Origin of the sequence: Streptomyces sp. NPDC012794, from assembly GCF_042901085.1 — a bacterium.
GTDB lineage: Bacteria > Actinomycetota > Actinomycetes > Streptomycetales > Streptomycetaceae > Streptomyces.
The window spans coordinates 182004-293242 of record NZ_JBIBCI010000005.1 but is presented as its reverse complement, the minus strand read 5'-3'; the positions used below and the strand labels follow the sequence as shown (position 1 = coordinate 293242).

105 protein-coding genes and 4 pseudogenes (2 of these 109 cut by a window edge) are annotated in these 111239 nt (G+C 73.9%); 54 read left to right on the top strand and 55 right to left on the bottom strand.

The features are described 5' to 3' along the window. Window positions 1–13, top strand: partial view of an SRPBCC family protein gene (locus tag ACFY7H_RS12215; RefSeq protein WP_388936954.1) — the end only. It extends 434 nt beyond the left edge of the window; only the last 13 of its 447 coding nucleotides appear in the window; its start codon lies off the left edge, out of view; it ends in the stop codon at window positions 11–13. Window positions 14–112: 99 nt separating this feature from the next. After that, a complete protein-coding gene (locus ACFY7H_RS12210) occupies window positions 113–748 on the top strand; it encodes an MOSC domain-containing protein (protein ID WP_388936951.1) in 636 nt (211 codons plus the stop codon). Between the two features lie 44 nt (window positions 749–792). Here the strand turns inward: ACFY7H_RS12210 and ACFY7H_RS12205 are convergent, their stop codons facing one another. Together ACFY7H_RS12205 and ACFY7H_RS12200 are read right to left on the bottom strand one after the other, a co-directional pair. Beyond that, window positions 793–1251 (bottom strand): SAM-dependent methyltransferase, encoded by a 459-nt coding sequence (locus ACFY7H_RS12205; RefSeq protein ID WP_388936949.1) that lies wholly within the window; start codon window positions 1249–1251, stop codon window positions 793–795. A gap of 44 nt (window positions 1252–1295) precedes the next feature. Further along, on the bottom strand, window positions 1296–2084 hold the full coding sequence (locus ACFY7H_RS12200) for a hypothetical protein (RefSeq protein WP_388936947.1): 789 nt from the start codon (window positions 2082–2084) through the stop codon (window positions 1296–1298). A 134-nt stretch (window positions 2085–2218) separates the two neighbouring features. Here ACFY7H_RS12200 and ACFY7H_RS12195 point away from each other — a divergent pair, with 134 nt between their 5' ends. Next, on the top strand, window positions 2219–3133 hold the full coding sequence (locus ACFY7H_RS12195; protein WP_388936944.1) for an oxygenase MpaB family protein: 915 nt from the start codon (window positions 2219–2221) through the stop codon (window positions 3131–3133). A 70-nt stretch (window positions 3134–3203) separates the two neighbouring features. Here ACFY7H_RS12195 and ACFY7H_RS12190 read toward each other — a convergent pair whose 3' ends face one another. Then, complete coding sequence (locus ACFY7H_RS12190) at window positions 3204–3812, bottom strand: class I SAM-dependent methyltransferase (protein WP_388937491.1); 609 nt, start codon at window positions 3810–3812, stop codon at window positions 3204–3206. Window positions 3813–3983: 171 nt separating this feature from the next. Between ACFY7H_RS12190 and ACFY7H_RS12185 the strand changes: the two genes are divergently transcribed. From ACFY7H_RS12185 to ACFY7H_RS12165, 5 genes are read left to right on the top strand one after another with little or no spacing between them, the layout of a single operon-like run. Next, on the top strand, window positions 3984–4907 hold the full coding sequence (locus ACFY7H_RS12185; protein ID WP_388936941.1) for an MHYT domain-containing protein: 924 nt from the start codon (window positions 3984–3986) through the stop codon (window positions 4905–4907). 49 nt (window positions 4908–4956) lie between these two features. Further along, entirely contained in the window at window positions 4957–7458 is a 2502-nt protein-coding gene (locus ACFY7H_RS12180) for a nitrate- and nitrite sensing domain-containing protein (protein ID WP_388936939.1), read from the top strand. Next, window positions 7455–7898, top strand: a complete 444-nt coding sequence (locus ACFY7H_RS12175) for a roadblock/LC7 domain-containing protein (protein ID WP_388936936.1) — start codon at window positions 7455–7457, stop codon at window positions 7896–7898. Before ACFY7H_RS12180 ends, ACFY7H_RS12175 begins: the two co-directional genes overlap by 4 nt. A 17-nt stretch (window positions 7899–7915) precedes the next feature. After that, the gene (locus tag ACFY7H_RS12170; protein WP_388936934.1) at window positions 7916–8296 is read left to right on the top strand and encodes a DUF742 domain-containing protein; all 381 of its coding nucleotides are present in this window, start codon (window positions 7916–7918) and stop codon (window positions 8294–8296) included. After that, window positions 8296–8925 carry an ATP/GTP-binding protein gene (locus ACFY7H_RS12165; RefSeq protein ID WP_388936931.1) on the top strand — a complete coding sequence of 210 codons (630 nt, stop codon included), beginning with the start codon at window positions 8296–8298 and terminating at the stop codon, window positions 8923–8925. Before ACFY7H_RS12170 ends, ACFY7H_RS12165 begins: the two co-directional genes overlap by 1 nt. On the opposite strand, the pseudogene ACFY7H_RS12160 reads toward ACFY7H_RS12165, so the two are convergent. Then, window positions 8922–9732 (bottom strand): annotated as a pseudogene (locus ACFY7H_RS12160) (S41 family peptidase); the annotation flags it as partial. The gene ACFY7H_RS12165 and the pseudogene ACFY7H_RS12160 overlap by 4 nt on opposite strands. 448 nt (window positions 9733–10180) lie before the next feature. Here ACFY7H_RS12160 and ACFY7H_RS12155 point away from each other — a divergent pair. Both ACFY7H_RS12155 and ACFY7H_RS12150 read left to right on the top strand, forming a co-directional pair. Continuing rightward, window positions 10181–10579, top strand: a complete 399-nt coding sequence (locus ACFY7H_RS12155; RefSeq protein WP_042800536.1) for a roadblock/LC7 domain-containing protein — start codon at window positions 10181–10183, stop codon at window positions 10577–10579. A gap of 84 nt (window positions 10580–10663) precedes the next feature. Further along, window positions 10664–11506 (top strand): DUF6397 family protein, encoded by an 843-nt coding sequence (locus tag ACFY7H_RS12150; RefSeq protein ID WP_388936928.1) that lies wholly within the window; start codon window positions 10664–10666, stop codon window positions 11504–11506. Here ACFY7H_RS12150 and ACFY7H_RS12145 read toward each other — a convergent pair. The 3 genes from ACFY7H_RS12145 to ACFY7H_RS12135 form a co-directional block, all read right to left on the bottom strand. Next, window positions 11470–11871 carry a YchJ family protein gene (locus ACFY7H_RS12145; protein WP_388936926.1) on the bottom strand — a complete coding sequence of 134 codons (402 nt, stop codon included), beginning with the start codon at window positions 11869–11871 and terminating at the stop codon, window positions 11470–11472. The two genes, ACFY7H_RS12150 and ACFY7H_RS12145, sit on opposite strands and share 37 nt — an antisense overlap. Before the next feature lie 83 nt (window positions 11872–11954). After that, complete coding sequence (locus ACFY7H_RS12140) at window positions 11955–12857, bottom strand: acyl-CoA thioesterase (RefSeq protein WP_388936923.1); 903 nt, start codon at window positions 12855–12857, stop codon at window positions 11955–11957. Between the two features lie 67 nt (window positions 12858–12924). Beyond that, window positions 12925–15447: a DEAD/DEAH box helicase gene (locus ACFY7H_RS12135; RefSeq protein ID WP_388936921.1), complete on the bottom strand. Its 2523-nt coding sequence runs from the start codon at window positions 15445–15447 to the stop codon at window positions 12925–12927. Window positions 15448–15592: 145 nt separating this feature from the next. Here ACFY7H_RS12135 and ACFY7H_RS12130 point away from each other — a divergent pair, with 145 nt between their 5' ends. Beyond that, complete coding sequence (locus ACFY7H_RS12130) at window positions 15593–16384, top strand: metal-dependent hydrolase (RefSeq protein WP_388936919.1); 792 nt, start codon at window positions 15593–15595, stop codon at window positions 16382–16384. Between the two features lie 100 nt (window positions 16385–16484). Here ACFY7H_RS12130 and ACFY7H_RS12125 read toward each other — a convergent pair whose 3' ends face one another. The 4 genes from ACFY7H_RS12125 to ACFY7H_RS12110 form a co-directional block, all read right to left on the bottom strand. Then, a complete protein-coding gene (locus ACFY7H_RS12125) occupies window positions 16485–18266 on the bottom strand; it encodes an ABC transporter ATP-binding protein (RefSeq protein WP_388936916.1) in 1782 nt (593 codons plus the stop codon). Beyond that, window positions 18263–20098 carry an ABC transporter transmembrane domain-containing protein gene (locus ACFY7H_RS12120; RefSeq protein WP_388936913.1) on the bottom strand — a complete coding sequence of 612 codons (1836 nt, stop codon included), beginning with the start codon at window positions 20096–20098 and terminating at the stop codon, window positions 18263–18265. Before ACFY7H_RS12120 ends, ACFY7H_RS12125 begins: the two co-directional genes overlap by 4 nt. A gap of 151 nt (window positions 20099–20249) precedes the next feature. Beyond that, window positions 20250–23186: an FAD-binding and (Fe-S)-binding domain-containing protein gene (locus tag ACFY7H_RS12115; RefSeq protein ID WP_388936910.1), complete on the bottom strand. Its 2937-nt coding sequence runs from the start codon at window positions 23184–23186 to the stop codon at window positions 20250–20252. Between the two features lie 50 nt (window positions 23187–23236). Then, window positions 23237–23707 carry a MarR family winged helix-turn-helix transcriptional regulator gene (locus ACFY7H_RS12110; protein WP_388936908.1) on the bottom strand — a complete coding sequence of 157 codons (471 nt, stop codon included), beginning with the start codon at window positions 23705–23707 and terminating at the stop codon, window positions 23237–23239. An 85-nt stretch (window positions 23708–23792) separates the two neighbouring features. Between ACFY7H_RS12110 and ACFY7H_RS12105 the strand changes: the two genes are divergently transcribed. Together ACFY7H_RS12105 and mltG are read left to right on the top strand one after the other, a co-directional pair. Continuing rightward, window positions 23793–25679, top strand: a complete 1887-nt coding sequence (locus ACFY7H_RS12105; RefSeq protein WP_388936905.1) for an ABC transporter ATP-binding protein — start codon at window positions 23793–23795, stop codon at window positions 25677–25679. 62 nt (window positions 25680–25741) lie between these two features. Continuing rightward, window positions 25742–26665 carry an endolytic transglycosylase MltG gene (gene mltG, locus ACFY7H_RS12100; RefSeq protein WP_388936902.1) on the top strand — a complete coding sequence of 308 codons (924 nt, stop codon included), beginning with the start codon at window positions 25742–25744 and terminating at the stop codon, window positions 26663–26665. Between the two features lie 114 nt (window positions 26666–26779). Here mltG and ACFY7H_RS12095 read toward each other — a convergent pair whose 3' ends face one another. Continuing rightward, window positions 26780–27868 (bottom strand): FAD-dependent oxidoreductase, encoded by a 1089-nt coding sequence (locus ACFY7H_RS12095; protein ID WP_388936899.1) that lies wholly within the window; start codon window positions 27866–27868, stop codon window positions 26780–26782. A 45-nt stretch (window positions 27869–27913) separates the two neighbouring features. Next, window positions 27914–28789 carry a helix-turn-helix transcriptional regulator gene (locus ACFY7H_RS12090; protein ID WP_388936897.1) on the bottom strand — a complete coding sequence of 292 codons (876 nt, stop codon included), beginning with the start codon at window positions 28787–28789 and terminating at the stop codon, window positions 27914–27916. Between the two features lie 101 nt (window positions 28790–28890). Here ACFY7H_RS12090 and ACFY7H_RS12085 point away from each other — a divergent pair, with 101 nt between their 5' ends. After that, window positions 28891–30366 (top strand): MFS transporter, encoded by a 1476-nt coding sequence (locus tag ACFY7H_RS12085; protein ID WP_388936894.1) that lies wholly within the window; start codon window positions 28891–28893, stop codon window positions 30364–30366. Between the two features lie 46 nt (window positions 30367–30412). Here ACFY7H_RS12085 and ACFY7H_RS12080 read toward each other — a convergent pair whose 3' ends face one another. Together ACFY7H_RS12080 and ACFY7H_RS12075 are read right to left on the bottom strand one after the other, a co-directional pair. Further along, window positions 30413–31099, bottom strand: a complete 687-nt coding sequence (locus tag ACFY7H_RS12080; protein WP_388936891.1) for an HAD family hydrolase — start codon at window positions 31097–31099, stop codon at window positions 30413–30415. Window positions 31100–31145: 46 nt separating this feature from the next. Further along, entirely contained in the window at window positions 31146–31625 is a 480-nt protein-coding gene (locus tag ACFY7H_RS12075) for an Lrp/AsnC family transcriptional regulator (RefSeq protein ID WP_388936889.1), read from the bottom strand. A gap of 340 nt (window positions 31626–31965) precedes the next feature. Here ACFY7H_RS12075 and ACFY7H_RS12070 point away from each other — a divergent pair, with 340 nt between their 5' ends. Both ACFY7H_RS12070 and ACFY7H_RS12065 read left to right on the top strand, forming a co-directional pair. Further along, on the top strand, window positions 31966–33363 hold the full coding sequence (locus tag ACFY7H_RS12070; RefSeq protein ID WP_388936886.1) for a cryptochrome/photolyase family protein: 1398 nt from the start codon (window positions 31966–31968) through the stop codon (window positions 33361–33363). A 4-nt stretch (window positions 33364–33367) separates the two neighbouring features. Then, complete coding sequence (locus ACFY7H_RS12065) at window positions 33368–34354, top strand: MerR family transcriptional regulator (protein WP_388936883.1); 987 nt, start codon at window positions 33368–33370, stop codon at window positions 34352–34354. Here the strand turns inward: ACFY7H_RS12065 and ACFY7H_RS12060 are convergent. Next, complete coding sequence (locus ACFY7H_RS12060; protein WP_388936881.1) at window positions 34278–34862, bottom strand: RNA polymerase sigma factor; 585 nt, start codon at window positions 34860–34862, stop codon at window positions 34278–34280. The genes ACFY7H_RS12065 and ACFY7H_RS12060 overlap by 77 nt on opposite strands. A 164-nt stretch (window positions 34863–35026) precedes the next feature. On the opposite strand from ACFY7H_RS12060, the gene ACFY7H_RS12055 reads away from it, so the two are divergent. Next, window positions 35027–35620 carry a histidine phosphatase family protein gene (locus ACFY7H_RS12055; RefSeq protein WP_388936879.1) on the top strand — a complete coding sequence of 198 codons (594 nt, stop codon included), beginning with the start codon at window positions 35027–35029 and terminating at the stop codon, window positions 35618–35620. 38 nt (window positions 35621–35658) lie between these two features. Here ACFY7H_RS12055 and ACFY7H_RS12050 read toward each other — a convergent pair whose 3' ends face one another. Continuing rightward, on the bottom strand, window positions 35659–37119 hold the full coding sequence (locus ACFY7H_RS12050; protein WP_388936876.1) for a PLP-dependent aminotransferase family protein: 1461 nt from the start codon (window positions 37117–37119) through the stop codon (window positions 35659–35661). A 46-nt stretch (window positions 37120–37165) separates the two neighbouring features. Between ACFY7H_RS12050 and ACFY7H_RS12045 the strand changes: the two genes are divergently transcribed. From ACFY7H_RS12045 to ACFY7H_RS12015, 7 genes are all read left to right on the top strand, one after another. Further along, a complete protein-coding gene (locus ACFY7H_RS12045) occupies window positions 37166–37618 on the top strand; it encodes a carboxymuconolactone decarboxylase family protein (protein ID WP_388936873.1) in 453 nt (150 codons plus the stop codon). Between the two features lie 55 nt (window positions 37619–37673). Next, window positions 37674–39191, top strand: coding sequence for an APC family permease (locus ACFY7H_RS12040; protein ID WP_388936870.1), 1518 nt, complete (start codon window positions 37674–37676; stop codon window positions 39189–39191). A 9-nt stretch (window positions 39192–39200) separates the two neighbouring features. Beyond that, window positions 39201–39626: a universal stress protein gene (locus ACFY7H_RS12035; RefSeq protein ID WP_388936868.1), complete on the top strand. Its 426-nt coding sequence runs from the start codon at window positions 39201–39203 to the stop codon at window positions 39624–39626. 598 nt (window positions 39627–40224) lie between these two features. Next, a complete protein-coding gene (locus ACFY7H_RS12030; RefSeq protein ID WP_388936865.1) occupies window positions 40225–41730 on the top strand; it encodes an FUSC family protein in 1506 nt (501 codons plus the stop codon). Between the two features lie 53 nt (window positions 41731–41783). After that, window positions 41784–42380 (top strand): GNAT family N-acetyltransferase, encoded by a 597-nt coding sequence (locus ACFY7H_RS12025; RefSeq protein ID WP_388936863.1) that lies wholly within the window; start codon window positions 41784–41786, stop codon window positions 42378–42380. 224 nt (window positions 42381–42604) lie between these two features. Beyond that, entirely contained in the window at window positions 42605–43744 is a 1140-nt protein-coding gene (locus ACFY7H_RS12020; protein ID WP_388936860.1) for a nitric oxide synthase oxygenase, read from the top strand. 104 nt (window positions 43745–43848) lie between these two features. Then, window positions 43849–44907: a lactonase family protein gene (locus ACFY7H_RS12015; RefSeq protein ID WP_388937490.1), complete on the top strand. Its 1059-nt coding sequence runs from the start codon at window positions 43849–43851 to the stop codon at window positions 44905–44907. Window positions 44908–45051: 144 nt separating this feature from the next. On the opposite strand, the gene ACFY7H_RS12010 is transcribed toward ACFY7H_RS12015, so the two are convergent. From ACFY7H_RS12010 to ACFY7H_RS12000, 3 genes are all read right to left on the bottom strand, one after another. Further along, window positions 45052–45972, bottom strand: a complete 921-nt coding sequence (locus tag ACFY7H_RS12010; RefSeq protein WP_388936858.1) for a sirohydrochlorin chelatase — start codon at window positions 45970–45972, stop codon at window positions 45052–45054. A 111-nt stretch (window positions 45973–46083) separates the two neighbouring features. Next, a complete protein-coding gene (locus tag ACFY7H_RS12005) occupies window positions 46084–46770 on the bottom strand; it encodes a uracil-DNA glycosylase (protein ID WP_388936855.1) in 687 nt (228 codons plus the stop codon). Between the two features lie 42 nt (window positions 46771–46812). Then, window positions 46813–47901: a WD40/YVTN/BNR-like repeat-containing protein gene (locus ACFY7H_RS12000; protein WP_388936851.1), complete on the bottom strand. Its 1089-nt coding sequence runs from the start codon at window positions 47899–47901 to the stop codon at window positions 46813–46815. A gap of 219 nt (window positions 47902–48120) precedes the next feature. Between ACFY7H_RS12000 and ACFY7H_RS11995 the strand changes: the two genes are divergently transcribed. Together ACFY7H_RS11995 and ACFY7H_RS11990 are read left to right on the top strand one after the other, a co-directional pair. Then, window positions 48121–49221, top strand: coding sequence for an NADH:flavin oxidoreductase/NADH oxidase (locus tag ACFY7H_RS11995; RefSeq protein ID WP_388936848.1), 1101 nt, complete (start codon window positions 48121–48123; stop codon window positions 49219–49221). A gap of 120 nt (window positions 49222–49341) precedes the next feature. Further along, window positions 49342–49695 carry an ArsR/SmtB family transcription factor gene (locus ACFY7H_RS11990; RefSeq protein WP_388936845.1) on the top strand — a complete coding sequence of 118 codons (354 nt, stop codon included), beginning with the start codon at window positions 49342–49344 and terminating at the stop codon, window positions 49693–49695. 51 nt (window positions 49696–49746) lie between these two features. Here the strand turns inward: ACFY7H_RS11990 and ACFY7H_RS11985 are convergent, their stop codons facing one another. Beyond that, the gene (locus ACFY7H_RS11985) at window positions 49747–51114 is read right to left on the bottom strand and encodes an FAD-dependent oxidoreductase (RefSeq protein ID WP_388936842.1); all 1368 of its coding nucleotides are present in this window, start codon (window positions 51112–51114) and stop codon (window positions 49747–49749) included. 53 nt (window positions 51115–51167) lie between these two features. Further along, window positions 51168–51824, bottom strand: a complete 657-nt coding sequence (locus ACFY7H_RS11980) for a DUF305 domain-containing protein (RefSeq protein ID WP_388936839.1) — start codon at window positions 51822–51824, stop codon at window positions 51168–51170. A gap of 76 nt (window positions 51825–51900) precedes the next feature. Between ACFY7H_RS11980 and ACFY7H_RS11975 the strand changes: the two genes are divergently transcribed. Then, complete coding sequence (locus tag ACFY7H_RS11975) at window positions 51901–53385, top strand: LVIVD repeat-containing protein (protein ID WP_388936837.1); 1485 nt, start codon at window positions 51901–51903, stop codon at window positions 53383–53385. A gap of 12 nt (window positions 53386–53397) precedes the next feature. Here the strand turns inward: ACFY7H_RS11975 and ACFY7H_RS11970 are convergent, their stop codons facing one another. The 4 genes from ACFY7H_RS11970 to ACFY7H_RS11955 all read right to left on the bottom strand — a co-directional run bounded on the left by ACFY7H_RS11970 (window position 53398) and on the right by ACFY7H_RS11955 (window position 56351). Next, window positions 53398–54021: a TetR/AcrR family transcriptional regulator gene (locus tag ACFY7H_RS11970; RefSeq protein WP_388936835.1), complete on the bottom strand. Its 624-nt coding sequence runs from the start codon at window positions 54019–54021 to the stop codon at window positions 53398–53400. Between the two features lie 37 nt (window positions 54022–54058). Next, entirely contained in the window at window positions 54059–54724 is a 666-nt protein-coding gene (locus ACFY7H_RS11965; RefSeq protein WP_388936832.1) for a phosphatase PAP2 family protein, read from the bottom strand. 32 nt (window positions 54725–54756) lie between these two features. After that, the gene (locus tag ACFY7H_RS11960) at window positions 54757–55695 is read right to left on the bottom strand and encodes a M56 family metallopeptidase (RefSeq protein WP_388936830.1); all 939 of its coding nucleotides are present in this window, start codon (window positions 55693–55695) and stop codon (window positions 54757–54759) included. Window positions 55696–55793: 98 nt separating this feature from the next. After that, a complete protein-coding gene (locus ACFY7H_RS11955) occupies window positions 55794–56351 on the bottom strand; it encodes a DUF5134 domain-containing protein (protein ID WP_388936827.1) in 558 nt (185 codons plus the stop codon). Window positions 56352–56481: 130 nt separating this feature from the next. On the opposite strand from ACFY7H_RS11955, the gene ACFY7H_RS11950 reads away from it, so the two are divergent. Next, entirely contained in the window at window positions 56482–57021 is a 540-nt protein-coding gene (locus tag ACFY7H_RS11950; RefSeq protein WP_388936823.1) for a GNAT family N-acetyltransferase, read from the top strand. Window positions 57022–57046: 25 nt separating this feature from the next. Here ACFY7H_RS11950 and ACFY7H_RS11945 read toward each other — a convergent pair whose 3' ends face one another. Next, window positions 57047–57739 carry a glycerophosphodiester phosphodiesterase gene (locus ACFY7H_RS11945; protein WP_388936819.1) on the bottom strand — a complete coding sequence of 231 codons (693 nt, stop codon included), beginning with the start codon at window positions 57737–57739 and terminating at the stop codon, window positions 57047–57049. Between the two features lie 190 nt (window positions 57740–57929). Next, window positions 57930–58601, bottom strand: coding sequence for a helix-turn-helix transcriptional regulator (locus ACFY7H_RS11940; RefSeq protein WP_388936816.1), 672 nt, complete (start codon window positions 58599–58601; stop codon window positions 57930–57932). Between the two features lie 49 nt (window positions 58602–58650). On the opposite strand from ACFY7H_RS11940, the gene ACFY7H_RS11935 reads away from it, so the two are divergent. The 5 genes from ACFY7H_RS11935 (at window position 58651) to ACFY7H_RS11915 (ending at window position 64080) form a co-directional block, all read left to right on the top strand. Further along, complete coding sequence (locus ACFY7H_RS11935) at window positions 58651–59790, top strand: LLM class flavin-dependent oxidoreductase (protein ID WP_388936813.1); 1140 nt, start codon at window positions 58651–58653, stop codon at window positions 59788–59790. Between the two features lie 350 nt (window positions 59791–60140). Further along, window positions 60141–61547, top strand: coding sequence for a DUF6421 family protein (locus ACFY7H_RS11930; RefSeq protein ID WP_388936810.1), 1407 nt, complete (start codon window positions 60141–60143; stop codon window positions 61545–61547). Continuing rightward, on the top strand, window positions 61544–62323 hold the full coding sequence (locus ACFY7H_RS11925) for an SDR family NAD(P)-dependent oxidoreductase (RefSeq protein WP_388936807.1): 780 nt from the start codon (window positions 61544–61546) through the stop codon (window positions 62321–62323). The genes ACFY7H_RS11930 and ACFY7H_RS11925 overlap by 4 nt, the downstream gene beginning before the upstream one ends. Continuing rightward, on the top strand, window positions 62320–63381 hold the full coding sequence (locus ACFY7H_RS11920) for a threonine aldolase family protein (RefSeq protein ID WP_388936805.1): 1062 nt from the start codon (window positions 62320–62322) through the stop codon (window positions 63379–63381). Before ACFY7H_RS11925 ends, ACFY7H_RS11920 begins: the two co-directional genes overlap by 4 nt. Before the next feature lie 99 nt (window positions 63382–63480). After that, the gene (locus ACFY7H_RS11915; protein ID WP_388936802.1) at window positions 63481–64080 is read left to right on the top strand and encodes a transglutaminase domain-containing protein; all 600 of its coding nucleotides are present in this window, start codon (window positions 63481–63483) and stop codon (window positions 64078–64080) included. Here ACFY7H_RS11915 and ACFY7H_RS11910 read toward each other — a convergent pair. Further along, entirely contained in the window at window positions 64016–65254 is a 1239-nt protein-coding gene (locus ACFY7H_RS11910) for an MFS transporter (RefSeq protein WP_388936799.1), read from the bottom strand. The genes ACFY7H_RS11915 and ACFY7H_RS11910 overlap by 65 nt on opposite strands. A gap of 99 nt (window positions 65255–65353) precedes the next feature. Further along, entirely contained in the window at window positions 65354–66082 is a 729-nt protein-coding gene (locus ACFY7H_RS11905) for a lysophospholipid acyltransferase family protein (RefSeq protein WP_388936796.1), read from the bottom strand. A 224-nt stretch (window positions 66083–66306) separates the two neighbouring features. Between ACFY7H_RS11905 and ACFY7H_RS11900 the strand changes: the two genes are divergently transcribed. From ACFY7H_RS11900 to ACFY7H_RS11880, 5 genes are all read left to right on the top strand, one after another. Then, the gene (locus ACFY7H_RS11900) at window positions 66307–66648 is read left to right on the top strand and encodes a thioredoxin family protein (protein WP_388936794.1); all 342 of its coding nucleotides are present in this window, start codon (window positions 66307–66309) and stop codon (window positions 66646–66648) included. A gap of 252 nt (window positions 66649–66900) precedes the next feature. After that, entirely contained in the window at window positions 66901–67476 is a 576-nt protein-coding gene (locus ACFY7H_RS11895) for a flavin reductase family protein (protein ID WP_388936791.1), read from the top strand. 202 nt (window positions 67477–67678) lie between these two features. After that, window positions 67679–68464 carry an electron transfer flavoprotein subunit beta/FixA family protein gene (locus ACFY7H_RS11890; protein WP_388936789.1) on the top strand — a complete coding sequence of 262 codons (786 nt, stop codon included), beginning with the start codon at window positions 67679–67681 and terminating at the stop codon, window positions 68462–68464. A 60-nt stretch (window positions 68465–68524) separates the two neighbouring features. Then, window positions 68525–69487, top strand: a complete 963-nt coding sequence (locus ACFY7H_RS11885; RefSeq protein ID WP_388936787.1) for an electron transfer flavoprotein subunit alpha/FixB family protein — start codon at window positions 68525–68527, stop codon at window positions 69485–69487. A 182-nt stretch (window positions 69488–69669) separates the two neighbouring features. Beyond that, window positions 69670–70968: a DUF6986 family protein gene (locus tag ACFY7H_RS11880; RefSeq protein ID WP_388936784.1), complete on the top strand. Its 1299-nt coding sequence runs from the start codon at window positions 69670–69672 to the stop codon at window positions 70966–70968. 33 nt (window positions 70969–71001) lie between these two features. Here ACFY7H_RS11880 and ACFY7H_RS11875 read toward each other — a convergent pair whose 3' ends face one another. After that, window positions 71002–73263 (bottom strand): WD40 repeat domain-containing protein, encoded by a 2262-nt coding sequence (locus ACFY7H_RS11875; protein ID WP_388936781.1) that lies wholly within the window; start codon window positions 73261–73263, stop codon window positions 71002–71004. Window positions 73264–73420: 157 nt separating this feature from the next. Between ACFY7H_RS11875 and ACFY7H_RS11870 the strand changes: the two genes are divergently transcribed. After that, window positions 73421–73615, top strand: a complete 195-nt coding sequence (locus ACFY7H_RS11870) for a hypothetical protein (protein WP_388936779.1) — start codon at window positions 73421–73423, stop codon at window positions 73613–73615. On the opposite strand, the gene ACFY7H_RS11865 is transcribed toward ACFY7H_RS11870, so the two are convergent. Further along, window positions 73605–74594 (bottom strand): LacI family DNA-binding transcriptional regulator, encoded by a 990-nt coding sequence (locus ACFY7H_RS11865; RefSeq protein ID WP_388937489.1) that lies wholly within the window; start codon window positions 74592–74594, stop codon window positions 73605–73607. The genes ACFY7H_RS11870 and ACFY7H_RS11865 overlap by 11 nt on opposite strands. A gap of 221 nt (window positions 74595–74815) precedes the next feature. Here ACFY7H_RS11865 and ACFY7H_RS11860 point away from each other — a divergent pair, with 221 nt between their 5' ends. After that, a complete protein-coding gene (locus tag ACFY7H_RS11860; RefSeq protein WP_388936777.1) occupies window positions 74816–75853 on the top strand; it encodes an NUDIX domain-containing protein in 1038 nt (345 codons plus the stop codon). 43 nt (window positions 75854–75896) lie between these two features. Here the strand turns inward: ACFY7H_RS11860 and ACFY7H_RS11855 are convergent, their stop codons facing one another. Both ACFY7H_RS11855 and ACFY7H_RS11850 read right to left on the bottom strand, forming a co-directional pair. Then, window positions 75897–76592, bottom strand: a complete 696-nt coding sequence (locus ACFY7H_RS11855) for an MBL fold metallo-hydrolase (protein WP_388936774.1) — start codon at window positions 76590–76592, stop codon at window positions 75897–75899. Between the two features lie 114 nt (window positions 76593–76706). Then, window positions 76707–78071 carry a dipeptidase gene (locus ACFY7H_RS11850; protein ID WP_388936772.1) on the bottom strand — a complete coding sequence of 455 codons (1365 nt, stop codon included), beginning with the start codon at window positions 78069–78071 and terminating at the stop codon, window positions 76707–76709. 296 nt (window positions 78072–78367) lie between these two features. On the opposite strand from ACFY7H_RS11850, the gene ACFY7H_RS11845 reads away from it, so the two are divergent. Continuing rightward, window positions 78368–79558: a geranylgeranyl reductase family protein gene (locus ACFY7H_RS11845; protein WP_388937487.1), complete on the top strand. Its 1191-nt coding sequence runs from the start codon at window positions 78368–78370 to the stop codon at window positions 79556–79558. A gap of 266 nt (window positions 79559–79824) precedes the next feature. Here ACFY7H_RS11845 and ACFY7H_RS11840 read toward each other — a convergent pair whose 3' ends face one another. Next, window positions 79825–80142: a nitroreductase/quinone reductase family protein gene (locus tag ACFY7H_RS11840; protein WP_388936768.1), complete on the bottom strand. Its 318-nt coding sequence runs from the start codon at window positions 80140–80142 to the stop codon at window positions 79825–79827. A gap of 261 nt (window positions 80143–80403) precedes the next feature. On the opposite strand from ACFY7H_RS11840, the gene ACFY7H_RS11835 reads away from it, so the two are divergent. Both ACFY7H_RS11835 and ACFY7H_RS11830 read left to right on the top strand, forming a co-directional pair. Next, entirely contained in the window at window positions 80404–81102 is a 699-nt protein-coding gene (locus ACFY7H_RS11835) for a TetR/AcrR family transcriptional regulator (protein WP_388936764.1), read from the top strand. Window positions 81103–81226: 124 nt separating this feature from the next. Continuing rightward, the gene (locus ACFY7H_RS11830; protein WP_388936761.1) at window positions 81227–82183 is read left to right on the top strand and encodes a spherulation-specific family 4 protein; all 957 of its coding nucleotides are present in this window, start codon (window positions 81227–81229) and stop codon (window positions 82181–82183) included. Window positions 82184–82287: 104 nt separating this feature from the next. Here ACFY7H_RS11830 and ACFY7H_RS11825 read toward each other — a convergent pair whose 3' ends face one another. Beyond that, window positions 82288–82641: a CU044_2847 family protein gene (locus ACFY7H_RS11825; protein WP_388936755.1), complete on the bottom strand. Its 354-nt coding sequence runs from the start codon at window positions 82639–82641 to the stop codon at window positions 82288–82290. A gap of 236 nt (window positions 82642–82877) precedes the next feature. Between ACFY7H_RS11825 and ACFY7H_RS11820 the strand changes: the two are divergent. After that, a pseudogene (locus ACFY7H_RS11820) lies at window positions 82878–83009 on the top strand (IS630 family transposase); the annotation flags it as partial. A 139-nt stretch (window positions 83010–83148) separates the two neighbouring features. Next, window positions 83149–84066 (top strand): hypothetical protein, encoded by a 918-nt coding sequence (locus ACFY7H_RS11815; protein ID WP_388936752.1) that lies wholly within the window; start codon window positions 83149–83151, stop codon window positions 84064–84066. 251 nt (window positions 84067–84317) lie between these two features. On the opposite strand, the gene ACFY7H_RS11810 is transcribed toward ACFY7H_RS11815, so the two are convergent. From ACFY7H_RS11810 to ACFY7H_RS11780, 7 genes and pseudogenes are all read right to left on the bottom strand, one after another. Continuing rightward, a complete protein-coding gene (locus ACFY7H_RS11810; RefSeq protein ID WP_388936749.1) occupies window positions 84318–84659 on the bottom strand; it encodes a hypothetical protein in 342 nt (113 codons plus the stop codon). Between the two features lie 228 nt (window positions 84660–84887). After that, window positions 84888–84974: pseudogene (locus ACFY7H_RS11805) on the bottom strand (IS5/IS1182 family transposase); the annotation flags it as partial. Between the two features lie 65 nt (window positions 84975–85039). After that, window positions 85040–85708 (bottom strand): HAD family hydrolase, encoded by a 669-nt coding sequence (locus ACFY7H_RS11800; RefSeq protein WP_388936746.1) that lies wholly within the window; start codon window positions 85706–85708, stop codon window positions 85040–85042. Between the two features lie 55 nt (window positions 85709–85763). Next, window positions 85764–86389, bottom strand: a pseudogene (locus tag ACFY7H_RS11795) (serine/threonine-protein kinase); the annotation flags it as partial. Window positions 86390–86735: 346 nt separating this feature from the next. Beyond that, entirely contained in the window at window positions 86736–86912 is a 177-nt protein-coding gene (locus ACFY7H_RS11790) for a peptidase inhibitor family I36 protein (protein ID WP_388936743.1), read from the bottom strand. 54 nt (window positions 86913–86966) lie between these two features. Then, window positions 86967–88202, bottom strand: coding sequence for a GDSL-type esterase/lipase family protein (locus ACFY7H_RS11785; protein ID WP_388936740.1), 1236 nt, complete (start codon window positions 88200–88202; stop codon window positions 86967–86969). A gap of 142 nt (window positions 88203–88344) precedes the next feature. Next, window positions 88345–89088 (bottom strand): maleylpyruvate isomerase family mycothiol-dependent enzyme, encoded by a 744-nt coding sequence (locus ACFY7H_RS11780; RefSeq protein ID WP_388936737.1) that lies wholly within the window; start codon window positions 89086–89088, stop codon window positions 88345–88347. Between the two features lie 36 nt (window positions 89089–89124). On the opposite strand from ACFY7H_RS11780, the gene ACFY7H_RS11775 reads away from it, so the two are divergent. Both ACFY7H_RS11775 and ACFY7H_RS11770 read left to right on the top strand, forming a co-directional pair. Beyond that, window positions 89125–89781: an alpha-ketoglutarate-dependent dioxygenase AlkB family protein gene (locus tag ACFY7H_RS11775; RefSeq protein WP_388936734.1), complete on the top strand. Its 657-nt coding sequence runs from the start codon at window positions 89125–89127 to the stop codon at window positions 89779–89781. Between the two features lie 41 nt (window positions 89782–89822). Beyond that, window positions 89823–91085, top strand: coding sequence for an ROK family protein (locus ACFY7H_RS11770; protein ID WP_388936730.1), 1263 nt, complete (start codon window positions 89823–89825; stop codon window positions 91083–91085). A gap of 88 nt (window positions 91086–91173) precedes the next feature. On the opposite strand, the gene ACFY7H_RS11765 is transcribed toward ACFY7H_RS11770, so the two are convergent. Then, entirely contained in the window at window positions 91174–91719 is a 546-nt protein-coding gene (locus ACFY7H_RS11765) for an ATP-binding protein (RefSeq protein ID WP_388936727.1), read from the bottom strand. Between the two features lie 209 nt (window positions 91720–91928). Here ACFY7H_RS11765 and ACFY7H_RS11760 point away from each other — a divergent pair, with 209 nt between their 5' ends. Next, window positions 91929–93092, top strand: coding sequence for a PLP-dependent cysteine synthase family protein (locus tag ACFY7H_RS11760; protein WP_388936724.1), 1164 nt, complete (start codon window positions 91929–91931; stop codon window positions 93090–93092). 71 nt (window positions 93093–93163) lie between these two features. Here the strand turns inward: ACFY7H_RS11760 and ACFY7H_RS11755 are convergent, their stop codons facing one another. The 5 genes from ACFY7H_RS11755 to ACFY7H_RS11735 all read right to left on the bottom strand — a co-directional run bounded on the left by ACFY7H_RS11755 (window position 93164) and on the right by ACFY7H_RS11735 (window position 99509). Beyond that, a complete protein-coding gene (locus ACFY7H_RS11755) occupies window positions 93164–95629 on the bottom strand; it encodes a right-handed parallel beta-helix repeat-containing protein (RefSeq protein ID WP_388936721.1) in 2466 nt (821 codons plus the stop codon). 189 nt (window positions 95630–95818) lie between these two features. Further along, window positions 95819–96418 carry a hypothetical protein gene (locus tag ACFY7H_RS11750; protein WP_388936718.1) on the bottom strand — a complete coding sequence of 200 codons (600 nt, stop codon included), beginning with the start codon at window positions 96416–96418 and terminating at the stop codon, window positions 95819–95821. A 176-nt stretch (window positions 96419–96594) separates the two neighbouring features. Continuing rightward, a complete protein-coding gene (locus ACFY7H_RS11745; RefSeq protein ID WP_388936715.1) occupies window positions 96595–97422 on the bottom strand; it encodes an MOSC domain-containing protein in 828 nt (275 codons plus the stop codon). Window positions 97423–97525: 103 nt separating this feature from the next. Next, window positions 97526–98059: a DUF6643 family protein gene (locus ACFY7H_RS11740; protein ID WP_388936713.1), complete on the bottom strand. Its 534-nt coding sequence runs from the start codon at window positions 98057–98059 to the stop codon at window positions 97526–97528. Between the two features lie 265 nt (window positions 98060–98324). Next, window positions 98325–99509 carry a glycosyltransferase gene (locus ACFY7H_RS11735; protein ID WP_388936710.1) on the bottom strand — a complete coding sequence of 395 codons (1185 nt, stop codon included), beginning with the start codon at window positions 99507–99509 and terminating at the stop codon, window positions 98325–98327. Between the two features lie 655 nt (window positions 99510–100164). Between ACFY7H_RS11735 and ACFY7H_RS11730 the strand changes: the two genes are divergently transcribed. Continuing rightward, the gene (locus ACFY7H_RS11730) at window positions 100165–100962 is read left to right on the top strand and encodes a glutamate racemase (RefSeq protein WP_388936707.1); all 798 of its coding nucleotides are present in this window, start codon (window positions 100165–100167) and stop codon (window positions 100960–100962) included. A gap of 23 nt (window positions 100963–100985) precedes the next feature. Here ACFY7H_RS11730 and ACFY7H_RS11725 read toward each other — a convergent pair whose 3' ends face one another. Further along, window positions 100986–101885 carry an aldo/keto reductase gene (locus tag ACFY7H_RS11725; protein WP_388936705.1) on the bottom strand — a complete coding sequence of 300 codons (900 nt, stop codon included), beginning with the start codon at window positions 101883–101885 and terminating at the stop codon, window positions 100986–100988. A gap of 386 nt (window positions 101886–102271) precedes the next feature. Here ACFY7H_RS11725 and ACFY7H_RS11720 point away from each other — a divergent pair, with 386 nt between their 5' ends. Further along, window positions 102272–103423 (top strand): hypothetical protein, encoded by a 1152-nt coding sequence (locus ACFY7H_RS11720; RefSeq protein WP_388936702.1) that lies wholly within the window; start codon window positions 102272–102274, stop codon window positions 103421–103423. A 97-nt stretch (window positions 103424–103520) separates the two neighbouring features. On the opposite strand, the gene ACFY7H_RS11715 is transcribed toward ACFY7H_RS11720, so the two are convergent. Together ACFY7H_RS11715 and ACFY7H_RS11710 are read right to left on the bottom strand one after the other, a co-directional pair. Beyond that, a complete protein-coding gene (locus ACFY7H_RS11715) occupies window positions 103521–104441 on the bottom strand; it encodes an ADP-ribosylglycohydrolase family protein (RefSeq protein ID WP_388936699.1) in 921 nt (306 codons plus the stop codon). After that, window positions 104438–105034 carry a TetR/AcrR family transcriptional regulator gene (locus ACFY7H_RS11710; protein ID WP_388936696.1) on the bottom strand — a complete coding sequence of 199 codons (597 nt, stop codon included), beginning with the start codon at window positions 105032–105034 and terminating at the stop codon, window positions 104438–104440. The genes ACFY7H_RS11715 and ACFY7H_RS11710 overlap by 4 nt, the downstream gene beginning before the upstream one ends. 99 nt (window positions 105035–105133) lie before the next feature. On the opposite strand from ACFY7H_RS11710, the gene ACFY7H_RS11705 reads away from it, so the two are divergent. Next, window positions 105134–106282 (top strand): FAD-dependent oxidoreductase, encoded by a 1149-nt coding sequence (locus ACFY7H_RS11705; RefSeq protein ID WP_388936693.1) that lies wholly within the window; start codon window positions 105134–105136, stop codon window positions 106280–106282. 58 nt (window positions 106283–106340) lie between these two features. Here the strand turns inward: ACFY7H_RS11705 and ACFY7H_RS11700 are convergent, their stop codons facing one another. Both ACFY7H_RS11700 and ACFY7H_RS11695 read right to left on the bottom strand, forming a co-directional pair. Then, window positions 106341–106865, bottom strand: a complete 525-nt coding sequence (locus ACFY7H_RS11700) for a hypothetical protein (RefSeq protein WP_388936691.1) — start codon at window positions 106863–106865, stop codon at window positions 106341–106343. Between the two features lie 107 nt (window positions 106866–106972). Beyond that, window positions 106973–107446: a VOC family protein gene (locus tag ACFY7H_RS11695; RefSeq protein ID WP_388936689.1), complete on the bottom strand. Its 474-nt coding sequence runs from the start codon at window positions 107444–107446 to the stop codon at window positions 106973–106975. 127 nt (window positions 107447–107573) lie between these two features. Here ACFY7H_RS11695 and ACFY7H_RS11690 point away from each other — a divergent pair, with 127 nt between their 5' ends. The 3 genes from ACFY7H_RS11690 to ACFY7H_RS11680 all read left to right on the top strand — a co-directional run bounded on the left by ACFY7H_RS11690 (window position 107574) and on the right by ACFY7H_RS11680 (window position 110529). Next, window positions 107574–108089 (top strand): hypothetical protein, encoded by a 516-nt coding sequence (locus ACFY7H_RS11690; protein WP_388937486.1) that lies wholly within the window; start codon window positions 107574–107576, stop codon window positions 108087–108089. 255 nt (window positions 108090–108344) lie between these two features. Then, window positions 108345–109970, top strand: coding sequence for an apolipoprotein N-acyltransferase (gene lnt / locus ACFY7H_RS11685; protein WP_388936687.1), 1626 nt, complete (start codon window positions 108345–108347; stop codon window positions 109968–109970). 37 nt (window positions 109971–110007) lie between these two features. Continuing rightward, window positions 110008–110529: an NUDIX domain-containing protein gene (locus tag ACFY7H_RS11680; protein ID WP_388936684.1), complete on the top strand. Its 522-nt coding sequence runs from the start codon at window positions 110008–110010 to the stop codon at window positions 110527–110529. On the opposite strand, the gene ACFY7H_RS11675 is transcribed toward ACFY7H_RS11680, so the two are convergent. Beyond that, a protein-coding gene (locus tag ACFY7H_RS11675; RefSeq protein WP_388936681.1) for a trypsin-like serine peptidase crosses the window boundary here: on the bottom strand, window positions 110511–111239 show its 3' portion. The gene runs 39 nt beyond the window's last position; the window shows 729 of its 768 coding nt (coding positions 40–768); its start codon lies beyond the right edge, outside the window; the stop codon is at window positions 110511–110513. The genes ACFY7H_RS11680 and ACFY7H_RS11675 overlap by 19 nt on opposite strands.

Sequence of the window (111239 nt, the reverse complement as noted above, 5' to 3'; positions counted from 1 at the left end):
GGAGGCACGCTGAGTACGGCCCCCGGGGAACCGCCTCCGGTCCCGGCGCGTTGACCATGGCGGAAGCACTCGCGGGCCGCCGGGGGCGGCAGGGGGGACGCAGGCCTTTCTCATGAGCACCACCGAGCACAGCACCGAGCACAGCACCGAGCACATCAGCACCGAGCACGTCAGCACCGGGCACGCCGTCGCGGGGGAGGGGGCGCAGGCCGCGCGCGTCGTGGCCGTCAGCAGCAATGCCGTGTACTCGTTCAGCAAGCCGAACCGGGAGAGCATCACGCTCCTCGCCGGCCTCGGCGTCGAAGCCGACGTGCACGCCGGGGTCACCGTCAAGCACCGCTCCCGCGTGGCCCAGGACCCGACGCGGCCGAACCTCCGTCAGGTGCACCTGATACACCGGGAACTCTTCGACGAGGTGGCGGAGGCCGGCTTCGGCGTCGAGCCGGGCCGGCTCGGGGAGAACGTGACCACCGAGGGCATGGACCTGCTCGCCTTGCCGACGGGGACGCTGCTGCACCTGGGCGAGGAGGCGGTGGTGGAGGTGACGGGCCTGCGCAACCCGTGCCCGCAGATCAACGCCTTCCAGGACGGCCTGCTCAAGCAGGTCGTCGGCCGGGACGAGGAGGGCCGCGTGGTCCGCAAGGCCGGGATCATGGGCGTGGTCCACCGGGGCGGCACGGTCCGCCCCGGTGACACCATCACCGCCACCCTCCCGCCGCTGCCGCACATACCGCTCGAGCGCGTCTGACGGGAGGGGCGCGGCGGCGGCCCCCCCCGCGGTGGGAGCGACGGTCAGTAGTAGTCCCGCATCAGGGCCGTCGACCACTCCGGCTGGCGGGTCTCGCCGCGCGGGCCGAATTCCTCCATGTACGGCTTGAGGTCGAGCACGGGGGTGCCGTCCACCGCGTCCAGGCCCTCGACGTGCACGTCCAGGCCGTCCACCTTCAGCACCCTGCACCGTGACAGGCCGATGCGGTTGGGACGGTTCTTGCCGCGCTGGGCGAAGATGCCCACCAGGGGCCAGTCCCGGTTCCCCCGCGGGTGCCGGGCGCCCGTCTCGATCTTCTCCACCGGCACCCGGTCGAAGTGGTAGACGACCTCGACGTGCGAGAAGTCCTGCAGTCCGTAGAGGGCTTCGGGGCCGAACCGGCCGGAGTCCAGCCGGATCACCGCCCGCTCCCGTCCCCAGTCGTCGTCGACGACCTCCGCCCGGCCGCCGACCACCACGCCCACCGGCTGCGACTCCACCATTGCGTGCCCCCGTCTCCCGTTCCCGTGTTCCGTACCGGGTGCGCTCAGGCCGGCCGTACGGCCACGCCGTCCAGTGCGGCCAGCAGGCCGGCCAGCTCCGGCAGCCCCGAGTCCCCCTCGCTGGGGACGGCCAGGACCGCGCCCGGTTCCTCGTCCAGCAGGACGAAGGCCGGGCCGCCGGTCCGGGCCACCAGCGACCAGCCGGGCCCGTCGGCCCGCAGGGCCCGTACGCCTTCGCCCGCGAAGGCCGACCGAACCCGCCCCGGCGGCGGTGCCTGCCGGGCGTAACCGGCGGCCTCCCGCAGCGCCCGCGCGAGCCCGGGGTGCACGGCTGCCGCCGCCCCGCCGTCCTCCGCGACGCGCTCGCTCCAGTCAGCCCACTCCCGGCCGACCTGGTCCGCGCCCAGACGCCGCTGCACCGGCCCCCAACCCTGCGCCGAGGGGGGTGACAGCGGCACCCGACCCGTGCCGTCCGCGCCCTGCTCCGGGTCGTGGGGCTCCGGAATGCCCGCCGTCGACACCGTCAGCTCCAGCGGCCAGCCCGCCAGCGAGGCCACGATCGTGCGCTCGTCGGGCGACAGGTCGTAGTCCATGCCGCAGTCCCAGGAGGCGATGGCGGCGGCCACGAGCGAGACGTCGTCCACGACGACCGTCCAGCGCGCGCCCTCCTCGTCCTGCCCCAGCACCAGCCCGTACCCGTCGGCGACCGGCGGTACCCCCAGCAGCCCGCAGGCCTCCGGGAAATCGTCGCCGAGCACCGCCGGGAACTGCGTGGGGGTCAGCAGCACGGCCGTCAGCACGTACAGCGAGCCCCCGTCCTCCTCGTCGGACACGTGGCCTCCCGATCGCGTTCTCGTCGGCGCACCTTAACCAGCGGGTAACTCGCACGTCGAGACCCGACGGGGGACGATTTCCAAGGCCGCTACCTACACGTAGAGTTGGGGCCCCGCCACAGAAAGGGAGTCCGGTGCAGCGTTACGACCGGCTGAGGGAGATCCTCCGGCTTGACCCCGACCAGGACTTCCTGGCCATCTACCGGCTCACCGCCACCTACGAGTTCCCCTGGGACTTCACCCGCGCCCTCGAGCTCGCCCTGTTCCGGACCTACGCCGTCCCCTCCATCGGCGCGCTCCTCGCCGAGACCGCCGAGTTCACCGACCGCGCGCAGAAGCGTTACGACGACACCGCGCTGCTCCTCGACGCCGTCGTGGAGCACGGTTTCGAGAGCGACACGGCGCGCACCGCGATCCGCCGCGTCAACCAGATGCACCGCAGCTACGACATCTCCAACGACGACATGCGCTACGTCCTGTGCACGTTCGTGGTGATTCCCGCACGCTGGCTCGACGTCTACGGCTGGCGCCCGCTGACCCACCACGAGCGCCGGGCCTGCGCCAACTACTACACCGCACTCGGCCGACGCATGGGCATCACGGAGATCCCGGGCTCCTACGAGGAGTTCGAGGCCACCCTGAACGCCTACGAGGAAGCCCACTTCGGCTGGGACGAGGGGGGCCGCAAGGTCGCCGACTCCACCCTCGACCTGATGGCCTCCTGGTACCCGGCGCCCCTCGCCCCCGCGGTGCGCGGCGCGAGCCTCGCCCTGCTCGACGAGCCGCTGCTGAGCGCCTTCCGGTACGAGACCCCGAGCCCCGCCGTCCGGCGGCTGGTCCGGGGCGCCCTCCGGCTGCGAGGCCGCGCGGTACGGCTGCTGCCCCCGCGCACGGCCCCCCACTACGCCCGCCAGAACCCGGAGATCAAGGGATACCCCGACGGCTACGACGTCGGCGAGCTCGGCACCTTCCCCGTGCCCGGCGCGGGCGGCTGCCCCGTGCCGCACCCGCGCCGTCCGGCCGGAGCCGACGCCCAGCCCCCGGCGTAGCCCCCGGGGCCGGGCGGGTGCGGGCGCGCGGGCCGGCGTACGAAAATGGTCTCCCCGGGCGTCGTGCCGATTACCGGACGCGCTCGGCCAGGACCAGGAAGCGGGTGTCCTCGTCGGCGTAGGAGGTCATCCGCCAGCCGGAACCGGACAGCAGCGGGCCCAGGTTGTGCTCGGCCCGCAGATCGTCCGGGGTCAGCTCGCGGCCGTGGCGCGCGGCGAGCGCGACTCTCCCGACCGGGTGAAAGAGTGCGAGCCGGCCGCCCGGGCGGACGACGCGGCCGAGCTCGCGCAGGTTCGCGGCGGGATCGGGCAGGTGGGCGATCAGCCCGGCGGCGAAGACCGCGTCCAGCGCCCCGTCGCGCAGCGGCAGCCGGGCCACGTCTGCGCGCAGCAGCGCCCCCGCGCGGTCGCGCCCGGCCCGCCGCGCCTCGGTCAGCATCTCCCCGGTCAGGTCCGCGCCGATCACGGTTCCGGACGGCCCGACGGCCGCCCGGAGCGGGACCAGTGCCCGGCCCGTCCCGCAGCCCGCGTCGAGCACCCGGTCCCCGGGCCCCACGCCGAACTCCGCCACGGCGGTCACGAAGGCGGGCCCGTCGTCCGGGAACTTGCGGTCCCAGGCGGCTGCGCGTGCCCCGAAGAACTCCTGCACATGTGTGTGGTCTTCGTTCGTACGGCTCATTCGGCTCATGCCTCCATGATCCCGCACCGGCCCCGGCCCTTGCGGGCCGTGCGCAAGGTGGCACGTGGTGTGATCGGAGATGAACGTCTCTCTGTCATATTCCAGCAGTTACAGCTGCTTTCGAAATGCTCCCCTTGTTCGTGCCCTCACCCGGACTAGCGTCCCGTGGCCATGGGACACCTGGACCACGCCGCCTATGGCTGGCTGACACCCGCACTGTCATATGTGATGGCATCGATCGGCGCCGCCCTGGGCCTGCGCTGCACCGTCCGCGCACTCGCCGCGACCGGCGCCTCCCGCCGCAACTGGCTCCTCACCGCCGCGTCCGCCATCGGCACCGGCATCTGGACGATGCACTTCATCGCCATGCTCGGCTTTCACGTCACCGGCACCGAGATCCACTACGACGTGCCGACGACCCTCCTCAGCCTGCTGGTCGCCATGGCCGTCGTCGGCGCCGGGGTGTTCGCCGTCGGCTACGGCAAGGACCGCCGCCGCTCCCTCGTCCTCGGGGGCCTGACCACCGGACTCGGGGTCGCGAGCATGCACTACCTCGGCATGGCCGCCCTGCGCCTGCACGGCCGGATCGAGTACGACCCGCTCACCGTCGGGCTCTCGGTCGCCATCGCCGTCGTCGCCGCGACCGCCGCGCTCTGGGCCGCCCTCAACATCAGCTCACCGCTGGCCGTCGCGGTCGCCTCCCTCGTCATGGGCGTCGCCGTCAGCAGCATGCACTACACCGGGATGACGGCCGTCGCCGTCCGCGTCATGCCCTCGGACGCGGGCCTGCCCGGGGCGACCGCCATGCAGTTCATCTTCCCGCTCGCGGTCGGGCTCGGGTCCTACCTCTTCATCACCGCCGCTTTCGTGGCGCTCTCCCCGACGGCGGACGGGCGGACGGTGCCGGCGTCCCGGCGGGCGGCGTCGGCCCGGGCGTCCGCACCGGGGGCGCCGGCTCCGGCCGCCGCGGCTCGCGGCTCCGATGCGGGGTCCGGTCGTGGCTTCGGGCCCGGCTCGGGTGCGGGCACGAGGCCGCGCTCCGGCTCCGCGCCCGCTGCCCGGCGCCTCGGGGAGGGCACCGTCCCCTCCCGCTGACACCCCGCCCACCCCCCCGTGGATCCGTACCGCCCCGGAACGAGGAGCCATGCGCACACCCCGCAGAAGACCGGAGCCGGCGCCGCCGCGGCTCCCCGCGCCCGCCTCGCGCGGCCGCCGCGCACACGCCGGTCCCCCCGCGACGGAACCGCCGGAGCCCGGGTTCCGGCGCCCCGCCCCGGCCGGAGGCGCCCTGGCCCGGGGCGGGCCGTGGACCCGGCTGCGGCCCGCCACCGTCCGAGCGAAGATCGTCTCGCTGCTGATGGTCCCGGTCGTCTCGCTGCTCGCCCTCTGGGGTTTCGCCACCGTCGGCACCGCCCAGGACATGGCCCGGCTCGGCCGCGTCCGCGAGGCCGACGCCGCGATACGCGCGCCCCTCGACGCCGCCCTCGCCGAGATCCAGGCCGAACGCCGTGCCGCCGTCCGCTTCCTGGCCGACGCCGCCCCCGGCGAGGCGTCCGCCCTCGGGCAGCAGGCCCGGCGCACCGACGAAGCCGTACGCCGGCTGCGTCTCGGCGACCGTCACACCGTCGCCGACTCCGGCGGCCACCGCACCGACACGGTCGTGCGGCTCGGCGCCTTCGTCGCCGCCTCGGAGGCGCTCGGCCATGCCCGGAAGGACATCACCGCCCGCCGTGCCACCCCGGAGGGCGCCTACGAGACCTACACCCGCGTCGCCGACTCCGCCCTCGCCGCCCAGGGCGCCCTCTCCGGTGGCGCCGATTCCGAACTCGGCGCCGACGCACGGGTCCTGCTCGAGTTCGCCCGGGCCGGCGAGCTGCTGTCCCGGGAGGACGCGCTCCTCGCCCTGCCCGGCCCCCGCACCGCCGACGCGCTGCGCCGCCTGGCCGGCGCCGTGGAGACCCGCCGCACCCTCACCGCCGCCGCGGCGCGGGACCTGCCCCCGGACCAGCGGTCCGCCTGGGACACCGTCTCGAAGGGCGCGTCCTACGCCGAGCTCACCGCCGCCGAGGACAAGGCGCTGGCCGTCACTCACGTTCCCGCCGGGGCGGCGTCCGCGGCTTCGCCGCCCCGTGAGGCGCACGCGGTCCCCGCCGTCTGGGACACCGCCCACGCCGCGGTGAGCGCGTCCATGCGGGAGGTACGGCAGGCCGCGCACGCCCGGGCCGCCGAGCGCGCCGATCCGCTCGCCGGAGGGGCTTTCGGCCCGGCCGGCGCCGCCGTCCTGCTGGGTCTGTTGGCGGTCGCCGCCTCGCTGGTGATCTCCGTGCGCATCGGCCGCGCCGTGGTGGTGGAGCTGGTGTCCCTGCGGAACACCGCCCTGGAGATCGCCCACCGGAAGCTCCCGCAGGCCATGGAACGGCTCCGGGCCGGACGAGCCGCCGACATCGACGTCGAGGAAGAGGCCCCGCCCGGGCCTCCCGCCGAGGACGAGATCACCCAGGTCGGCGAGGCCCTGTCCACCGTCCACCGGGCCGCCCTCAGCGCCGCCGTCGAGCGCGCCGAACTCGCCGGCGGGGTGAGCGGCGTCTTCGTCAACCTCGCCCGCCGCAGCCAGGTCCTGGTCCACAAGCAGCTCGACCTCCTCGACTCGATGGAGCGCCGCGCCGACGACCCGGGCGAGCTCGGCGACCTCTTCGAGCTCGACCACCTCACCACCCGGATGCGCCGCCACGCGGAAAGCCTGATCATCCTCTCGGGCGCCGCCCCGGGCCGGGCGTGGCGGATGCCGGTGCCGCTGACGAACGTCGTGCGCGCCGCCGTATCCGAGATCGAGGACTACCCGCGCGTGGAGGTCCGGCGGCTCGCCGAGGCCGCCGTCACCGGCGCGTCCGTCGCCGACCTCACCCATCTGCTCGCCGAACTGATCGAGAACGCCGCCCAGTTCTCCCCGCCGCACACCATGGTCCGGGTCAGCGGCGAACCCGTCGGCGCCGGTTACGTCCTGGAGGTCGAGGACCGCGGCCTCGGCATGGGCCGCGAGGCACTCGCGGAGGCCAACCGCCGGATCGAGCACTGCGAGGACCTCGACCTGTTCGACAGCGACCGCCTCGGCCTGTTCGTGGTCAGCAGGCTCTCGGCGCGCCACGGGATCCAGGTGCACCTGAGGCCTTCGCCGTACGGCGGCACCACCGCCGTCGTGCTGCTGCCCGACTCCCTGCTCCAGGCGGCGGCCGGTGCCCCGCCCGCCGCCGGGCGGGAGCCCGGGCCCGTGCCGGCGCCCGTGCCCGCCTTCGGGCGGGGCGACGGGCCGCGGCAGGATCCGGTCGCCGCCCCGGTGGCGCCGCCGCGGCCGCGCGGACCCGGCGGCGCGGTCATCCGTACCGCGCCGGCACCCGCGCCGGAGCCGGCCGTCCCCGCCGCCCCGGTGACCGGACTGCCGCGCCGGGTGCGCCAGGCCAGCCTGGTCCCGCAGCTGCGGGAGGCCCCCGCCGCCGACCGGGCCCCGACCGGTTCGCGGGCCCCCGCGGAGCCCCCCGACCGAAGCCCGGAGCAGGCACGGGACCGGATGGCCGCCTACCGGGCGGGGTGGGCACGCGGCTCCCAGGACGACTCCCCCCACGCAGGCAGCGAAGGAGAAGTGCGATGACCGAACACCACAGGACCGCGCTCGACGGGATCCGGGGATCCGGCGAACTGGACTGGCTGCTGGACGACCTCGTCCGGCGGGTCCGGGAAGTCCGGCACGCGGTGGTGCTGTCCAACGACGGGCTGGCGGTGGGCTCCTCCACTGCCCTGAGCCGGGAGGACGCCGAGCACCTGGCGGCGGTCGCGTCCGGTTTCCACAGCCTCGCCAAGGGCGCGGGCCGCCATTTCCACGCCGGGGGCGTACGCCAGACGATGGTCGAGATGGACGAGGGGTTCCTCTTCGTCGCCGCGGCCGGGGACGGCTCCTGTCTGGCCGTCCTCAGCGCCGCCAGTGCCGATATCGGGCTGATCGCGTACGAGATGGCCCGGCTGGTCAGACGGGTCGGCGAACACCTGGACACGCCGACCCGCTTCGCGGTCCGCCCCCCGGCCGCCGGGTGAGGGCGGCGGACGGGCACGTGGAAGGCCAGTGGTACGACGCCGAGGCGGGCCCGCTCGTCCGCCCGTACGCCATGACCGGAGGGCGTACGAAACCGGGCCCCCACGGGGTCCGCTTCGACCTGATCGCCCTGGTCGTGGTCGATCCGGAGGCGGCCGGCGCGGGGGACGAGGCCCTGCTCGGCCCGGAGCACCGCACGCTGCTCGGGCTCTGCCGCTCGGAGACCCAGTCGGTCGCGGAGCTCGCCGCCGAGGCGGACCTCCCGGTGGGTGTGGTGCGGGTGCTGCTGGGCGACCTGCTGGAGGCGGGACACGTGCGGGTCAGCCGGCCGGTGCCGCCCGCCCAACTGCCGGACGAGCGGATTCTGCGGGAAGTCGTCGAGGGATTGCGAGCACTGTGATGGGACCGTACGACAACGGCACGACGAGCGCCGGGAGTTCCGACTACGAGGAGGAACTCGCCGCGCTGGCCCTGAAGATCCTCGTGGCCGGCGGCTTCGGCGTCGGCAAGACCACGCTCGTGGGCGCGGTCAGCGAGATCAGGCCGCTGCGCACCGAGGAGCTGCTGAGCGAGGCGGGCCGGCTCGTCGACGACACGGGCGGAGCGGACCACAAGACCACGACCACCGTGGCCATGGACTTCGGCCGGATCACCATCAGGGCGGGCCTGTCGCTCTACCTGTTCGGGACCCCGGGCCAGGACCGCTTCTGGTTCCTGTGGGACGAGCTCGCGCAGGGCGCGCTGGGAGCGGTCGTCCTCGCCGACACCCGGCGGCTGGAGGACTGCTTCCCGGCGGTGGACTACTTCGAGCACCGGCGGATCCCCTTCGTGGTGGCCGTCAACTGCTTCAGCGGCGCCCGTGGCTACGGTGCGGACGAGGTGTCGCGCGCGCTGGACCTGGAGCAGGGGACACCGGTGGTGCTGTGTGACGCGAGGGACAAGGACTCGGGGAAGGAAGTGCTGATCAGGCTGGTGGAATATGCCGGCCGGGTCCACACGGCCCGGCTGCTCGACTCGGTGGGGCCCTAGGGCGTTTTCTTCGGACCCCAGTCCCGCAGGACCGTCACGGCCCGGTCGAAGGCCGAGTCCTTGTTCTGGCCGAACTCCTCCGCGGTGAAGACCGGCTCGGTGAGGTGCGGCGGGATGCCCGTGCCGTCGAAGGTCCTGCCCGACCGGCTCAGCAGCTCCTCGTTCGGCAGCCAGACCGACATGCCGTTGGGGAGCCTGCGCACCATGTCGTCCGAGAAGACGCCCTGCGTGGGCTGCCCGATCCGCACGGTACGGCCGGGCCGGTCCATGAGGGCCTGGATGAAGGTCTCTCGCGCGCTGACGGTCGAGCCGCCGGTCAGCACGGCGACCGGTCCGGTGTAGCGGGGGCCCTGGGCGGGCGTGACATACAGGGCTGGGGCGCGTGTGCCGGGTGGGGTCCGCGGGATCGTTGCGGGCCCGCTTGGCGTGGGCGAGGTAGGGAGTGTCGGTCAGCCGCCCGGCGATGTGGAGCCCCAGGGCGTCGGAGCCACCGCAGTTGATCCGCAGGTCGATGACCAGGCCCTTCAGCTGCCGGGTGCGTTCCTGGTCGAGGACCGTGTCCAGCGCCCTGTCGAGCTCGGCCGGCTCGGCGGCGTAGGAGGCCGCGCCGCCCGCGTAGCCGCCGAAGCCGGAGATCCGCAGGTAGCCCTGCCCGCCGGGGAGGTCGGCGTGGCTGATCCGCCCGGCGGCGAAGTCCTGGAGGGTCCGGCCGTTCTTGAGGTCGCGCTCCACGACGAACTTCTTGACCTTGGCGTCGAGCTTCCCGTCGGGCCGGACGCTGCCCGGGCGGACCTGTGCGAAGGCCCGTTCGGGGGCGCCGTCGCCGTCACCGTCAGCGCCCCACGGCGAAGAGTTCGTCCGGGGTCATCCGTCCCACCGTCGCCGACACGGGATCCACCGGGCCATCCGGCTGTCCGGCTCGATCGGGGGTGGGGCCGGCCCCCGCTACCCGCGGTACCCGGGCAGGGCCGGATTCCGCCCCTTGACGGTCATCGGGCCGGTGGCGAAGGAAGGTGAACCGCCGTCGGGAACCGACCAGATGGGAGCGGTGTGCGGGCTTCCGCCCTACAGGTCCGTGGACGGGGTTCCGGTGCGCGTGCAGTGCCTGCCGAACACCCGGCAGTCCTCTTGAGTCATCTTCTGTGCCATGCGTCCGTCCTCCTTGCCGGAAAGCCCCTGGTGGGGAAGGCTGGCGGGACGACCAAGCGGGGTGGGGCGCGGCCACGTCGGCCGGGTCAACGGGGAGGGGCTGGAAATGGCACTGGACAAGCAGCTCGACTGGTTGCTGGACGATCTGACGCGCAGGGTCCAGCAGGTCCGGCACGCGGTGGTCCTATCCAACGACGGGCTGGTGACGGCCGCGAGCGCGGGACTGGCCCGGGAGGACGCGGAGCACCTGGCGGCCGTCGCGGCCGGTTTGCAGAGCCTGGCGAAGGGTTCGGGGCGGCACTTCCGGGCGGGTGAGGTGCGCCAGACGATGGTCGAGTACGACGAGGGGTTTCTCTTCGTCGTGGCGGCCGGTTCCGGAAGCTGCCTGTGCGCGCTGAGCGCCGCGGAGGCCGACATCGTGCAGGTGGCGTACGAGATGACGCTGCTGGTCAACCGGGTCGGCGAGCACCTGGGGGTCGCGGAGCGGCGGATCACCGGAGGCTGAGTTATCCACAGGCCTCGCGCGATGCCGTCACCCTTGGTTACGGTCTTCACACAGAGTGATCGCCATGTGTGGGGGAGGACTGTGATGAAGGTGCAGACGCTGGAGCGCGCGTCCATCGGACCGGACCGGGATCCGGCTTCGGACGTACGAGTGGACGCGCGGCCCGAACCGTCGCTCAGCGGCATCGGCGCGGCCGGAGAACTGGGACTCAGCCGGGGCGAGTTCGCCCGGGCCGTCCAGTTGGGGCTGGTCCGTGCGGGACCCCGGGCGGCGAGCGGCGCCGCCCGCTTCACCCGGGCCGAACTGGACCGGGTCAGGGCGGCGCCGGGATTTCCGCAGGAGCTCCGCGCCCAGGTCGAGACGATGGCCGGAACCGACGCGGCCGCCCGGGTGCTGGAGGTGGGTCCGAGCCGGTTCACCCGGCTCGCGCGCTGCGGGCACCTCATGCCCGTCGGCTACCGGATCAACCGCTACCGGGCCGTCGTCTGGCTCTACCTGGCCACGGAGCTGCGGGAGTTCGCCGCCAGGGAGCCGGGCCTGCTCAGCGGGGCCGCGCCCCCGCAGGACCGGGAGCTGATGGCGGCCGGGGCGGACCTGCGGCCGCGGAGGTGGCGGGGCCGGCATGTGGGGCTGCTGCTGGCACGGACCACCGACCTGTGGGAGCGGGCGGCCGTACTGGCCTCGGTGCTCCCCGACGACGAGGCACGGGCCGCCGTGCCCGACCCGGCGGAGCGGATCGTGCTCGCCGCGCTCGCGCCGCCCCCGCCCTACGGCCACCCCCGGGTTCCGGCGGCCGCGGCGGTGGCCCGGCGACTGCTGCTGGCCGAGCCACCGGAGGAGACCCTGTGGTACCGCGCGGGCCTGGACTTCGCCCTGGCCCGCGCGCGAGGTCAGGTGAAATCGACGGGGGAGAGGGGACCGACGTAGACCCAGGCCCCGTTTTCGCGGGAGAAGGAGCTGTGCTCGTGCAGCGAGCCGGTGTGGCCGCCCTCGCGGTAGTGGGCGCGGAACTCCACCGACCCCTCCGTCTCGAACATCCCGCCGCGCTCGGTGGCGAGGATCTCCAGGCGCTCCCAGCGCTGGTCCGGGTCCAGGTCGAGCCGGTTCGGACGGGTCGAGGGGTGCCAGGAGCGCATCAGGTAGGCGGTGTCGCCGACCGCGAAGGCACTGAAGCGCGAACGCATCAGCAGCTCGGCGGTCGGCGCCTGCCGGGCGCCGGAGTGGAAGCGGCCGCAGCAGTCCGCGTAGGAGGCGGGCAGCCCGCAGGGGCAGGGGAGGGCCGGGGTGGGCATCGGTGCGATCAGCTCTTCGGTGAGGAGACGGGGGAAGGAGACGAGAACCGACGACGCTCCGGGCGTCGCCGGGACCGCGGTCGCTACTGGGGCGAGACGGCCGGCCTGGCCTTCTCGGCCGGGTACGGGCGGAAAAGGCCCTCCTGGACCACGGAGACCAGCAGCCTGCCCCGCACGTCGTAGATGCGGCCGCGGGCCAGGCCACGACCGCCGTGCGCGATGGGCGACTCCTGGTCGTACAGGAACCACTCGTCCGCACGGAACGGCCGGTGGAACCACATGGCGTGGTCCAGCGAGGCCATGTCGAAACCGCGCATGCCCCACAGCGGCTCGACGGGGATGCGCACGGCGTCGAGGAGGGTCATGTCACTGGCGTAGGTGAGGGCGCAGGTGTGCACGAGCGGGTCGTCGCCCAGCGGGCCGACCGCCCGCATCCACACCGCGCTGCGCGGGTCGGCGTCCTTGAGGTCCTCGGGGGTCCAGCGGAGCCGGTCTACGTACCGGATGTCGAAGGGCTGGCGGCGGGCCATCCGCTCCAGCGCCTCGGGCAGCGCGCCCAGGTGCTCGCGGATCTCGTCCACGACCTTCGGGAGCGTGTCCGGGTGGGGGAAGTCGAGGCGGGGAGGCAGCTGGTGCTCGATGCTGCCCTCCTCCGGGTGATGGAAGGAGGCGGTCAGGTTGAAGATGGTCTTGCCCTGCTGGACGGCGGTGACCCGGCGCGTGGTGAAGGAGCGCCCGTCACGGACCCGCTCCACCTGGTACACGATCGGAACCCCGGGGATGCCCGGGCGCAGGAAGTACGCGTGCAGCGAGTGGACCGGCCGGTCGCTCTCGGTGGTCCGGCCGGCGGCCACCAGCGCCTGGCCCGCGACCTGCCCGCCGAACACGCGCTGGAGGGACTCCTGGGGGCTGACCCCCCGGAAGATGTTGACCTCGATCTGCTCCAGGTCGAGCAGATCGACCAGTCTCTCTGCGGGGTTCGTCATCAGAGGTTCTCCACTGTCGGTTCCGGCGGGCCGGGCGGGGCCGCCCGCGGTGGCTTGCGGATTCCGGTCAGAGCGCGCCGAGCTCGCCGACCGAGGTGACCCGGATGACGGCCCGGCCCTCCTCGTCGGAAGCGGCGAGGTCGACCTCGGCGCTGATGCCCCAGCCATGGTCGCCGTTGGGGTCGGCGAAGGTCTGGCGGACGCGCCACAGGCCGTGCGCCGCGTCCTCCTCGATCTGGAGCAGCTTGGGGCCGCGCGCGTCGGGACCGGTGCCCAGGTCGTCGTACTCGTCCCAGTACGCGTCCATGGCCTCGCCCCAGGCGTCGGCGTCCCAGCCGGACTCGGCGTCCAGCTCGCCCAGCTGACCGACGTGGTCCAGGGCCGCCAGCTCGACCCGGCGGAACATCGCGTTGCGGACCAGTACGCGGAAGGCACGCGAGTTGGCCGTGACCGGCTTGACCTGGTCGGCCTTCTCCTGGGCCTGCTCGGCCGTCTCCACCTCCGGGTTCGCCAGCTGCTCCCACTCGTCGAGGAGACTGGAGTCGACCTGGCGGACCAGCTCGCCCAGCCAGGCGATGAGGTCCTCGAGGTCCTCGGACTTCAAGTCGTCGGGGATGGTGTGGTCCAGCGCCTTGTACGCGCTCGCCAGGTAGCGCAGCACGATGCCCTCGGTACGGGCCAGCTCGTAGAAGGAGGTGAACTCGGTGAAGGTCATCGCCCGCTCGTACATGTCGCGGATGATCGACTTCGGCGAGACCGGGTGGTCCCGGACCCAGGGGTGGCTCTTGCTGTAGACGTCGTAGGCGTGGAGCAGGAGCTCCTCGAGGGGCTTGGGGTAGGTCACCTCCTGGAGGCGCTCCATCCGCTCCTCGTACTCGATCCCGTCGGCCTTCATCGCGCCGACCGCGATGCCCCGCTCCTTGTTCTGCTGGGCCGCCAGGATCTGGCGCGGGTCGTCCAGCGTGGACTCGACGACGGAGACCATGTCCAGGGCGTAGGAGGGGGATTCCGGGTCGAGCAGCTCGAAGGCGGCCAGTGCGAAGGTGGACAGCGGCTGGTTCAGCGCGAAGTCCTGCTGCAGGTCGACGGTGAGCCGGATGGTGCGGCCCTCGGCGTCCGGGGTGTCGAGCTTCTCGACGACGCCGCCGTCCAGCAGCGAGCGGTAGATGGCGATGGCCCGGCGGATGTGGCGCAGCTGGGCCTTGCGCGGCTCGTGGTTGTCCTCCAGGAGGTGGCGCATCGCCTTGAAGGCGTCGCCCGGCCGGGCGATCACCGAGAGCAGCATGATGTTGGTGACCTTGAAGCGCGAGGTCAGCGGCTCCGGGTCGGCGGCGATCAGCTTCTCGAAGGTGGTGTCCGACCAGGCCACGAAGCCTTCGGGGGCCTTCTTGCGGACCACCTTGCGGCGCTTCTTCGGGTCGTCGCCGGCCTTCGCGAGGGCCTTCTCGTTCTCGATGACGTGCTCGGGTGCCTGTGCGACCACGAAACCGGCCGTGTCGAACCCGGCCCGCCCGGCCCGGCCGGCGATCTGGTGGAACTCCCGCGCGCGCAGCGTGCGGACCCGGTTGCCGTCGTACTTGGTGAGCGCGGTGAACAGCACGGTGCGGATCGGGACGTTGACGCCGACGCCCAGGGTGTCGGTACCGCAGATGACCTTCAGCAGGCCGGCCTGGGCCAGCTTCTCGACGAGGCGTCGGTACTTGGGCAGCATGCCCGCGTGGTGGACGCCGATGCCGTGGCGGACGTAGCGGGAGAGGTTCTGGCCGAACTTCGTGGTGAAGCGGAAGTTGCCGATCAGCTCCGCGATCTTGTCCTTCTCCTCGCGGGTGCACATGTTGATGCTCATCAGCGACTGCGCCCGCTCGACCGCCTGGGCCTGCGTGAAGTGCACGATGTAGACGGGCGCCTGCCGGGTCTCCAGCAGCTCGGTGATGGTGTCGGTGATCGGCGTGGTCACGTACTCGTAGGAGAGCGGTACGGGCCGGGTCGCGGAGCGGACCACCGAGGTCGGGCGGCCGGTCCGGCGGGTCAGGTCGTCCTCGAACCGCTTCACGTCGCCGAGGGTCGCCGACATCAGGACGAACTGCGCCTGCGGCAGTTCCAGCAGCGGGATCTGCCAGGCCCAGCCACGGTCCGGCTCCGCATAGAAGTGGAACTCGTCCATCACGACCTGGCCGATGTCGGCGTACTTGCCGTCGCGCAGCGCGATGGAGGCCAGCACCTCGGCGGTGCAGCAGATCACCGGGGCGTCGGCGTTCACGGACGCGTCACCGGTCAGCATGCCGACGTTCTCGGTGCCGAAGAGCTTGCACAGGTCGAAGAACTTCTCCGACACCAGTGCCTTGATGGGCGCGGTATAGAAGGTGACCTTGTCCTGGGCCAGCGCGGTGAAGTGCGCTCCGGCCGCGACGAGGCTCTTGCCGGAGCCGGTCGGGGTCGACAGGATCACGTTCGCGCCGGAGACGACCTCGATCAGCGCCTCCTCCTGTGCCGGGTACAGGGTGATGCCCTGGTCCTCCGCCCACGAGGAGAAGGCCTCGAAGAGGGCGTCGGGGTCGGCGGTCGGCGGGAGCTGATCAATGAGGGTCACGCCCCCCATCTTGCCTGGCTTCCCCCCGGAAGAGGGAACCGGCGGACGGAACGAAGATCATCACGGGTACGCTGTGCCGTCGAGGCGGCCCGACCGAATCCCTCCACAGGGCCCCACCACGACAGGACCGGGGCGGGAAACGAGCATGATGGGTCCGGCGCACTCACTGTCCGGGGCTGCGGCCTGGCTGGGGGTGGGCGCGGCGGTGGCCGCCGCCGGACACCCGATGCCCTGGCCGGTACTGGTCGTGGGTGCCCTCATCTGCGCCGGCGCGGCCCTCGCCCCCGACCTCGACCACAAGTCGGCGACGATCTCACGTGCCTTCGGACCGCTGTCCCGGGGCCTGTGCGAGGTGGTCGACAAGACGTCGTACGCCGTGTACAAGGCGACCCGGACCCCGCGCGACGCCCGCCGCAGCGGGGGCCACCGCACCCTGACCCACACCTGGCTCTGGGCCGTCCTCATAGGCGCCGGTTCCTCGGCGGTCGCGGTCGGTTTCGACCGCTGGGGCGTGCTGGGGCTGCTCTTCGTACATCTGGTGCTGGCCGTCGAAGGGCTGCTGTGGCGGGCGGCCCGGATGTCCAGCGACGTCCTCGTCTGGCTGCTCGGCGCGACCAGCGCCTGGATCCTGGCCGGGGTGCTCGACGAGCCGGGCAACGGCGCGGACTGGCTGTTCAGCGGCCCCGGCCAGGAGTACCTCTGGCTCGGCCTGCCGATCATGCTCGGCGCGCTGGTCCACGACATCGGCGACGCGCTGACCGTCTCCGGCTGCCCGATCCTGTGGCCCCTGCCCATCGCCGGGAAGCGCTGGTACGCGCTGGGCCCGCCGAAGATGATGCGCTTCCGCGCGGGCAGCTGGATCGAGCTCAAGGTGCTCATGCCGGTCTTCATGCTGCTCGGCGGCATGGGCGGCGCCACCGCCCTCGGCTTCATCTGAGACCACCGGCCGGCCCCGTCACCGGCCCGCCCGCGCGCGCCCGCTCACCGGCCCCCGCTGCGGCCCGCGCCGGGCGGGGGCTTCCGCCCGGCGCGGAGTCTCAGCCGTGCCAGGACCGCCACAGGGCCGCGTACGCCCCGTCGGCGGCCACGAGCTCGTCGTGCGAACCGAGCTCACTGATCCGCCCGCCCTCGACCACCGCGATCACGTCCGCGTCGTGCGCGGTGTGCAGGCGGTGCGCGATCGCGATCACCGTACGGCCGTCCAGCACCCGCGCCAGCGAGCGCTCCAGATGGCGGGCCGCACGCGGGTCCAGCAGCGAGGTCGCCTCGTCCAGCACCAGCGTGTGCGGATCCGCCAGCACCAGCCGGGCCAGCGCGACCTGCTGGGCCTGCGCCGGCGTCAGCGCGCTCCCGCCGGATCCGACCTCGGTGTCCAGCCCCGATTCCAGGTCCCGCGCCCAGCCGTCCGCGTCCACCGCGCCCAGCGCCGCCCACAGCTCGGCGTCCACGGCACCCGCCCGGGCCAGGCGCAGGTTGTCCCGCAGGGTGCCGACGAACACGTGGTGTTCCTGGTTGACCAGCGCCACGTGCTCGCGGACCCGTTCCGCCGGCATCCGCGACAGCCGGGCCCCGCCGAGCGTGACCTCACCCGCCCGGGGCGCGTAGACGCCCGCCAGCAGTCGGCCCAGCGTGGACTTGCCCGCCCCCGACGGCCCCACCAGCGCAATCCGGGTGCCCGGCGGCACGGACAGCGACACCCGGTGCAGGACGTCCACGCCCTCCCGGTAGCCGAAGCGGACCTCCTCGGCCCGTACGTCCCGGCCCTCAGGGGCGACCGACCGGTCACCCGCGTCCGGCTCGATCTCCCGCACGCCCACCAGCCGCGCCAGCGACACCTGGGCGATCTGCAGCTCGTCGTACCAGCGCAGGATTAGCCCGATCGGGTCGACCATCATCTGTGCCAGCAGCGCCCCGGTGGTCAGCTGGCCCACCGACATCCAGCCCCGCATCACGCAGTAGCCGCCGATCACCAGCACCGAGCCGAGGATCGTCACATAGGTGACGTTCACGACGGGGAACAGGACCGTCCGCAGGAAGAGGGTGTACCGCTCCCAGGCCGTCCACTCCTTGATCCGCCGCTCCGACAGCTCGGTCCGGCGCCCGCCCAGACGGTGCGCCTCGACGGTGCGTCCCGCGTCCACCGTCTCCGTCAGCGCCGCCGCGACCGCCGCGTACCCGGCCGCCTCCGACCGGTACGCCGAGGGAGCCCGCCGGAAGTACCAGCGGCACCCGATGACCAGCACCGGGAGCGCCACCAGCGCGGCCAGCGCCAGCGGCGCCGCCGTGACCGCGAGCGCGCCGTAGAGCAGCCCGGCCCAGACCACGCCGATCGCCAGCTGCGGCACGGCCTCGCGCATCGCGTTGGCCAGGCGGTCGATGTCGGTGGTGATCCGCGACAACAGGTCGCCGGTGCCGGCCCGCTCCAGGACGCCCGGCGGCAGACCGACCGAACGCACCAGGAAGTCCTCGCGCAGATCGGCCAGCATCTCCTCGCCGAGCATCGCCCCGCGCAGCCGCACCAGCCGCACGAAGCAGGTCTGCGCGGCCAGCGCCAGCGCGAACAGCAGCGCCACACGCCCCAGATGGAGATCCCGCGTCCCCGCGGAGAGCCCGTCGACGACCCTGCCCAGCAGGTAGGGGCCGGCCATCGAGGCGGTCACCGCTGCCGCGTTGACCGCGACCAGCACCGTGAAGGCCCGCCGGTGCCGTCGCAGCAGCCCGCGCACGTAGTCCCGTACGGTCGCCGACGTGCCCACGGGCAGGGTCGCGGCCGTCTCGGGAGCCGCCGGATCGTAGTGCGGCGGAGCCACGCCGATCATGCCGATTCCTCGATCCCTGTGAGTTCCTGCTCTTCGGCCGGCCGGGCCGCGCCGGGCCCCGCCGGCCGCTGTTCCTCTTCCGTCTCCCGGGTGACGACCGCCCGGTAGCGCGGTTCGTCCCTCAGCAGCTCCCGGTGGCTGCCCGCCGCCACCGCCCGGCCCTCGTGGACCAGGACGACCCGGTCCGCCCGGTCCAGCAGCAGCGGTGACGAGGCCAGCACCACCGTCGTGCGCTCGGCGCGCAGTTCCGCGATCCCGTCCGCGATCCGCGCCTCGGTGTGCGAGTCCACCGCCGAGGTCGGCTCGTCCAGTACCAACACCTCCGGGTCGGTGACCAGGGACCTGGCCAGCGCCAGCCGCTGGCGCTGCCCGCCCGACAGGGACCGGCCGCGCTCGGTGATCCGCGCGTCCATGGGGTCCTCCACGCCGTCGGGCGCCGACTGCAGCAGCGCGTCCAGGACGTCACCGCACTGCGCGGCGGCCAGCGCGGCCCCCGCCGTGACCGACCCGGAGGCCGGTACGTCGAACAGCTCGCGCAGCGTCCCGGACAGCAGCACCGGGTCCTTGTCCTGTACGAGGACCAGCTCGCGCGCCGTGTCCAGCGCGAGTTCGTCCAGCGCGACCCCGCCCAGTAGCACCGGGGGCGTCCCGCCGTCGCCGTCCACGGGGTGCCCGCCGAGGCGCTCCGCGAGCCGCCCCGCCAGGTCCGGGTCCCCGCACACGACCGCCGTGCACAGCCCGGCCGGGGCCAGCAGCCCGGTCCCCGGGTCGTACAGGTCCCCGCCCGGCGCCGGAGCGGCCGCCCGGCCGGTGACCGGGCCGTCCGCCCCCTCCTGCGAGCGCGTCAGAGACAGCACCCGGGCCGCCCGCTCGGCGGAGGGCCGCGAGAAGGAGTACGCCATCGCGATCTCCTGGAAGTGCTGGAGGGGGTAGAGCATCGTGGCCACCGCGCTGAAGGCCGCCACGAGTTCACCGACCGCCAGCCGGCCGTCCAGTACGAGCAGCGCGCCGTACCAGACCACGGTGATCAGCAGGGCACCCGGCAGCAGCACCTGGATCGCGGAGATCAGGGCCCACATCCGGGCGCTGCGCACGGCGGCCTCGCGTACCTCCTGCGAGGCCTCGCGGTAGCGGCCCAGGAACAGCTCCTCACCGCCGATCCCGCGCAGCACCCGCAGGCCCGCCACCGTGTCGGAGGCCAGCTCGGTGGCCTTGCCGGCCTTCTCCCGCTGGAGGTCCGCCCGCCGGGTGGCACGCGGCAGCAGCGGCAGTACCGACAGGGCCAGCACCGGCACGCCCGCCGCGACGACCACCCCGATCGCGGGTGCGTAGAGGACCATGCCCACGCAGAGGGCGACGACCGCGAAGGCGGCGGCGAGGAACCGGGAGACGGCCTCGACGAACCATCCGATTTTCTCCACGTCACCCGTGGACACCGCCGTGACTTCTCCGGCCGCGACCCGGCGGGTCAGCGCGGAGCCCAGTTCGGCGGTCTTGCGGGCGAGGAGCTGCTGCACCCGCGCGGCAGCGGTGATCCAGTTGGTGACGGCGGTGCGGTGGAGCATGGCGTCGCCGACGGAGACGGCCGCGCCGAGGATCAGGAGCAGCCCGCCCGCCAGCAGCAGCCCCCCGCCGTCGCGGTCCACGACGGCCTCGACGCCCAGGCCGACCGTGTACGGGAGCCCGGCGATCCCGCAGAAGTGCACGAGGCCCCAGGCCAGGCTGCGGGCCTGGCCGCCGAGTTGGCCCCTCCCCAGCCACCAGAGGAAACGGGGGCCGGAACGGGCGTCGGGTACCCCGGGATCCGGATAGGGAAGATCGCTGATCTGCATGACGCCCCACGAACTGGTCGATGACTGCAACCCGCGCAAGGTTCGTCCTCCCGACCGGGCCCGGGCAATCGATTTTCCGACCCGGGGGGCGCGCGTACGGCGCCCGCTCCGGCGCGCGCGACGGCTGCCACCTCCGCGTGCGCCGGTGCGTTCAAGGGCGCGTGGCGCGCTCCAGCTCGATCAGTGCCGAGTGGTAGGGGCGGCCGGTGGCCTGGTCCATGCCCACTTCGCACATCCGGTTCGCCGACAGGTGTGCGTCGAACTGCCGTGCCGTCACCTCCGCGGCCTCCCGCGCCGTCGCCGAGGCCGGCAGTTCCGGGTGCAGCATCCCCCGGTCACCGGCGAAGGCGCAGCAGCCCGCGTCGTCCGGTACCACCACCTCCCGGGCGCAGGCCCCGGCCACCGCGCGCAGCTGTGCCTCGTCGCCCAGGTGCCGCATCGAGCAGGTCGGGTGCAGGACCGCCGAGCCGACGGTGCGCCGGATCTCCAGGTGCGGCAGCAGTTCCTCCGCCGCCCACACGACGGAGTCGACGATCCGCAGTTCCGCGTGCAGGGCGAGGTTGTCCGCGGTCAGGAAGGGGACCACCTCGTGCGCGAGGCCCAGGGTGCAGGAGGAGGCGTCCACCACCAAGGGGAGCCGGCCCCCGGCCGTCCAGCCCCAGGCGGCCTCGACGACGCGGTTGGCCATCAGCCGGTTGCCGGCCTCGTACCCCTTGGAGTGCCAGATCGTGGCGCAGCAGGTCCCGGCCACGTCGCCGGGGATCCACACCGGCTTCCCTGCCCGCTCCGACACGGCCACGACCGCCTCCGGCAGCGAGGGGCCGGGGTGGCCCTCGGGACCGCCGAAGATCCGGTTGACGCAGGCCGGGTAGTACACGGCCGCCGCCCCCACCCGCCGGGTCATGGGCAGGCGCCGGGCAGCGGCCCCGGGGATCCGTGGCAGCCACTCCGGCACCAGGTCGGGACCTACGGCCTTGCGCGCGGCGGCCGTGACGGCGACGAGTACCCGGTCCCCGAGCACACGCGTGATCCGGTCGGAGGCGGCCACGGCCAGCCGGGTACCGGCTTCGACGGCACGGAAGCGCCGGGCGGCCAGTTCGGCGGCCCGCTCCTCGCGCGGGCCGTGCCTGCGGTGGCGGAAGTCCCTCATCAGCGCACCGGTGTCGATCCCGACCGGGCAGGCGAGCCTGCAGGTGGAGTCGCCCGCGCAGGTGTCGACGGCGTCGTAGCCGTAGGCGTCGAGCAGCCCCGCCAGCACGGGGGAGCCCGGCTGCTGGCGCATCATCTCCCGCCGCAGCACGATCCGCTGGCGCGGAGTGGTCGTCAGGTCCCCGCTGGGGCAGGTCGGTTCGCAGAAACCGCACTCGATGCACGGGTCGGCCACCTCCTCCACCCTCGGGATCGTCTTCAGGCCCCGCAGGTGGGCCAGCGGATCACGGTCCAGGACGACGCCCGGGGCGAGGACCGAGTCCGGGTCGATGAGCCGCTTGGTGCGCCACATCAGGTCGGCGGCCCGGGGTCCCCACTCCAGTTCCAGGAAGGGGGCCATGTTGCGGCCGGTGGAGTGCTCGGCCTTCAGGGAGCCGTCGAACCGCTCCACCGTGAGGTGGCAGAAGGCGTCCATGAAGGCCGCGTACCGCTCGACGTCGGCGGGCTCGGCGGCGTCGAAGGCGAGCAGGAAGTGCAGGTTCCCGTGGGCCGCGTGACCGGCGACGGCCGCGTCGAAGCCGTGCTCGGCCTGGAGCGCCAGGAGGGCCTCGCAGGCCTCCGCGAGGCGGGACGGCGGAACGGCGAAGTCCTCGGTGATCAGGGTGGTGCCGGGCGGGCGGGCCCCGCCGACGGCGGTGACGAAGGCTTTGCGGGCCTTCCAGTAGCCGGCGATGGCGGCCGGGTCGCCGGTGAAGGCGTTGGTGACGGAGGCGACCGGCGCGACCAGCTCCAGCGCTGGCAGGATCGCGGCCGCGCGGCGCTCGTACGCGGCCCGGCCCGCCGCGTCGGGGGCCCGGAACTCCACCAGCAACGCGGCGGTGTCCCTGGGCAGCTCCGCCCAGTCGGCGGGCACGCCCGCGACGCTGACCGAGGCGCGCAGGGTGTTCCCGTCCATCAGCTCGACGGCGAGGGCGCCCGCGTCGTTGAAGAGCGGTACGGCGGCGGCCGCGGCCGGCAGGGAGGGGAAGAAGAGCAGGGCGGTGGTGAGCTCGCGGTCCAGGGGGAGGGTGTCGAAGACGACCTCCGCGATGAAGCCGAGAGTGCCCTCCGAGCCGACCATCAGACCGCGCAGGATCTCGACGGGCGTGGTGCCGTCCAGGTAGGCGTCGAGGCGGTAGCCGGTGGTGTTCTTGATCTCGTACTTGGCGCGGATCCGGGCGACCAGGGCCGGATCGGCCTCGATCTCCCCCTTGAGCTCCATCAGCCCGTGGCACAGGGCCGGTTCCGCCCGGGCCAGCTCCTCGTCGGCGAGCGGGTCGGCGGTGTCCACGACGGTGCCGGTCGGCAGGACCAGGGTGAGGGAGGACAGGGTGCGGTACGCGTTCCTCGTGGTCCCGGCCGTCATGCCGGAGGAGTTGTTGGCGACGACCCCGCCCAGGGTGCAGGCCACGGCACTGGCCGGGTCGGGGCCCAGGATCCGGCCGTACCGCGCCAGGGCGGCATTGGCCCGGAACACGGTGGTGCCGGGCCGGATCCGGGCGCGCCGGCCCTCCTCCAGGACCTCGACGCCGGCCCAGTGGCGGCGTACGTCGACCAGGATGTCCTCGCCCTGCGCCTGGCCGTTCAGCGAGGTCCCGGCGGCGCGGAAGACCACCTCGCGCTGTCTGCCGTGGGCGTACGAGAGGACCGCGGAGATGTCGTCGATGTCCTCGGCGACCACCACGACCTGCGGCACGAACCGGTACGGGGAGGCGTCGGTGGCGTAGCGGACCAGGTCGGAGACCTTCCACAGCACCTTCTCGGCGCCGAGCAGCTCGCTGAGCTCCTCGCGCAGGGCGGGCGGGGTGCCGCCGGCCAGCCGGTCGGGGACCCGGTCGGGGGCGGGGGCGCGGGGTCCGCGCGGGCGCAGGGCTCCGGGCTTCGGTTCGAGCAGCGGCATGAGCAGGCCCCTCGTGTGTCGCGGTCCGCGCGCCGGCGCCGGGCCGCCCGTCAGCAGCGGCGCTCCGCGGGAGCGTCCGCCAGCGCGTTCAGCAGACCGCCGAGCACCTCGCGCTGTTCGGCGGTCAATGGGGACAGGATCTCCTCTGCCGCGTCGGTCCGCGCGTTGCGCAGACGGCGCAGCGTGGCGCGGCCGGTTTCGGTGAGCTCGATCCGGATGACGCGCCGGTTGGCGGGGTCGGGCACGCGGCGTACGCAGTCGGCGGCCTCCAGCCCGTCCACGAGCGTGGTCACGGCACGGGGCACCACTTCGAGGCGCGTCGCGAGATCGGCCATCCGGGGCGGCTGGTCCCCGCCGTAGTGCGAGACGAGGCGCAGCAGCCGGCCCTGGGCGGGGGTGATCCCGAGCGGCTCCATGTGGCGCTTCTGGATGCGGTGGAGGCGGCGCGTCAGGCGCAGCAGCTGCTCGGCGAGGACGCCGTCGGTGGAATCGCGGGTGTCGCTCTCGGAACCGGTGCTCATACTGGTAACAGTATCAGGACCGGACTCATTGTGAGTATAGGTAACAATGAGCTATGCTCATGCGAGTTCCGTCATAAGGAGGCCCATGCGCCACGACGAACCGAAGTGGACACCATCGAACGAAGCTCTCGACCCGAGCCGCCCGGGACCGGCGGACCGCCCCCGCGAGCTGCGCCGGATCCTCGGACTGTTCCGCCCCTATCGGGGCCGCCTCGCCGTGGTCGGAGTACTGGTCGGCGCGTCCTCGCTGGTCGGCGTGGCCTCCCCGTTCCTGCTCAAGGAGATCCTCGACGTCGCGATCCCCCAGGGCCGGACCGGCCTGCTCAGCCTGCTCGCGCTCGGGATGATCCTCACAGCGGTCGTGACCAGCGTCTTCGGCGTGCTCCAGACCCTGATCTCCACCACGGTCGGCCAGCGCGTCATGCACGACCTGCGCACCGCCGTCTACGCCCAGCTCCAGCGGATGCCGCTGGCCTTCTTCACCCGCACCCGCACCGGTGAGGTGCAGTCCCGCATAGCCAACGACATCGGCGGCATGCAGGCCACCGTCACCTCGACGGCGACCTCGCTCGTGTCGAACCTGACCGCCGTGATCGCCTCCGTCGTCGCGATGCTCGCGCTCGACTGGCGGCTGACCGTGGTCTCCCTCCTGCTGCTGCCCGTCTTCGTGTGGATCAGCCGGCGGGTGGGCCGGGAGCGCAAGAGGATCACCACGCAGCGGCAGAAGCAGATGGCCGCCATGGCCGCGACCGTCACCGAGTCCCTGTCGGTCAGCGGCATCCTGCTCGGCCGCACCATGGGCCGCTCGCAGTCCCTCACCGCCGCCTTCGCCGAGGAGTCCGAGAAGCTCGTCGGCCTGGAGGTACGCTCCAGCATGGCCGGGCGCTGGCGGATGTCCACCATCGGCATCGTCATGGCCGCCATGCCCGCGCTGATCTACTGGGCCGCGGGCATCGCCCTGCAGACCGGCGCTCCCTCGCTCTCCGTCGGCACCCTCGTCGCCTTCGTCACCCTCCAGCAGGGCCTGTTCCGGCCGGCCGTCAGCCTGCTGTCGACCGGGGTGCAGATCCAGACCTCGCTCGCCCTGTTCGCCCGGATCTTCGAGTACCTCGACCTGCCGGTCGACATCACCGAGCGGGCCCAGCCGGTGCGTCTGGAGCGGGCGAGGGGCGAGATCCGTCTGGAGGACGTGCACTTCGCCTACGAGCCCCAGGCCGGCCCCACCCTCACCGGCATCGACATCACCGTCCCGGCCGGCGGCTCCCTCGCCGTGGTCGGCCCCACCGGCTCCGGCAAGAGCACCCTCAGCTACCTGGTGCCCCGGCTCTACGACGTGACCGGCGGGCGGGTCGCCCTCGACGGGGTGGACGTACGCGACCTCGACTTCGACTCGCTGGCCCGGTCCATAGGCGTGGTCTCCCAGGAGACCTACCTCTTCCACGCCTCCGTGGCCGACAACCTCCGCTTCGCCAAGCCGGACGCCACCCGCGAGGAGATCGTCGAGGCGGCCCGCGCGGCTCAGATCCACGACCACATCGAGTCCCTGCCCGACGGCTACGACACCCTCGTCGGCGAGCGCGGCTACCGCTTCTCCGGAGGCGAGAAGCAGCGGCTGGCGATCGCGCGCACGATTCTGCGGGACCCGCCGGTGCTCATCCTCGACGAGGCCACCAGCGCCCTCGACACCCGAACCGAGCACGCCGTGCAGCGGGCCATCGACAACCTCTCCAAGGGCCGCACCACCATCACCATCGCCCACCGCCTCTCCACCGTCCGTGACGCCGACCAGATCGTGGTCCTGGACGCCGGCCGGATAGCCGAGCGCGGGACGCACGAGGAACTGCTGGGAGCCGGAGGCCGCTACGCAGCGCTGGTCCGACGGGACCGGGAGGCCGCGCGGGCGCCCGAGCGGGACGGCTCCGGCGCGGAGCCGGCGGCGGGGGAACCGGTACCCACTCCGGTGAACGTGTGATCGTATGACTGGAGTGGGGTGTGATGCCCGGAAGGTCGGGTTTCGGAGGTTAGCGTGCCCGCATGCCTGATGAGTACCGGCCGTACCAGCCGCCACCGCGCCGCTCCCGGCTCACCCGGCGAGGCCGCGTGGTGCTCCTCCTCGGCGCGCTCCTCCTGATCGGTCTCGCCACCGTGGTGATCGAACCCCTGCTGCCCAGGGAGCAGGCGCCCGAGACACCACGCCAGTTGCTGATCCCCGAAGGCTGGCGGGCCGCACAGGTCTACGCCGCCGTCGACCGCGCGCTCGAACTCCCCGCGGGCACCACCAAGACGGCCGTCGCCACGGCGCCTCTCGACCTGCCCGCGGAGGCGAAGGGCAACCCGGAGGGCTACCTCTTCCCGGCGACGTACCCGGTGACCTCACAGTCCACCCCGGCCGCGCTGCTCGCCTTCATGGTGCGGACGGCCAACCAGAAGCTGGCCACCAAGGCCGTCGCGGACGGCGCCAAGGCGCACGGCATGACCCCCTACCAGACGGCGACCCTCGCCAGCGTCATCGAGGCGGAAGCCGACAACCCGGCCGACATGGGCAAGGTCTCACGGGTGGTCCACAACCGGCTGGCGAAGTCGATGCCGCTCCAGATGGACTCCACCATCAACTACGCCCTCAACCGCACCACCTTGGACACCACGCTCGCCGACACCCGCATCGACCACCCCTTCAACTCCTACGAACGCCAGGGCTTGCCCCCCACCCCCATCGACAGCCCGGGCCTGCGGGCCATGGCCGCCGCCGTCGCGCCAACGCCCGGAAACTGGCTGTTCTTCGTCACCGTCAAGCCCGGGGACACCCGCTTCTCGGCGACCTACGAGGAACACAAGACGCACGTCGCCGAGTTCAACCGGCTGCGCGCCGCCGCCGGTCCGCCCGCCGGCCCACCCGCCGCCGGTGCGCCCGCCCGCGCCCAGGCCGGATCCCGGGCGAAGGGCCCCGCCGCGAAGTGAGCACGAGCCGGCTCCCGTCGTCCCCGTCAGACGGGTGAACTGAACACGGCCGGCCGGCGGCGGCCCCGGCCCGGCCACGCCCGCCCGCCGGCACCGCCCCGGACGGCGGGATCCTCAGGCCGGCACCGCCGCGCCCCGGGCCAGCAGGCGCCGGATCTCGCGGACGGCGGCGCCGCCCGCGCGGTTGGCCCCGACGGTCGAGGCCGACGGGCCGTAGCCCACCAGGTGGACCCGCTCGTCACGCACCGCCCTGGTCCCCTCGACCCGGATCCCGCCGCCCGGCTCCCGCAGCCGCAGCGGCGCCAGGTGGCCGACGGCGGCACGGAAGCCGGTGGCCCACAGGATCACGTCGGCGTCCACGCTCCGCCCGTCCGCCCACGCGACCCCGGCCGGGGTGATCCGGTCGAAGACGGGCAGCCGCTCCAGCACCCCGGAGTCCAGCCCGGCCCGTACGCCCTCGGTCAGAGCCAGCCCGGTCACGCTGACCACGCTCCGCGGGGGCAGTCCCCGCCGGACCCGCTCCTCCACCAGGGCCACCGCCGCCCGGCCCTCCGCCTCGCCGAATCCCCCCGCGCGGAAGACGGGCGGCCGCCGGGTCACCCAGGTGGTCGCGGCCGCCACCTCGGAGATCTCCAGCAGGTGCTGCACCGCCGAGGTGCCGCCGCCCACCACGACCACCCGGGCCCCGGCGAACTCCCCGGGCCCGGGGTAGTCCGCGGTGTGCAGCTGGCGGCCCCGGAACAGCTCCTGGCCCGGGTAGCGCGGCCAGAACGGCCGGTCCCAGGTCCCGGTGGCGTTGACCAGCGCCCGGGCCGACCAGCTGCCGGACGCCGACTCGACGAGGAGGCGGCCGTCGGCGCCCGGACCGCCGTCGCGTACGGCGGTGACGTCCACGGGGCGGCGTACGGGCAGGCCGAAGCGCTCCTCGTAGGCCGCGAAGTACTCCCCGATCACCTCGGACGAGGGCCGCAGCGGATCGGCGCCGGTCAGCTCCATGCCGGGCAGCGAGTGCATCCCGTGCACCTTGCCGTAGGTCAGCGAGGGCCAGCGGAACTGCCAGGCGCCGCCCGGGCGGCGCGAGTGGTCCAGCACCACGTGCCCGATTCCGGCCCGGGTGAGGTGGTAGGCGGTGGAGAGGCCCGCCTGCCCCGCCCCGACGACTACCACGTCCACGGCGGCCGGGTCCCTCAGCGATTCGTTCACGGTTCTACTAACTGGCGGGGGGTGCGGGATCTTCCCCGACCGGAGTCACCCCCGCGCGGCCCGCGCCGGAGCCGCGGCGCGGGAGAGGCCGTGCAGGCGTTCCAGACGCAGGCGGGTCTCCTCGTCCAGCGGGACGAAGGTCGTCAGCCGCGCCCCCGACGCGGGGCCCAGCCACAGGCTGGTGTGCTCCAGGCGCAGCAGCCCCACGTGGGCGTTGCGGATGTACTTGGTGTTGCCGCCCGCCCCCACCACCTCGTGCCGGGCCCAGATCTCCCGGAACTCCGGCGAGGCCGCCTCCAGCCGGGCCAGCAGCGTCTTCCAGGCGGGTTCCGCGAGGTGCCCGGCCATGGAGGCGCGGAACTTGGCCGCGAGCAGCCGGTTCATGTCCGGCATGTCCGCGAGGGAGGCGCGCCAGTCCGCGTTGGTGAACGCCAGCCACACGCAGTTGCGGTCCTCGGGCGGCAGCGCGTCCAGGTCGCACAGCAGCCGCCCGTACGTGCCGTTGTGGGCGAGGATGTCGTACCGGCTGTTCTGCACGCACGCCGGGATCGGATCGAGCTGGTCGAGCATGGCCCGCAGCGCCGGGGTGACGCTCGGGCAGAGCGTGTTCGGCGCCGGGTCGGTGCTGCCGGCCAGTGCGAACAGGTGGGCGCGCTCGCTGGAGTCCATCAGCAGGGCCTGCGCCAGCGCGTCCAGCACCTGGGGGGACACCTGGATCTCGCGGGCCTGCTCCAGCCAGGTGTACCAGGTGACGCCGACGGCGGAGAGCTGTGCGACCTCCTCGCGGCGCAGCCCCGGGGTGCGCCTGCGCGGGCCCCGGACCAGCCCGACCTGTTCGGGGGTGATCCGCTCGCGGCGGCTGCGCAGGAAGTCGGCGAGCTCGTGACGGCGCAGGTCGCTCTCGGGGGCAACGGTGGTCATGGCACCAGCGTGCCGCACCGCCCATCCCGTTGCCAGGTACTCCTGGTACCAGGATGACGAGACTCTGGTACCAGGCTGAGCTGCGGTGGATCGTCTCTCCCGTGAGCGAAACAACCGTACGCACGACCCACCCCTCCCCGTCCTTCCCCGCGGCCCCGACCGCCCCGGCCACCGCCGGGCCCGCGGCCGCCGAGCCCGCCGCCCTCACGCCGCTCGGGCTGTTCACCGTCCTGCTGGGCGCCGCCCTGCCCCTGATCGACTTCTTCATCGTCAACGTGGCACTGCCGGCCATCGACACCGACCTGGCCGCCGGGCCGGCCATGCTGGAACTGGTCGTCGGCGGCTACGGGGTCGCCTACTCGGTGCTGCTGGTGCTGGGCGGCCGGATCGGTGACACGTTCGGCCGGCGCCGGCTCTTCGTCGTCGGGATGGCGGCCTTCGGGCTGACCTCCCTCGCCTGCGGACTGGCGCCCACCGCCTGGACCCTCGTCGGCGCCCGGGTCGCCCAGGGCGCCGCGGCGGCGCTGATGCTGCCGCAGGTGCTCGCCACCATCCAGGCCACCACCCAGGGCCCGCGCCGGGCCCGTGCGATGAGCCTGTACGGGGCCACCGCCGGCCTGTCCATGGTCGCCGGGCAGATCCTCGGCGGGCTCCTGGTCGCCGCCGACGTGGCCGGGTCGGGCTGGCGCTCGGTGTTCCTCGTCAACGTGCCCGTGGCGGTGGCCGGGCTGGTGCTCGCCGTCCGGGCCGTACCGGAGACCCGCTCGGACCGTCCGGCGTCGGTGGACGTCCCCGGAACGCTGCTGTTCGGCCTCACCCTGGTCTCCCTGCTCCTGCCGCTGACGGAAGGCCGGGCGGCCGGCTGGCCGCTGTGGACGTGGGTGTCGCTGGCCGTGTCCCCCTTCGCGGCCCTGGCCTTCTATCTGACCGAGCGCCGTGCCGACCGGCTGGGGCGGACCCCGCTCGTGCCGCCGAGCCTGCTGCGGCTGGTGTCACTGCGCCGCGGACTGGTGATGCTGCTGCCGTTCTCGGTCGGCTTCAGCGGGTTCATGTTCGTGGTCGCCGTCGCACTCCAGCAGGGCCTGCGGATGGGCCCGGTGGCGGCGGGGCTCGCACTGGTGCCGATGGCCCTGGCCTTCTTCGGCGCCTCCCTCGCCGGACCCCGGCTGGTCGGCAGGTTCGGCAGCCGGGTCGTCACCGCCGGCGCCCTGATCCAGGCCCTCGGCATCGCCCTGGTGCTGGCCGCCGTCCGGTACGGCTGGCCGGACCTCGGTCTCGCCGGGCTGGCTCCGGGGGTCGCCGTCGCGGGCCTCGGGCAGGGCCTCCAGCTGCCGGTGCTGATGCGGCTGATGCTCTCGGACGTCCCGGCGGACCGGGCCGGCGTGGGCAGCGGGGTCATGATCACCGCGCAGCAGTCCTCGCTGGCCCTGGGCGTGGCGACCATCGGCAGCCTCTTCCTCGCGCTGGCCGGATCGCTGGGGATGCGTGACGCCCTCGCCGTGACCCTACTGGTCCAGCTGGGCCTGATCGCCGTGACGGCGCTGCTCAGCCTGCGCCTGCCGAGGGTGATGCGCTGAAGGAGGCCGGGTCCGCGAGCCCCCGCCCGCCGCTCACCGGCCGACGTCAGGCGGGGCCGGCGGTCCCCCGGGAGAACAGCCACTCCTCGGCGGTGTCGGCGCTGAACTCCCGCTGGCCGCCCGCGAAGAGCAGACCCGCCGCGGCGAAGGCCGGATCGCCGGCTGTGTCCGCCACGTACGGGACCGCCACGCAGTCCATCCCCGCGGCCCGCGCGGCCAGCGCGCCCGGTGCCGCGTCCTCGACGACCACGCAGTCCGCGGGCCGGGCGCCGAGCCGGCGGGCGGCCTCCAGGAACACGTCGGGGGCGGGCTTGCCGCGCTCGACCTCCTCGGCGGAGACGGCCGTGGTCAGCAGCGCGGCCAGGCCGGTGCCCTCCAGGACGGCGTCGATCGCCTCCCGCGAGGAGCCGGAGGCCACCGCCATCGGGACGCCCCGCGCGTGCAGCCGCTCCACGAAGGCCCGCATCCGGGGGAAGGCCTCCGTGCGGGTGCGGGCCAGCTCCAGGTAGGCGGCGTTCTGCTCCGCCAGCAGCTGCTCGACCGGGGCCCGCAGTCCGTAGCGGTCCTTGAGCAGCTCCAGCGTCTCCAGGGTGCCGATGCCGATGAAGCGTGAGTGCTCCTCCCAGGTGAATCCGGGTACGCCGTGGCGCTCCAGGACGCGGCGGCCCGACTCGTAGTAGTTCGGCTCGCTGTCCACGAGGGTGCCGTCGAGATCGAATATGACGGAGATCATCCGCTGTGCCCGTCCTGCCGGTCGCGTACCTGTCCGGGGCATCCTGTCAGGGTGTGCGAGCCGCCCTCCCCACGGACTCCACCAGCGGCAGCAGCCGGTGCGCGACCCGCTCGCGCAGGGCGACCTCCGTCCGGGTGCGCACCACGCCCGGCAGCCGGATCAGCCGTTGGATCACGTCCTCCAGGTGGCCGGCGTCCCGGGCCACCACTCGCGTCAGCAGGTCCCCGCCTCCGGTGATCGAGAAGGCCTCGACGATCTCCGGCACGGCCGCGAGCGCGTCCCCGACCTCGTCCAGGTGCCCCTGGGTGACCTCGATGTGCACGAAGGCCAAAACCGGGTGCCCCAGCGCGGCGGGGGAGAGCACCGGACCCGTACCGGTGATCACCCCGGTGCGCTCAAGCCGGTCCAGCCGGGCCTGGAGGGTGCCGCGGGCCACGCCGAGGATCCGGGCGTACTCGCGGACGCTGGTGCGCGGCTGCTCGATCAGCAGGCGCAGGATCCGGGTGTCGAGCTCGTCCACCGCCATGTCAGGACTGTACCAATGGCCTGGAATGTCCGATGGTTCGAGCCGTCGGGCGGTCCGGGCCGTCGGATGGTTCGAGCCGTCGTACGGTCCTGGCCGCCCGGCGCTCCGGGTCACCGGACGGTTCCGGACCGCCCGACGGTCCCGCCGCCCGACGGCCTGCGCCGCCCGCACCCCCGGGCGCCGGACCACCGGCCCGCCCCCGGACGTCCGGACCGGACGCGACCGCATCCGGTCGCGTCCCCCGCGCCGAAGAACAGGGCGGAGGCCGCCGCCACAGCCCGGCGGCCGCCGCCCCCGCCCCCGCCACCGCCGCACAGTCCCCGACACGGAGCCGAGCGCCATGAACACCGCCGTGGTCCTGTACACCTCCGACCTGCGCCTGCACGACCATCCACCGCTGCGCGCCGCCCTCTCCTCCTGCGACCGGGTCGTCCCGCTCTTCGTCCGGGACCGGACCATCGAGGACTCCGGCTTCGCCGTGCCCAACCGGCTGGCTTTCCTCGCCGACTGCCTCGCCGACCTCGACGCGGGCCTGCGCGAGCGCGGCGGACGCCTCGTGGTGCGCTCCGGGGAACCCGTCGCCGAGGTCTGCGCCCTGGTGCGGGAGGCCGACGCCGACGAGGTGCACATGGCCGCCGGCGTCAGCGGCTACGCCCGGGCCCGCGAGGAACGGCTGCGCGAGGCCCTGGAGGCGCAGGGCCGCCGGCTGTACACCCACGACGCGGTGGTCACGGCGGTGGCCCCGGGGGCGGTCCTCCCCACCGGCTCGGGCGCCGGCCACTTCGCCGTCTTCACCCCGTACCTGCGCCGCTGGACGGCACTGCCCCAGCGGGCCCCGGCCCCCGCCCCGCGCCGGGTACGGGTACCCGAGGACATCGGCTCCGAGCCACTGCCCCGCCGCGACGCCGTCACCGGAACCTCCCCGGGCCTCGCGCGCGGCGGCGAACGCGAGGCCCGTCGGCTGCTGACCCACTGGCTCCGCTCCGGCGTCACCGACTACGAGGACACCCACGACGACCTCGCCGCCGACGCCACCTCCCGGCTCTCCCCGCACCTGCACTTCGGCACCCTCTCGCCCACCGAGGCCGTCCACCGCTCCCGCGCCGTCGGCGGCCCCGGAGTCGAAGCCTTCGTCCGGCAGCTGTGCTGGCGCGACTTCCACCACCAGGTCCTCGCCGCCCGCCCCGACGCCGCCGCCGCCGACTACCGCCCCCGCCACGACCACTGGCGCACCGGCCCCGCCGCCGAGGAAGAGCTCAGGGCCTGGAAGGACGGCCGCACCGGCTACCCCGTGGTAGACGCCGCCATGCGCCAGCTGCGCCACGAGGGCTGGATGCCGGGCCGCGCCCGGCTGCTCGCCGCGAGCTTCCTCACCAAGAGCCTCTACGTGGACTGGCGGACCGGAGCCGCGCACTTCCTCGCCCTCCTCGTGGACGGGGACCTCGCCAACAACCAGCTCAACTGGCAGTGGGTGGCCGGCACCGGCACCGACACCCGTCCCAACCGGGTCCTCAACCCCGTCCGCCAGGGCATGCGCTACGACCCCGAGGGCCGCTACGTCCACCGCTGGGTGCCGGAACTGGCCGACCTGGCCGCGCCCCGCGTCCACGAACCCTGGCGGCTGCCCGAGCCCGAGCGGGCCCGGTACGACTATCCGCCGCCGCTGGTGGACCTCGCCGACGCGCTCGGCCGCTTCCGCCAGGCGCGGCCCGGTGCCGCACCGGTCGGCGTACCGTAGGCCGGTGGACCCCGAACCCGCCCTCAGCACCGGCGCCGTCGCCCGCAGCCTCGGGGTGTCGCCGACCACGCTGCGCTCCTGGGAGCGCCGCTACGCCATCGGACCGGCCCACCGTGAGGACGGCCGGCACCGCCGCTGGACGCCCGGGGACATCGCCCGCCTGGAGGAGATGTGCCGGCTCACCGCGAGGGGCGTTCCCCCGTCGGAGGCGGCCAGGGTCGCGCTCGGCGCAGCCCCCGGCACCCGCACGGCGGGGCGGGCGGCCGGCGTGACGCCGGGCGGGCCCGGTGCCCTCCCCCTCGGGGAGGTGCGGCCGGAGGGCCGGGGGCTCGCACGGGCCGCCGTACGACTGGACGCGCCGGCGGTGGCGGAACTGCTGGAGGCCGCCCTGGCGGACCACGGACCGGTCGCGGCCTGGGAGGAGGTGATCGCGCCGACCCTGCACGCCGTGGGCCGCAAGTGGGCCTCGGCGGGGGAGCGCTACATCGAGGTGGAGCACCTGCTGTCCTGGCAGATTTCCGCCGCCCTGCACCGGGTCCGCCCCGCGCCGGAACCGCTGCGCGTGCCCCCGGTCCTCCTCGCGTGCGTGCCGGGGGAGCTGCACAGCCTGCCCCTCGAGGCCCTGGCCGCCGCCCTGGGCGAACGGGGCGTGCCGGTCCGGATGTTCGGCGCCGCCCTGCCCGCCGGGGCGCTGTGCGACGCGGTACGGCGTACGGGTCCCCGTGCCGCCGTCCTCTGGGCGCAGTCCCGCACCACCGCGGACCGGGCCCTGGCCCGCTCGGTCGCCGGCATCGAATGGGGGCTGCGCGGCGCGCGCGGCCGCTCGGCGCTCCTGCTGGCGGGACCCGGCTGGGGTCCGGAGGCCCAGGGGCCGCGCATCGGGCGGCTGTCCGGGCTGCGATCCGGGCTCGCCGTCATCGCGGAACTGTTGGCGGGACGGGCTCCAGCGACCGCCGCAGGGCATCCAGGCCCCGCCGCGTGTGACTCTTGACGGTGCCCAGCGGAAACCCGGTGCGCTCCGAGATCTGGCTCTGGCTCAGATCCGCGTAGAACGCCAGCCACAGGACCCGCCGCTGGGCCACCGGCAGCCGGGCCAGCTCCCCGAGGACCAGCACCCGGTCCAGGGCCTGTTCCGGCGCCGGCCCCCGCGCCCCGGTGCCCCACCGCTCCTCCGCGCCCCGCGCCTCGGCCCGCGCCACCCGGGCCCGCCGGCTCCGGGCCTCCAGCGCGTCGGCGACCTTGTGCCGGGTGATGCCGGTCAGCCACGCCCCGAGCCCGCCCGGCCCCGGACGGCATCCCGCCCGGCCGCGCCATGCGGCGAGGAACACCTGCTGGGTGACGTCCTCCGCCTCGCGGGGATCACCCAGGCCCCGCCGGGCCAGCGCGAGCACCAGGGGCCGCCAGCGCCGGAAGACGGCCTCCGCGCAGGCCTCGTCCCCGGCGGCGAACCCCGCCTCCAGGGCGGTACCTGCGGTGTCCTGCGGGAGAACGGTGTCCATGGGCCCAGCCTCCCGAGACGGGGCGGGCGGAATCCACTTGCACCGTTTCCGCATCGATTGGCGCTCCCGCGTACCGGTCCGCGCGCGGCTCCCGGACGTGACACGCCCGCCCGGCTCCAGGGCCCGGCATGCCGGGCGCCGGCTCACCGCCATAGGGTCCGGGCATGAGTGATCTGCTGTTGGTGAGGCACGGCGAGACGGCATGGAGCGCCAACGGGCGCCACACCGGGCTGACCGACGTGCCGCTGACCGCGCGGGGCGTCGAAGAGGCCCTCTCGCTGGCCCCGTACTTCCGCGACCGCGCGCCCGCCCTGGTGCTGACGAGCCCCCTGGGCCGGGCCGTCGCCACGGCCGAACTCGCCGGACTGACCGACGGGATCCCCGAACCGGCGCTCCACGAATGGGACTACGGCGGCTACGAGGGCGTCACCACCGCGGAGATCAGGCGGACCCGGCCCGACTGGTCGCTGTGGACCGACGGCGTCCCGCCGGGAGACGCACGGCACCCCGGCGAGGACGCGGAGCAGGTCGGCGCCCGAGCGGACCGGGTCCTCGCCCGCGTCGGCGAGTCCCTGCGCGCCGGCCGGGGCGACGTCGTACTCGTCGCCCACGGCCACTTCCTGCGCGTCCTGACCGCCCGCTACCTCGGACTGCCCCCGCAGGACGGCCGGCTCTTCCTCCTGCGCACCGGCACGGTGAGCGTGCTGTCCACGGAGCACGGGCTCCCGGTGATCGCGGGCTGGAACACCCGGCCCTGATCCCCGGCCCTGACCCGCCCCCGCGCCCCGGCCGCCCCTCAAAACCCATCGGGCTCCGGCGGCCCGGGCAGCGCCAGGCACAGGGCGTCCAGCGCCGCCGCGAACGCGTGCTCGGGCGGGGTGCCGTAGCCGAGCACCAGCCCGTCCCGCGGGGCCATGGCACTGTCCGGGTGCAGGTACGGCCGCAGCCCCTCCAGGGCCAGGCCCGCCCGCCGCGCCGCGCGCAGGGCGCCCTCCTCGGTGCCCGGCGGCAGCTCCAGCACCGCGTGCAGCCCCGCCGCCACCCCGCTGACCCGGACGTGCGGCGCCTCGGCCGCCAGCCGCGCCGCCAGCAGGTCGCGGCGCCGCCGGTAGACCTGCCGCATCCGGCGCAGGTGGCGGTCGTAGCCGCCCGAGGCGATGAACTCGGCCAGGGTGAGCTGGTCCGTCACCCCCGACCACATCTCGCGCGGCCCCTTCGCCTCCAGCACCTCGTCCACCAGGCGCCCCGGCAGCACCATCCAGCCCGTCCGCAGCGCGGGCGACAGGCTCTTGCTGACGGAACCGATGTACACGGTCCGCTCCGGGTCCAGGCCCTGGACGGCGCCCACCGGCTGGCGGTCGTAGCGGAACTCCCCGTCGTAGTCGTCCTCGATCACCACCCCGCCGCAGGCCCGCGCCCAGTCCACCACCGCCGCCCGCCGCTCGGGGTGCAGCGGCCCGCCCGTCGGGAACTGGTGCGCGGGCGTGAGCAGCACGGCCCGCGCCCCCGTGGCCGCCAGCTCCCCGACGCGCGCCCCCCGCCCGTCCACGGTCAGCGGCACCGTCTCCCTCCCCGCCCGGGCCAGCACCTCCCGGTGGAAGGGCAGCCCGTACGACTCGACGGCGACCGGGCCCGTCAGCACCCCGGCCAGCAGTTCCAGCGCGTGGGCGAAGCCGGAGCAGACCACGACCCGGTCGGGTGCCGTCCGTACGCCCCGCGCCCGCGCGAGGTACTCCGTCAGCGTGCGCCGCAGCTCGATCCGGCCGCGCGGGTCGCCCACCCCGAAGGCGTCCTGAGGGGCGGCGGCCAACGCCCGGCGGGCCGCGCCCAGCCACGCCGTGCGCGGGAAGGCCGAGGCGTCCGGCGAGCTCGGCAGCAGATCGTGGACGGTACGCCGCGGCGCGGGCCGGGCCGGAGCGCGCGGGCCATCCGGCTCCAGGGGGACGGCCCGCTCCGCGACCCGCGTCCCGGACCCCTGGCGCGCCGCAAGCCAGCCTTCCTCGACCAGCTCGGCGTACGCGTCGGCGACGGTGTTGCGGGCGATCCCGAGGTCCGCGGCGAGCGTCCGGTAGGGCGGCAGCCGGGTTCCCGGCGCCAGCCGCCCCGAGTGCACCGCCTCCCGCAGGGCGCGCATCAGCCGGGCCCGCAGGCTGCCCCCGCCGCTCAGGTCCAGGTGCAGGTCGCTGCCCGTTCCGGCGGGGGCACCGCCGCCGCCACCCCGCGCCTCCTCGGCCGGATTGACCCATGATCTCCGCATGGAAATGCACCCTACGCCCGGTCGATCACGCCCATAGGTTCCTCCCATGACGACTTTTCAGGTTCCCCAGCGCATGGACTTCTCCACCGTCGCACCCCGCGTCTTCAAGGCCGTCCTCGCCCTCGACGCCGCCGCCCGCGAGGGCCTGGACCCGGTCCTCCTGGAGCTGGTCCAGATCCGCGCCTCACAGATCAACCGCTGCGCGTACTGCATCGACTACCACACCGGCGACGCCCGCAAGGGCGGCGAGTCGGAGCAGCGGATCCACCAGCTCTCCGCCTGGCACGACTCCAGCCTGTTCACCGTGAAGGAACGCGCCGCCCTCGCCCTGACCGAGGAGATCACCCTGCTGCCCGGCGGAGTATCGGACGCCGTCTACGACGAGGCCGCCCGGCATTTCGGCGAGGAGGAACTGGCCCACCTGATCGCGCTCGTCCTCGCCGTGAACACCTGGAACCGGATGAACGTCACCACCCGCAAGACCCCCGGTACCGACTGACCCGGACCGATCCGCCCGCCTCGCGCCCGGCCGCCGCGTGCGTGACGATGCGTACATGAACGACGGCGACCGCGCCGAGGCGGGCGGCGGCACGGCGGACGCCGGTGCCGAGGAGGGCCTCAAGGCCAATGCGATCGGCTTCCTCGACGCCCTCGTCATCGGCCTCAACTCGACCTCTCCCGCCTACTCCCTGGCCGCCGTCATCGGCCCGATCGTGGCTCTGGCCGGCATCTACGCGCCGGGCGTGATGCTGGCCTCCTTCGTACCGATGCTGCTCATCGCCGCGGCCTTCTACTACCTCAACAAGGTCGACCAGGACTGCGGCACCACCTTCTCCTGGGTGACCCGGGCCATGGGCCCCTGGGCGGGCTGGCTCGGCGGCTGGGCCATCGCCATGACCGGGGTGCTCGTCATCGGCTCCCTCGCCGACGTGGCCGTCCACTTCGGCCTGCTCGCCGCCGGTCTCGAGGACTGGGCCGCTGACCAGGCGGTCCGCCAGACGCTCACCGTCGTCGTCATCCTCGTGATGACCGCCGTCTGCGTCATCGGCACCGAGCTCTCCGCCCACCTCCAGGACGTCCTCATCCTCGCCCAGGTCTTCTTCCTCCTGGCCTTCGCCGTCGTCGCCCTCTACCGCGTGTACGCCGGCACCAGCACCCTCGACGGGATCGAACCCTCCCTCGCCTGGCTCAACCCCTTCGGCGCGGGCGGCGCCGCGCTCACCGGCGGACTGCTGCTCGGCGTGTTCATCTACTGGGGCTGGGAGTCCGCCGTGAACCTCACCGAAGAGGTCGAGGACTCCGCCACCGCGCCCGGCAGGGCCGGCATCTGGTCCACCGTGGTGCTGCTGGTCACCTACCTGTCCGTGGGCTTCGCCATCGTCGGCTACTCCGGGACGAGGTTCCTGGCCGAGAACGCCGCCGAGGAGGAGGCCGTCTTCGCCGTCCTCGCGCACGAGGTGATGGGCGGCTGGGACTGGATGGTGCTCCTCGCCGTCTGCACCTCCGCCCTCGCCTCCACCCAGACGACGATCATCCCGGCCTCCCGGACCGCCCTCTCCATGGCCCGCCGGCACGCCCTGCCGCCGCGGCTCGCGCACATCCACCCCCGCTTCCACACCCCGGAGGTGAGCACCTGGTGGGTGGCCGGCATCGCCATCGCCTGGTACCTCGTCGTCAACCAGATCAGCGAGAACGCCCTCCTCGACTCACTGACCGCGCTCTCCCTGCTGATCGCCTTCTACTACGCGCTCACCGGGGTGGCATGCGCCGTCTACTACCGCCGCCACCTGCTGGAGAACGCGCACAACCTCTTCCTCATCGGCGTGGGCCCGCTGGTCGGCGCGGGCCTGCTGGCCTGGCTGCTGGTGGAGTCCGTCATCGACATGTCCGACCCCCGCAACTCCGCCGGCGGGATCTCCTGGTTCGGTCTCGGCCCGCCGCTGGTCATCGGCATCGGCATCGCGGCCCTCGGCGTGCTCCTCATGTGCGTCCGGCGGATCCGGGACGGCAGGTTCTGGCAGGAGCGCCGCGGGGTGGTCGATCCGGCTCTCGTGCGCGGCGGGAAGAGCTGAGGAGGCCCGATGTCCGTGGTCCTCGGGTACGACGAGTCCCCCGGCGCCGAGCGTGCCCTGCGGGTGGCGCTGGAGGTGGCCACCGCCTTCGGGGAACCCCTGGTCCTGGTGTACGGGGCCGCCGCGCCCGGACCCACGGGGGAGGAGTACCGCGCGCACCGCGAAGCCGTCCTCCAGGCCGGGCGGGCCGCCCTCGCCCGGGCCGTCGAGGCCGCCGACGAGGCGGGCGTGCCCTCCACGGTGGAGGTGGTGGACGACAAGCCGGCCCAGGCCCTGCTCGCCGCCGCCGAACGCCACCACGCGCGGGTCATCATCGTGGGCAGCTGGGGCGACAGTCCGATCCGGGGCGCCCTGCTCGGCTCCACCCCGCACAAGCTCCTGCATCTGTCGCCCGTTCCGGTGCTGTGCGTGCCGACGGAGGGAGCCGGCTCCTGAGCCCGGCTGTCGGAGGCCCGGGCCCACCGTCAGCCGTCGAACACGCCCGCCAGGCATCCGGCCGGTCCTCGGTCGTCGGCGGGCAGAGCCGGGCCCCCAGGCAGCCGTCCGGCCGCACCACGAAGGCCGTCGGCTCCCGCACCCCGTACAGCCGGGCGAACTCGCCCCGCCGGTCCCGGTAGACCGGCCACGCGACCCCGGCGGGCGCGGTCCCGCCCTCGGTGAGGACCGCGTACGCCGTGAGCCGCCCCGCGGGACACCCGTCCGCCTGCGCGGCGAGCGCGGGGACGTACGGCCCGATGTTCATGCCCTGCGCGGCTGCGGCGGATGGACGTGCGCCGGGTCCGTTGGTCTCCCACTGGCCGGAATCGCCCCCTCCTGGATGTGCCAACGGTCCAGCGTGACGAACGTCGCTTGAGCCATTGCCCCTCCGGATGCTTATCTGTGTCATATCCATGTACTTTCGGCGCCGCGCAGCGCCGGACGGCAACGACGCCGGTCCGGAGCGCGGTGCCTTCGCCGTGCCCGTACGCCGCCCACCACCCCCGGGCGGACGCCGGGCCGGCGCGCGTGACTCCGAGGGGGGCGGCACACCGCCATGAAGAGGATGTTCGTTGCTCCGGATCCGGGGCGCACCAGACTGCGGAACTCGCTGCGCGCGGTGATCGGCACGGCGCTCGCCGTCGCCGTGGCCGAACTGTCGGGGCTGTCGCTGACCGCCTCCATCACCGGCGGCCTCGCGGCGCTGCTCGCGCTGTTCACCGTCCTCGACGCGGACGTCCGCGCCCAGCGGGTGACCACCGCCCTGCTGCCCGCCACCGGCTTCCCCGTCCTGGCGCTGGCCACCGGACTGCACGGGATGCCGCCCGTCCGCGACGCTGCCTTCCTCGCCGTCGTCTTCGCCGGGGTCTACGCACGCCGCTGGGGCCCGCGCGGCCACGCCCTCGGCATCTTCGGCTTCATGATGTTCTTCGTCACCCAGTTCCTGCACGCCCGCCCCGCCCAGCTGCCCGAGCTGTTCGCCGCCGTGGCCCTGGCGCTGCTCTCGGCCGGGGCCGTTCGGTTCGTGCTGTGGCCCATCGAGCGCCGCACGCCCCCCGCCGCCGCCCCGCCGCCGCTGCCCGGCACCGGCCTGGCCCGGCCCACCACCCGCCAGGCCTTCCAGGCGACCGCCGCCTGCGCCTTCGCCCTCGCCGTCGGCCAGGTGCTGTCCGAGGACCGCTGGTACTGGGCCGTGGGCACCGCCTGGTGGATCTTCGTCAACACCGCCTCGCGCGGCGAGACCCTGGTCCGCGGCTTCCGCCGGGTCCTCGGCACCGTCGTCGGCATCGCCGCGGGCCTGCTCATCGCCGTACCGCTGCACGGCGCGCCCGCGCCCACCGCCGCCCTCGTCGCCGTCTGCGTCTTCGGCATCTTCTACACGGCGGCCCCCTCCTACTCCTGGATGATGTTCTTCGTCACCGTCATGGCCGGGCTGCTCTACGGACTCCTCGGCGTACTGCACCCCGGGCTGCTGCTCCTGCGCCTCGAGGAAACCGCCGTCGGCGCGCTCGGCGCCGCCCTCGCCGTGCTGCTGATCCTCCCCGTCACCACGCACGGCGCCAACGAGGCCTGGATCCAGCGGGCCCTGCACTGCGTACGCGCAGCCACCGCCGCCTCCCTCGACCGCCTCGCCGGAGACCCCGGGGCCGACCCCGCCCCGCACGCCGCCGAGCTGGAACTCCTCCTGGGCCGCGCCCGGATCGCCCTCGCGCCGCTCGTCCACCCGCTGAGCCCCCTGCGCGCCCGCAAGGCCCGGGCCCGGCAGGTCATGGCGCTGCTCGACGACTGCGCACGGGAGGTACGCGGGCTGGCGGCCGTCGCCGCGGACCCGCAGGCCTCCCACGACGCCCGGCTCGCCGCCGCCTGCTGGCGGGTGGAGGCCGCCGTCGAGGCGCTCACCGCACCCGGGGGAGCCCCGGCACCCGCCGCGCCGGGCGCCCCCGCCCGGGACGCGGGCGCCGAACCGGCCCTGGCCCACCTGCACGGGCTGGAGCAGGCCCTCGTCGCCCTGGCCGCTCCCCTGCGCACCGACCCCCGGTCCCCGCTGGCCATCACCGCCTGAACCGCCCGAACCGCCTCAACCGCCCGCCCCGCGCGGGCGGTACGGTCAGGTCCATGACGAACCCACAGGCCCCGGCGTTCGAGTACCGCACCGCCCGCCCCGAGGACCGGGAGGCGATCGAAGCCCTCGACGGTTCCTTCGTCACGTCCACCGTGTTCGAGGTGACCCGGCCCGTGGACGGCTTCGGTTTCGCCCTGCGCGAGGTCGCGGTGGACCCGCCGCTGCGCAAGGTCTTCCCGCCCGATCAGGACGACGAAGCCGACGAAGACGACCAAGACGACGACGGGGACGTGGGCGACGGCCGCGAGGAGTGCTCCCGCACCTTCGTCGCCGTCGCCGCCGGATCGGTCTGCGGTTTCGCGACCGTCACCTACGCCCCCTGGAACCGGCGCCTGACCGTCGACGACATCGAGGTCGCCCCCGCCCACCGGGGGCGCGGCGTCGGACGGGCCCTGATGGAGCTCGCGGCCGGCTTCGCGCGCGAACGGGGCGCCGCGCACCTGTGGCTGGAGGTCAGCTCGGTCAACGCCCCCGCCGTGCACGCCTACCGGCGCATGGGGTTCACGCTCTGCGGCCTGGACACCGCCCTCTACGAGGGCACGCCGGCGGCGGGCGAGCAGGCCCTCTTCATGAGCCGCCCCTGCGGCTGACCCCGCCTCCGGGCCCTCGGTCCTCACCTTGCCGGAATGCCGCGGAGGATACGCCCGCAAGGCCCCTTGCCGCAGGCCGATAGGGTGAGACCACTCGGACGAGTGTTCCGGAGGCTCCAGCGGCACCGGGCTGACCTGCCCCGTGTACAACGGGTGAGTGTTCATTGCACATTCATCCGGCACGTACCGGATGGATCTGGTCGGACAGGGGGTAACGGCCCGGGATGGAAATTCTGCAGAAGCACTCGAGCGCCGCTCAGGTGTGGGAGGAAGCCGAGGAGTTCATCCGGCTCTTCCACCGGGAGAATCCGCAGGCCGGTGATCCGCGTGCCCGCCTCGCCGCCGTGCGGGCCGAGCTCGCGGAGACCGGCACCTACCGGCACACCCCGCAGGAGCTGGTCCACGGCGCCCGCGTGGCCTGGCGCAACAGCAACCGCTGCATAGGCCGGCTCTACTGGAACTCCCTGCGGGTCCGCGACCGGCGCGGGCTGACCGCCGCCGAGGACATCGCCGCCGAATGCTTCGAGCACCTGCGCGAGGCGACCAACGGCGGCAGGGTCCGGCCCACCATCACCGTCTTCGCCCCCGACACCCCGGACCGCCCCGGTCCGCTGATCTGGAGCGAGCAGCTGGTGCGCTACGCCGGTTACGGGGACCACCACTCCATAACGGTGGGCGACGCCCGCAACGCACCGCTCACCGAGGCCCTCCTCGGACTCGGCTGGCGGGGCGGCGCCGGCACCCCCTTCGACCTCCTCCCGCTGGTCGTGCAGGGCGTCGACGACAAGCCCCGCTGGTTCGACACCCCCGCCGACGCCGTACTGGAGGTGCCCATCCGGCACCCCGACGAGGGCGACGACTGGAGCGACTGGGGTCTGCGCTGGCACGCCGTGCCCGCCATATCCAACATGTGCCTGGAGATCGGCGGCATCCACTACTCCGCCGCCCCCTTCAACGGCTGGTACATGGGCACCGAGATCGGCGCCCGCAACCTCGCCGACACCGACCGCTACAACCTCCTCCCCGCCGTCGCCCGAAGACTGGGGCTGGACACCTCCAGCGACCGTTCGCTGTGGAAGGACCGGGCGCTGGTCGAGCTCAACCGGGCGGTGCTGGACTCCTTCGACCGGGCCGGGGTCACCATCGCGGACCACCACACCGAGTCCCGGCGCTTCCTCACCCACCTGGAGCGGGAGGAGCGCAGGGGCCGCGAGGTGGGCGCGGACTGGTCCTGGATCGTCCCGCCGATCTCCGGTTCCGCCACGCCGGTCTTCCACCGCACGTACGATGACAGCCCCAGCTCCACGGGGTACGTACACCACGACGGCGCGCGGGAACGGGCCGAGGGACGGGACTTGGTCTAGACCTTCTGTTACGGTCGCCCCGACGGCGCGGAACGGCGGAAGGGCGACCTGTGGACGACGTGAACGGCGCGGACGGTGTGGACGGCGCACCCGGCGGGACCGATGTGCGAGGGGCCGCGCACAGCACCCCCGATCTCGCCTACATCGGCTCCTTCACCTCCGGGGGCGGCCGCGGCATCACCACCGCGGCCGTCGACCCCGCCACCGGGGCGCTGACACCGGTCGCCGTGACCCCCACCCCCGAGAACCCCTCGTGCCTCGCGCTTCGCCCGGACCATCGCGTCCTCTACGCGGTCAGCGAGGCCGACCGGGGCGCCGTGCTCGCCTTCCGCACCGGACCCGGAGGCCTCGAAGCGCTCGGGGCCCCCGTGCCGGTCGGGGCAGCCGGACCCACCCACCTCAGCACGGCCGGCCGCAGGCTGCTGACCGCCAACTACACCTCCGGCAGCGTCAGCACCCTGCCGCTCGACGCCGACGGCGCCCCCGCCGGCCCCGCGGCCGTCCTCGCGCACCGGGGCGGCGGCCCGGACCCCGAGCGGCAGCAGGGCCCGCACGCCCACCAGGTCCGGCCCGACCCGAGCGGCCGCTGGGTGCTGAGCGTGGACCTGGGGACGGACTCCGTCCGGGTCTGCGCCCTGGACCCGGACACCGGGGAGCTGCGCCTGCACGCCGAGAGCGTGCTCCGGGCCGGATCGGGGCCCCGCCACCTCGCTTTCCATCCCGACGGGGAGGTGGTGTACGTCCTGCACGAGCTGGAGCCGCAGATGACCGTCTGCCGCTGGAACGCGGCCGCCGGGGAGCTGGAACCGGTCTCGGAGGTCCCGCTCCTTCCGGAGGGCGCCCCGGACGCTCCGCGGGCCTACCCCTCGGTGGTCGCCGTCTCGGCGGACGGCCGCTTCGTATGGGCCGCCGTCCGCGGCACCGACACCCTCGCCACATTCTCGCTCGCCGACGGGCCGGAGAAGCCGCAGGTCACCGATGTGACGGGGTGCGGTGGCAGCTGGCCGCGCGATCTCGTCGCCGACCCCTCGGGGCGCCGCCTCTACGTGGCCAACGAGTGGTCCGGCGACGTCACCTGGTTCGAGGTGGACGCCCTCACCGGGCACCCCCGCCGGGCCGGTTCGGTGGCCGTCCCCGCGGCCGCCTGCGTGGTCTTCGCCTGAACGAAGCCTCTGCCCGGACGAAGCCGTCCGCCCGGACGAAGCCTCTGCCCGGACGAAGCCGTCCGGTTGGGCGAAGCCGTCCGGACGCACGGAGAGGGCCCGCCCGGAACGGATTCCGGGCGGGCCCTCGTCACGCCTGCGGGCCTACTGGGCCGCGGCGCCCAGCTGGAGCCCCAGGGCGGCGCTGTACTGCGCGACGGCCAGCTTGCCGAGTGCCGGGTAGGCCCCGAGGACCTCGGCGGTGGAGCAGTCGGCCTCCTTGCATGCCGTGTCCAGCAGGCCCTCGGCCGCTTCCGGGCCGATCAGGTACGGGGCCAGTGCCAGCTGGACCGAACCGGAACCGCGCAGCTCGGCGGCGACCGCCGCCACCGAGCCCTCCTGGTCCAGCGCGGCGGCGATCACGGGCACCGCGAGCCGGGCGGCCAGCAGCATGCCGGTGATGCCGGCCGCCTGGACGGCCTCCTCGCCGCCGGTGGTGGCCAGGATGATGCCGTCGGCGGCGGTGGCCACGGTGAACAGGCGCGCCCGGTCGGCGCGGGCCAGGCCGGCCTCCGAGAGGCGCACGTGCAGGCCCTCGGCGAGCAGCGGGTGCGGGCCGAGTACGTCGGCCAGTTCGGCGGCGGCCGAGGAGTCCATCAGCGCCTGGCGCACCCGGCGCAGCAGGCCTCCGTCGGGACCGGCCAGCAGGGGCACGACCACGGCGTCGGGGCCGGTCGGCGCGGGCACCTCAAGACCGGCGGCCCGGGCGAACTCCGCCCGGGCGGTCCGCTCCTGGGCGACGGCGTTGAGTACGCCCGACAGCGAGGGGAACTCACTCTCCTCGCCGTCCTCACCCTCGAGGAAGCCGATGCGGGCGTCCAGGCCCGGCAGCTCGGAGCGGCCGATGCTGATGACCTCTTCGGCGAGCCCCCGCGAGGCGGCCGAGGGGGCACCGGGCACGGCGAGCACCAGCGCGGGCGCGCCCTCGGGCGCCACCGCGGGCTCGGGCCGGCGGTGCCGTCCGGTCTGGCGGGGTCGCGGCATTCGTACGGGCAGGCCATTCGCGGGCCCAGTGGGGGAGCTCATGGCGCCGCATGCTACTGGCTTATCGGAACCACGTGTTCGGGCAGGGCCCACTCGGGTGGCATCTGTCCGTATTTATCCATTGAATGTCGTACGTTGAATATCATATACGGTTCAACTGACTGACGGCAGGCGCCAGTCGACGGGCTGCGCGCCGAGGCCGGCCAGCAGCTCGTTGGTCCGGCTGAAGGGCCTGGAGCCGAAGAAGCCGTTGGCGGCGGACATGGGGGAGGGGTGGACGGACTCCACGGCCGGCAGGTCCCCCAGCAGGGGGCGCAGGTTGCGGGCGTCGCGGCCCCACAGGATGGACACCAGCGGCTTTCCGCGCGCGACGAGGGCGCGGATCGCCTGCTCGGTGACCGTCTCCCAGCCCTTGCCGCGATGACCGCCGGTCTTGCGGGGGGCGGTGGTGAGCGCACGGTTCAGCAGCAGCACGCCCTGCCGGGTCCACGGGGTGAGGTCGCCGTTCAGCGGCCGTCCCGTCCCGATGTCCGCGTGCATCTCGCGGAAGATGTTGTCGAGGCTGGGCGGCCACGGGCTCACCTCGGGGGCGACCGAGAAGGACAGGCCCATGGCGTGTCCCGGGGTCGGGTAGGGGTCCTGCCCGACGATCAGTACCTTCACCTCGTCGAAGGGCTGCTGGAACGCGCGCAGCACGTTCGCCCCCGACGGGACGTAGGTCCGGCCTGCCGCGATCTCGGCGCGCAGGAAGTCGCCCATGGCGGCGATCTGCCCCGCCACCGGCTCCAGAGCCCGGGCCCAGCCCGGCTCGACGATCTCGTTCAACGGTCGTGCTGCCATGGGTGATCACTCTACTGGCCCACACCGACAGCCGGCCGCCGCTCAGCGCAGTACGGCGGCCCGTACGCACAGCACGTCCGGCAGGTGCTCGGCCAGCAGCTGCCAGCTGTCGCCGTCGTCGTGGCTGGCGTACAGCTCGCCGTTGCGGTTGCCGAAGTAGATGCCCGCGGGGTCGGCGTCGTCGGTGCACAGGGCGTCGCGCAGGACGGTGCCGTAGTGGTCGCCGGCCGGCAGCCCCTTCGAGAGCGGTTCCCAGGTCGCCCCCGCGTCCTGGGTGCGGAAGACCCGGCAGCGGTGCTCCGCCGGCACCCGGTCGGAGTCGGCGTTCAGCGGGAAGACGTACGCGGTGTCCGGGCGGTGCGGGTGGGCGGCCACCGCGAAGCCGAAGTCGGAGGGCAGCCCGGCGCCGATGTCGGTCCACCGGGTGCCCGCGTCGTCGCTGCGGTAGACCCCCCAGTGGTTCTGGAGGTAGAGCCGGCCGGGGTCCCCGGCGTCCTGGGCGATCTTGTGGACGCACTGGCCGAACTCCGGGTCGGGATCCGGCAGGAACACCGCGGAGACCCCGCGGTTGGACGGCTCCCAGCTCGCCCCGCCGTCCCGGGTGCGGAACACCCCGGCGGTGGACACCGCCACCGTCACGGCGGCCGGGTCGGCCGGGTAGGTGATCACCGTGTGCAGGCCCTCACCGCCGCCGCCCGGCACCCACTCCGAGCGGGTCGGGTGCTCCCACAGCGGCCGCACCAGCTCGAAGGACTCGCCGCGGTCGGCCGAGCGGAAGAGCGCGGCGGGCTCGGTCCCGGCGTAGACCACGTCCGGAGCCTCCGGACCGGCCGGGTGCAGCTGCCAGACCCGCTCCAGGGAGGCGCCGGTGTCCTTCGGGAACCTGACGGCGGGCGCGGCGGGCTCGTGCCAGGTCGCGCCCAGGTCGTCCGAGCTGAAGACGGACGGCCCCCAGTGCGTGCTGTCCCCGCCGACCAGCAGCCGGGGCGCCGGCCCCCGGGTGTCGACGGCGACCGCCGAGACGGCCTGGGCGTTGAAGTGCGGACCGTCGAACTCCCAGGGGCCGCCGTCCCGGCGGCGGCCGATGAAGAGGCCCTTGCGGGTCCCGGCGAGCAGTACCACGTCGGTCATGGCCGACACCTCCGGACGTCGTAGTCCTTCACGGCAGCTTCCCCGCCAGTCTGCACCCGCCAGCCGACAGCGGTCCGGCAGGCCGGGCCGCCGAAGACCCGTTCGATCCCCCAGCCCCTTCATACGAGGGGTCTCGTACTACGAGAGATTTCGTAGTACGGTGTTCCTCGTACTTGGCGCCGGTTCCGGCGCACGTCCGGTGACATCTGGAGAGCTCCCATGAGTGCTGCACCCGCTGCCTTCGCCGCCCTGTTCCAGCCCTACACCCTCCGTTCGGTCACCATCCCGAACCGCGTCTGGATGGCACCCATGTGCCAGTACAGCGCCGAGGCCTTCGGCCCGAACGCGGGCGTGGCACTGGAGTGGCACTTCGCGCACTACGCGGCCCGGGCCACCGGCGGCACCGGCCTGATCATCCAGGAGGCCACCGCCGTCGCGCCGGAGGGCCGCATCAGCCCCTACGACCTCGGCATCTGGAACGACACCCAGGTCGAGGCCCTCCGCAGGATCACCGCCTTCGTCAAGTCCCAGGGATCCGTCCCCGGCATCCAGATCGGCCACGCCGGGCGCAAGGCGTCCACCGACCGCACCTGGCAGGGCGGCCGCCCCGTCGGCCCCGAGGGACACGGCTGGCAGCCCGTCGCCCCCAGCGCCGTGCCGTTCGACGAAGGGCACCCGGTGCCGCACGAGCTCACGACCGAGCGGATCCACGAGATCACCGGCCAGTTCGCGGCCGCCGCCGGACGCGCCCTCGCGGCCGGCTACGAGGTCCTCGAGATCCACGGCGCCCACGGCTACCTCATCGGGGAGTTCCTCTCCCCGCACAGCAACAGGCGCACCGACTCCTACGGCGGCTCGTTCGAGAACCGCACCCGCTTCCCCCTCGAAGTCGTCGACGCCGTACGGGCGGTGTGGCCCGAGGAACTCCCGCTGCTCTTCCGGATCTCCGCCACCGACTGGCTGGAGGAGGACGGCTGGACCGCCGACGAGACGGTCCGGCTGGCCCGGCTGCTCAAGGAGCACGGCGTGGACCTGCTCGACGTCTCCACCGGCGGGCTCGCCCCGCACGTGAGGATCCCGGCGGGCCCCGGATACCAGGTGCCCTTCGCCGCCCGCGTCAAGGCCGAGACCACCCTGCCCGTCGCCGCCGTCGGCCTGATCACCGAGCCGGAGCAGGCCGAGAAGATCCTGGCCAACGGCGAGGCGGACGCCGTCCTCCTCGGCCGCGAGCTGCTGCGCGACCCGTACTGGGCCCGCCGCGCGGCCGCCGAGCTGGGCGCGGAGATCCCCACGCCGGACCAGTACCACCGCAGCTGGTGACACCGCGTGCGGCGCGGCCGGGCACGTGGGCATCAGCCCCTCCCCTCCGCGCCGCCCTCCTTCCTACGACACTTCTCGTACGATGGGACCCGCAGCCGAGCCGAACGAGCGGAGCAGGACATGACGGAACGCGACACGGCCCGTGCCCTCGCCCACCCCGAGCCGCGGGAGATCCGGCTGGAGGACGTCCTGCACGCCCTCTCCGACCCGATGCGGCTGTCCATCGTCCGGGAACTCGCCTCCACGAACACCGAACTGGCCTGCTCCGACTTCGTCCTGCCGGTCACCAAGTCCACGACCACCCACCACTTCCGCGTCCTGCGCGAGAGCGGCGTCGTACGCCAGACCTACCGCGGGACGGCGAAGATGAACGGCCTGCGCCGCGACGACCTCCAGTCCCGCTTCCCCGGCCTCCTGGACAGCATCCTGACGGCCGCCGCGGCCGAGCCGACGCGGCCCGAGGGCGCGTCCTAGCGCCGACCTCCGCGACCGGTCGTCCGTGACCGGCTCCTGCGACCGGTCGCCCTACCCGATCCCGGCCGCCGAGCGGAGACCCGCCCAGTCCGGGATCTTCACCGAGCGGCGGCCCAGGGAACGGCCCAGGGCCTCCTCCGCGGCCTCGATCGACAGCCAGCCCGGCCACTCCACCGGGCGCAGGCCCGCGACGCGCAGGGCGTCCAGCGGGTCTCCGGGCAGCTCCCGCCGGGCCAGCGCCCCCGCGTCCTGGAGCAGCGAGGACACCGTCTCCTTGGCGCACGGCCGGTTGGTGCCGATCACCCCGGTCGGGCCGCGCTTGATCCAGCCCGCCACGTACTCGCCCACCGAGGCCCGGCCCCCGCGCACCACCCGGCCCGCCGCGTGGGGCACGGTGCCGGTGGCGGCGTCGAAGGGCAGGCCCGGCAGCGGCACCCCCAGGTACCCCACCGAGCGCAGCACCAGCTGCGCCTCGACGTCCTCGTACGCGCCCGTCCCGGTGACCCCGCCCCGGCCGTCCGGGGCGGTCCGCTCGAAGCGGAGCCCGCGGACCCGGCCGTCGGGCCCGCCGAGCACCTCCACCGGCCTCAGGTAGAAGCGCAGCCGGATCTCCCGGGCCGCGTCCACGGCCGCGTCCGCGCCGTCCGGCCCGGCACCGGCCCAGCCGCGGAGCACCTCCAGGTTGCGCCGGGCCACCGCCGGCAGCGCCGCCGCGGCCCCGCCCGCGTACGCCGGGTCGAGGGCCAGCTCGGCGGGCTCCACCCGGGTGCCGACCCCGGGCAGCGTGCCCAGTTCGCGGAGCTCCTTGGTGGTGAACTTGGCCTGCGAGGGCCCGCGCCGGGCCACCATCGTCACCGTCCGCACCCCGCTCTCCGCGAGCGCGCCCAGCGCGGGCTGCGGCATGTCGGTGGGCTCCAGCTCGGGCACGCCCCGGGCCAGCATCCGCGTCACGTCCACAGCGACGTTGCCGGCGCCGACGACCACGGCCGAGCGGACCCCGCCGAGGTCGAAGGAGCCGGCGTCGGGATGGCCGCTGTACCAGGACACGAAGGCCGTCGCGGAGTGCACCCCGGCCAGTTCCTCGCCGGGGATGCCGAGCATCCGGTCGCGCGCGGCGCCCACGCAGTACACCACCGCGTGGTACAGCTCCAGCAGCCGCGCGGTCGGCAGCCCCTCGCCGCCCACCTCCACGTTGCCGAGGAAACGGATGCGGTCGTCCTCCAGCACCGACCGGAGGTTTCCGGTCAGCGATTTGATCTTCTCGTGGTCGGGGGCCACCCCGTACCGCACCAGGCCGTACGGGGCCGGCAGCCGGTCCAGTACGTCGACGCGCACGCCCGGCACCTCCCGCTGCTGGACCAGCGTCTGGGCGGCGTAGACCCCGCTGGGGCCCGAACCGACGACGGCGACACGAAGCACGGCGGTACTCCTCCCGCAAGGTGCTCCCAGCATGCCACCGGGTCCCCGGCCCGTCAGCTCATGGCGCGCATCCGCTCGATCTCGGCGCTCTGGGTGGCCACGACCTCGTTCGCCATCTCCTCCACGGCGACGTTGTTGCCCCCGGCCAGCGCCTCGCCGGCCATCTTCAGGGCCCCCTCGTGGTGGGCGGTCATCATCCTGAGGAAGAGCCGGTCGAAGTCGGCCCCCTTGGCGGCGGTCAGCTCCGCCAGCTGCTGCTCCGTCGCCATGCCGGGCATCGCGCCGTGTTCGTGCTCGCCGGTGCCGCCGCCGGGCGCCGGGTACCGGGAGAGCCACTTCTCCATGGCCCCGATCTCGGGCCGCTGTGCGGCCGCGATCCGCTCCGCGAGCCGTTTCACCCCTTCCGCCGAGGCCCGGCCGGGGGCGAGGGCGCTCATCGTGAGGGCCTGCCGGTGGTGTTCGGTCATGCGCCGCACGTACGCGTGGTCGGCCGCGTTGGGGCTGTCGTCGGGGCGTTCCCTCGCGGCCTGTTCGGGGGTGAGGGTGCGGGCCGGGCCGCCCGGCCGGCCAGGGGCGACGATCGCGGGCCCGTCGTCACCCGCCGCCCGCGCGCCCGCGTCGCCGTCCTGGCAGCCGGTGACGGTGAGGAGGAGACCGGCGGTCAGCGCCGCCCCCAGGAATCGGCCGACTAATGCATTTGCCATGTCCATGAAAAGCACGATACTGCCGGGGTCCAGGTTCCGTTCCCATGAGGAGCGAAACGTACGGGCCCCCACGGGAGGCACAGTGACCCTGCTCCACAGCGTCAGAGTGCATCACCGGAGTCTGGGGGCGGCCCTGGCCGCCGCCGGACTCCTCACCACCCTCCTCACCGCCGGACCGGCGGCCGCCACCCCCGACCCGGGCGACCTCACCCCGGGCCCCGGAGCCCGGCAGAACGCCGGCCCCGCCCAAGGCCGCGAACTCGCCCCCGGGGAGATCCCGGGCCAGGACGAGATCGTGCACAGCGCCAACGTCAAACACCTCGCCAACATCCCCAGCGCCAACCCGGCCGGGATCAACTCCGACCTGGCGTTCCAGGGCGACTACGCCTACGCCGGCAGCTACGACGGCTTCACCATCTACGACATCGCCAACCCCAAGTCGCCCAAGGTCGTCACCCAGGTCCTGTGCCCGGGCGGCCAGAACGACATCTCGGTCTCCGGCGACCTGCTCTTCCTCTCCACCGACTCCTCCCGCAGCGACGACTCCTGCAACAGCGTCTCGCAGCCCGCGACGGAGAAGTCCTCGTGGGAGGGCATCAAGATCTTCGACATCAAGGACAAGCGGAACCCCAAGTACGTCAAGTCCGTCGAGACCGCCTGCGGATCCCACACCCACACCCTGGTGCCCGGCGGCCGCGACGTCTACGTCTACGTCTCCTCGTACTCGCCCAACGAGGCCTTCCCGGACTGCAAGCCGCCGCACGACGGCATCTCCGTGATCAAGGTCCCGAAGAAGGCCCCGACCCAGGCCGCCGTCGTCGGCTTCCCGGTGCTCTTCCCGGACGGCGGCAACCCGGGCGCGCCGGCCAACCCCGGCGTCTCCAAGACCACCGGCTGCCACGACATCACCGTGCTGCCGTCCAAGGACCTGGCCGCCGGCGCCTGCATGGGCGACGGCATCCTCTTCGACATCAGCGAGCCGGAGCGGCCGAGGGTCATCGACCGCGTCCAGGACAACGTCAACTTCGCGTTCTGGCACTCGGCGACCTTCAACGAGCGGGCCGACAAGGTGGTGTTCACCGACGAGCTCGGCGGAGGTGGCGGCGCCACCTGCAACGAGGCCACCGGCCCCGACCGCGGCGCCGACGGCATCTACGACATCGCCGGCCGCGGCGACCAGCGCCGGCTGGTCTTCAAGAGCTACTTCAAGATCCCGCGGCACCAGGCCGCCACCGAGAACTGCGTTGCCCACAACGGCTCGCTGATCCCGGTCGGCGGCGGGCGCGACATCATGGTCCAGGCCTGGTACCAGGGCGGCGTCTCCGTCTGGGACTTCACCGACTCCGCGGCCCCCAAGGAGATCGGCTACTTCGAGCGCGGCCCGCTGAGCACCGACAAGCTGGGCCTCGGGGGCTCGTGGTCCGCGTATTACTACAACGGCCACATCTACTCGAACGACATCGCCAAGGGCCTCGACGTGCTCAGGATCGACGACTGGCGCACCGAGAGCGCCAAGTGGGTACGGATGGACCGGCTCAACGTACAGACCCAGCCCGAGTACCGCTGATCGTCACCCCGCTCAGCGGGGAAACGTTCCGCCGGGCGGCCCCCCGTCCGGCGGGACCCCCAGCTCCCAGTCCAGCCCGTACCGCTGGAACAGCTCCGCCCGCAGCCGGGCCGCCGGCATCGGCGCCCCCGGCAGCAGCACCGCGACCACCGCTCCCATCAGCAGCGCCCGCAGCAGCGGGTAATCCGTGTCCACGTCCGCCGAGCCGTACCGGTCGACGGTGTCCCGCAGCAGCTCCGCCAGGCGCTGCTGCTCCGGGCACTGGATGAACCCCTCCGCCTGGAGGATGCCCCCCATGTGCGTCCGCATCAGCCGGGGGTGATCCCGGGCCAGCCCCAGGATCGCGTCGATCGCCCGGGCCAGCCGCTCCCGGCCGTCCTCGCTGCGGGGCTCGCGCTCCAGGGCCGTTTCCAGGGTCAGGTGCATCAGCCGGTGCACGGCGGACTGGAACAGCTGGCGCTTGCCGGGGAAGTAATACGAGACCAGGCCGCGCGCCGCACCCGCCCGGTCGGCGATGTCGCCGAGCTTCGTGGCCTCGTAACCGCGCTCGGCGACCAGTTCGACCGTCGCCTGCAACAGCCGCTCCCGGGAACGTCTGCGCAATTCTTCATTGACCGATGCGCTGCGCGGGGACATGCTTACTCCTGCGTTGACTGGCTCTGAGCCAATATACTCAGCGCGCGGGACCGTCTGCTCGGGGCGACGCGGGGGATCGCCCCGGGCAGGCATGCCGGAACGCCGCCAGCGACACCACGGCCACCCCCAGCAGCCAGCCCGCCAGCACGTCCGTGAACCAGTGCACGCCCAGGTAGAGCCGGGTGAAGCCGACCCCGAGCACCGAAACGGCGGCCACCGCCCAGGCCCCGGCCACCACCGCGCGCGGGGTCCTCGCCGGCAGCAGCCACAGCAGCAGCCCGCACACCACCGTGGCCGTCATCGCGTGCCCCGACGGGTAGGCCGCGTAGTACGCCGAGTCGACCGGATCCGGCCACACCGGACGGGCGCGCCCCAGCAGCGCCTTCAATCCCTGCTGCACCCCCGAGGCCACCAGTGCCGCCCCGCCCACCCGGACCGCCCGCGAGCGGTCCCCGCGCCGCCAGAGCCACAGACAGGCCAGGGCGGCCAGGGCGCGCATCGTCCACGGGTCCCAGACCCAGTCGGAGAGGACCCGCATGACACCCGTGACCCCGTCATGGGCGACCGCGTACGGGTGCAGGCCCCGGGCGACCCGGTCGTCGTACGAGATCAGGGGCGGCCAGCCCGCCACCACCAGCAGGGTCAGCGCGGCCGCGAGCAGCGCGCAGCCCACCCCGGCCCTCGAAAGCCACGTGTTCCGCATGCCCCCGATCCTGTCAGCACACGGCCGCCCTCTCAGGCCAGCGCGCTCAGCCCCGGTCCGAAGGCCACCAGCAGCGGAACCGCCGGAACCAGCGTGGCCATCGCCGCCAGCCGCAGCCGGCGGGCCGGCGACAGGCGCGGCGCGGCCGACAGCAGGCGCCGCACCCGCTGCGGGACGTGCGCCTCCTCGGGCCCGCACGGACCGAAGACGCCCCGGTCCTCGTTCAGCCCGACCAGGGCCAGGGCCACCGTCAGCCGCCCGTAGCGCCGCGAGGCCACGTCGTCGGCCGCCAGCTCGACCAGCCGGTGCATCTCCGCCTCGAACGCCGCGAACACCGGCACCTGCGGGAACCCCTGCGCCAGCGCCCGCGAGCAGTGCAGCAGCCAGTCGTGCCGGGCCGCCACGTGCCCCTGCTCGTGCGCCAGCACCGCGTCGAGCTGGCTGCCCTTGAGCCGGCCCAGCGCCGCCGTCGTCACCACCAGCCGCGGCGCCGCCCCCGGCTGCCACCAAGCTTCGGGACGCGGACCCTCCAGGACCACCAGCCGCGCGGCGGCCGGGTCCTCCCCGGGCATCAGCGGGGCCCGCACGAGGAGTTCGGCCCCCCGGGCGCGCCGCCCCGACCGAGCCCGCAGCACCTCCCGCGCCAGCATCGCTCCGGTCCACAGCCCGCCGCCGGCCAGCGCCAGCGCCGTGCCCGTGGCCCAGGGGCCGCCCTCCGCCCCCAGCGCGTACGCGTCGACGACCCCGTGCGGGGCCACGGCGAACAGCCGGCCCCGTACCGCCTGCCAGGCGGCGGCCGCGCTCAGCAGCATCGACAGCCCCAGGCACAGCAGGGTCGAGGCCACCACGCACTGCCACACCCACAGCGCGACCACCGGTTCACGCTCGGGCCACTGCGCCCGGGCCAGCAGGCGGGGCGCGAGCACCGCGGTCAGTGCGCCGAGCATCAGAAGAGCGGCGGAGACCATCATGTCCGCCAGCCTATGAGCGCGGCACCGCCTCCGGGTACGGGCTCGGGGCATTGGTGACGCAGGACACGTCCAGTCCCCCGGTACCCCGGCCACCGGCCTCACATGGCCAGCAGCATCGCCAACATCCCCGTCCCCATGGCCAGTCGGCAGGCCCGCGTCAGGTCCCCGGCCCCTCCCGCGGTCCCGCCGCCGCCCCCGTCCGCCGCCACGGCCACCGGCCGGGCCCCGCCCCCCGCCGTCAGCAGCCGCGCCCCCCCGAGCAGCACGTACCCGGCGTAGTACACGAGCAGCGCCCCCGTCACCGCCGGCAGCCCCGCCCGCCCGTGCCCCTGCCCGAGGGCCATCGCGAGTGCCATGTACGCCATCGCCAGCGAGCCGACCAGGTGGTGCGCGTGGTGCACCCCGCCGCGCAGCAGCCACAGCGCGTGCACCGTCGCCCCGCCGAAGACCGCCAGCAGGACCTGCGGACCCCACGGCCCGATGCCCGCGGGGACGGCCATCGCCGCCATCCCGAAGCCCATCACCACCTCGCCCACGGCCGCCCCGCGCGTACGCCGGTCCGCTCTGCGCGCCCGCAGCAGGCAGTACCCGCCGGTGGCGGCGCACAGCGCCACGAGCATCCAGGCGAGGGTGAGCGGCATCGCGGATCCGTGCACGGCGGAACCTCCCGGTTCGTCGGCGTCGCAGAAGGGATGCCCTGCTCGCGCCGCCCTCACGCCGGCCCGGGTTAGGCTCTGCGTGCCGTACCAGGCATGTCATATGCCGCCGCGATGAACGGAGCGCCCGATGTCGACCGCCCAGCCCGCCGCCACGAGTTTCCGCAGCGCCGTGGAGGCGGACGTACCGGAACTGGTGGCGCTCGTCGAGTCCGCCTACCGGGGCGACGCCAGCCGGGCCGGCTGGACGACGGAGGCGGACTTCCTGGACGGGCAGCGCACCGACCCCGAGGGCGTCGGCGCGATCATCGCGGACCCGGACGGCATCCTGCTGGTCGTCGAGCGCGCGGGCGAGCTCGTCGCCTGCTGCCAGCTCGAACACCGCGGGGACCACGCCTACTTCGGCATGTTCGCCGTGCGTCCCGGGCTCCAGGGCGCCGGTCTCGGCAAGGAGGTCCTGGCCGAGGCCGAGCGCCGGGCCCGCGAGGCCTGGGGCGCGAAGGAGATGCGGATGACCGTGGTGAACGTACGGGAGGAACTCATCGCCTACTACGTGCGCCGGGGCTACCGGCGCACGGGCGAGCTGAGCCCCTTCCCGTACGGTGACGAGCGCTTCGGCGTCCCGCTCCGCGACGACCTGGCCTTCGAGCTGCTCGTCAAGCCCCTCTGAGGTCCACGGGCCCGGCCGCGGCCGCTCAGGCGGTGAACCGGCCGGTGCTGCGGATCTCCGGGAAGTCGGTGGCGGCGCCGTCGAGTTGCAGGGCCCGCGCCAGCCGCAGCTGATCCAGGGTGTTGACCGTCCAGCCCGTCACCCGCAGCCCCGCCGCGTGCGCCGCCTCCACCGTTTCGAGGGTGAGCCGGCGGATGTCCAGGGCCACGGTGCGCGCGCCCGCCGCCAGGGCGAGGTCCACGAGGTCCTCGGCGGCCGCCCCGGGCCGCCTCGGGTGCAGGGTGGTCCGCACGCCGGGGGCGTGGCGGGCGACCGTCGCGAGCACGTCGCCGTCACCGGAGGCCACCTCCACCCGGGCGGCCAGGTCCCGGCGCACGATGAGCTCCGCGAGCGCCGTCGCGGCGGCCTGATCCTGTACCGACACCTGGAGCGGGAGCCGGACGGCCTCCAGGACCTCGTCCAGGACCGGCACCCGCTCGCCCTGGCCGGCGTCCAGTTCGCGCAGCTCGGCCAGGGTGAGGTCGGCGACGGCGCCCGCGCCGTTCGTGGTGCGGTCCACCTCGGCGTCGTGCAGCACCACGAGGGCGCCGTCCTTGCTGAGGCGGACGTCCAGCGCGATGACGTCCATCCCGCAGCGTTCGGCGCGGACGAACGACCGCAGGGTGTTCTCCGGCTCGACACCCATGACCCCGCGGTGACCGATGGTGAGGAAAGTCAAGGTTCTCTCGCTTCCGTCGAGGGCGGCTCCCCGCGCGGTCGCGGTGTCCCGACCGGCCGCGCGCGGTGAGGACGCATGCTAGTGCGCCCCGGTCGGGATGGGACCGGTCGTGCGGGGTCCCGCGGAAGCCCTCCGGCCGCTTCCCGCCAGGGGCGTGCGCCGCACGGCGGGCGGGGGCCGCCGTGTCGCGTCACCCCTGCGTGGGCGCGTCCCCGCCGGCTTGACGGGCGGCCGTCCGCGGGGCCCGCGCGCCGCCCGCGGGGGTTTCCCGGCCGGCCCCGGCGGCCCGGATCCCGGCCTCGCGCAGGTCCGTGAGCAGGGCGCCGGCCAGCTCCAGCTCGGCCAGGTGCTGCCGCTCGCTCCAGCGCAGCGCGAGGACCGGGAAGGCCCATTCCGGTACGTCCGCCGCGTGCGCCATCGCCTCGCGCACGGCGGCCAGCTCGCCCCGGGTCCGCTCGACGTGGTCCTCGACCATCGCGCGCAGCCGTTCGGGGTCGGCCAGGTGCCCCAGCCAGATGCGCAGCAGCAGCCCGTGCTTGAGGACCGGAGGCCCGGCGTCCGCTGTGTCGGAGGCCCAGCCGGAGAGGGCCTCGCGGCCCGCCGCCGTGATGCCGTAGCGCCGCTTCGCGCGGGCCTCCTCGGGCCCCGAGCGCACGGAGGCCGCGTACCCCAGGTCCTCAAGGCGGCGCAGTTCGGCGTAGATCTGGCTGATGGCGGGCGACCAGTAGAAGAAGCGGAGGGAGGAGTCCGCCCACTTCTTCAGCTCGTAACCCGTGCGTTCGCCGGGGAACGACAGGAGACCGAGTACCGCCCAGGCGGTCGGCGGGAGGTCTTGCTTCTTCGAGATCTGACTACTAGTCATATTTCTCATCGAAGCAAGACCGGGCACGGGACGCATTCCTGGAGGCATCGTGAAATTCTCCGTGATCTTCGAGGCTCAGCTGGCCGATCCCACCGTGGAACGGGAACACCAGGTCATCCGTGACTGCGTCGAGCAGGCGGTCCTCGCCGAACGCATGGGATTCGACCGGATCTGGGCCGTCGAGCACCACTCGCTGAAGTGGTTCGCTCACTTGAGCGCACCGGAGGTCTTCCTGAGTTTCGTCGCGGCCAGGACGAACACCATACGCATCGGCCATGGCGTCGTGTGCATGCCCTTCAACTTCAACCACCCGGTACGCGTGGCCGAGCGGGCCGCGATGCTCGACCTGCTGTCCGGCGGGCGGCTCGACCTGGGAGCGGGTCGCGGGGGCACGGAGCAGGAGACCTCGCTCTGCGGGGTGGACCGGGACCGCACCGCCGCCGAGGTGGAGGAGGCGCTGCGGATCATCGGGAAGGCCTGGCGGGAGGAGGAGCTGGAGCACCACGGCGAGCTGCTGGACATCGGCCCGCACCCGATCCTGCCGCGCCCGGCGCAGCGCCCCCATCCGCCACTCTTCCTGGCGTGCAGCCGGGGCGAGACCCTGGTGCAGGCCGCCGAGCTGGGCATCGGGGCCCTGGTGATGGGTTTCGCCGGTCCGGAGTCGATCGCGGGGATGCGGGCGGTGTACGACGCCGCCGTGGCGGGCCGCGACGGCAGCCGCTTCGTGTCCACGGCCGTCAACGACCACTTCTCGGTGCTCTGCCCCACGATCGTGCTCGACGACGCCGAGGAGGCCCGCCGGATCGGCGTCCGGGGGCAGCGGTTCTTCGCGCAGTCCATCGGGCACTGGTACGGCGGTGCGGGCGTCCCGGACGAGGCGGTGGTGGCGGGCGCCGACGAGGGGGCGGAGATGCGCCGGGCCGCCGAACAGGTGGTGGCCCGGCTGCACGAGCAGGACATCCCGGTGCGGCCGGCCTCGACGGCCACCTTCAACGCCGACCACGCCTACGGGAGCGCGGACGAGGCCATCGCGTACGTCGAACGGCTGCGCGCGGCGGGCGCGGACGAGGTGATGTGCCTGGTCCAGATGGGCACGGTGCCGCAGGAGGCCTGCCTGGAGACGCTGCGGCAGTGGGGAGAGAAGGTCATCCCGCACTTCCGTGCGGAGCGCGCCGCCGTCCGAGCCTGAGCGCCGGGCCGGACCGCGGGACGGGCACAGGAGCCTGACGGGCGGAGGGCCGGACGGGCGGAGCCGGACGGCCGGAGGGGCCCGGAACCGCCGTCCGGCCCCGCCCGGCGCGCGGCCGGCGTCCCGGTCGAGCGCCCGGCCCACCGATTCCTCATATTTTTCGCGCCCCGCCGGAGGGCGGCCCGATACTCCAACTACTAGGCGGAGTGGTTGATTCCACCGTGCGTTACCGGAAGACTTCCGGTGGAGCTGGGGGTCGCACAGGATAATTTCCCGAGTTGCCTCTTGAGCGGAAGAGCCTCGCATGCATACGCTGTCTTAACGCGAGGTTCTCCTGTGGAGGAAGTGACATGACGGAAACTCTTGTGCCGGGCTCCGGCGGTGCCGTGATAACCGCTGGCGCGCGGGTGGTAGACCACCCTGCGTGGCCCGCGCTCAAGGCCGCCGTGGAGGAGATCCGCCCCTGGCAGGCCAAGGACGGATCGATCGACTTCGACGCCGAGGGCGCCCCCGCCCGCGTCGACGTCGAGGCCGCCGTGGAGCGGGTGGCCAGTGCGGTGCAGGAGCTGTCGCCGCTGCTGCCGCACGCCACCGCCTACCACGCCGCGCTCGTCGCCGACCTGCGCAAGTGGGCCGCCGAGGGCTTCGGCGTCCCGGACTTCCTCGACTCCCTGCTGGCCTTCCACCCGGCGTCCCAGCGCGCCGACGGGCTGCAGCACCTCGTGGTCTTCCCTATGTACACGCAGAACGGCAACCCGGACCGCAACCTCGAGGCCGTCGTCCTGAAGATGGTGTGGCCCGACTGGCTCTCCGAGCTGGAGCGCACCCGGTACGACAACCCGCTCTTCCTCGGCATCACCTTCGAGGACTTCACCCCGGGCTACGACACCAACTCGGCGGTGCTCTTCCCCGAGACCATCGCCGTCCGCGAGGCCCCCGAGCGTTTCACCTGGGGCGGCATCTTCTGCGACCGCGAGGCGGCCCGCTACCGCAAGGTCACCGCGGCGGCCGTCGACATCCTCGGCATCGAGCTGCCCGAGGACATCGCCCGCATGGTCGAGGACCAGGAGCGCTGCGAGAAGGCCTTCGTCCTGTGGGACATGGTCCACGACCGCACCCACAGCCACGGCGACCTGCCGTTCGACCCCTTCATGATCAAGCAGCGCCAGCCGTTCTGGATGTACGGCCTGGAGGAGCTGCGCTGCGACCTCACCGCCTTCAAGGAGGCCGTGAAGCTGGAGTCCGAGGGCAACGAGCACGGCCGTGACGTGCAGTACGCCGTCCTCTTCGACCGGATGTTCCGCTTCCCCGTCTCCGGCGACCGCAACCGCAACTACGACGGTCTCGGCGGCCAGCTGCTCTTCGCGTACCTCCACAAGCACGACGTCGTGCGCTGGACGGACAACAAGCTGAAGATCGACTGGATGCGCGCCCCGCAGGTCACCAACCAGCTGTGCGCCGAGATCGAGGACCTCTACCGCGCGGGCATCGACCGCCCGAAGCTGGTCCACTGGTTCAAGGCGTACGAGCTCGTCTCCACCTACCTGGCCCCGCACCCGGGCTCCAAGTGGGCCAAGGGCCCCGACGCCCTGGACCTGACGCAGCCCCCGCGCAAGCTCGTCGACGACGTGCTTCCGGACGAGTTTCCCCTCAGCATGTTCTACGAGGCCCTCGCCAAGAAGCTCAAGGGTGTCATCGCCGCGACCAAGGGCATCACCCCGGCGAACGCGGACGACACCGAGCGGGCCGCCGCATGAGCGACCGCGCACAGGAGGCTGCAGGGATGAACGGCAACGGGAAGCTCCACGGAGCGGTGGTGGCGGTGGCCGGGGCCGGCGGCCCCGCCGGCCGCGCCGCGCTGATGCGCCTCGCCGAGGCGGGGGCCACCGTCGTGGCCTCGGACGCGGACGCGGGACGCCTGGCGGAGGCCGTCGACGCGGCCCGCTACGCCCACGGCGGCGCCACCGTCACCGGCGACACCGTCGACCTGCTCGACCTGGAGGCCACCAAGGCCTGGGCCGAACGCACCGAGAAGGAGTTCGGCCGTGTCGACGGCGTCGTCCACCTCGTGGGCGGCTGGCGCGGCAGCAAGACCTTCACCGATGTGGACCTCGCCGACTGGGGCTTCCTGGAGAAGCTCCTCATCCGCACCGTCCAGCACACCTCGCTCGCCTTCCACGACGCGCTGCTGCGCAGCGACCGCGGACGCTACGTGCTGATCAGCCAGTCCGGTGCGCACAAGCCGGTAGCCAACAACGCCGCCTACAACGCCGGCAAGGCGGCCGCCGAGGCCTGGACCCTGGCCATGGCTGACTCCTTCCGCAAGGCGGGGGGCGAGGAGGGGCCGCAGGCCGCCGCTGCGATCCTGGTGATCAAGGCACTGGTGCACGACGCGATGCGCGCCGAGCGTCCCAATGCGAAGTTCGCGGGCTTCACCGACGTCAAGGAGCTGGCCGAGGCCATCGCCGACGTGTGGGAGCGGCCCGCCCCCGAAGTGAACGGACAGCGTCTGTGGCTCACTCCACAACCGTGAAGACCGATGCCCGCCGCCACCACGATCCGGCGGTCCGCGGTTTCGCGAGCGACAACTACGCGGGGGTGCATCCGGAGATCCTGGAGGCCATCGCGCTCGCCAACGGCGGTCACCAGGTCGCCTACGGCGAGGACGAGTACACCGAGCACCTGCAGAGGGTGATCCGCAGCCACTTCGGTCCGTACGCGGAGGCCTTCCCGGTCTTCAACGGCACCGGTGCGAACGTCACCGCCCTCCAGGCGATGACGGACCGATGGGGCGCCGTGATCTGCGCCAAGACCGCCCATATCAACGTGGACGAGGGCGGCGCCCCGGAGCGGATGGCGGGCATCAAGCTGCTCGCCGTGGACACCCCGGACGGCAAGCTCACCCCCGAGCTGATCGACCAGGAGGCCTGGGGCTTCGACGACGAGCACCGGGCGATGCCCCAGGTCGTCTCGATCACCCAGAACACCGAGCTCGGCACGGTCTACACCCCGGACGAGATCAGGGCCATCTGCGAGCACGCCCACGGCCTCGGCATGAAGGTGCACCTCGACGGTGCCCGGATAGCCAACGCCGCGGCCTCGCTCGACGTGCCGATGCGCACCTTCACCAACGCGGTGGGCGTGGACGTGCTCTCGTACGGCGGCACCAAGAACGGCATGATGTTCGGCGAGGCCGTGGTCGTGGTGAACCCGGACGCCGTCCGGCAGATGAAGCACATCCGCAAGATGTCGATGCAGCTCGCCTCCAAGATGCGCTTCGTCTCGGTGCAGCTGGAGGCCCTGCTCGCGAAGGACCTCTGGCTGCGCAACGCCCGCCAGGCCAACGCGATGGCGCAGCGGCTCGCGGCGGGCGTCCGCGAGACCGACGGGGTGGAGATCCTCTACCCGGTCCAGGCCAACGCCGTCTTCGCGAAGCTGCCGCACGAGGTGTCGCGCCGGCTCCAGCAGCGGTACCGCTTCTACTTCTGGGACGAGGCCGCCGGTCACGTCCGCTGGATGTGCGGCTACGACACCCAGGAAGAGGACGTGGACGGCTTCCTCCAGGCCCTCAAGGAGGAGCTGGCCCGCTAGGGACCCGCTCCGCCGGGCCCTGGCCGGAGAAGTGAATAGCTATGCCACTGACCGTAAATCTATTGATCTACGGTCAGTGGCATGCCTATGCTCCCGCTCATGCAGCTGATCCAACAGAACCCAGACATCCGCGCCTATTTGGCCTCCGACGAGGCCATAGACCACTGGCACCCCCTGGTCCAGGACACCGCTGACGCCCTCTGGACCGCCACCGGTGACGCATATTCATACGCCAAGGTGGCCTACGAATTCGTCCGGGACACCATCCCGCACTCGGCGGACTCCGGGGACGCGCGCGTCTCCTGGCGCGCCTCCGACGTACTCGCCACCCGCAACGGCATCTGCTACGCCAAGGCCCACGCCCTCGCCGCCCTGCTGCGCGCCCAGGGCATCCCGGCCGCCCTGTGCTACCAGCTCCTCGGCGAGGAGGACGGATCCGGCCCCGTCGTCCACGGACTCGTCGCCGTCAGACTGCCCGGCTCCGAGACCTGGGCCCGCGTCGACCCGCGCGGCAACAAGCCCGGCGTCGACGCCCGGTTCAGCCTCGACCGGGAGCGGCTCGCCTTCCCCGTGCGGCCCGAGCTCGGCGAGATCGACCACCCCGAGCTGTACGCCGCCCCGCACCCCGCGACGCTCAAGGCCCTCCGGGAGTCCGCCGACCTGGCGCAGCTGTGGCGGAACCTGCCGACGGCCCTGTGACCCCCGGGGCGGGCACCGGTTCCCGGCCCGCCACCAGCGCGTGCAGCGCGGCAGCCACCAGCTGCAGTACGGCGATCCCGAGCAGCAGCGTCCACGGCGGCGCGGCGGCGACCAGCCCCACCAGGGCGGCGCCCGTCGAAGCCGCCGTCATCTTCAGCCCCGCCCCCAGCGTGAACACCTGCGGCCGCACCGCCGCGGGCGCGTGCTCCGAGCGGATCCGCAGCGTGGCCGTCAGCAGTGGCCCGTCGCAGAAGCCGGCCACCGCGAACGCCACCGCCGCCACCGCCACGGACGGCGTGAACGCGGCCACCGCCAGGGCCGCCCCCGTCCCCGCCAGGCCCCAGCGGGCCAGCCGGCCCGGCGGCACACCGGTCGTCCGGCCCAGCGTCAGCGAGCCAGCCAGCGCGCCCACCGCGAACGCCGTCATCAGCACCCCGCCGGCGCCCGGGCTGCCGAGCCCGGCCGCCAGCAGCACCGCGCTGGTGGTCAGAGCCCCGATGCCGACGAAGGCCAGGGTCGTCGCCGAGGTGATCGCCCTCAGCTTCCGGACCCGCCACAGGGCCGCCAGCCCCGCGCCCGCCCCGGCACGGGGCCCGCCCGGAGAGGCGGCCGCGTCCGGGTCCTCGTACGGCAGGGAGGCGGCCAGCGCCGCCGCCAGCGCCCCCGAGACCGCCAGCACCGCCATCGCCGGCCCGGCCGACGCCAGCGCCCCGACCACGCTGACCGCCGCCGGGGCCGTCACCGCCGCCGCGTTGTAGGTGGAGGCGTCCCAGCCGTACGCCCGGTCCCGCGCCGGGCCCGCCGGCAGCAGCCCCGCGACCAGGCTGGAGAGCCCGCCGGTCACCACCGGCCCACAGGCCCCGCCGAGCACCGCCACCACGAGCACCACCGGCACCGGAGCCCTCCCCAGCAGGGCCGCCAGCGCCGCCACCGCGACCGTGAAGCCCGCCAGCGCGCCCGCGTAGAACAGCCTCGGCCGCCGGGTCCGGGCCGCGGCGGTCCCCGCCAGTGGCGCGGCCAGCACGTGCGGCGCCAGCCAGGCGGTCAGCACGAACGCCCCGTGCGCGGCACTGCCGGTGCGCTCAAGCGCCAGCAGCACCACCGCCATGCCCATCCCCTCGGACGCGAAGCGCGCGGCCAGTGCCGCCGCCAGATACCGCCCGAACCCGCCCATCAGCGAACCCCCTCCGCGCCGGGTGACCTCGTCAAACGGACAGGACGCTACGCCGGCCGGACGCGGTACGGCCGGAAAGGGCCCGAGCCCGGGACGAGGTCAGTTCCCTTCGCGCTCCTTGACCTGCGCGGCCGTCGGGGCGGTACCACCGAGGTGCGCCGGGAGCCACCACGAGTCCTCGGCACCCTGCGGCTTGCCCGGGTAGGCGCTCTGCGCCGCGTCCAGCAGCTCCTGCACGCGCTCGCGCAGGCGGCGGGTGATGGCGCCCGCGTACTGGTCCGCCGGGGCCTCGATGGGCTCGCCGACGCGCATCGTCACCGGGATGTGGCTGCGCTTGAGGTTCTTCGCGCGGCCCTTGGTCCACAGCCGCTGCGTGCCCCACAGGGCCACCGGGATCAGCGGGACGCCCGCCTCCTGGGCCATGCGCGCCGCACCCGACTTGAAGCTCTTGAGGGTGAACGACTGGGAGATCGTCGCCTCCGGGAACACCCCGATGATCTCGCCCGAGCGCAGCGAGTCCAGCGCGTGCTGGTACGCGGTCTCACCCTGCTCGCGGTCCACCGGGATGTGCTTCATCGCGCGCATCAGCGGGCCCGAGACCTTGTGCCGGAACACCGACTCCTTGGCCATGAAGCGGACCAGACGCTTCTGCGGCCGCGCGGTCAGGCCGGCGAAGATGAAGTCGAGGTAGCCGATGTGGTTCGACACCAGGACCGCCCCGCCCTTGCGCGGGATGTTCTCGGTGCCCTTCATGTCGATCCGGATGTCCAGCGCACGGAAGAGGGTGTGCGCGGCACCGATCACCGGGGGGTATACGAGCTCAGCCATGCTGGGGGAGACCCCGCTTTCTGCCTGGGGAGGTGCTCCCGGCCGGAAGTTACGGCAGCGTAGGTACGCGGCCATGGGGATCGTGCCCCAAACGCGGCCCGCTGGCCAGCCCAGACGACCCCGCCGGGAGAGATTCTCGTCACGCGGGGAATGCCGCGCGCCGGACGGATGCTCGCACCAGGGTACGTAGATGCGGGACGGAGCGGACGGGAGCGGGTGTGCGGGTGCACGGAGACGAAGCGCGGCGACCGGGCGGTCAGCGTCCCCTCGGTGCGGCCGAGCTGGGCAGGCCACCGGGGGAGCGCGCCAGCCTGGTCCAGTTCTCCAGCGCCTTCTGCCAGCCCTGCCGGGCCACCCGGAGGATCCTCGCCGAAGTCGCCGAAATGGTGGACGGCGTCGCGCACATCGAAATCGACGCCGAGCGCAACCTCGAACTCGTGCGCGCCCTCGGCATCGAGAAGACCCCCACCGTCCTCGTCCTGGACGCCGCCGGGCGCATCGTCCGCCGCGCGGCCGGGATGCCGCGCAAGGCGGACGTGATCGCCGCCCTGGGGGCCGCGGTGTGACCGGGGCGCCGGTACGCGCGCCCGCACGCAGCGTGACGCGCCTGACATCTGCCCGCTGCGGCTTGACTGTGTACGCGTGAGATCGCCACGCTGGCGGCATGCGGTATGAACTCCTGCTTTACGGGCGGCTCCACGTGGACCTCGTCCGCCATGCGAGCGCGCGCTGTCGGGATCGCTGAAGGCCCCTCCGGCCCCCCGGCCCCCGATCCCCTCTCACGCGCCCGCGCCCCCGCGGCAGAAGGAAGCATTCCCATGACGGCCCCGACGGCCCCGCCCGCATCCCTCGGCTCCTTCGACCCCTTCGACGCCGGTCGTTCCGCCGAGGGCGGACAGGCGGCCGGTGCCCCCCTGCCCGGCTCTCCCGAGCTGCTCCGCTCGGTCTTCAGGCAGCACGCGGCGGGCGTCGCGGTGATCACCGCGGAGAGCGGGGGCCGGCCCGCCGGTTTCACCGCGACCTCGCTCAACTCGGTCTCCGCGGACCCGCCGCTGCTCTCGTTCACCATCGGAACCGGCGCCTCCAGCTGGCCCGCCGTGCGCGACAGCGCGTACCTCGGCGTCCACATACTCGGCGAACACCAGCGGGAGCTGGCCGGCCTCTTCGCGCGCAGCGGCGCCGACCGCTTCGGGCCCGGCACCGAGTGGGCCCCGGGCCCGCACGGAGTGCCGCTGCTCGGCGGGGTTCTGGCGTGGACGGTGTGCAAGGTGGTCGCGCGGGTGCCCGCGGGGGAGCACCGGGTGGTCATCGCGGAGGTGGTGGCGGGGGACCCGGCGGGGGAGGGGCGCCCCCTGCTGTACCACCAAGGGCGCTTCAACGCGTTGCGGGACTGAATCGTCCCTGCTGGGACGGGTTCGGGCGGCGTTGGACAGATCACAGTTCGGCGGCCTTGCAACCGGGGAAGACCCACTGTGTACTGACGAGTAACATTCCCTTCGGAGCGCGGGCCGCCCCGACCGGGATCCGCCCGACAAGGCGCCTATGCTGCCTGCACAAGGCGGTATCAGAAAAAGACGATGCGGTAGGAGAGCCGGCGTGAGCCTGAGGATCGTTGTCTGTGTGAAGTACGTGCCCGACGCCACCGGTGACCGGCACTTCGCCGATGACCTGACCGTCGACCGCGACGACGTCGACGGTCTGCTGTCGGAGCTCGACGAGTACGCCGTCGAGCAGGCGCTGCAGATCGCCGACGAGGCGGACGACGCCGAGATCACCGTTCTGACGGTGGGCCCCGAGGACGCCAAGGACGCGCTGCGCAAGGCGCTGTCGATGGGCGCCGACAAGGCCATCCACGTCGAGGACGACGACCTGCACGGCACCGACGTCATCGGTACCTCGCTGGTCCTCGCGAAGGCGATCGAGAAGGCCGGTTACGACCTGGTCATCACGGGTATGGCCTCGACCGACGGCACCATGGGTGTCCTCCCGGCGATCCTGGCCGAGCGCCTGGGCGTCCCGCAGGTCACCCTGCTCTCCGAGGTCAAGGTCGAGGACGGCACCGTCACGGGCCGCCGCGACGGCGACTCCGCGAGCGAGCAGCTGGAGGCCTCCCTCCCGGCCGTCGTGTCGGTGACGGACCAGTCGGGCGAGGCCCGCTACCCGTCCTTCAAGGGGATCATGGCCGCCAAGAAGAAGCCGGTGGAGTCCTGGGACCTGTCCGACCTGGACCTGGAGGCCGACGAGGTCGGCCTCGAGGGTGCCTACACCGCGGTCGACTCCGCGGCCCAGCGTCCGGCCCGCACCGCCGGAACGATCGTCAAGGACGAGGGCGAGGGCGGCAAGCAGCTGGCCGAGTTCCTGGCCGGCCAGAAGTTCATCTAAGAGCTTCGGCCACCCCTCTCAAGCCCCCAGACACTTCGCAACAGCAGGAGAGACAGTCCCATGGCTGAAGTTCTCGTCTACGTCGACCACGTGGACGGTGCCGTCCGCAAGCCCACCCTCGAGCTGCTGACGCTGGCCCGCCGCGTCGGCGAGCCCGTCGCCGTCGCCCTGGGCGCCGGTGCCGAGGCCACCGCCGCGGTGCTCGCCGAGCACGGTGCCGTCAAGGTCCTCACCGCCGACGCCCCCGAGTTCACCGAGTACCTCGTCGTCCCGAAGGTGGACGCGCTGGAGGCCGCGTACAAGGCCGTTTCCCCGGCCGCCGTGCTCGTCCCGTCCTCCGCCGAGGGCAAGGAGATCGCCGCGCGTCTCGCCGTGCGCATCGGCTCCGGCATCATCACCGACGCCATCGACCTGGAGGCCGGTGACAAGGGTCCGGTCGCGACGCAGGCCGCCTTCGCCGCGTCGTTCACCACCAAGTCCCGCGTGTCCAAGGGCACCCCGGTCATCACCGTCAAGCCGAACTCGGCCCCGGTCGAGGCCGCCCCGGCCGCCGGCGCCGTCGAGGCGCTCGCCGTCACCTTCGGCGCCCTGGCCACCGGCACCAAGGTCGTCTCCCGCACCCCGCGCGAGTCGACCGGCCGCCCGGAGCTGACCGAGGCCGCGATCGTGGTCTCCGGCGGCCGCGGCGTCAACGGCGCCGAGAACTTCGCGATCATCGAGGAGCTCGCGGACTCCCTCGGTGCCGCCGTCGGCGCCTCGCGCGCCGCCGTCGACGCCGGCTGGTACCCGCACTCCAACCAGGTCGGCCAGACCGGCAAGTCGGTCTCCCCGCAGCTGTACATCGCCTCCGGCATCTCCGGCGCGATCCAGCACCGGGCCGGCATGCAGACCTCGAAGACCATCGTGGCCATCAACAAGGACGCCGAGGCCCCGATCTTCGACCTGGTCGACTACGGCGTGGTCGGCGACCTCTTCGAGGTCGTCCCGCAGCTGACGGGCGAGATCAAGGCGCGCAAGGGCTGACCCCCGCGCCGGTCCTGACCTGCGCGTCTCGTGGCCTCCGGGGCCGTGTGGTGATTGTCACCGCACGGCCCCGAGTCGTTTGTCCCACGCGGCGGAGGGACCATTGACTGAGCGGAACCCCGTGGCTAAATTCTGCTATGCGGATCTAAGCTTCCGTGAAGCGGAAAAGAGGAGAGTGCACGATGGGTCAGCAGGAGAAGGTGGCGACGAGCCTCGCAGGCGCGGTCAGCGAGGGCATCAGCGCCTCCCTGGCGCCGGTGGACGCCGAACTCGCGCGTCACTACCCGGGCGACCCCGGCACCCGCCAGCCCATCCACACCGTCTACGTCCCCGGTGACGTCTTCGCCGCCGACACCATCCGCTCCTGGGGCGACCAGGCCCTCGCGGCCCTCGACGAGCACGCCCCGGACGCCGCCACCTTCGCCGAGGTACTCGGCATCTCCGACGAGCTGGCCGCACCCGTCTACGACCGCGTCCGCGCCAAGCTCGCCACCGAGCCCATCGAGGACCTCCGCGTCGACTTCGAGGACGGCTTCGGCGTCCGCTCCGACGAGGAGGAGGACCAGGCCGCGGCCCGCGCCGCCCGCCTCGTCTCGGAGGCCTTCTCCAACGGCACGAACGCCCCGTATATGGGCATCCGCATGAAGTGCATGGAGTCCAACGTCCGCGACCGGGGCATCCGCACCACCGACATCTTCCTCTCCGGCCTGCTGGAGCACGGCGGTCTGCCCGACGGCCTCGTCCTCACCCTGCCCAAGGTCACCTACGCCGAGCAGGTCAGCGCCTTCGTCAAGCTGCTGGAGGCCTTCGAGTCCAGCCGCGGCCTGCGCCCGGGCCGCATCGGCTTCGAGATCCAGATCGAGACCAGCCAGTCCATCCTGGCCTCCGACGGCACCGCCACCGTGGCCCGCATGATCGAGGCCTCCAAGGGCCGCGCCACCGGCCTGCACTACGGCACCTTCGACTACAGCGCCTGCGTCGGGGTCTCCGCCGCGTACCAGGCCAGCGACCACCCCGCCGCCGACCACGCGAAGGCGATCATGCAGGTCGCCGCCGCCGGCACCGGCGTACGCGTCTCCGACGGCTCGACGAACGTGCTGCCCATCGGCACCACCGCGAAGGTCCACGAGGGCTGGAAGCTGCACTACGGCCTCACCCGCCGCGCCCTGGCCCGCGCCTACTACCAGGGCTGGGACATGCACCCGGCGCACCTGCCGACCCGCTACGCGGCCGTCTTCACCTTCTACCGCGAGGGCCTGGAGGCCGCGGCCGCGCGCCTGAAGGCGTACGTCGCCAAGATCGAGGGCGACGTCATGGACGAGCCCGCCACCGCGAAGGCCTTGGCCGGCTACCTGGTCCGCGGCCTGGACTGCGGCGCGGTCGGCACCGACGAGGTCACCGCCCTCACCGGCCTGACCCGAGCCGAACTGGACGCCTTCGCCATCCCGCGCCGCTCGGCGACCCTGACGGCAACGGCCTGATTGACCCGACCCCGCCGACGGCCCGGCCCGGGATCACCGGGGCCGGGCCGTCGGTCCGTGCGGGGCCGGCAGGAGCCAGCGGCGGAGGGTGCCGTCGCCCCCGGCGGAGGCCAGCAGGCTCGCGTCGGAGGAGAAGGCGACACCCCGGACGGCGCCGGTGTGGCCGGTCAGAGGCAGGCTGGTGGCAGGCCGGCCCGTGGTGGTGTCCCAGAGCCGCACGGTGCCGTCCGCGCCGGCGCTGGCGAGCCGGTGCCCCTGCGGGGAGAACGCCAGGTCGTACACGGGGCCGACGTGCCCGGACAGAGGGTGGACGGGGGCGGAGGGGGCGCGTATGTCCCACAGCAGGACGCCTCCGTTGGCGTCGCCGGTCGCCAGAAGCTGCCCCTCCGGGGCGAAGGTCATGGCGCCGACGGTGCTCAAGTGGGCCGCCAGCTCGAGGTGCGGCGCTTCCGGGGCGGAGGCGTCCCACAGCACCACCCGCTCGCCCATGGCGGCGGCCACGAGGGTCCCGTCCGGAGTGGCGGCGAGGGCGAGCGCGTCCGAAACGCCGTCCGGGACGTATCCGGTCCCGCGGCCGTCAGCCGTGCTCTGCACGGACACCCGCCCCTCAGCACCGATCACGGCCATCTGACGGGTGGCGCCGCAGAACGCGAGGTGCTGCACCAGGGACACGGGGCGGCCCGGCGGCCCGCCGGGGGCCCACAGCTCGGCCGGCCGGCCATCGGCGGGGAAGTCCAGTCCCCACGGGAGCATGCCGGCCGGCGCGGGCAGACTCTCGGACAGCATGAGGCCCGACGCCGGATCCCAGGTGAGGATCCGGCCGTTATTGGCGCGGACCAGGAGACGGCTGCCGTCCGGGGAGAAGGCCAGCCTGCGCAGAGCGACTCCGTTCACGCTCGACAGCGGAGGCAGGGCCACGGCCTGCTGCTTGCGCAAGGCGGTGTCGAGGGCTCGTACCGCGAGCGGCCGAGAAGGCGAGGGCGCCGCGTGTGGTTCGTCGTGGTACACGACCAGAGCGTCGGCCTCGCCGCAGAGAGCGAGCATGCGGCCGTCGGGGGACATGGCCAGCCGGTCGAACGGGCCTTTGTGCTCCGCCAGGGGCGGGCCCAGAGGGGCTCCGGTCGAAGGCTCCCACAGCCGTACGGTGCCGTGGTCGCTCATGGTGGCCAGCAGGCGGCCGTCCAGGGAGAAGGCCATGGTGGCCCCGCGCCCGGCTGCTTCGGGCAGTTTGCGCACGAGGCTACCGGTCGCCGTGTCCCACAGCAGGGTTTCTCCGCCGCAGGTCGTGGCCAGCAGGGCGCCGTCGGGGGAGAACGCGGCCTCGACGGGTCCGTCGACGTCCTCGATGAGGGGGCCGCCGACACTCCCACCCGTCACGAGGTCCCACAGGCGCAGCGTCCGCGTGGTCCTGAGCGCGGCCAGGACACTGCCGTCGGGGCGGCAGAACGCCGCCTCGATCTCGCCGAACAGAGGTGGTCCGACAAGGTCTCCCGTCGCCGTGTCCCATCGGTGGACGATCTCGTCATCGGCCGTGACCAATGTCCGGCCGTCCGCGGCGAAGACGACCATGTCGACGGGGCCGTGGTGGCCGGGTAAGGGTGGTCCGGCCCGCTGGAGGGTCGCGGTTTCCCAGAGGGTCACCTCCCCCTCGCAATCCCCGACGGCCAGGAGGCGGCCGTTGGGGGAGAACGCCAGCGAAAAAGCGAGGGGCCTGTTCAGGAGCTCGCCTACGGCAACCCCCTGGACGGGATCCCACAGTTGAACCACTGGGTCGGTGTGGTCCTGCCCGGCCACGGCGAGGAGCCGGCCGTCGGGAGAGAAGGCCACGCACCAGTTGTTGTCCGCGCGCAGGGCGAGCACGTGGGCCAGGGTGAAGCCGGGGACGGGGACGGGGACGGGCGCGGGCGCGGGCACGGGCATGGGCACGTGCTCCTTCGCGACCGGCTCGTGCACCCGGGAGCGCCGGACCGGCCCCAGGGCGGCCAGGTCACGCCAGCGGCGACGCCAGGGCTCCAGCTCGGGGGAGTTGTGGGGCGGCACGGCTGCCCGCTCCTGGCCGAACTCGTCGTAGGAGTGCAGGATCCGGACCAGGCCCATCAGACTGTCCAGTTTCGGAAGGCGGTCCCCGCGGAACGCGTCGCTCTGGGTGGACACCGGAAGCCGGATCCCGGTCCGGGATTTCGCCGCACGCGCGGCGAGCTCGCGGTACGACCGATTGCCCCGGTCGAGCCGCAGCCGACGCAAGTCCGCCGCGAACGAATCCAGTTCTTCGCTGAATGCACGCACGCTGTCCATCACCGCACAGGTTAGGGCCGTCCCCCGCGCTCCGCCGGACAATCCCGAACAGTGCCGGTCAGGGACGGGATACGGCGCTGTCCGGAGGTGTCCGGGGGCGGTACGGGTTCGTCCGGTGGGAGCGGGGTGCGGGCAGGAACGGCGGTGGAATCACGGCATGACCACATCCCACGACACCGATCCGCCCCTCCTGACCCTGCACGCCGCCGTCGTGCTCCTCGGCGCCCTGTTCGCAGGCTCCGTCACGGGCGGGCTGAGTTACCTCGGCGGGGTGCCGGCTCCGCTCGCCGTCCTCGCCGGGCTCACCGCCGCCGGCGGGGCCGTGGCCGGGCTGCGGTCGCTCATCCGGTGACCGGCGGGATCTCGCCCGAGCCGCGGGGGATGAGGCGGGTGGGGAGTTCGATGCGGGCCGGGGGGAGGTTGCTGCCCGCCAGGCGCTGGAAGAGGCGGTCCGTGGCCACGCGGCCCAGGGCCGCCGGGTCCTGGGCGACGACCGTGACGCCCGGGCGCAGCAGGTCGGCGAGCTCGAAGTCGTCGAAGCCGACCAGCGCCACCGGCCGGGGAAGCGCCGCGAGGGCCCGTACGACGGTGACGGTGACCCGGTTGTTGCCCGCGAAGACGGCGGTGACCGGCTCCGGGCCCGCCAGCATCGCCGCGGCCGCCGCCGCCACCCGGTCCGGTGCGGTGGAGCCGAGGGAGACCCAGGCCCCGGCCACCGGCAGGCCCGCCCGCTCCATGGCCTCGTGGTAGCCGCGCAGGCGTTCCGTGGCGGTGTGGATGCGGGGGTGGTCGCCGATGAACCCGATTCGCCGGTGCCCGGCGGCGATCAGGTGCGCCACCCCGTCCCGGGCGCCGCCGAAGTTGTCCGACAGGACGACGTCGGCCTCGATCCGCCCCGCCGGGCGGTCCACGAACACGGTCGCCACCCCCGCCCGGATCTCGGGCTCCAGGTAGCGGTGGTCGTCCCCGGCCGGGATCACGATCAGCCCGTCCACCCGGCGTGCGCACAGCGCGAGCGCCAACTCCCGCTCGCGGTCCGGGTCCTCGGCGCTGGAGCCGTTGATGAGCAGGGCGCCGTGGGTGCGGGCCACCTCCTCCACGGCCCGGTTGAGCGGACCGTAGAAGGGGTCGGCCAGGTCCTCCAGAACCAGCCCGACGGTGGCGGTACGGCCCTTGCGGAGCACCCGCGCGCTGTCGTTGCGCCGGAATCCGAGCTCCTCGATGGCCTCCTGCACCCGGCGCTCGGTGTCGGGGGTCACCCCCGGCTCGCCGTTGACGACCCGTGAGACCGTCTTGAGGCCGACGCCCGCCCTGGCCGCCACGTCCTTCATGGTCGGCCGGTTGCCGTAGCGGGGCTCGGACGGGGGGCGGGTCTGCGGCACGGTGGGGAAACCTCCGGAGGTGGCGGTGGTGCGGAAGGGCTTTGACCTCGGCTGTGATCTCGGCTCCGCCCCCGAGGATAAGCACTCGGCCGGCGGGTGGGTTTCCGTGGCAGGGTGGGGCGGGCAGGCACCGGGGGGTTCGGAGGCGAGCCATAGGGAGAGGGGTAGACGTGATTGTCTGGATCAACGGCACTTTCGGTGCCGGGAAGACCAGCACGGCCCGCGAACTGGCCGGACTCCTGCCGGACAGCAGCCTGTACGACCCGGAGCTCACCGGTGACGCGCTGCGGCGGCTCCTGCCGGCCAAACGCCTCGCGGAGGTCGACGACTACCAGGACCTGCCGAGCTGGCGGCGGCTCGTCGTGGACACGGCGGCGGCGATGCTGGCGGAGCTCGGAGGGACCCTGGTCGTGCCGATGACGCTGCTGCGGCAGGAGTACCGCGACGAGATCTTCGGCGGTCTCGCGGCGCGCCGGATCGCGGTGCGGCACGTCCTGCTCGTCCCGGAGGAAACGATCCTGCGTGAGCGCATCGCCACCCGCCAGGAGCCGGGGGCGCCGCAGGAGGTGGACGTACGGGTCCGCCAGTGGGCGTACGACCACATCCCGGCGTACCGGCAGGCGCTGGGGTGGCTGGCGGCCGACGCGCACCTCATCGACAACGGGCACCTGACGGTCCGGGAGACGGCGCAGCGGATCGCCGACGCCGTACGCACCGACACGGCGGCCGTCTGCGACATCGTGCAGACCCCGGAGCCGACGCGGGAGACGGTGGCGGCGGGGGTGCTGCTCTTCGACGACCGGGACCGGGTCCTCCTGGTGGATCCGACGTACAAGCCGGGCTGGGAGTTCCCGGGCGGGGTGGTCGAGGCGGGCGAGGCCCCGGCGCGGGCGGGCGTACGGGAGGTCGCGGAGGAGCTGGGCCTGGCGCTGGAGCGGGTCCCGGGACTGCTGGTGGTCGACTGGGAGCCGCCCCGCTCCCCGGCGTACGGGGGCCTGCGGCTGCTGTTCGACGGCGGGCGGCTGCCGGAGGCGCAGACCGCCCGGCTGCGGCTGCCCGGACCGGAACTGCGGGCCTGGCGCTTCGTCACGGAAGAGGAGGCCGCCGCACTCCTGCCGCCGCAGCGCTACGAACGGCTGCGCTGGGCCCTGCGCGCCCGCGAGCGCGGCCACCCGCTCTACCTGGAGTCGGGCCGCCCCACCCCGTGACACCGGCGGCGCGGCGCCGGCCCGGTCATGGCCGGGCGGGGGCTCAGGCCGTGGCCGCCTCCGCCGCCGCGTGGAGCGCCTTCGCGGTGTCCTCGGTCCAGGGGTCACCGTGCCCGAAGCAGGCCACGGCCGGGGCGAGGGCGGCCAGCCGGCGGAAGGAGGCGACCGCCCCGGCCCGGTCGACGTTGAAGACGCCCAGCATCACCCGGCCCACCCCGGCCACGCAGTCCCCCGTGAACAGCACCCCGTGCGCCGGCAGGTGCACACCGATGCTGCCCGGCGTGTGGCCCGGGGCGTGGACCACCACCGCCCCGCCGCCGAAGTCCAGCACGTCACCGTCCTCCAGCTCCCCGTCGACCCAGGTCGGCGGCGCCTCCGGGGCCGTCAGCCCGTGCGCGTACAGCGGGACTTCCCAGTCCAGCAGCACCGGTTCGGGGACCGGCCGTTCACCGCGCACCACCGGGGCGTCCAGCCGGTGGGCCAGCACCCGCGCACCCCAGCGGACGGCGAGCTCACCGGCGGCGCCGACGTGATCGCGGTGGCAGTGCGTCAGCACGATCCGCTCCAGCCGCTCGGGCGCCAGCCCGAGGGAACGTATCGCCCGCTCGATGCCGTCGGCGGAGCCGGCATGGCCGGCGTCGATCAGGGTGAGCGCCCCGCCGTCCTGCCAGAGATAGGCCTGGCCGATGGAGAAGCGCAGCATGTGGAGCCGGTCCGGGAGTACTTCTACGAGATCCATGACGACGACCGTAGACAGCCGGGGCCGCCGCGGGCACGCGACTTAGCCACAAGCAGAGCACGCCCGGGGCGCACCGCGCCCCGGGCGTACGAAGTGTCCCGCCGGCTGCCGGTGTCAGACGGCCTTGGACGCCGCGTAGTTCACCAGGAACAGGGCCTCGGCGACCGACAGCCGCTCCAGCTCCTCGGGGGAGACGCTCTCGTTCACCGCGTGGATCTGCGCCTCCGGCTCGCTCAGCCCGATGAGCAGCATCTCCGCCCCCGGGTACAGCGAGGTCAGCGTGTTGCACAGCGGGATCGACCCGCCCATGCCGCTGATCTGCATCTCCTGGCCGTCGTACGCCTCCCGCAGGGCCGCCGCCATCGACGCGTACGCCGGGCTGCTCGTGTCCGCCTGGAAGGGCTGGCCCTGGCCCACGACCTCCAGCTCGAGGCGGGCCTTCCACGGGGTGTGCGCCACCAGGTGCGCCTCCAGCAGCTTGATGGCCTCGGAGGTGTCCACGCCCGGCGGCACGCGCAGGCTGATCAGGGCGCCCGCGCTCGCGTGCACCGAGGGGGTCGCGCCGACCACCGGCGGGCAGTCGATGCCGAGCACGGTGACGGCCGGACGGGCCCACAGCCGGTCGGCGATCGTGCCCTCACCGATCAGCTCGACACCGTCCAGCACCCTCGCGTCGGCGCGGAAGTCCGCCTCCGGGTACTGCAGACCCTCCCACACCGCGTCCGAGGCCAGACCGTCCACGGTCGTCGAACCGTCCTCGGAGCGCAGCGAGTCCAGCAGGCGGATCAGCGCGGCGAGCGCGTCTGGGGCGACACCGCCGAACATGCCGGAGTGCAGGTTGCCGCCCAGGGTGTCGATCCTGACCTTGATCAGGGTCATCCCGCGCAGCGTGGCCGTCACCGTCGGCAGCCCGAGGCGGAAGTTGCCCGCGTCGCCGATGACGATGGTGTCGGCGGCCAGCAGCTCGGGGTTGGCCTCGGCGTACTGCTGGAGGCCGCCGGTGCCCTGCTCCTCCGAGCCCTCGACGATCACCTTCACGTTCACGGGCACCCCGCCGTTGGCCTTCAGGGCGCGCAGTGCGAGCAGGTGCATGATGAACCCGCCCTTGCAGTCCGCGGCCCCGCGCCCGTACCAGCGGCCGTCGCGCTCGGTCAGCTCGAAGGCGGGGGAGATCCAGGCGGCGTCGTCCAGCGGCGGCTGCACGTCGTAGTGCGCGTACAGCAGAACGGTCGGGGCACCCTCGGGACCGGGCAGGAACCCGTACACGGACTGCGTGCCGTCCGGGGTGTCGAGCAGCGCCACGTCCTGGAAGCCCTCGGCGCGCAGGGCGTCGGCCACCCAGTTCGCGGCGGCCTGGCTCTCGCTCTGCGGGAACTGGGCCCAGTCCGCGACCGACTGGAAGGCCACCAGCTCGGTCAGCTCCGCCTTGGCGCGGGGCATGAGCGAGGCGACGGTCTCGGCGATCGGATTCTGGGACATGGGCACGCTCCTCGTGGGTGCGACGTTGTGATGAGTGCCGGGGTACGGCGAATGCAAGGCGAAAGACTGTCACGATCCTCGCACAGAGGGACGAGGCGGCGGCTCGCCGTAGGATTTCCACGGCATCGGAGCAACCGGGTGATCAGGAGCAGACGCACATCGTGAGCAGCGACGACGACGTGAACGGCGCAAGGGCAGAGCAGGCGGCTCGGGGGGCGGACGAGGGCACCCCGGCAGAGGCGGCCGGGGAGACGGCCGAAGGGGCGGCCGCGGAGGCCGCCGAGGGCGCCGGAGAGGTGTGGGACGTCGTCGTGGTCGGCGCCGGACCGGCCGGAGCGTCCGCGGCGCGCGCCGCGGCCGCGGCTGGGCGGAGCGTCCTGCTGCTGGAGAAGGCGGAGCTGCCCCGGTACAAGACCTGCGGAGGCGGCATCATCGGCCCCTCGCGCGACGCCCTTCCCCCGGGCTTCGCCCTGCCCCTCAAGGACCGCATCCACGCGGTCACCTTCTCCCTCAACGGCAGGCTGGCCCGCACCCGCCGCTCGAAGCACATGCTGTTCGGGCTCATCAACCGGCCCGAGTTCGACGCGGCCCTGGTCGCGGAGGCCGAGAAGGCCGGCGCGACCCTCCGTACGGGCACGGCCGTGTCCCGGGTCGAGCAGCACGGCGCGGCCGTGCCGGACCGCCGCACGGTCGCTGTGGTGCTCGCCGACGGCGAGACCGTCCTGGCGCGGGCCGTGGTCGGTGCCGACGGCAGCGCGAGCCGGATCGGCGCCCACGTCGGTGTGGAGACGGACCAGGTCGACCTCGGCCTGGAGGCGGAGATCCCCGTACCGGAGACGGTGGCCGAGGACTGGAAGGGCCGCGTCCTGATCGACTGGGGTCCGCTGCCCGGCAGTTACGGCTGGGTCTTCCCCAAGGGCGACACGCTCACCGTCGGGGTCATCTCGGCGAAGGGCGAGGGCGCCGCCACCAAGCGGTACCTCGACGACTTCATCGCCCGCCTGGGTCTGGCCGGCTTCGAACCGGCCGTCTCCTCCGGTCACCTGACCCGGTGCCGCAAGCCCGACTCCCCGCTCTCGCGCGGCCGGGTGCTGGTGGCCGGTGACGCGGCCGGTCTCCTGGAGCCGTGGACGCGGGAGGGCATCTCCTTCGCGTTGCGTTCGGGACGGCTCGCGGGCGAGTGGGCGGTCAAGATCTCCGAGGCGCAGGACGCGGTGGACGCGCGCCGCCAGGCGCTCAACTACGCCTTCGCGGTCAAGGCCGGGCTGGGCGTGGAAATGGCCGTCGGCAAGCGGATGCTGTCCGTCTTCGAGGCCCGCCCGGGCCTGATCCACGCCGCGCTCACAGGCCTGCGGCCGGCCTGGACGGCCTTCGCCCGCATCACCCGCGGCTCGACGACCCTGCCCGACCTGGTCCGTACGCACCCGCTGGCGCGCAAGGCGCTGCACCTGGTGGACGACCGTCACGCGCGGGGCCGCCGCGGATAGGCGCGGGGAGACAGCCACGCCGAGGCGCCGGCACCGGCGGCGCCCGCGTGCGCGGGGGCACCGATCAGGTGCGCTCCGCCGCGCGGGGTCCGCCGGGGCCGGCGCCTCGGCACGTCCGGGAGGGGGAATCCCGTCCGGGGCGGTCGGGCGGGGTCCGGGCGGGGGTCGGGCGGTGTGCCCGGCGGGGGCCGTGCGGGGTCAGTGCGGGGTCCGGTGGCAGCCGGCGGGGTCTGGTGGGTCCGGGCGCCCGGCGGGGTGCGCGCGGCTCAGCGGGACACCGTGACGCGGAAGACCGGGTGGTCCACGGCCGCCGCCCGGAGCTCGGCGTCCGTGGACTTCGCGGTGACGCCCTGGAAGAACCGGTTGACCTCCCAGCCCCACTTCTCCAGGTAGGTGCGCAGGACGGCCGCCTTCTCCACCGGGTCGGTCAGCTCCACGGCGGTGAAGGGGCGGACCTTGCGGCCCACGCGCAGCTCCCCGCCGCCCGCCGCGCGCATGTTGCGGACCCACTGGGAGTGGCCGCGAGCCGAGACGAGGTACTGGTCGTCCTCGTGGGTGTGCGGGTTGACGGGGATGCGCTGCATCCGGCCGGAGGTGCGGCCGCGCACCGACAGCTCGGCCGAGCTTGCCGAGCAGGGCGTTGAAGCGGACGGCGAAGCAGCCGGCCTGGGCGTAATAGGGGGCGGGCGCGTTCATGGTGGCCTCCGGGACCCATTGGGAGAGCATTGCTCTCGCTTGAGATCAGTGTGCACGGATCGCCGCACCCAAACAAGAGCACTGCTCTCTGTGATGAGCATCGCTCTGTTTTTTGTGCACTGCTCTGCTCCCGTGGCACACTGATCCGCATGAGCACCGTGCGAGGAGCCAGGGAACGGGCCCGTATCGAGGTCACCGCCGCCATCAAGGATGAGGCCCGCCGCCGGCTCGCGGCCGAGGGCGCCGCCAAACTCTCACTGCGCGCCGTCGCCCGCGAGCTGGGCATGGTCTCGTCAGCCCTCTACCGCTACTTCCCCAGCCGCGACGAGCTGCTCACCGCGCTGATCATCGACGCCTACGACAGCCTGGGATCCGCCGTCAAAGCCGCCGACACCACCGCCCTCGCCGCCGGCGACCCGCCCCGCGCCCGCTGGACCGCGGCCTGCGCGGCCGTCCGTACCTGGGCGCTGGCCCACCCGCACGAGTACGCCCTCATCTACGGCTCGCCGGTCCCCGGCTACACCGCCCCCCTCGACACGGTCGGCCCCGCCGCCCGCGTGGCCAACGTCCTCATCGGCATCCTCCGCACCGCCTACGAAGGCCGCGGCCTCGCCCTGCCGCCCCTGCCCGCCCCCCTGCGCGCCGAAGCCCACCGGATGACCGCGGACTTCGCCGAAGGCCTGCCCCCGGAGGTGACGGCCGCGCTGGTCGCGGCCTGCGCGCAGCTCGTCGGCCTCGTCTCCTTCGAGCTGTTCGGCCAGTTCAACCGGGTCGTGGAGGAGCGGGAGGCCTTCTTCGCGCACGCCGCCGGGCAGCTGGCGCACTCCGTGGGACTGCCCGCCGTATGACAGGGGCATGGTGACAAGTCGCTTGTCTGTTCCTCATACCGATCCGGTTGGTTCGCCTTTCACCAGGATTCCGCGCGTCTAGTGTTCCTGGGGTCCCGCCACCGCCGCAGCCGGAGGAACATCCGTGACCCCCGCCCGCGTACTGAGGTCCCTGTACGCCGTCGCCGTGACCGTGCTGCTCGCCGCACCGGCGCCGGCGGTGCCCGCCTCCGCGAGACAGACGGCGCCGCCGGCCACGCCCGCCCCCCGGATACCCGGAGTACGCGGCCTGGAGATCGGCGTACCCGCCTACGCCCGGGCCGACGCCCCGATGCTGGCCGCGCTCACCGCCACCACCCCCGCCGCCTCCGTGGTCGTCCTCAACCCCGGCAACGGCGACGCCCCCTTCGACGGCCGCTGGCGCGCCCGCGCCGACGCCCTGCGTGCCAGGACCACCGCCACCGGCGAGAGGGTCAAGGTGCTCGGCTACGTCCACACCGACCACGGCCGGCGGGACCCGGCGGCCGTCAGGGCCTCCGTCGACAACTACCTGCGGCCTTCCGGCGACGGGGACGGCCGGCTGCACGTCGACGGCATCTTCTTCGACGTCGTGAGCCGCGACTGCGGCCCCGGCAACGCCACCCGCGACCACTACGCGGCACTGCGCCGCTACGTCCAGGACACCATGCACGCCGCCGACCCGGACGTGGACGGCCTCGTCGTCAACAACCCCGGCACCGCCATCGCGGACTGCTACCTGGAGCCGGGTCACCGCACCGCCGACGTCTTCGTCACCTACGAGAACACGTACGCGGCCTACACGACGGGCGGATGGCACGGCAACGTCTTCGACGCCCACGGCGCCTACCGCCAGGGCGCCGAACTCGACCCGACCGGCACCGCGTTCTGGCACCTCGTGCACGAGGTCCCCGACACCGCCGCCATGCGCGCCGCCCTCCGCACCGCCTTCACCCGCGGCGCCGGCTACGCGTACGCGACGAGCGCGGCCATGCCCAACCCGTGGAACGCCGGCCCCGCCTGGAAATTCGGCCCCCAAACCGCCTACGCGGCCACCCTGGGCGGAACGGCCCCGGCCGGCTGACCCGTCCCGCGCGCACGCCGACCGCTGCTGCGGGGCGCGAAGCCGCGGCCGACGGCCCGGCCGGTCCGGACGAGGACCCGGCCACGCCGGAGACGCCCAGGCGATCAGCCCGGCGCCGGCCGCTCGTCCCCGGCCCGACGGCCCGGCGCGTCCCGCTCCCAGGTCATGGTCACCCTCAGGTGACAGTTGGCCGTGCTCTTGGTGATCACGGCCCCGGCCTCGAACGCGAGGTCGACGCCGAACTCGAACGAGATCCCGTCGGGCCCGGCCTTGCGCAGCTGGTCGAGGGTGGCGCGCGCCGCCTCCGTGACGGAGCCCAGGGCCTCCTGGAGGGTCTGGGGCAGCTGGTGAACGGCATCGCCGAAGCGCCCCGCCTTGAGGGGCCCCCGCGCCATGGCCGGCGCCTCGACGAGGAGGGTGCCGCCGTCCGCCAATGGGATCCGGGCCAGTTCCGTCAAGGCTCCTCCTCCGGTCGCCCGCCCCCTCGACCATCCCCGGCACCGGCGCGTGCCGCACGCGCGGTGGGCCGTACGGATGACCGGCGCCTCAGGCACCTCGGATCAGGGGCTCGACCTGGCTACCAGGGATCCACTCCGGGGCGAGATCGCCGATGCCTTCATCTGGCAACCTCCGGCGCGCAGGAAAGTCCTGTCCGGCTGACCGCATGTGCCATCACTCCCGCCAATCGGCGGCAGCCATCATGGCCCTTGACCGCCTCGAAGCACTCGTCCGCAACAGGCTCAAACGCCTCCAGTACCGGCCCCACACCCTCGACGGCTTCATAGCCGGCACTGGCCTGACCCTCCACGACCCACCTTCTCCCTGACGAGCTGAAGTCAGACATGGCATAGGACGGCGTGAAGGGCTGGTCTTCGCTCCCCCGGCAGGAGTGGGGGGTTGCCCCGACCTGTAACGTGGTGATCTTCGGGCGGCGTAGGCCCTCGGAGTCCCAAAGGTGAATCCCCATGACGATCGATGAGCTGCCCGTCGCGTGGAAGCTGTCTCCCGAGGACGTCCAGGCGGGGTGGCGTGCGCTGTGGTGGACCGTGGGACCGGACGGCGAACTCGCCGTGATGCTGGTCCAGCGCCGGTACCTGAGCCGCGACAAGTATCCCCGTGGGTGGATCGGATGGCGTGCCGAGACGCCGTTCGACGGAGAGCTGGTCATCACCTCGGGACAGGAGCAGCGGCGGATCCCGGTCGAAGGGATCGACATGCGGCCCAGCCATCTGGCCCTGCTCCCCGGGTCCCGGTTCCTGTTGGCGTCGAGCCGTACCAGCCCGGACGCGGAGGGAGCCTGGCGGGAGAACGCCGTCGTGTACTCCCCCGAGGGCCGGCCGGAGGGTGCCTTCTGCCTCGGTGACGACATCCCGGCCCTGGTCACCGACCGCAGCGGGGGCATCTGGACCGCCTACGGCGACGAGGGCATCTACGGCGGCCACCCGGAGTCCGCAGCCGGCCTGGCGGGCTGGAACACCCAGGGTGTCGCGACGTGGGCGCCGAAGGGGAGACTTCCCGACTGGCCGCTGGAGGGTTGCACGGCCGCCACGGAAGGCGAGTCGGTGTGGCTGGTCTGGTATAGCCCCAAAGGGACCTTCCTCACCCGGATCACACCCTCCACCGGCGAAGTCGCGAGCTACCGCAGCCCGGTGAAGGATCCGGACGGCTTCGCCGTGCGCGGCACGCGGGTGGTCCTGACCAGCCGCGACCACTACAAGCGCAGGACCACCGTGACCCGCGCGGAACTGGTCGGCGACGTGTGCGTCGCCATCGGCCAGGAGCGGGTGCGGGTGCCCGGGCGGGTGGTCATGAAGTGCGGCCAGGGCCGCGACGGCACCCTGTGGCTCCGCGCTGGCCGTACTTGGGTGCGCATCGACGCCTGAGACCCGCGGCCGTCAGACCAGCGGCAGGGCGCCCGTCAAGGCCCGCCGGTAGACCGTCGGGGAGGCGCCGATCGCCGCCGAGAGGTGCTGGCGCAGGGAGACTGCCGCGCCGAAGCCCGCGTGGGCCACGACGCCGACGGATTCCTCGCGGCAACCGGCCTCTCCCTCGACCTCCCAGCACCATCACCCTGAAGCGCCGACGTCAGTAACGCGATCGTGCCGTGCCGTGCCGTGCCGTGGTGGCTGGGGCGTCAGCGGATCAGGTACCGCATGACCGCCTTCGTCAGGTCGTGGTGCCACCCCTGAACACGGGAAGTCCGGCGGGCGTTGACCTCGCCCTCGAAGGTCGAGCCGTTGTGCAGCGTGACCGTGACATGCAGCCGGGACCTGGGGACGACGTAATGCGTGACATCGGCGATCTCTGACCAGGGCAACTCGGTCTCCGCGCCTCCCCGGTCGAGGTCCTCATCGGTTTCGATCTGGTCCAGCGGTATCCCGCGCCCATGGAGTGTCAGGAGTACCCCGTCGGCATCGACCACGATGCTGGAGTCCGTGTCCGCCGCGATGAATGCCTCGTCGTCCGGGACGGGCACCTGTCCGGAGCCTCGATCCCCGCTACGGAGGTGGTGGGAATGCACGGGGGTATGGGCGGGGGTGGGGGAGCGAGTCGGTATGACGTCGCCGCTTCAGCCAACTCGGCGAATCAATCCAGGAGTTGCGACGGGATTGGCCGACGATCGGGCTTCTTCTCCAGGCAGGACGCCACCAGTTCCCGCAGCAAAGGGCTGTCCCGTAATGATCTTCGAAATAGTTCGGGTGGCGCGGCGTACGGCGGTCACCAACTTGCCGAAGCAGCGCGGGCTCAGCCCGGCAAACGGCGCTATCCAAGACGGCTCCGACGCCGTCACACCGAGATCGTTTCACTGTGCCCGTGCCCGTGCCCGTGCCCGGCTGGCCGCCACCGGCAGGACGTTCAGACTGGGGAGTCCCGGTGAGAGCCAGTTGTGAAGGCGAGGATGTCGAGTACTGCCTCGCGCAGGCTCGCGAAATGGCGGTGGACTCCTTCCACTGGGGCCGGGGCGTTGACTCCCCACACCGTCATGCCGGCCCGGAGCCCGGACTCGACTCCTGACGGCGCGTCCTCGATGACCAGGCAATCCTCCGGCTTTGCGCCGAGTCGTTCGGCGGCCAGCAGGTAGGGAACCGGAGACGGCTTGCCTTCCGCGACTGCGGCGGCATCCACGAGCACACTCGGAACCGGTAGCCCGGTCCGGACGAACCGCCCGTGCACCCGGTGCTCGTAGTTCGAGGTCACCAGCGCCCAGCAGCCCGAGGGGAGGCCGGACAGCAACTCCGACGCGCCGTCGAAAGCGGCATAGACACCGGAACGGACGTCCTCGTCCTCCAGTTCGTGCAGCGCGGCCAGACACTCGCGCGGGTCCCGCTCCGGGGCTACCGCCGCGAAGGTCTCCATAGGACGCGTCCGCAGCGCCACTTGGTAAACCGCGGCAGGGTCGAGTCCGTAACGCGCCGCCCACACCTCCCAGATCCGACGCTGGTTGGCCACCGCGTCGATCAATGTTCCGTCGACATCAAAGAGGACATACTTCGTGGAACGTGGTTGCGTAAGTTCGGTGGTCACGCCGAGATCATGCCATCAGCCCATCAAGCTGGCCGTTGCGCGACAACCCTAAGGGCGGGATGCTGCTCAAATCGGGCGCCTCGTGCACGGAGCGGTACATCAGCCCCATCGGCGTTCCTTCGCCGAACGCACTGCCGCCTGCTGCGGCCACCAGGACCGCGCCCAGCGCGAACACGTCGGCCGCGGCCGTGACGTCGGCGCCCATCGCCTGCTCGGGTGCGAGGAACCCCGGCGTTCCGATGGCGTGGCCCGTCGCCGTCAGACGCGTGGACTCCACGGCCCGCGCGATCCCGAAGTCGAGGACGCGGGGCCCGTCCACAGCCATGATGATGTTGCCGGGTTCACATCGCGGTGGACCAGGCCACAGTCATGGATCGCTGCCAGGGCTTCTGCGAGCGCCGCACCGAGCGCCGGTAACTCCCGTGCGTCCAGGGGGACTTGATTCTGAATGCGTTCGGCGAGTGTCGGTCCCGGCACGTACGCGGTGGCCAGCCAGGGAGGGTCCGCGTCCGCGTCCGCGTCGACGACCGGAGCCGTGTGGAAGCCGCCGACAGCCCGCGCCGCCTTCACCTCCGCACGGAACCGGGCCCGGAAGTGAACATCGGCGGCAAGCTCGGCCCGCGCGACCTTGACCGCTACCGCACGTCCCCCGCGAGACCGGGCCAGATACACAGTGCCCATGCCGCCCTCGCCGAGCAGGCGCTCGATCACGTAGGGACCGATACGTTCGCCGCGTACTGGCTGCCCCTCGGCTCCCCGCCGCCCCGTCCCACTCACCCGATCCCCCGATCCTGTCCGGCTGCCCCGGAGAGGGGATCATCTCGCCTACGGATCACGACGCGACCCCCTTGAGGGGCCGCCAGCGGATGAGGCTGCGGCCCAACGGCAGGAAGGCCCAACTCCTCCGTCTTCGCGGTTCAGTGCACGCTGGTGGAGCCCCTCTCGTCCCGAGACACAGCCCGCAGAGGCTGGAACCGGAGCGCTCCGTGGCCGGGTCGGCGCGCGGCCCGGACACGGAGAGCCGAGGTCAAAGCCAGCGTACGGACGAGACGGAGTCGTTGCCGGCGTTGCCATGGTTCAAGCTGATCGACTCGCCCGGCAGCAGCGTGATCGGCGTGCCCTTGAAGTCCCGTTCCGGGTAGACGCGCACGATGTCGGTGGTCCGGTTGTACAACGTGCCGGCCCTGTCGTTGAAGCACCACAAAAACGATCACTCGTGCGACGGGAACGCCCGGACAGCCGAGCAGCCGCCCTTCGCTCACGCGGTTCCCGGGGCCGAGCCATTCCGCTCCCGGCCGGGGGCGAAGGGGCCTTCCGGGGCGAAGGCGTGGGCGGCGAAGCGGTCGGCGATGAGCTGGTGGCCGGCCGGGGACGGGTGGAGGCCGTCGGGGAGGGGGAGAGCGGCGAAGTCGGCCTCGCCGTAGAGGCCGAGCCCGTCGAGGTGGTGCAGGTGCGGGTCGTCGGCCGCGCGTTCCCGCGCGATGCGGGCCAGTTCCTCCCGCACGACCCTGAGGGTCAGCTTGCCCGCCGGGACCTCCGCCGGATCGCCCGCGGCCCGGAACCGGAGCCTGCCCTCGGAGAGTTCACCGAGGTCGGGGGCGGTGGGGCCCGGGGTGTCCTCGTGGATCGGGCAGAGGACCGGTGAGACCAGCAGCAGCGGGGTGACGGGGTGGCCCTCGCGGATGGTGTCGAGGAAGCCGTGGACGGCGGGGCCGAAGGCGCGCAGGCGCATCAGGTCGTGGTTGACCAGGTTGATACCGATCTTGACGCTGATCAGGTCGGCGGGGGTGTCCCGCAGGGCGCGCGCGGTGAAGGGGTCGAGCAGGGCGCTGCCGCCGAAGCCCAGGTTGACCAACTCGACGTCGCCCCGGGCGGCGGCCAGCGCCGGCCAGGTCGTGCTGGGGCTCGCCGCGTCGGAGCCGTGGCTGATCGAACTCCCGTGGTGGACCCAGACCCGGCGGCCCCGGTCCGGGGAGGGCTCGACGGGGGCGTCGGTCCGCAGGGCCACCAGCTCGGTGACCTCGTTGTGCGGCAGCCAGATCTCCACGTCCTTCAGCCGGTCGGGCAGGCCGGAGAAGCGGACCGTACCGACCGGGCCGGGGAGGCGCTCCGCCGACCCGGTGGCCATGTCCACCATGAGGACGTGACCGCCAGGCACCGAGCCCCGGCCGGTGAGCCGGCCGTCGACGAGCAGGTCGTACACGCCGTCGGGGCGCGGCGGGGCACCCCGGTAGGCCGTCCTGGTGCGCACGGCGTCCAGTTCGACGGCCGTGGCCCGGGTGCGGAACACCAGCCGCACCCCGGAGGGCTGAGCCTCCGCCATGGCCAGCTGCCCGTCGGCGCACTGGGCGCGGGCCCGGGCGGGCAGCCGGTGCGGGAGCAGCCCGAGCGGGGTGCGTTCGAGCTCCAGGGCGCCGCGCAGGAACCGCTCGTGCACCGGGGTGGTGATCCAGTCGGGGGAGGTCGGGGAGCCGGGGGAGGCAGGGGAGTCCATGGGGCCCAGCCTGCCAAGCCGGTGTCCGGTCCGCACAGGGAATATCCCCCGCGCCGGGCCTCCGCGCCGGCACCGGGCGGGGTCCGGCCGGCACCGGGCGGGGGAGCCGCTGCCCAGCGGCGCCGGGCCGGGCCGTCCGGCGTCAGATGCCCGCCGTCTCCTGCCACAGCCGTGCCAGCGACTCGTCGCCGCGTACGCCCGGGCCGGCGAGCGGGAGCCGGTTCCACAGGGCCGCGTACAGCCAGGACGCCTCCCCGGTCACCTCGCAGTCCGCCTTCTCACCGGTGTCGCCGCGTACCGTACGGGCCGGCTCCTTCGACAGGTGGACCGTCCACACCGCGCCCGTGTCCGCCGCCCGGACCCGTATCACCCGCGGCTCCTCGGTCCGCACCCGGCTGCGCGGCCGGGCGTGGAAGCCGGTCAGCAGCTCGTCCACCCCGTCCTCCGCGAAGGCCGGCTCCACCGCCGAGAGGGCGACACCCCGCGCGGACTCGGCGTCGAAGCGGTGCACGGTCGTCTCGTGCGCCTGCCGCCGTGCCCAGAACGCCAGCGGCGACGGCGGCGCCGTCGGCAGGAAGGTCCAGCACGCCAGCCCGGCCGGGGCCTCGGACAGCGACCGGACCAGTTCCGCGTGCCCCTCCCGGAACCAGGCGAGCAGCTCCGCCCCGGCCAGCTCCGGCGGCTCCGGGAACGCCACCGGTTCCACCAGCCCGTCCCGCACGTACCCGGCGGCCCAGCGGTGCACCGAGCCGGTGTGCCGCAGCAGGTCGGTGACCCGCCACTCGGGACAGGTCGGCACCAGGACGTCGGTACCGGCTCTTTCGGCCTGATCGGCGAGGAGTTCGCCCTCCCGGGCCACGGTCTCCGTATATTCGGTGATCTTCATGCCGCGAGTCTGCCAGCAGCCCCCGACAATGGAAGGGTGGACGGGGAACTCTTCCCGCGCGAGCGGACCGAGATCGCACCCGGTGCGGTGCACCTGCCCGACTGGCTCGGGCCCCGGCGCCAGCGGGAACTCCTCGCCGCGTGCCGCGAGTGGGCCCGCCCGCCCGCCGGACTGCGCACCGTACGCACCCCCGGGGGCGGGACGATGACCGCCCGGCAGGTGTGCCTGGGCCTGCACTGGTACCCGTACGCCTACGCGCGCACCGCCGTCGACGGGGACGGCGCGCCGGTCAAGCCGATGCCGGGGTGGCTCGCCGAGCTGGGACGGGGGGCGGTCACCGCCGCGTACGGATCGCCCCCGCCGGACGCGGAGGCGTACGACATCGCCCTGGTCAACTTCTACGACGGCGACTCCCGGATGGGCATGCACCGGGACGCCGAGGAACGGTCCGGGGCCCCGGTCGTCTTCCTCAGCCTGGGTGATTCCTGCCTCTTCCGCTTCGGCAACACCGTCACGCGGGGGCGCCCGTACCGGGACGTGGAGCTGCGCAGCGGGGACCTGTTCGTGTTCGGCGGCCCGAGCCGGCTCGCGTACCACGGGGTGCCGAAGGTGCTGCCCGGGACCGCCCCGCCGGGCCTGGGCCTGAAGGGACGCCTCAACATCACCCTGCGGGTCGGTGGCCTGGACGTATAGCCGGGGCGGGCAGCGCCGCCCGGTCGTGCGAGGATCCCCTCATGAACGGCAACGGGGCCCCGCCGGGGGCGGGGGACGCGAGCACGGCGTCGGCGGCGTCCGCGAGGACCAAGCTGGAGCGCGGCCGCGGCGCACTCGGCCCGGCGCTGGAGCTCGTCCACACCGGCCGGGCCCCCACCCGGGCGGTGCTGACGGCCGAGCTCGGCGTCACGCGTGCCACCGCCGGAGCCGTCGCCGCCGAGCTGGAGGCGCTCGGCCTGATCCGCGTCGACTCCCGCCCCGGCGGCGCCGGCGGCACCCAGGGCCGCCCCTCGCACCGGCTCGCCGTCGACGAGAACGGCCCCGTGGCGCTGGCCGCGCAGGTCCACCCCGACGGGTTCCGGGCCGCGCTGGTCGGCCTCGGCGGGCGCATCGTGGCCACCGCGCCCGGCAAGCTCACCGTCTCCGCCGACCCCGCGCAGGTGCTCGGCGCGGTCGTCGACGCGGGCGCCCGGCTGCTCGCCGAGTCGGGGCGCCGGTGCGTCGGCGCGGGCCTCGCGGTGCCCTCGGCGGTCGCGGAGCCCGAGGGCACCGCCCTCAACCCGCTGCACCTCGCCTGGCCGCCCGGCTCTCCGGTACGGGCCCTGTTCGCCGAGTGCGTGAAGGCGGCCGGCATCGACGGGCCGGCCCTGACCGGCAACGACGTGAACCTCGCCGCGCTCGCCGAGCACCGGCACGGCGCGGGCCGCAGCGCCCAGCACCTGCTCTGCGTGGCCACCGGACACCGCGGGGTGGGCGGGGCCCTGGTGCTCGACGGCAGGCTGCACAGCGGGAGCGCGGGCCTGGCCCTGGAGGTCGGCCACCTCACCGTCAATCCCGAGGGGCGGGCCTGCCACTGCGGCAGCCGGGGCTGCCTGGACGTGGAGGCCGACCCGCTGGCCTTCCTCACCGCGGCCGGCCGTACGCCGGGGCCCGAGGTGTCGCTGCTGGCGCAGGCCCGTGACCTGCTGCGCGCCGAGTACGCGCAGCCGTCGGTCCGGGCGGCCGCCGAGGAGCTCATCGACCGGCTCGGGCTGGGGCTCGCGGGCCTGGTCAACATCCTGAACCCGGACCGGATCATCCTCGGCGGACTGCACCGGGAGCTGCTGTACGCCGACCCGGAGCGGCTGCGGGCGGTGGTCGCCGACCGCAGCCTGTGGGGGCGCAGCGGGGGCGTGCCGATCCTGCCGTGCACCCTGGACCACAACAGCCTGGTCGGGGCGGCGGAGCTGGCGTGGCAGCCCGTACTGGACGATCCGTTGGGGGCGCTGGGCGCCGCCGTCTGAGCCGGGCGGCCGGGCCGGTGCGCCCCTGTGGGGGCCGGCCGGGTGTCGGGGCCGGGGGTCCGGGGCGGGGCCGGTGCCCGCGGGGGAGTCAGCCGGGCCCGGTGCCGGCTGTGACCGACGCCGGCACGCCGGTCCCGACGGCCCGGGCGTCGACGGCGGCGAGCACCGGGCGGGCGGGTCCGCGTACGGTCTTCTTCACGCCGATACTGACCGTGCGCGTCGGCGCCGCCGGTGCGGGGGCCGCCCGCATCGAGAACCACACCACCTTGCCGGGCCCGTCCGCGCGGTGCCGGACCCCCCAGGCCTCGCTGACCGCCTCGACGAGCGCCAGCCCGCGCCCGCAGGTCTCCAGGCCGTCGGCCGCCCGGCGGACGGGCAGCCGCGGATCGCTGTCGTGGACGGAGACGGTCAGCCGCCCGAGGCGGAGTTCGATCTCGACCGTGCACGCCTTGTCGGGCTGCGCGTGGCGGTGGACGTTGCTGAGCAGCTCCGTCACGCCGAGCGCAGCCCGGTCTATGAGCGGGTCGAGCTGCCAGTGGCGCAGTTGCGCGGAGACGATCCTGCGGACCTGACCGATCCGCGCTGGCAGGGCCTGCAGTTCGACGACGCAGTGCCTGCGGGAATGACTGATCACGGCTGCGACTCCCCGACATCATTGTTACGGGTGCTGCACCCTCGGTGACGCGAGTACCAGGGTCACCCACCGTGGCGCCGCCCGCAACCGAACGCGGCGGAATAGGGCCGAAAGCGATCCGCATAGAAACCCAAAGCAATCATTTGCGCAGGTGAGGAGGGTACATTGCGAAAGGAGGGGGCCCTGGAACCGACAAAGGAGCAAGGCGCATGAGCATCACCGGCACCACCGGTACACCGGCCTCGAACACGGCCGGAAGCACGGTGACGACGACGGTCGACGTCGACCGCAGCGACGCCGCCTACCGCGCCTGGCTCAAGGAGGCCGTGCGCAAGGTCCAGGCGGACGCCAACCGCTCCGCCGACACCCACCTGCTGCGCTTCCCGCTGCCCGAGGCGTGGGGCATCGACCTGTACCTGAAGGACGAGTCCACCCACCCGACGGGCTCCCTGAAGCACCGCCTCGCCCGCTCGCTGTTCCTGTACGCGCTCTGCAACGGCTGGATCCGCCCCGGCCGCCCGGTCATCGAGGCCTCCAGCGGCTCCACCGCCGTCTCCGAGGCGTACTTCGCCAAGCTGATCGGCGTCCCGTTCATCGCGGTGATGCCGAGGACCACCAGCCCGGAGAAGTGCCGCCTCATCGAATTCCACGGCGGCGAGTGCCACTTCGTCGACGACTCGATGAAGATGTACGAGGAGTCGGCCGACCTCGCGGCCCGCACCGGCGGCCACTACATGGACCAGTTCACCTACGCCGAGCGCGCCACCGACTGGCGCGGCAACAACAACATCGCCGAGTCGATGTACCAGCAACTGCGTCTGGAGCGGTACCCCGAGCCCGCCTGGATCGTGGCCACGGCCGGCACCGGCGGCACCTCCGCGACCATCGCGCGCTACGTCCACTACATGCAGCACGACACCCGCATCTGCGTCCCGGACCCGGAGAACTCCTGCTTCTTCGACGGGTGGACCAACAACGACCCGCACGCGAGCAGCGACTGCGGCTCGCGCATCGAGGGCATCGGCCGGCCGAGGATGGAGCCGAGCTTCGTGCCGGGCGCCATCGACCGCATGATGAGGGTGCCGGACGCGGCGTCCGTCGCCGCCTGCCGCGCCCTCGAACAGGCCATAGGACGCAAGGCCGGCGGTTCCACCGGAACCGGCCTGTGGAGCGCCCTGAAGATCGTCTCCGAGATGGTGGCGGAGGGCCGCACGGGCAGCGTCGTGACCCTGCTCTGCGACCCGGGCGACCGCTACCTCGACAAGTACTACTCGGACGAGTGGCTGGCGGCCCAGGGCCTCGACATCGCCCCCTACTCCAAGACGATCCGGACCCTGCTGGAGACCGGCGACTGGCGCGAGCCCCAGGCCTGAGCCCCGGGCAGCGGGGTCTCAACCGCGGGTGCCGCCGCCGGCCGGCCGTCAGACGTCCCCCGCCCAAGGGGTCAGCACGACGACGGCAGTGCCGGCAGGTCCTCCGGGAAGAGCAGGGTGAGTTCGTCCTTGTCCGGGTCCGCCAGCTGCGCGACCCGCCCCGCGTGCCGCTCCACCATCGCCTCGAAGGTCTGGCGCGCGGTGCGGCCGTTGCCGAAGGCCGGACCCTTGGGCAGCTCCGTGAAGTACTTCAGCAGCGCCTCCCCGGTGCCCTCGCCGAGCCGGTACTCGTGCTCCTCCGCCTGCTGCTCCACGATCCGCAGCAGCTCCGGCGGCCCGTAGTCCCCGAAGGTGATCGTGCGGGAGAAACGCGACGCCACCCCGGGGTTGACCGTCAGGAAGCGCTCCATCTCCTCCGTGTACCCGGCGACGATCACCACCACCGCGTCCCGGTGGTCCTCCATCAGCTTCACCAGCGTGTCGATCGCCTCGCGCCCGAAGTCCCGGCCCGAATCCTCGGGGGCCAGCGCGTACGCCTCGTCGATGAACAGCACCCCGCCCCGCGCCCGGTCGAAGGCCTCCTGCGTACGGATCGCCGTGGACCCGATGTGCTCGCCGACCAGGTCCACCCTGGACACCTCGACCAGGTGGCCGCGCTCCAGCACTCCGAGGGAGGCCAGGATCTCCCCGTACAGGCGGGCGACCGTGGTCTTGCCCGTACCGGGGGAGCCCGTGAAGACCAGGTGCCGGCGCACCGAGGCCGCCTTCAGGCCCGCCTGCTGCCGCCTGCGCCCGACCTCGATCATGTCGGTGAGGGCCCGCACCTCGCGCTTGACGCTGTCCAGCCCGACCAGCGCGTCGAGCTGCCCCAGCACCTCGCCCGAGCCGCGGGGGACCCGCGCCGCGGACGGCGTCCCGGCCGGATCCGGCACCTCCCCGGCCCGGGAGGCCGGTACCCGGTCCGCGGGCCGCCCCGCCGGGCCCTGGACCACCGTGGCCGTACGCTGCCCCCCGCCCGCCTGCTGCGCCCCGGCGGGCGCTCCGCCCGCCGCCCGCGCCGCGGGCCCCGTACCGGCCTCGTCGCCGGTGCACCCTTCGGCGAGGGGGCCGTCCTCCGCGAATTCGTAGCCGCCGCGCGCGCAGCGCTCGGTGTGGCACCGGGTGAGCGTGGTGCGGCAGCCGTCGATGACGTGGAATCCGAACCCGGAACTGCCCGTCACCCGGCACGCCGTGAAGGTGCCCCGGCCGCCCGCCGACACGTAGAACCCGGCCTCGGCGGCGGAGGTCACCGTGCACCGCTCCAGGGTGGGATCGGCGCCCTTGGTGACGATCACGCCCGTCTGCACGGCGTCGATGGTGCAGTTGGCCAGGGCGCCGCCGCTGCCGTGATCGCGGAACCACGCCCCCGTGCCCGCCTCCCGGATCCGGCAGTCGTCGAGCTGCACGCTCGCGCCGTCGCTCACCGAGACGGCCGTGTTGCGGACCTGCGACAGATCGCTGTCGACCACGTCCACGCGCGAGCCCCGGTCCAGGACGAACAGCGCGTCGGGCACGTCGTGCAGGCGGCAGGAGTCCAGCGAAGCGGTGGCCCCGTCGCTCACCCACACCGCCGGATAGTCGCCCGTACTGTCGTGGATCTCGCAGGACTCGGCATCCACCCTGGTCCCCGGGTCCCACACCGACAGGCCGTTGCGCCCGAACCGGCGCACCGTGGTGCGGCTGAGGGTGAGCACCGAACGGGAGCGCAGGTCGACGGCGTTCTCGGGGATGTCGTGGATGTCGCAGCCGGTGAGCGTCAGCACCGCGTCGGTGTCGAGGGTGATCCCGTCGGCGGACGTACGGTGCACCGCGCAGTCGGTGAGGCGGGCCGCCGCGCGCGCCGCGACCTGCACACCGGCACCCTTGACCTCGTACACCTCACAGCCCAGGGCCTCCAGGCCCGAGCCCTCGCCGGTGACCGAGATGCCCGCGCCGACGGCGTGGTGGATCCGGCAGCGCTCCAGGCGCGGATGCCCGCCGCGCACCGAGACGCCGGCCTGCCCGGCGGCGACCACCTCGCACTCCTCGAACACCCCGCCCCCACCGTCCAGGACGGAGATCCCGGCCCCGGCCGGATTCTCCACCGTGCACCGGCGCACCAGGGGCCTGGCCCCGCCGCGCACCTCGATGCCGGTCGCCGACCGGGTGTGCACGCGCAGGCCCGTGAGCTCCGGCGAGCCCTCCTCGACGAGCAGGGCGGGCGCCGTCCGGTCGGCTCCCTCCAGGTACAGGTCCTGGACCACGGCCGAGGCGCGAACGGTCAGCGCGACCCCGTCGAGCGGGGCGATGCGCACCGACCCGGCCACCGTCCCCTCGGACCCGCGCAGGGTGACGGCATGACGCAGGACCAGGTTCTCCCGGTAGGTGCCGGGGGCGATGGACAGCACGTCGCCGTCGCCCGCCACGGCGAGCGCGGCGGTCAGCGTCGGATACTCACCGGAGCGCCGCCGCCACCGCGAGGCCCCGCCGTGCGTCACCTGGACCGTGCCCTGAGCCATCGTGCTGTCGTGCCCCCACCCATGTACTCGCGCTGCCGGACCGGCGGAAGCGACTGAAGCAACTGAAGCGACCGGAGTGGTCGAAGTGCTCCGAGCGCCCCGGGAGTTCCGCGGCTGCCGGAGCCGCTCACGCGACCGGACCGGCCTTCGGCTCCACCGTAGCGCGCGTGGGGCCGGTGAGTGACCAGGTCAGCTGCCCGCGCCCGCCCGGCCCCAGTCGGGCCACGCCGCCGCCCACGCCCGGTCCAGCCGCATGTACCGCCGATGCATGAGCCGGCGTACGACCAGCCGGCGGACCGTCTCCGCCAGCGCCGCGGCGGTGAGCGCGGCGGCCAGACCGGCGGTACCCGCGTGGAAGGAGGCGGCGGAAGGGTCGAGCGGCTGCCCCACCAGCCGGCCGCGGATGTCGGTCCATATCCGGAACCGGTCGCCGGCGCGCGGCGGTTCCTCCGCCGCCGGGACCGTGCCCTCGTGACGGCTGCCGTCGGGCGCGGTCCAGGAGGCCACGATCCGGGTCCGCTCGGGCGCCTGCCGCTGCGCCGACGGATCGGCGGCCGCGCCCGGCGCGGACCGGACCACCACCGCCGGGACCAGGTACCGCTCGTGCCGCTGTTCGCGCGCGGCCCGCTGCAAGGTCCCGTCCACCTGGAGGCCCGCCGCCCAGCCGACGGCCGGGGCCACCAGCAGGACGCACACCAGCGCGGCGAACGCCACCCATGCCTCGAAGAGATCGGTCGGCCTGCGCAGCGGATTGCGCCGCCAGCGCCATACACCCATTGCTGTCCGCACGGTCCGGCTCCCCCTGCCCCATGCCCGGTCTTCGTCTTCCTCTGCCGTCCTGAATGCTCCAACGGCCCCGCGCGGCACGTTGGTTCCAGTGGACGCCAGGAGCCCCTCGAAGGTGTCATTCCGTTGGCCCGCCGTGGTCAGTGGCGGGCTCTGGGGCTCCGGGCGCGGCGGCGCGGTCACTCCAGGACGCGCACCTCGTCGCCCACCCGCACCGTGCCCGTGACGACCGGCACCAACTGGCGTCCGAAGGCCAGCGACTTCCCGATCCGGCGGTGCTTCGCCAGGGTCTTCAGGGGTTCGCGACCGCGCTCCGCGGTCCGCTGGTCGGTGGTGGTCACGATGCAGCGTCCGCATTCGCGCACGCCGCGGAACACGGCGTCGCCGATCGCGATGCGTCGCCAGCCGTCCTCGGCCCACGCCGCGGCGGGTCCGCCGACCACCAGATTGGGCCGGAAACGGTTCATGGGCAGCGGCCCCTCCTCCGGGTGGTCGCCCTCGGCGATCAGCGCGTTGAGGGCGTCCAGCGAGGCGTTCGTGGCCAGGAGCAGGGGATAGGCGTCGGCGAGGCTGACGGTCTCCCCGGGCAGTGCGTATTCCGGGTCCACGGGCCGGCGGACGGCCGGGTCGTCCAGGTGCACGAGGCGCGCGTCCTGGCCGAGGTAGGCGGTGAACCACTCGGCGGCGGCACTCGCCGCGACCACCGTCTCGATCTTCTGGCCGAAGAGCACGACCGGCTCCAGCGGGCCCGACCGCGGCACCTCCACGACGAGGGCGGGCATGCCCGGTCCCGACAGCTCGACCCGCCCGCCCGGCAGCGGCCGCGCCGAGGCCAGGGCCAGCCGCGCCTGCTGGCGCTGGGTGATGACCGCGCCGGTCGTGTCGATCACGGCCCAGCGGCGGTCCCCGGCCGGCCCCCAGGGCTCCACGGCCATCTCGTCGGGCGCGGCCCCCGCCACCGACTTGACGGGATGGACGTGGAGTGACTGGACGTACAAATTCGGCATGGGGGCATTGTGGCAGCTGCCCCCGCCGGCCCCCCAGGGGCCGTGTGCACGTCAGACGGCACACGGTGCGCGGGACGCCGGCTCGCGGTCGGCGGCCGCGCGGTCAGTAGCCCCGCTGCTGGTACTGGCGGCCGTACGGGTCCTCGTACGAGGGGACGGCCGCCGCGGCCGCCACCGGGGCCATGGGGGCCATCGGGCGCGGAGCCGCCGGGCGCATGGCCTCGTACCCGGCGCCCATGGCGGCCGGGCGGGGCTGCTGCGGCTGGGGCTGCGGCGGGTAACCGGCCCGGCCCGCGAACTGCTGCTGCTGTTGCGGGATGTACGGGGCCGGCGCGTGCTGAAGCGGAACCGGCATCTGCTGGGGCTGGGGCATGGCCTGCTGCGGGTACCCGTAGCCGTACGCGGGTGCCGGCGGCTGCGGCGCCGCGGGCGGCAGGGCGGGCATGGACGAGGCGAGGGCCGGCAGGTAACCACCGCTCGAGTAACCGGCACTGGGGGACTCGTACGCGGCCGGAACGCGGATCGGGGCGATCTGCGGAGTGCCGCGTTCGGCGACGAGGGAGTCGTAGATGGGGGTGTCCGGGAAGGAGGGCGCGGAGTAGTAACCGCCGCCATAAGTGGAGCGGGGGGAGGTCATGGGAGACAAGTTAAGCCCACGGCTTCACCGGGTCCATAGCCAGGCTCCGTCAACACCGCGCTGACCTGCATATTCGCAGGTCAGGGCCACAGCTTTCACATGACGTTCACCTGCACGATTCGTCACTTGCGCCCCGGCTTGATGCTACTCGTACTCGCCGGTTGGCCTTTGCACGCACTTGGAGCTGACGGAGAGTCACAATGCGATGACCTTGGATGACGCTTCCTCAGGAGGGCGAATTTTCCGTTTCCGCCCTTCAGGCGCTTCAGGCGTCGCTCGGGCGGGCATAGGTGCGGCCCTTCCAGGCGGCGCCGCGCCCCCGGTAGTGCTGGACGGCCGAGTCCACGGTCATCAGGAGGTACAGCAGCGCGGTGAGCGGCAGCAGCGGAGCCAGCGCGGCCGACTGCCGGTAGTAGCGCAGCATCGGCAGGTACGTCCCCGCCATCAGCAGCCACGCGAGGCCCCCGCCCCAGGCCGTCGCGGTGCTCTCCGCCGAGGCCGGGCCCGCCAGACCCGCGAACAGGGCCGCCGGGGGAACCAGGTACACCAGCGTCAGCCCGGCGACCGTGCCGGCCAGCAGCAGCGGCTGGTGGCGCAGTTGGGCGTAAGCACTGCGGGACACCATCCGCCACAGGTCCCCCAGCGCGGAGTACGGGCGCACGCTGTCCACCCGCTCCGCCAGCCCCAGCCAGATCCGCCCGCCGGAACGCTGGACGGCGCGGGCCAGGGAGACGTCGTCGATGACGGCCTGCCGGATCGAATCCGGGATCCCCGCGCGGACGGCGGCCTCCGTCCTCAGCAGCACGCAGCCGCCGGCGGCCGCGGCGGTCCGCGAGGCGGGACGGTTGACCCGGCGGAAGGGGTACAGCTGCGCGAAGAAGTACACGAAGGCCGGTACGAGGAGCCGCTCCCAGAAGCCGGCCACGCGCAGCCGGGCCATCTGGGAGACGAGGTCGAGGCCGGCGCTGGTCGCCGCGGCGACCAGTTCGCGCAGGCTGTCGGGCTCGTGCGCGATGTCGGCGTCGGTGAGGAGGAGGAACTCGGGCTCCTGGCCGTCCGGGCCGGTACGGGCCCGCGTGATGCCGTGGCGCAGCGCCCAGAGCTTGCCGGTCCAGCCGGGCGGGGGCTCCCCGGGGGTGACGACGGCGAGCGGCAGCCCGGGCTGCTCGGCGGCCAGCCGGCGGGCGAGGTCCGCCGTGCCGTCGGTGCTCCCGTCGTCGACCAGGACGATCCGCGCCTCGCCGGGATAGTCCTGGGCGAGGAGGGAGGGCAGGCTCCGGGGGAGCACCTCGGCCTCGTCCCTGGCCGGGACGACGACGGCCACGGAAGGCCAGCGGGCGGGGGCGGAGCGCGGGGGGAGGCGGACGTCGGTGCGCCAGAACATGCCCTGGGCGAGGGTCAGCCAGAGCCAGGCGGCGAGGGACGCGTAGGCGGCGATGAGGAGGCCCATGGCGGCAGTGTTGCCGAAGCGGCGCCGGCGCGGGGCCGTCTTCCGGGCAAGCCGGATCCCGGGCGCGTCGGTGGCGCCCCCCGGGCAAGCCGGATCCGGGGGGGGCGGGCGGGGCCGGGGGTGGGTCGGGACCGGCCGGGCGCGGGCGGGGACGGGACGGCGGGCGAAGGCCGGCACGGCAGGCGCGGCCGGTACCGGGTCGCTGGGGTCGGCACCGGGAGCGGCACCGGCTCCGCGCGGACCCCCTGCGGGCCTTCCGCGGCCCGGCCCGGCCCGGATACCAGGCCGGGCCCGACCCTGCCGGGCCCGGAACCCGGACCGGGCCTTCGGCCCTACCGCGCCGGGCGCGGAAAGCGGCTCGGTCGGATCGGCCTGGAACCCGGACCGGCCTTCGGCCCTACCGCGCCGGGTCCGGAAAGCGGCTCGGTCGGATCGGCCCGGACCCCGGACCGTGCCCCGCCCGGACCCCGGACCGTGCCCCGCGTCCCGGCGTGCCGTGGCCATCGGAACCGGACCTCGGCTGGGGCCGTGGGGCCTGGTACGGGGGTTCCGTGCTGGTGAGGGCCCTGGGCGGGGGGCGCGAGGACGCGTCGCGGGCCGGGTGCGCGGGGCGCGGGTTCGCCGGTGCGGTGGGTAAGTCGACTAAGGTGACCAGGTGAAGATCGCGCTCATGGACTCGGGAATCGGCCTCCTCGCTGCGGCCGCCGCGACGCGTCGGCTGCGGCCCGACGCCGATCTGCTGCTGTCCTCCGACCCGGACGGGATGCCCTGGGGGCCCCGTACGCCCGCCGACCTCACGGAGCGGGCGCGCGCCGTCGCCCGGGCCGCCGCCGCGCTCGGCCCGGACGCGCTCATCGTGGCCTGCAACACCGCCTCCGTGCACTCCCTGCCCGCGCTGCGGGCCGAGCTGGAGCCCCGGATCCCCGTCATCGGCACCGTGCCGGCGATCAAGCCCGCCGCGGCCGCCGGTGGGCGGGTGGCCATCTGGGCCACCCCCGCCACCACCGGCAGCCCGTACCAGCGCGGGCTGATCCGCGACTTCGCCGCGGGGGCCCGCGTCACCGAGGTGCCCTGCCCGGGACTGGCCGACGCCGTCGAGGCCGGTGACGAGGCGGCCATCGCGCGCACGGTCGCAGCCGCCGCCGAGCTCACCCCGGCCGACGTCACGGACGTGGTCCTCGGCTGCACCCACTACGAGCTCGTCGAGGAGGCCGTCCGGGCCGCCCTCGCCGCCCGCACCGGGGGAGCGGAGCTCAGGTTCTACGGTTCCGCCGAGGCCGTCGCCGTGCAGGCGCTGCGCCGCATCGGCATCGAGCCCGCGCCGGAACTGCCCCCCACCGGCGGGCTGACCGTCCTGCACAGCGGGCGGACCGCCGCCCTCCCGCACGCCGCCCTCGCCTATGCCGAAGGCCGGCTCCTCGCGGAACTGGAGCGGGTGGTCCACCAGCACTGAGCCCCCCGCCCCGACGTCCCGGATCAGGCGCCGGTCCCGCGGTCCGGCAGCGCCGCCTCCAGCTCGGCCAGTTCCGCCGCCTCGAGCTCGATCTCCGTGGCCCGGGCCGAGTCCTGGACCGAAGCCGGACGGCTGGCTCCCGGCACGGGGATGACCCTCGGGGAGCGGGCCAGCAGCCAGGCCAGGGCGACCCGCTGCGGACTGACGCCGCGTCCGGCCGCGACGCGGTGGAAGGCGGTTCCCGCGGAGGTGGGGCCGGACGGGCCGTCCAGGGAGCTGCGGGAGATGCCGCCCAGCGGGCTCCAGGGCAGGAAGGCCAGGCCGAGCCGGGTGCTCAGCTCCAGCTCGGGCTCGGCGTCGCGGACCGCGGGGGAGTACTGGTTCTGCACGCAGACGAGCGCGTCACCGAGGACGGCATGGGCCTCGCGGATCTGGTCGGTGGTCACGTTGGAGATGCCCGCGCTGCGGATGGTGCCGGCGTCGAGGAGCTCGCGCAGGGCGCCGACCGATTCCGCCCAGGGCACGTCGGGGTCGGGCTTGTGCAGCTGGTAGAGGCCGATGGATTCCACTCCCAGGCGCTTGAGGGAGGCCTCGGCGGCTCGCTTGAGGTGAGCGGGGGTGCCGGTGACGGTCCAGCCGCCGTCGCCGGTGCGGCCCCGGCCCCCCTTGGTGGCGACCAGGACGTGGGAGGTGTCGCCGCCGTAGCGGGCCAGGGCGCGGGCGACGAGGAGTTCGTTGTGGCCGCGCTCGTCGGGGTGCCAGTGGTAGCTGTCGGCCGTGTCGATGAGCGTGATGCCGGCGTCGAGGGCGGCGTGGACGGTCGCGACGGCCCGCGCCTCGTCCGGGCGGTTCTCGATGGACAGGGGCATGGCGCCCAGGGCGATCGCGCTGACCATGGTGCTCCCCAGGGGGCGGTACTTCATGTGCGTCCGTTCTCCGGTGTCGGTGGTGCGCGCGCCGGGGCCGCGGGGCCGGGGCGCCGGGGTGCGCGGTCCTCATCCTGGGCGGGTGCGGCCGGCGCCGGAAGTGCCGGATCGGTGGGCACGCGTGAAGGGAAACTGTCGACCGGTGCGCGCCGGCTCCGGCGGCCGGAGCCCCCTGACGGGCCGGACGGCGAAAGGCGGTTACGCCGGACGGCCCGGGCTCGCATACTGGGCCTGTGATTGCCTATGCCAAGCACCTTCCCGCCGGGGTGATACCGGCAAGTGATGTGCGGACATGGGGCGTCGAGGAGTCCGAGCGCTGGCGCAAGGCCCGGACCCCGGTCATCTTCGCTCCTTGCGCGGGGAGTTGGATTCTCGCCGTTTTGGTGACCATCTCACTCGTGCTGGCCCTCCGTGACGGGGGGCCGGCCGGTCCAGTGGGCACGTCGTGGCGGTTCTATCCGGCGGCGGTGCTGCTGGTGGCCCTGCCCCTGTGGTATCGGTTCTTGCCCGGCGCGGCCGCCGTGGCCGCCGCCGTGCTCGTGGCGGAGTCGGCCGCCGCCCTGTCACGGGGCCCGGCAGCCGTCCTCGTGTGTCTCCTGGCCTCCTGGGCGCTGGCCGGGTCGCTGCTGCGGCTGTGGGCCCGGCGCCGGCAGGAGCGGCTGTTCCTCGACGCCGCCGGAGCGGCCCGCTTCCCGCTTCCCGAGCGGATGCCGCACGGCCAGGAGTGGCGCGGCAACAGGCGGATCATCGGCGGGGGCCTCCTCTGCCTGTTCGCCGTCGTCGTCCTCGTGGACGGCCTGCTCGACGACCTCGGGACCGACCCCGGCGACCATCCCTACGACGCCGTCGGCCAGCAGTGCCTGGCCCTGGTCCTGGTGGTGCTCGGGAGCACCCTCCTGGGCCGGGGCTGGGCCGCCGACCGGGCCACGCGCCGCCTGTACGCCGGGAACCAGCCAGTGCGGGTCGTCGGCGTACGGATCTCCCCCTCGGGGCACTTCTGGCTGCTGCCGGACGCCGACGACACGACGGGCCGGCCCCTGGCCTGCTACCGCCCCCGGGACGGGGACACCCTCGAGGGCTCGCGGTTGCTGGCCGCGGGGACGGCGGGCCTGCCCCGGGACGGGCTGCACGACATCGACGCCCGCGCCGAACCCTTCGAGGCGCTGCTCCAGGGGGTGCCGCGCGAGGGCGGCGAGGTCATCCTGGAGTACGCCGTGCACGAGGGCTACGGAGGCATCACCGGCCAGGTCGCGGGCGTGTCCCTGCAGCCCCGCCGCCGGCACGGGCTCGGCCCTTGGAACCCGGCCGGGTCCTCCTACCGCGCGTCCGCCGAGGGAAGGCGGAAGCGGGACGAGGAACGCCGCAGGGAGCGGGAGCGGCTGCTGAAACAGGCCTCCCGCAGTACGACGAAGGCGAAGCGGGCCACGGCCTCCGGGACCGCCGGCACCACCGGGGCGGGCAGCTCCGGCAGCTCCAGCAGTTGCGGGGGCGGCTGCGGAGGAGGTGGCGGCTGCGGGGGCTGCGGCTGCGGCTGACCCGGGCTCCCCGGCGGGACGCCGCCAGTCCGGCGGTGCGGCGGCCGGTCCGCGACCGCCACCCGGGCCCGCCGGACCGGCCGGGCGGCGGCGGGCCTCAGCCCGTCCCCGCGAGCCGCCGGGCCAGGTCACGCAGCGCTTCGGCGTCCAGGACCCGGTCGCCGAAGCCGGGCAGCGGCACGTGCAGCGGGCCCGTCCACTGTTCCGGGACCGCCGCCTGCCCGTACACGGCGCCGGCCAGGGTCCCGGTCACGGCGGCGACCGTGTCGGTGTCGCCGCCCAGGTCCACGGCGGCCCGTACGGCTTCCGCGAACCCGCCGGCCGTGCGCAGGGCCCACACCGCCGAGCCCAGGCAGGGCCACACCGCCCCGTTGAACTCGGTGGCCAGCCCCGGATGCCAGTCGGAGGCGAGCACGCGGGCGTACCGGCCGCGATGGTCCGGGTGCACCGCCTCCAACGCCTCCGGGAGCGCGTCCAGCGGATCACCGCCGTCCAGGGCCACCCGTACGAGCTCGTGCAGGAGGGCGGTGCCCTCCCAGGCGGCCCGGTCGCCGTGCGTGAGGGCCGCGATCCGCCGGGCCGCGTCCATGGAGGCCTCCCGGCCGGCGGCCGCGAAGTACACCGCCGAGCCGGCGGCCCGCATGAGGGAACCGTTGCCCGCGGCCCGGGCGTTGACCTGGAAGTGGTGGGCGGCGGCCAGATCCCAGGGCAGACCGTTGGACAGCACGTCCTCGGTCTGGAGCCCGATGTCCTTGGGCTGCCCGGCGGCCCACCGCTGGAAGCGGCCGAAGACGTCGGGGAGTTCGAGCCCCCCGTGCTCCAGCAGGGACTCGGCGACGAGGACCCCCATTTGGGTGTCGTCCGTCGCCTCGCCCGGATCCCAGCCGCCGCCCCCGCGCATCTCGGCGCCCCGCGCGCTCAGTTGCCCCGCGGGCCCGAGCTCGTACGGAGCCCCCAGCGCGTCACCCGCGGCCGAGCCCAGTACGGCGCCCACGGCGCGGTCCAGCCGGGTCGTCACAGGGCCTCCTCGCCGCTGGGGCACACGGAGGCCAGCAGGCCGCGCGTGAAGCCGTCGAGGTCGTCGAGCCCGGCTGCGGCCAGCGCGTCCGGGGTCCCCGCCAGCAGGTGCGGGATCGCGCCGTGCAGGGCGAGGGTGAGGGCGCGAGCCTGCTCCGCCCCGGCCGGGAGGCCGGCTCCGGCCAGCAGGGCCCGGTACGCGGCGAAGTCCCCGGCGGCGATCGGGTCCAGCAGCCCGGCCAGCCAGGGCCGCCGGGTGGCTTCGGTCCGCAGCTCCAGGTAGGCCAGCAGGCGCGGCCGCCCCGGCCCGGCCACGTCCCGCAGCAGCCCGGCCAGCAGCGCCGCCACCCCCGCCCGGTCCGAGGGCCCCGGCCCGGCTGCCGCCAGCGCGGCGGTAAGGGCCCGGTACTGCTCCAGGCAGCGCTCGGCCACGGCCCGCAGGAGCGCGTCGCGGGTCGGGAAGTAGTTCTTGGCCGTGCCCAGCGGCACGCCCGCGGCCGCGTCGACGGCCCGATGGGTGAGCCCGCGCCCACCCGCCTCGGCCAGCACCGCGATGGCCGCGTCGCGCAGCCGGTCCCTCCGGTCCTGATTCACCTTGCCAGGATAACCACAGGCGTGGTACCACGAATGCGGTACCACGCCTGTGGTGGTTCGGGCTCTGCTCTGTACGTCCGACGGATCGAAGGGCATGTCATGGCGAACGACCGGAACGACCGGAACGACCGGAATGGCAAGACCGACCGGAACGGCAAGGACGGGGAGCGCGCCGACAAGGCCTCCGGGAACGGCCGCGGCCGCCGGAGCGGCGCCCCCGGCACGGCCGTCGTCGTCGGCGCCGGCGTCGGCGGACTCGCCACCGCGATCGGACTCCGCCGCGCGGGCTGGTCCGTGCGCGTCCTGGAAGGCCGTACCGCCCCGGAGCGCTACGGCACCGCATTCGGCATCCACCCCACCGCCCAGTCCGCCCTGGACCGGCTCGGTCTGGGCGAAGCCCTCGCGCGGGCGCTGCCCTACCGCCGGGCCCACATCCGGCGTCCGGACGACAGGGTGCTCGCCGCCCTCCCGCTCGAACGCGTCGAGCGCAAGGCGGGCCGCCCCGAACTGCTCGTCTCCCGGCCGCACCTGATCGACGAGCTCCTTGCCGCGCTCGGCCGGCTCGGCGGTGCGGACGTCGAGTACGGGCGGCGCCTCACCGATCCCCGTGCCGTCGACGCCGACCTCGTCGTCGGCGCCGACGGCATCAACAGCGCCGTCCGCACCGCCCACTTCGGCACCCGCAGCGGAGTGCGCGCCATCGGCACCGTCGCCTGGATCGGCATCGCGGACTTCGAGACCGCGGTCCACGGGGAGACCTGGGGTGACGGGCACTTCTTCGGAATCACCCCCGTCGAGCCCGGCCGCACCAACTGGTACGCCGCCGCCCCCGAGGCCACCACCGCCGACGGGCTGAGGGCCGCCTTCGAGGGCTGGCACGACCCGGTGCCGCGCCTGCTCGCCGAGACCGACCCCGCCGGCTGGATCCGGTACGAGATGCGCCACCTCCACCCGGCGCTCCCCGCCTTCGTCACCGCCGGCCGGATCGCCCTGGTCGGCGACGCCGCGCACGCCATGACCCCGAACCTGGGCCAGGGCGCCTGCACCGCCCTCCTCGACGCCGAGGCCCTCACCCGCGCCGTCGCCGCCCACGGCCGAACCGGTCTGCCCGCCGCCCTGCGCGCGTACGACGCGGAGCGCCGCCGCAGCGCCCAGCGCGTGGCCCTCGGCTCGCGGGCCCTGCACCGCTTCGTGACCACCCGCCGGCCGGCCCTGCGCGACGCCCTGACCGCCCTCCTGCCCGTCTGACCCGTCCGGTGGGCCGGTGACGGACCTCTCCGCCCAGTCGGTGAGCCCGTGGCGCGACTCATGGGGCGAAGAGCGGCTCGTAGGGGTGTCCCTCTGGCGTGTAGATCAGAACGAAGTCTTCCCCCAGCCGGGTGGCCACCTCCCTCAGGCGGGCCAGGGCCTCTGTCTGACGCGGTAGGTCGAGGCCGAGGGCTGCGGCGGCGCGGTCTCTCCGGGCCACGAGGTCCGGCATGTCCTCCAGATGGCCGGCCGCAAGCCGGCGACTCTCCTCGTCCGTGAACGACCGGCAGTCACGCCACCAAGGGACGGTCAGCAGCAGCCGCACGAGCTCGGGCAGGCCGATGGCGATCAGAGCGGCACCGCCTTCGGAGTCGGCATAGAGGACGGGACGTTCTTCGCCGCCTTCACCGCAGAAGAAGTACGTGCCGCCGGCGCCGTCGCCCGCGAAGCCCTCGAGCGCGGCGCCCGAGGCGAGGTGCACTTCTTCGGCATGGTCGCCCCGGTCCAGGTCGAAGTCACCCGGCCAAGCGAGAAAACGGGCAGCTTCTTCCTGCTCACGGACGGCAGCGATCAACGATTCCATGGCCGCAGCCTATGGTCCGCGCCTTCTGGGGGCGGAGCCCGGGCGTGCCCCGGAAGGGCCGCGGAGCTGATCCTTTCGGACCGGCCCGCACGACCGTCGGCACCCGCTCAGGCCGCCGCCGCCCGCGCGGCCAGCTCCTCCCCGGAAACGTCCTCCAGGTGGGTCAGGAACACCCATACGTGCCCGGACGGGTCGCGGAGGACGGCGGTGCGGTCCCCGTGGAACTGGTCCGCCGGCGCCTGGAGCAGTTCCGCTCCGGCCGCCACGGCCGTCCGTACGAGGGCGTCCACGTCCGGGACGTACACGTGCAGGGCCGTCGAGGTGCCGCCGAGCGAGGCGGGGGAGGCGAAGTGGCCCTCGGCCGCGTCGCCGAGCATCAGCACCGCCCCGCCGACCCGGATCTCGGCGTGCAGCACCCCACCGCCCGGGGCGGGGAGGCGGAACTCCTCGTCGGCCCCGAAGGCCCGCGTGTAGAAGGAGAGCGCCTCGGGCGCGTCGGCCACCATGATGTGCGGGACCACCGCCATGCGGTAGCGCTCGGGAGTCGCGGAAGTCGTCTCGTGGTACGTCTGCTTCATCATGTACACGACCGTAGAACCTCAAGTTTGATCGAGGTCAAGAGCGGGCAGGTACCAGCTCTCCCCGGCGGATGCGCCGAGTGGCGCAGAGGTGGTGGCGCACATGCGGAAGCTGAGTACGCTGCTGCTCATGACGGGTCACCCCCCAGGTCCCCTCTGGACGGGCCGGGCTTCCAACCGGGTGCAGTGGCTGCTCGCCGCAGCAGGTGCGGCCTGCCTCGCACTGGGTGTGCAACTGGCCGTCGCCGGATCCTGGACCGCCGGATTCGTCCCCCTGCTGATGTCCGTCGTCGGCTGCATCGCCGGCGGGCTGCTGATTCTCTACGGCACCCTGGCGTTCGTCCACGTGGCGGTCACCGTCGACGCGGAGGCCCTGGAAGTGCGCTGCGGCCACATAGGACTGCCCCGCCGCAAGATCCGGCTCGCGGAGGTGGCCTCCGCCGAGTTCTGCCCGCGCATCACCCCACAGCAGTGGGGCGGCTGGGGCTACCGCTGGCGCCCCGAGAAGGGCACCGCCATCATCGTCCGGCGCGGCGAGGGGGTGGAGCTGCGGCTCGGCGACGGCAAGCTGTTCACTGTCACCGTCGATGACGCGGAGAACGCCGTCCGCGTCATCCGCACCCACCTGCGCACCCTGGCCCGCTAGACCCTGTCGTCAAAGTCCCGCCTGGCCCGCGGCGGCCGGCACCGCACCTCGCCGCGTTGTCGGGGCACCCAAGTACGTCCAGTACTCCGGCACCCCTCCGCCTTGAGATGCACGGCACCGGCCGCCGCGGGTCTGACCGGCGCTACTTCGACGACGGGGCCCAGACCCCGACCACCGGGCCGGGGAGGCGACCCCGGCCCGGCGGCGCGCGGTTGCTTACCGGTCCTCGGGGCGCGGGGACGTACACTCCGCCAAATGAGCAGCAGTGTCACCCGCGCCGCCGAGAGCGAGCCCTCGCAGCCCGCCGGACGAGCCGCAGCCCTCGCCCCGCCCGAAGCCGCCGACGGCCCCCGCCCGGGGCGGCGCAAGGGTGCCCGGCCGGCTCGGGCCGCCCTGGCCGCGCTCGCCGGTGTCCTGCTCTACCTCAGCTTCCCGCCCCGCCCCCTGTGGTGGGTGGCGCCCCTCGCCCTGGCACTGCTCGCCGGCTGCCTGCGCGGGCGCCGCGCCCGGGCCGGCTTCGGCCTCGGCTTCCTCTTCGGCCTCGGTTTCCTGCTGCCGCTCCTGGTGTGGACCAGCGAGGGCGTCGGCCCGGTCCCCTGGATCGCGCTCGTCACCCTCGAGTCCCTCCTCATCGGCCTCACCTGCCTCGGCGTCGCCCTCGTCAGCCGGCTGCCGGGCCGGCCCCTGTGGGCCGCCGCCGTCTGGGTCGCCGGGGAGGCCCTGCGCGCCCGGGCGCCCTTCGGCGGCTTCTCCTGGGGCAAGCTCGCCTTCGGCCAGGCCGACGGCATCTTCACCCCGCTCGCCGCCCTCGGCGGCACCCCGCTGCTCTCCTTCGGCGTCGCCCTGTGCGGTTTCGGCCTGTACGAGGGCCTGCGCATCGCCCGCCGGAACCCGACGCGCGGCACCGCGGCCCTCGCCGCGCTCGCCGTCGCCGCCCCGGTCGGCGCGGCGCTCGCCGCCCGCCCGCTGGTCTCCGGCGCCGCCGAGGACGGCACGGCCGTGGCCGCCCTCATCCAGGGCAACGTGCCGCGCGCCGGACTCGACTTCAACGCCCAGCGCCGCCAGGTCCTCGACAACCACGCCAACCGCACCCTCCAGCTCGCCGCGGACGTCAAGGCCGGCCGCGTCCCGAAGCCCGACTTCGTCCTGTGGCCGGAGAACTCCTCCGACATCGACCCCTACACCCAGCCCGACGCCTACGCCGTCATCGACAACGCGGTCAAGGCCATCGGCGTGCCCGTCGCGATCGGCTCCGTACTGGCCCCCGAAACCGGACCGCTGCGCAACACGATGATCCTGTGGGACCCCGTCAAGGGCCCCACCGACACCTACGACAAGCGCAAGATCCAGCCCTTCGGCGAGCGCATCCCGATGCGCTCCTTCGTCCGGCTCTTCAGCTCCGACGTGGACCGCGTCCGCCGCGACTTCGGCCCCGGCAAGGAGCCGGGGGTCTTCGGCATGGCGGGCAGCGGCATCGGCATGGTCACCTGCTACGAGGCCGCCTTCGACGACGCCGTCCACTCCACCGTGCGGGCCGGCGCCCAGGTCATCGCGGTGCCCAGCAACAACGCCACCTTCGGCCGGACCCAGATGACCTACCAGCAGCTGGCCATGGACCGGATCCGCGCCGTCGAGCACAGCCGCACCGTCCTCGTCCCCGTCACCAGCGGAGTCAGCGCGGTCATCCAGCCCGACGGGAAGGTCACCCAGCAGACGGAGATGTTCACCGCCGACGCCCTCGTCGCCGAGATCCCGCTGCGCTCCTCGCAGACCCCGGCCACCCGCCTGGGCACCCTGCCCGAGTACGCGCTGCTCCTGGTCGCGGCCGGCGGTCTCGGGGCGGTGCTGACCCGCCGGGTCCGCGCCCGCCGCGCCGCCTGACGACGGCGGCCGCGGCACGGCCCCGTAGGGTCGGGGCATGACCACGCCCGAGTTCATCCGCGAGATCAGGGAGAGCGGCGCCGGCCACCGGCTGCTCCTGCTGCCCGGCGTCACCGCCGTCGTCGTCGACGACCGGGGCCGGGTGCTGCTCGGGCGCAGGGCCGACAACGGCAGGTGGTCGGTGATCGGCGGGATCGCCGAGCCGGGGGAGCAGCCCGCCGGGACGGCCGTGCGCGAGGTCTACGAGGAGACGGCCGTACGGTGCGTCCCAGAACGGGTGGTCCTCGTCCAGATGCTCCAGCCGGTCACCTACCCGAACGGCGACGTCTGCCAGTTCCAGGACATCACCTTCCGCTGCCGCGCCACCGGCGGCGAACCCCGTGCCGCCGACGGGGAGCTGCTGGAGGTGGCCTGGTTCGCCCCGGACGCCCTGCCGCCGCTGGAGCCCTTCGCCCTGGACCGGGTACGGCGCTCCCTGAGCGAGGACCCGACCTGGTTCGAGGACCCGGCCCGGTGCGAGGCACCGGCCGCGGGCGGGGATCAGGCCGCCTCGCGGTAGAGCTCCAGGGCCGCACCGCCCAGGACGGCGCTGTACGAGACCTCCGGCACCGTGCCGCCGCCCTCGTGGCCGCCCAGCACCCCGGCCAGGGCGCCGTCCACCAGCCAGGGGCTGCCGCTGGTACCGCCGCTGAGGGCGGGGCAGTCGATCCGGCGCTGAGTGGCCGAGAACAGGCTCGTCCCGTTGGTGCAGCGCAGCGGGGCGTCCTCGGTGCTCGGGTAGCCGACGACGGTCACCGTCACGTCCCGCGGCTGCCTGGCGGCGACCGGGAAGCCGCCGACCACGTCCTCCACGGCGCCGGTCTCCGCGCCGTCCGCCGGGACGACCCTCGCGAAGGCGATGTCCGCGTCGGGGTCCCCGCCCACCGCCCAGCCCGGGGCCGTGTACACGCCGGTCAGCCGCCACAGCCCGTACGGGGCCTCCCCGTCCCGGTAGCCGGGGGCGAAGACCGTGCTGTCCGGGTGGTCCAGGCAGTGCGCGGCGGTGGCGATCAGGTCGCGGCCGGTGCTGCGCACCACGGAAGCGGTGCAGAAGTGCCCGCCGTCCGTCCCGCCCGCGAACAGCGCGCCCACCCGGGCCGCCGTGGTATCCGCGTCGGCCCGCACGGTGACGCCGGGCGGGGGCAGCGCCCCGGCCTCGGGGAGGTCCAGGCTCAGCAGGGCGGCCACCGTGGTCAGCGCGAGCGGGATCCGTGCCGCCCGGCGGGCGCG

Bases quoted from the DNA above. Each gene is read 5' to 3' on its own strand.
- ACFY7H_RS11740 (WP_388936713.1), bottom strand. From the start codon at position 98,059: ATGACCTCCCCCCGCTCCACTTATGGCGGCGGTTACTACTCCGCGCCC.
- ACFY7H_RS11880 (WP_388936784.1), top strand. From the start codon at position 69,670: ATGGGTCAGCAGGAGAAGGTGGCGACGAGCCTCGCAGGCGCGGTCAGC.
- ACFY7H_RS11745 (WP_388936715.1), bottom strand. From the start codon at position 97,422: ATGCCGAATTTGTACGTCCAGTCACTCCACGTCCATCCCGTCAAGTCG.
- ACFY7H_RS12090 (WP_388936897.1), bottom strand. From the start codon at position 28,789: ATGACCACCGTTGCCCCCGAGAGCGACCTGCGCCGTCACGAGCTCGCC.
- ACFY7H_RS12025 (WP_388936863.1), top strand. From the start codon at position 41,784: ATGACGAACCCACAGGCCCCGGCGTTCGAGTACCGCACCGCCCGCCCC.
- ACFY7H_RS12140 (WP_388936923.1), bottom strand. From the start codon at position 12,857: ATGACGAACCCCGCAGAGAGACTGGTCGATCTGCTCGACCTGGAGCAG.
- ACFY7H_RS11940 (WP_388936816.1), bottom strand. From the start codon at position 58,601: ATGACTAGTAGTCAGATCTCGAAGAAGCAAGACCTCCCGCCGACCGCC.
- ACFY7H_RS11695 (WP_388936689.1), bottom strand. From the start codon at position 107,446: ATGATGAAGCAGACGTACCACGAGACGACTTCCGCGACTCCCGAGCGC.
- ACFY7H_RS11705 (WP_388936693.1), top strand. From the start codon at position 105,134: ATGGCGAACGACCGGAACGACCGGAACGACCGGAATGGCAAGACCGAC.
- ACFY7H_RS12050 (WP_388936876.1), bottom strand. From the start codon at position 37,119: ATGCGGAGATCATGGGTCAATCCGGCCGAGGAGGCGCGGGGTGGCGGC.
- ACFY7H_RS11980 (WP_388936839.1), bottom strand. From the start codon at position 51,824: ATGGACATGGCAAATGCATTAGTCGGCCGATTCCTGGGGGCGGCGCTG.
- ACFY7H_RS12040 (WP_388936870.1), top strand. From the start codon at position 37,674: ATGAACGACGGCGACCGCGCCGAGGCGGGCGGCGGCACGGCGGACGCC.
- ACFY7H_RS11960 (WP_388936830.1), bottom strand. From the start codon at position 55,695: ATGATGGTCTCCGCCGCTCTTCTGATGCTCGGCGCACTGACCGCGGTG.
- ACFY7H_RS12070 (WP_388936886.1), top strand. From the start codon at position 31,966: ATGAACACCGCCGTGGTCCTGTACACCTCCGACCTGCGCCTGCACGAC.
- ACFY7H_RS12210 (WP_388936951.1), top strand. From the start codon at position 113: ATGAGCACCACCGAGCACAGCACCGAGCACAGCACCGAGCACATCAGC.
- ACFY7H_RS11895 (WP_388936791.1), top strand. From the start codon at position 66,901: ATGACGGCCCCGACGGCCCCGCCCGCATCCCTCGGCTCCTTCGACCCC.
- ACFY7H_RS11995 (WP_388936848.1), top strand. From the start codon at position 48,121: ATGAGTGCTGCACCCGCTGCCTTCGCCGCCCTGTTCCAGCCCTACACC.
- ACFY7H_RS11925 (WP_388936807.1), top strand. From the start codon at position 61,544: ATGAGCGACCGCGCACAGGAGGCTGCAGGGATGAACGGCAACGGGAAG.
- ACFY7H_RS11690 (WP_388937486.1), top strand. From the start codon at position 107,574: ATGACGGGTCACCCCCCAGGTCCCCTCTGGACGGGCCGGGCTTCCAAC.
- ACFY7H_RS12080 (WP_388936891.1), bottom strand. From the start codon at position 31,099: ATGATCTCCGTCATATTCGATCTCGACGGCACCCTCGTGGACAGCGAG.
- ACFY7H_RS12145 (WP_388936926.1), bottom strand. From the start codon at position 11,871: ATGCCCACCCCGGCCCTCCCCTGCCCCTGCGGGCTGCCCGCCTCCTAC.
- ACFY7H_RS12115 (WP_388936910.1), bottom strand. From the start codon at position 23,186: ATGCCGCTGCTCGAACCGAAGCCCGGAGCCCTGCGCCCGCGCGGACCC.
- ACFY7H_RS11680 (WP_388936684.1), top strand. From the start codon at position 110,008: ATGACCACGCCCGAGTTCATCCGCGAGATCAGGGAGAGCGGCGCCGGC.
- lnt (WP_388936687.1), top strand. From the start codon at position 108,345: ATGAGCAGCAGTGTCACCCGCGCCGCCGAGAGCGAGCCCTCGCAGCCC.
- ACFY7H_RS11910 (WP_388936799.1), bottom strand. From the start codon at position 65,254: ATGGGCGGGTTCGGGCGGTATCTGGCGGCGGCACTGGCCGCGCGCTTC.
- ACFY7H_RS12175 (WP_388936936.1), top strand. From the start codon at position 7,455: ATGACCGAACACCACAGGACCGCGCTCGACGGGATCCGGGGATCCGGC.
- ACFY7H_RS11965 (WP_388936832.1), bottom strand. From the start codon at position 54,724: ATGCGGAACACGTGGCTTTCGAGGGCCGGGGTGGGCTGCGCGCTGCTC.
- ACFY7H_RS11885 (WP_388936787.1), top strand. From the start codon at position 68,525: ATGGCTGAAGTTCTCGTCTACGTCGACCACGTGGACGGTGCCGTCCGC.
- ACFY7H_RS12165 (WP_388936931.1), top strand. From the start codon at position 8,296: ATGGGACCGTACGACAACGGCACGACGAGCGCCGGGAGTTCCGACTAC.
- ACFY7H_RS11850 (WP_388936772.1), bottom strand. From the start codon at position 78,071: ATGTCCCAGAATCCGATCGCCGAGACCGTCGCCTCGCTCATGCCCCGC.
- ACFY7H_RS12055 (WP_388936879.1), top strand. From the start codon at position 35,027: ATGAGTGATCTGCTGTTGGTGAGGCACGGCGAGACGGCATGGAGCGCC.
- ACFY7H_RS12180 (WP_388936939.1), top strand. From the start codon at position 4,957: ATGCGCACACCCCGCAGAAGACCGGAGCCGGCGCCGCCGCGGCTCCCC.
- ACFY7H_RS12205 (WP_388936949.1), bottom strand. From the start codon at position 1,251: ATGGTGGAGTCGCAGCCGGTGGGCGTGGTGGTCGGCGGCCGGGCGGAG.
- ACFY7H_RS11815 (WP_388936752.1), top strand. From the start codon at position 83,149: ATGACGATCGATGAGCTGCCCGTCGCGTGGAAGCTGTCTCCCGAGGAC.
- ACFY7H_RS12075 (WP_388936889.1), bottom strand. From the start codon at position 31,625: ATGGCGGTGGACGAGCTCGACACCCGGATCCTGCGCCTGCTGATCGAG.
- ACFY7H_RS11785 (WP_388936740.1), bottom strand. From the start codon at position 88,202: ATGGACTCCCCTGCCTCCCCCGGCTCCCCGACCTCCCCCGACTGGATC.
- ACFY7H_RS11780 (WP_388936737.1), bottom strand. From the start codon at position 89,088: ATGAAGATCACCGAATATACGGAGACCGTGGCCCGGGAGGGCGAACTC.
- ACFY7H_RS12125 (WP_388936916.1), bottom strand. From the start codon at position 18,266: ATGATCGGCGTGGCTCCGCCGCACTACGATCCGGCGGCTCCCGAGACG.
- ACFY7H_RS11950 (WP_388936823.1), top strand. From the start codon at position 56,482: ATGTCGACCGCCCAGCCCGCCGCCACGAGTTTCCGCAGCGCCGTGGAG.
- ACFY7H_RS11915 (WP_388936802.1), top strand. From the start codon at position 63,481: ATGCAGCTGATCCAACAGAACCCAGACATCCGCGCCTATTTGGCCTCC.
- ACFY7H_RS11905 (WP_388936796.1), bottom strand. From the start codon at position 66,082: ATGGCTGAGCTCGTATACCCCCCGGTGATCGGTGCCGCGCACACCCTC.
- ACFY7H_RS12190 (WP_388937491.1), bottom strand. From the start codon at position 3,812: ATGAGCCGTACGAACGAAGACCACACACATGTGCAGGAGTTCTTCGGG.
- ACFY7H_RS11735 (WP_388936710.1), bottom strand. From the start codon at position 99,509: ATGGGCCTCCTCATCGCCGCCTACGCGTCCCTCGCCGCCTGGCTCTGG.
- ACFY7H_RS12155 (WP_042800536.1), top strand. From the start codon at position 10,181: ATGGCACTGGACAAGCAGCTCGACTGGTTGCTGGACGATCTGACGCGC.
- ACFY7H_RS12060 (WP_388936881.1), bottom strand. From the start codon at position 34,862: ATGGACACCGTTCTCCCGCAGGACACCGCAGGTACCGCCCTGGAGGCG.
- ACFY7H_RS11865 (WP_388937489.1), bottom strand. From the start codon at position 74,594: ATGAAGGACGTGGCGGCCAGGGCGGGCGTCGGCCTCAAGACGGTCTCA.
- ACFY7H_RS12010 (WP_388936858.1), bottom strand. From the start codon at position 45,972: ATGAGCTCCCCCACTGGGCCCGCGAATGGCCTGCCCGTACGAATGCCG.
- ACFY7H_RS11930 (WP_388936810.1), top strand. From the start codon at position 60,141: ATGACGGAAACTCTTGTGCCGGGCTCCGGCGGTGCCGTGATAACCGCT.
- ACFY7H_RS11870 (WP_388936779.1), top strand. From the start codon at position 73,421: ATGACCACATCCCACGACACCGATCCGCCCCTCCTGACCCTGCACGCC.
- ACFY7H_RS11875 (WP_388936781.1), bottom strand. From the start codon at position 73,263: ATGGACAGCGTGCGTGCATTCAGCGAAGAACTGGATTCGTTCGCGGCG.
- ACFY7H_RS12105 (WP_388936905.1), top strand. From the start codon at position 23,793: ATGCGCCACGACGAACCGAAGTGGACACCATCGAACGAAGCTCTCGAC.
- ACFY7H_RS11700 (WP_388936691.1), bottom strand. From the start codon at position 106,865: ATGGAATCGTTGATCGCTGCCGTCCGTGAGCAGGAAGAAGCTGCCCGT.
- ACFY7H_RS12150 (WP_388936928.1), top strand. From the start codon at position 10,664: ATGAAGGTGCAGACGCTGGAGCGCGCGTCCATCGGACCGGACCGGGAT.
- ACFY7H_RS12130 (WP_388936919.1), top strand. From the start codon at position 15,593: ATGATGGGTCCGGCGCACTCACTGTCCGGGGCTGCGGCCTGGCTGGGG.
- mltG (WP_388936902.1), top strand. From the start codon at position 25,742: ATGCCTGATGAGTACCGGCCGTACCAGCCGCCACCGCGCCGCTCCCGG.
- ACFY7H_RS11840 (WP_388936768.1), bottom strand. From the start codon at position 80,142: ATGCAGCGCATCCCCGTCAACCCGCACACCCACGAGGACGACCAGTAC.
- ACFY7H_RS11725 (WP_388936705.1), bottom strand. From the start codon at position 101,885: ATGAAGTACCGCCCCCTGGGGAGCACCATGGTCAGCGCGATCGCCCTG.
- ACFY7H_RS12020 (WP_388936860.1), top strand. From the start codon at position 42,605: ATGGAAATTCTGCAGAAGCACTCGAGCGCCGCTCAGGTGTGGGAGGAA.
- ACFY7H_RS12030 (WP_388936865.1), top strand. From the start codon at position 40,225: ATGAAGAGGATGTTCGTTGCTCCGGATCCGGGGCGCACCAGACTGCGG.
- ACFY7H_RS11970 (WP_388936835.1), bottom strand. From the start codon at position 54,021: ATGTCCCCGCGCAGCGCATCGGTCAATGAAGAATTGCGCAGACGTTCC.
- ACFY7H_RS12005 (WP_388936855.1), bottom strand. From the start codon at position 46,770: ATGGCAGCACGACCGTTGAACGAGATCGTCGAGCCGGGCTGGGCCCGG.
- ACFY7H_RS11855 (WP_388936774.1), bottom strand. From the start codon at position 76,592: ATGGATCTCGTAGAAGTACTCCCGGACCGGCTCCACATGCTGCGCTTC.
- ACFY7H_RS11755 (WP_388936721.1), bottom strand. From the start codon at position 95,629: ATGGCTCAGGGCACGGTCCAGGTGACGCACGGCGGGGCCTCGCGGTGG.
- ACFY7H_RS12110 (WP_388936908.1), bottom strand. From the start codon at position 23,707: ATGAGCACCGGTTCCGAGAGCGACACCCGCGATTCCACCGACGGCGTC.
- ACFY7H_RS11760 (WP_388936724.1), top strand. From the start codon at position 91,929: ATGAGCATCACCGGCACCACCGGTACACCGGCCTCGAACACGGCCGGA.
- ACFY7H_RS12045 (WP_388936873.1), top strand. From the start codon at position 37,166: ATGACGACTTTTCAGGTTCCCCAGCGCATGGACTTCTCCACCGTCGCA.
- ACFY7H_RS12000 (WP_388936851.1), bottom strand. From the start codon at position 47,901: ATGACCGACGTGGTACTGCTCGCCGGGACCCGCAAGGGCCTCTTCATC.
- ACFY7H_RS12185 (WP_388936941.1), top strand. From the start codon at position 3,984: ATGGGACACCTGGACCACGCCGCCTATGGCTGGCTGACACCCGCACTG.
- ACFY7H_RS11770 (WP_388936730.1), top strand. From the start codon at position 89,823: ATGAACGGCAACGGGGCCCCGCCGGGGGCGGGGGACGCGAGCACGGCG.
- ACFY7H_RS11990 (WP_388936845.1), top strand. From the start codon at position 49,342: ATGACGGAACGCGACACGGCCCGTGCCCTCGCCCACCCCGAGCCGCGG.
- ACFY7H_RS11835 (WP_388936764.1), top strand. From the start codon at position 80,404: ATGAGCACCGTGCGAGGAGCCAGGGAACGGGCCCGTATCGAGGTCACC.
- ACFY7H_RS12035 (WP_388936868.1), top strand. From the start codon at position 39,201: ATGTCCGTGGTCCTCGGGTACGACGAGTCCCCCGGCGCCGAGCGTGCC.
- ACFY7H_RS12120 (WP_388936913.1), bottom strand. From the start codon at position 20,098: ATGCAGATCAGCGATCTTCCCTATCCGGATCCCGGGGTACCCGACGCC.